This is a genomic window from Tamlana crocina (genome assembly GCA_040429635.1).
GTDB classification, from domain to species: domain Bacteria; phylum Bacteroidota; class Bacteroidia; order Flavobacteriales; family Flavobacteriaceae; genus Flavisericum; species Flavisericum crocinum.
In genome coordinates this window covers 2,900,832-3,016,174 of record CP158972.1, presented here as the reverse complement: position 1 = coordinate 3,016,174, position 115,343 = coordinate 2,900,832, and the positions used below count along the sequence as shown (strand labels likewise).

At 38.5% G+C, this 115,343-nt stretch carries 101 protein-coding genes, 6 tRNA genes, 1 other RNA gene, 1 pseudogene and 1 riboswitch (1 of these 110 only partly in view); of the genes and pseudogenes, 74 read left to right on the top strand and 35 right to left on the bottom strand.

The window, feature by feature from the left end; translation table 11 throughout:
* The 3 genes from ABI125_13235 to ABI125_13225 all read right to left on the bottom strand — a co-directional run.
* A protein-coding gene (locus ABI125_13235; GenBank protein XCF05676.1) for a phospho-sugar mutase crosses the window boundary here: on the bottom strand, positions 1 to 582 show its beginning. Its footprint begins 1,149 nt before the window's first position; the window shows 582 of its 1,731 coding nt (coding positions 1-582); the start codon lies at positions 580 to 582; its stop codon lies off the left edge, out of view.
* Positions 583 to 677: 95 nt separating this feature from the next.
* Positions 678 to 1,628 (bottom strand): glycosyltransferase family 2 protein, encoded by a 951-nt coding sequence (locus ABI125_13230; GenBank protein ID XCF05675.1) that lies wholly within the window; start codon positions 1,626 to 1,628, stop codon positions 678 to 680.
* A gap of 39 nt (positions 1,629 to 1,667) precedes the next feature.
* Complete coding sequence (locus ABI125_13225; protein XCF05674.1) at positions 1,668 to 2,198, bottom strand: DUF4199 domain-containing protein; 531 nt, start codon at positions 2,196 to 2,198, stop codon at positions 1,668 to 1,670.
* 159 nt (positions 2,199 to 2,357) lie between these two features.
* Between ABI125_13225 and ABI125_13220 the strand changes: the two genes are divergently transcribed.
* From ABI125_13220 to ABI125_13210, 3 genes are all read left to right on the top strand, one after another.
* Positions 2,358 to 2,609 (top strand): type B 50S ribosomal protein L31, encoded by a 252-nt coding sequence (locus tag ABI125_13220; GenBank protein XCF05673.1) that lies wholly within the window; start codon positions 2,358 to 2,360, stop codon positions 2,607 to 2,609.
* Between the two features lie 140 nt (positions 2,610 to 2,749).
* Entirely contained in the window at positions 2,750 to 3,925 is a 1,176-nt protein-coding gene (locus tag ABI125_13215; protein ID XCF05672.1) for a GlmU family protein, read from the top strand.
* A gap of 3 nt (positions 3,926 to 3,928) precedes the next feature.
* The gene (locus ABI125_13210; GenBank protein ID XCF05671.1) at positions 3,929 to 4,258 is read left to right on the top strand and encodes a hypothetical protein; all 330 of its coding nucleotides are present in this window, start codon (positions 3,929 to 3,931) and stop codon (positions 4,256 to 4,258) included.
* On the opposite strand, the gene ABI125_13205 is transcribed toward ABI125_13210, so the two are convergent.
* The gene (locus ABI125_13205; protein ID XCF05670.1) at positions 4,259 to 5,887 is read right to left on the bottom strand and encodes an ABC transporter substrate-binding protein; all 1,629 of its coding nucleotides are present in this window, start codon (positions 5,885 to 5,887) and stop codon (positions 4,259 to 4,261) included. It abuts the gene before it with no gap.
* 103 nt (positions 5,888 to 5,990) lie between these two features.
* On the opposite strand from ABI125_13205, the gene mtaB reads away from it, so the two are divergent.
* Positions 5,991 to 7,316 carry a tRNA (N(6)-L-threonylcarbamoyladenosine(37)-C(2))-methylthiotransferase MtaB gene (gene mtaB / locus ABI125_13200; protein XCF05669.1) on the top strand — a complete coding sequence of 442 codons (1,326 nt, stop codon included), beginning with the start codon at positions 5,991 to 5,993 and terminating at the stop codon, positions 7,314 to 7,316.
* Between the two features lie 70 nt (positions 7,317 to 7,386).
* Here mtaB and ABI125_13195 read toward each other — a convergent pair whose 3' ends face one another.
* Positions 7,387 to 7,683, bottom strand: coding sequence for an N-acetyltransferase (locus tag ABI125_13195; protein XCF05668.1), 297 nt, complete (start codon positions 7,681 to 7,683; stop codon positions 7,387 to 7,389).
* A 114-nt stretch (positions 7,684 to 7,797) separates the two neighbouring features.
* Here ABI125_13195 and ABI125_13190 point away from each other — a divergent pair, with 114 nt between their 5' ends.
* The 3 genes from ABI125_13190 to cls are packed head-to-tail and all read left to right on the top strand — an operon-like array spanning position 7,798 to position 10,879.
* Positions 7,798 to 8,463 carry an alpha/beta hydrolase gene (locus tag ABI125_13190; GenBank protein XCF05667.1) on the top strand — a complete coding sequence of 222 codons (666 nt, stop codon included), beginning with the start codon at positions 7,798 to 7,800 and terminating at the stop codon, positions 8,461 to 8,463.
* Between the two features lie 37 nt (positions 8,464 to 8,500).
* The gene (locus ABI125_13185) at positions 8,501 to 9,421 is read left to right on the top strand and encodes a lytic transglycosylase domain-containing protein (protein XCF05666.1); all 921 of its coding nucleotides are present in this window, start codon (positions 8,501 to 8,503) and stop codon (positions 9,419 to 9,421) included.
* A gap of 6 nt (positions 9,422 to 9,427) precedes the next feature.
* On the top strand, positions 9,428 to 10,879 hold the full coding sequence (cls, locus tag ABI125_13180) for a cardiolipin synthase (GenBank protein ID XCF05665.1): 1,452 nt from the start codon (positions 9,428 to 9,430) through the stop codon (positions 10,877 to 10,879).
* A 62-nt stretch (positions 10,880 to 10,941) separates the two neighbouring features.
* On the opposite strand, the gene ABI125_13175 is transcribed toward cls, so the two are convergent.
* Positions 10,942 to 11,517, bottom strand: a complete 576-nt coding sequence (locus tag ABI125_13175) for a DUF2892 domain-containing protein (protein ID XCF05664.1) — start codon at positions 11,515 to 11,517, stop codon at positions 10,942 to 10,944.
* Between the two features lie 290 nt (positions 11,518 to 11,807).
* On the opposite strand from ABI125_13175, the gene rpmH reads away from it, so the two are divergent.
* Positions 11,808 to 11,969, top strand: coding sequence for a 50S ribosomal protein L34 (gene rpmH, locus ABI125_13170; GenBank protein XCF05663.1), 162 nt, complete (start codon positions 11,808 to 11,810; stop codon positions 11,967 to 11,969).
* 114 nt (positions 11,970 to 12,083) lie between these two features.
* Entirely contained in the window at positions 12,084 to 14,936 is a 2,853-nt protein-coding gene (carB, locus tag ABI125_13165) for a carbamoyl-phosphate synthase large subunit (GenBank protein ID XCF05662.1), read from the top strand.
* A 58-nt stretch (positions 14,937 to 14,994) separates the two neighbouring features.
* Here the strand turns inward: carB and ABI125_13160 are convergent, their stop codons facing one another.
* From ABI125_13160 to ABI125_13140, 5 genes are all read right to left on the bottom strand, one after another.
* Complete coding sequence (locus tag ABI125_13160) at positions 14,995 to 15,531, bottom strand: acyl-CoA thioesterase (protein ID XCF05661.1); 537 nt, start codon at positions 15,529 to 15,531, stop codon at positions 14,995 to 14,997.
* A 12-nt stretch (positions 15,532 to 15,543) separates the two neighbouring features.
* Positions 15,544 to 16,929: a DNA recombination protein RmuC gene (gene rmuC / locus ABI125_13155; protein ID XCF05660.1), complete on the bottom strand. Its 1,386-nt coding sequence runs from the start codon at positions 16,927 to 16,929 to the stop codon at positions 15,544 to 15,546.
* A 95-nt stretch (positions 16,930 to 17,024) separates the two neighbouring features.
* The gene (locus ABI125_13150; protein XCF05659.1) at positions 17,025 to 17,819 is read right to left on the bottom strand and encodes an ABC transporter ATP-binding protein; all 795 of its coding nucleotides are present in this window, start codon (positions 17,817 to 17,819) and stop codon (positions 17,025 to 17,027) included.
* On the bottom strand, positions 17,819 to 18,850 hold the full coding sequence (locus tag ABI125_13145) for an iron ABC transporter permease (protein XCF05658.1): 1,032 nt from the start codon (positions 18,848 to 18,850) through the stop codon (positions 17,819 to 17,821). Before ABI125_13145 ends, ABI125_13150 begins: the two co-directional genes overlap by 1 nt.
* Positions 18,851 to 19,996 carry an ABC transporter substrate-binding protein gene (locus ABI125_13140; protein XCF05657.1) on the bottom strand — a complete coding sequence of 382 codons (1,146 nt, stop codon included), beginning with the start codon at positions 19,994 to 19,996 and terminating at the stop codon, positions 18,851 to 18,853.
* Between the two features lie 127 nt (positions 19,997 to 20,123).
* Positions 20,124 to 20,350: riboswitch (cobalamin riboswitch) on the top strand.
* Between the two features lie 65 nt (positions 20,351 to 20,415).
* Here ABI125_13140 and ABI125_13135 point away from each other — a divergent pair.
* On the top strand, positions 20,416 to 22,293 hold the full coding sequence (locus ABI125_13135; protein ID XCF05656.1) for a TonB-dependent receptor: 1,878 nt from the start codon (positions 20,416 to 20,418) through the stop codon (positions 22,291 to 22,293).
* A gap of 62 nt (positions 22,294 to 22,355) precedes the next feature.
* Here the strand turns inward: ABI125_13135 and ABI125_13130 are convergent, their stop codons facing one another.
* The gene (locus ABI125_13130; GenBank protein XCF05655.1) at positions 22,356 to 23,069 is read right to left on the bottom strand and encodes a diphthine--ammonia ligase; all 714 of its coding nucleotides are present in this window, start codon (positions 23,067 to 23,069) and stop codon (positions 22,356 to 22,358) included.
* A gap of 9 nt (positions 23,070 to 23,078) precedes the next feature.
* Entirely contained in the window at positions 23,079 to 24,563 is a 1,485-nt protein-coding gene (locus ABI125_13125) for a S41 family peptidase (GenBank protein XCF05654.1), read from the bottom strand.
* Positions 24,564 to 24,705: 142 nt separating this feature from the next.
* On the opposite strand from ABI125_13125, the gene ABI125_13120 reads away from it, so the two are divergent.
* The 4 genes from ABI125_13120 to ABI125_13105 all read left to right on the top strand — a co-directional run bounded on the left by ABI125_13120 (position 24,706) and on the right by ABI125_13105 (position 26,877).
* The gene (locus ABI125_13120; GenBank protein XCF05653.1) at positions 24,706 to 25,215 is read left to right on the top strand and encodes an RNA polymerase sigma factor; all 510 of its coding nucleotides are present in this window, start codon (positions 24,706 to 24,708) and stop codon (positions 25,213 to 25,215) included.
* Positions 25,202 to 25,678 (top strand): hypothetical protein, encoded by a 477-nt coding sequence (locus ABI125_13115; protein XCF05652.1) that lies wholly within the window; start codon positions 25,202 to 25,204, stop codon positions 25,676 to 25,678. The genes ABI125_13120 and ABI125_13115 overlap by 14 nt, the downstream gene beginning before the upstream one ends.
* Positions 25,679 to 25,764: 86 nt before the next feature.
* Positions 25,765 to 26,325 carry a DUF4252 domain-containing protein gene (locus ABI125_13110; GenBank protein ID XCF05651.1) on the top strand — a complete coding sequence of 187 codons (561 nt, stop codon included), beginning with the start codon at positions 25,765 to 25,767 and terminating at the stop codon, positions 26,323 to 26,325.
* Between the two features lie 9 nt (positions 26,326 to 26,334).
* Positions 26,335 to 26,877 carry a DUF4252 domain-containing protein gene (locus ABI125_13105; GenBank protein ID XCF05650.1) on the top strand — a complete coding sequence of 181 codons (543 nt, stop codon included), beginning with the start codon at positions 26,335 to 26,337 and terminating at the stop codon, positions 26,875 to 26,877.
* A 75-nt stretch (positions 26,878 to 26,952) separates the two neighbouring features.
* On the opposite strand, the gene ABI125_13100 is transcribed toward ABI125_13105, so the two are convergent.
* Positions 26,953 to 27,627, bottom strand: coding sequence for a hypothetical protein (locus ABI125_13100; GenBank protein XCF05649.1), 675 nt, complete (start codon positions 27,625 to 27,627; stop codon positions 26,953 to 26,955).
* Between the two features lie 170 nt (positions 27,628 to 27,797).
* On the opposite strand from ABI125_13100, the gene mazG reads away from it, so the two are divergent.
* From mazG to ABI125_13085, 3 genes are all read left to right on the top strand, one after another.
* The gene (gene mazG / locus ABI125_13095; GenBank protein XCF05648.1) at positions 27,798 to 28,571 is read left to right on the top strand and encodes a nucleoside triphosphate pyrophosphohydrolase; all 774 of its coding nucleotides are present in this window, start codon (positions 27,798 to 27,800) and stop codon (positions 28,569 to 28,571) included.
* Between the two features lie 181 nt (positions 28,572 to 28,752).
* Positions 28,753 to 30,873, top strand: coding sequence for an amino acid permease (locus ABI125_13090; protein XCF05647.1), 2,121 nt, complete (start codon positions 28,753 to 28,755; stop codon positions 30,871 to 30,873).
* A gap of 335 nt (positions 30,874 to 31,208) precedes the next feature.
* Positions 31,209 to 31,622: a DUF3995 domain-containing protein gene (locus tag ABI125_13085; protein ID XCF05646.1), complete on the top strand. Its 414-nt coding sequence runs from the start codon at positions 31,209 to 31,211 to the stop codon at positions 31,620 to 31,622.
* A gap of 88 nt (positions 31,623 to 31,710) precedes the next feature.
* Here the strand turns inward: ABI125_13085 and ABI125_13080 are convergent, their stop codons facing one another.
* Entirely contained in the window at positions 31,711 to 31,980 is a 270-nt protein-coding gene (locus ABI125_13080; GenBank protein ID XCF05645.1) for a hypothetical protein, read from the bottom strand.
* Between the two features lie 310 nt (positions 31,981 to 32,290).
* On the bottom strand, positions 32,291 to 32,608 hold the full coding sequence (locus ABI125_13075) for a rhodanese-like domain-containing protein (protein ID XCF05644.1): 318 nt from the start codon (positions 32,606 to 32,608) through the stop codon (positions 32,291 to 32,293).
* 193 nt (positions 32,609 to 32,801) lie between these two features.
* Here ABI125_13075 and ABI125_13070 point away from each other — a divergent pair, with 193 nt between their 5' ends.
* From ABI125_13070 to ABI125_13035, 8 genes and pseudogenes are all read left to right on the top strand, one after another.
* The gene (locus tag ABI125_13070) at positions 32,802 to 34,952 is read left to right on the top strand and encodes an OstA-like protein (GenBank protein XCF05643.1); all 2,151 of its coding nucleotides are present in this window, start codon (positions 32,802 to 32,804) and stop codon (positions 34,950 to 34,952) included.
* Position 34,953: 1 nt separating this feature from the next.
* Entirely contained in the window at positions 34,954 to 36,135 is a 1,182-nt protein-coding gene (locus ABI125_13065; protein ID XCF05642.1) for an aspartate aminotransferase family protein, read from the top strand.
* A gap of 149 nt (positions 36,136 to 36,284) precedes the next feature.
* Positions 36,285 to 37,673 carry a tetratricopeptide repeat protein gene (locus tag ABI125_13060; GenBank protein ID XCF05641.1) on the top strand — a complete coding sequence of 463 codons (1,389 nt, stop codon included), beginning with the start codon at positions 36,285 to 36,287 and terminating at the stop codon, positions 37,671 to 37,673.
* Between the two features lie 53 nt (positions 37,674 to 37,726).
* The gene (locus ABI125_13055; GenBank protein ID XCF05640.1) at positions 37,727 to 38,644 is read left to right on the top strand and encodes a DUF368 domain-containing protein; all 918 of its coding nucleotides are present in this window, start codon (positions 37,727 to 37,729) and stop codon (positions 38,642 to 38,644) included.
* 2 nt (positions 38,645 to 38,646) lie between these two features.
* Positions 38,647 to 39,663: a DUF368 domain-containing protein gene (locus ABI125_13050; protein XCF05639.1), complete on the top strand. Its 1,017-nt coding sequence runs from the start codon at positions 38,647 to 38,649 to the stop codon at positions 39,661 to 39,663.
* Positions 39,660 to 40,400 carry a shikimate dehydrogenase gene (locus tag ABI125_13045; protein XCF05638.1) on the top strand — a complete coding sequence of 247 codons (741 nt, stop codon included), beginning with the start codon at positions 39,660 to 39,662 and terminating at the stop codon, positions 40,398 to 40,400. Before ABI125_13050 ends, ABI125_13045 begins: the two co-directional genes overlap by 4 nt.
* A gap of 105 nt (positions 40,401 to 40,505) precedes the next feature.
* Positions 40,506 to 42,503 (top strand): DUF349 domain-containing protein, encoded by a 1,998-nt coding sequence (locus tag ABI125_13040; GenBank protein ID XCF05637.1) that lies wholly within the window; start codon positions 40,506 to 40,508, stop codon positions 42,501 to 42,503.
* Positions 42,504 to 42,677: 174 nt separating this feature from the next.
* Positions 42,678 to 42,874: pseudogene (locus tag ABI125_13035) on the top strand (integrase core domain-containing protein).
* Between the two features lie 125 nt (positions 42,875 to 42,999).
* Here the strand turns inward: ABI125_13035 and ssrA are convergent.
* Positions 43,000 to 43,393: a transfer-messenger RNA gene (gene ssrA, locus ABI125_13030) on the bottom strand.
* A 201-nt stretch (positions 43,394 to 43,594) separates the two neighbouring features.
* Here ssrA and ABI125_13025 point away from each other — a divergent pair.
* From ABI125_13025 to ABI125_13010, 4 genes are read left to right on the top strand one after another with little or no spacing between them, the layout of a single operon-like run.
* Complete coding sequence (locus ABI125_13025; protein XCF05636.1) at positions 43,595 to 44,014, top strand: DUF1801 domain-containing protein; 420 nt, start codon at positions 43,595 to 43,597, stop codon at positions 44,012 to 44,014.
* Between the two features lie 10 nt (positions 44,015 to 44,024).
* Positions 44,025 to 45,233 carry an NAD(P)-dependent oxidoreductase gene (locus tag ABI125_13020; GenBank protein ID XCF05635.1) on the top strand — a complete coding sequence of 403 codons (1,209 nt, stop codon included), beginning with the start codon at positions 44,025 to 44,027 and terminating at the stop codon, positions 45,231 to 45,233.
* 31 nt (positions 45,234 to 45,264) lie between these two features.
* Complete coding sequence (locus ABI125_13015; GenBank protein ID XCF05634.1) at positions 45,265 to 46,044, top strand: SDR family oxidoreductase; 780 nt, start codon at positions 45,265 to 45,267, stop codon at positions 46,042 to 46,044.
* A gap of 19 nt (positions 46,045 to 46,063) precedes the next feature.
* Complete coding sequence (locus ABI125_13010; protein XCF07907.1) at positions 46,064 to 46,441, top strand: DUF1801 domain-containing protein; 378 nt, start codon at positions 46,064 to 46,066, stop codon at positions 46,439 to 46,441.
* On the opposite strand, the gene ABI125_13005 is transcribed toward ABI125_13010, so the two are convergent.
* From ABI125_13005 to ABI125_12990, 4 genes are all read right to left on the bottom strand, one after another.
* Positions 46,434 to 47,981, bottom strand: a complete 1,548-nt coding sequence (locus ABI125_13005) for a PepSY-associated TM helix domain-containing protein (GenBank protein XCF05633.1) — start codon at positions 47,979 to 47,981, stop codon at positions 46,434 to 46,436. The two genes, ABI125_13010 and ABI125_13005, sit on opposite strands and share 8 nt — an antisense overlap.
* 3 nt (positions 47,982 to 47,984) lie before the next feature.
* Positions 47,985 to 48,284, bottom strand: a complete 300-nt coding sequence (locus ABI125_13000; protein XCF05632.1) for a hypothetical protein — start codon at positions 48,282 to 48,284, stop codon at positions 47,985 to 47,987.
* A 341-nt stretch (positions 48,285 to 48,625) separates the two neighbouring features.
* A complete protein-coding gene (locus ABI125_12995) occupies positions 48,626 to 49,342 on the bottom strand; it encodes a DUF4198 domain-containing protein (protein XCF05631.1) in 717 nt (238 codons plus the stop codon).
* Between the two features lie 101 nt (positions 49,343 to 49,443).
* Complete coding sequence (locus ABI125_12990) at positions 49,444 to 51,771, bottom strand: TonB-dependent siderophore receptor (protein ID XCF05630.1); 2,328 nt, start codon at positions 51,769 to 51,771, stop codon at positions 49,444 to 49,446.
* A 78-nt stretch (positions 51,772 to 51,849) separates the two neighbouring features.
* Here ABI125_12990 and ABI125_12985 point away from each other — a divergent pair, with 78 nt between their 5' ends.
* Entirely contained in the window at positions 51,850 to 52,839 is a 990-nt protein-coding gene (locus ABI125_12985; protein XCF05629.1) for an AraC family transcriptional regulator, read from the top strand.
* Between the two features lie 276 nt (positions 52,840 to 53,115).
* On the opposite strand, the gene kdsA is transcribed toward ABI125_12985, so the two are convergent.
* Together kdsA and ABI125_12975 are read right to left on the bottom strand one after the other, a co-directional pair.
* A complete protein-coding gene (gene kdsA, locus ABI125_12980) occupies positions 53,116 to 53,937 on the bottom strand; it encodes a 3-deoxy-8-phosphooctulonate synthase (protein ID XCF05628.1) in 822 nt (273 codons plus the stop codon).
* 31 nt (positions 53,938 to 53,968) lie between these two features.
* Complete coding sequence (locus ABI125_12975; protein ID XCF05627.1) at positions 53,969 to 54,331, bottom strand: hypothetical protein; 363 nt, start codon at positions 54,329 to 54,331, stop codon at positions 53,969 to 53,971.
* Between the two features lie 140 nt (positions 54,332 to 54,471).
* Between ABI125_12975 and typA the strand changes: the two genes are divergently transcribed.
* From typA to ABI125_12935, 8 genes are all read left to right on the top strand, one after another.
* A complete protein-coding gene (typA, locus tag ABI125_12970; protein ID XCF05626.1) occupies positions 54,472 to 56,271 on the top strand; it encodes a translational GTPase TypA in 1,800 nt (599 codons plus the stop codon).
* Position 56,272: 1 nt separating this feature from the next.
* Positions 56,273 to 56,512 carry a uroporphyrinogen decarboxylase gene (locus tag ABI125_12965; GenBank protein XCF05625.1) on the top strand — a complete coding sequence of 80 codons (240 nt, stop codon included), beginning with the start codon at positions 56,273 to 56,275 and terminating at the stop codon, positions 56,510 to 56,512.
* Positions 56,513 to 56,686: 174 nt separating this feature from the next.
* Complete coding sequence (locus ABI125_12960; protein XCF05624.1) at positions 56,687 to 57,997, top strand: O-antigen translocase; 1,311 nt, start codon at positions 56,687 to 56,689, stop codon at positions 57,995 to 57,997.
* A gap of 32 nt (positions 57,998 to 58,029) precedes the next feature.
* The gene (locus ABI125_12955; protein ID XCF05623.1) at positions 58,030 to 59,007 is read left to right on the top strand and encodes a GNAT family N-acetyltransferase; all 978 of its coding nucleotides are present in this window, start codon (positions 58,030 to 58,032) and stop codon (positions 59,005 to 59,007) included.
* Entirely contained in the window at positions 59,004 to 60,095 is a 1,092-nt protein-coding gene (locus tag ABI125_12950; protein XCF05622.1) for a DegT/DnrJ/EryC1/StrS family aminotransferase, read from the top strand. Before ABI125_12955 ends, ABI125_12950 begins: the two co-directional genes overlap by 4 nt.
* A gap of 5 nt (positions 60,096 to 60,100) precedes the next feature.
* The gene (locus tag ABI125_12945) at positions 60,101 to 61,390 is read left to right on the top strand and encodes an O-antigen translocase (GenBank protein ID XCF05621.1); all 1,290 of its coding nucleotides are present in this window, start codon (positions 60,101 to 60,103) and stop codon (positions 61,388 to 61,390) included.
* An 11-nt stretch (positions 61,391 to 61,401) separates the two neighbouring features.
* The gene (locus tag ABI125_12940) at positions 61,402 to 62,430 is read left to right on the top strand and encodes a glycosyltransferase family 2 protein (protein XCF05620.1); all 1,029 of its coding nucleotides are present in this window, start codon (positions 61,402 to 61,404) and stop codon (positions 62,428 to 62,430) included.
* A gap of 98 nt (positions 62,431 to 62,528) precedes the next feature.
* The gene (locus ABI125_12935) at positions 62,529 to 62,930 is read left to right on the top strand and encodes an FdtA/QdtA family cupin domain-containing protein (GenBank protein XCF05619.1); all 402 of its coding nucleotides are present in this window, start codon (positions 62,529 to 62,531) and stop codon (positions 62,928 to 62,930) included.
* A 14-nt stretch (positions 62,931 to 62,944) separates the two neighbouring features.
* Here the strand turns inward: ABI125_12935 and ABI125_12930 are convergent, their stop codons facing one another.
* The 3 genes from ABI125_12930 to ABI125_12920 are packed head-to-tail and all read right to left on the bottom strand — an operon-like array spanning position 62,945 to position 65,731.
* Positions 62,945 to 63,895: a glycosyltransferase family 2 protein gene (locus ABI125_12930; protein XCF05618.1), complete on the bottom strand. Its 951-nt coding sequence runs from the start codon at positions 63,893 to 63,895 to the stop codon at positions 62,945 to 62,947.
* 19 nt (positions 63,896 to 63,914) lie between these two features.
* Positions 63,915 to 64,820, bottom strand: coding sequence for a glycosyltransferase family A protein (locus ABI125_12925; protein XCF05617.1), 906 nt, complete (start codon positions 64,818 to 64,820; stop codon positions 63,915 to 63,917).
* Complete coding sequence (locus ABI125_12920) at positions 64,820 to 65,731, bottom strand: glycosyltransferase (protein ID XCF05616.1); 912 nt, start codon at positions 65,729 to 65,731, stop codon at positions 64,820 to 64,822. Before ABI125_12920 ends, ABI125_12925 begins: the two co-directional genes overlap by 1 nt.
* Before the next feature lie 56 nt (positions 65,732 to 65,787).
* Between ABI125_12920 and ABI125_12915 the strand changes: the two genes are divergently transcribed.
* The gene (locus tag ABI125_12915; protein ID XCF05615.1) at positions 65,788 to 66,624 is read left to right on the top strand and encodes a 2OG-Fe(II) oxygenase; all 837 of its coding nucleotides are present in this window, start codon (positions 65,788 to 65,790) and stop codon (positions 66,622 to 66,624) included.
* Between the two features lie 17 nt (positions 66,625 to 66,641).
* Here ABI125_12915 and ABI125_12910 read toward each other — a convergent pair whose 3' ends face one another.
* The gene (locus ABI125_12910) at positions 66,642 to 67,385 is read right to left on the bottom strand and encodes a class I SAM-dependent methyltransferase (GenBank protein ID XCF05614.1); all 744 of its coding nucleotides are present in this window, start codon (positions 67,383 to 67,385) and stop codon (positions 66,642 to 66,644) included.
* 3 nt (positions 67,386 to 67,388) lie between these two features.
* Complete coding sequence (locus tag ABI125_12905) at positions 67,389 to 68,072, bottom strand: ATP-binding cassette domain-containing protein (GenBank protein ID XCF05613.1); 684 nt, start codon at positions 68,070 to 68,072, stop codon at positions 67,389 to 67,391.
* 189 nt (positions 68,073 to 68,261) lie between these two features.
* On the opposite strand from ABI125_12905, the gene ABI125_12900 reads away from it, so the two are divergent.
* Positions 68,262 to 71,300 (top strand): tetratricopeptide repeat protein, encoded by a 3,039-nt coding sequence (locus tag ABI125_12900; protein ID XCF07906.1) that lies wholly within the window; start codon positions 68,262 to 68,264, stop codon positions 71,298 to 71,300.
* A gap of 23 nt (positions 71,301 to 71,323) precedes the next feature.
* Positions 71,324 to 73,081 carry a TonB-dependent receptor gene (locus ABI125_12895; protein XCF05612.1) on the top strand — a complete coding sequence of 586 codons (1,758 nt, stop codon included), beginning with the start codon at positions 71,324 to 71,326 and terminating at the stop codon, positions 73,079 to 73,081.
* Positions 73,082 to 73,244: 163 nt separating this feature from the next.
* Here ABI125_12895 and ABI125_12890 read toward each other — a convergent pair whose 3' ends face one another.
* Positions 73,245 to 73,946 (bottom strand): class I SAM-dependent methyltransferase, encoded by a 702-nt coding sequence (locus ABI125_12890; protein ID XCF05611.1) that lies wholly within the window; start codon positions 73,944 to 73,946, stop codon positions 73,245 to 73,247.
* Positions 73,947 to 74,067: 121 nt separating this feature from the next.
* Here ABI125_12890 and ABI125_12885 point away from each other — a divergent pair, with 121 nt between their 5' ends.
* Both ABI125_12885 and ABI125_12880 read left to right on the top strand, forming a co-directional pair.
* Positions 74,068 to 74,559 carry a YkgJ family cysteine cluster protein gene (locus ABI125_12885; protein XCF05610.1) on the top strand — a complete coding sequence of 164 codons (492 nt, stop codon included), beginning with the start codon at positions 74,068 to 74,070 and terminating at the stop codon, positions 74,557 to 74,559.
* Positions 74,560 to 74,585: 26 nt separating this feature from the next.
* Positions 74,586 to 75,425, top strand: a complete 840-nt coding sequence (locus ABI125_12880) for a sterol desaturase family protein (GenBank protein XCF05609.1) — start codon at positions 74,586 to 74,588, stop codon at positions 75,423 to 75,425.
* Here ABI125_12880 and ABI125_12875 read toward each other — a convergent pair.
* Positions 75,422 to 75,817: a DUF2721 domain-containing protein gene (locus ABI125_12875; protein XCF05608.1), complete on the bottom strand. Its 396-nt coding sequence runs from the start codon at positions 75,815 to 75,817 to the stop codon at positions 75,422 to 75,424. The two genes, ABI125_12880 and ABI125_12875, sit on opposite strands and share 4 nt — an antisense overlap.
* 66 nt (positions 75,818 to 75,883) lie before the next feature.
* On the opposite strand from ABI125_12875, the gene ABI125_12870 reads away from it, so the two are divergent.
* The 6 genes from ABI125_12870 to ABI125_12845 all read left to right on the top strand — a co-directional run bounded on the left by ABI125_12870 (position 75,884) and on the right by ABI125_12845 (position 82,238).
* Positions 75,884 to 77,155: a DUF2851 family protein gene (locus ABI125_12870; GenBank protein XCF05607.1), complete on the top strand. Its 1,272-nt coding sequence runs from the start codon at positions 75,884 to 75,886 to the stop codon at positions 77,153 to 77,155.
* Between the two features lie 35 nt (positions 77,156 to 77,190).
* Positions 77,191 to 77,415: a PspC domain-containing protein gene (locus tag ABI125_12865; protein XCF05606.1), complete on the top strand. Its 225-nt coding sequence runs from the start codon at positions 77,191 to 77,193 to the stop codon at positions 77,413 to 77,415.
* A gap of 6 nt (positions 77,416 to 77,421) precedes the next feature.
* Positions 77,422 to 78,441 (top strand): potassium channel protein, encoded by a 1,020-nt coding sequence (locus ABI125_12860; protein ID XCF05605.1) that lies wholly within the window; start codon positions 77,422 to 77,424, stop codon positions 78,439 to 78,441.
* A 105-nt stretch (positions 78,442 to 78,546) separates the two neighbouring features.
* A complete protein-coding gene (locus ABI125_12855; protein XCF05604.1) occupies positions 78,547 to 80,169 on the top strand; it encodes an alanine/glycine:cation symporter family protein in 1,623 nt (540 codons plus the stop codon).
* Positions 80,170 to 80,191: 22 nt separating this feature from the next.
* Complete coding sequence (locus ABI125_12850; GenBank protein XCF05603.1) at positions 80,192 to 81,076, top strand: helix-hairpin-helix domain-containing protein; 885 nt, start codon at positions 80,192 to 80,194, stop codon at positions 81,074 to 81,076.
* The gene (locus ABI125_12845; protein XCF05602.1) at positions 81,069 to 82,238 is read left to right on the top strand and encodes an acyl-CoA dehydrogenase family protein; all 1,170 of its coding nucleotides are present in this window, start codon (positions 81,069 to 81,071) and stop codon (positions 82,236 to 82,238) included. The genes ABI125_12850 and ABI125_12845 overlap by 8 nt, the downstream gene beginning before the upstream one ends.
* 200 nt (positions 82,239 to 82,438) lie before the next feature.
* On the opposite strand, the gene ABI125_12840 is transcribed toward ABI125_12845, so the two are convergent.
* Both ABI125_12840 and ABI125_12835 read right to left on the bottom strand, forming a co-directional pair.
* The gene (locus ABI125_12840) at positions 82,439 to 83,062 is read right to left on the bottom strand and encodes a hypothetical protein (protein XCF05601.1); all 624 of its coding nucleotides are present in this window, start codon (positions 83,060 to 83,062) and stop codon (positions 82,439 to 82,441) included.
* A gap of 156 nt (positions 83,063 to 83,218) precedes the next feature.
* Positions 83,219 to 83,887, bottom strand: a complete 669-nt coding sequence (locus ABI125_12835; protein ID XCF05600.1) for a hypothetical protein — start codon at positions 83,885 to 83,887, stop codon at positions 83,219 to 83,221.
* 253 nt (positions 83,888 to 84,140) lie between these two features.
* Between ABI125_12835 and rpsU the strand changes: the two genes are divergently transcribed.
* The 18 genes from rpsU (at position 84,141) to ABI125_12745 (ending at position 99,567) form a co-directional block, all read left to right on the top strand.
* Positions 84,141 to 84,335: a 30S ribosomal protein S21 gene (gene rpsU / locus ABI125_12830; protein ID XCF05599.1), complete on the top strand. Its 195-nt coding sequence runs from the start codon at positions 84,141 to 84,143 to the stop codon at positions 84,333 to 84,335.
* A gap of 170 nt (positions 84,336 to 84,505) precedes the next feature.
* Positions 84,506 to 85,396 (top strand): tyrosine-type recombinase/integrase, encoded by an 891-nt coding sequence (locus ABI125_12825; GenBank protein ID XCF05598.1) that lies wholly within the window; start codon positions 84,506 to 84,508, stop codon positions 85,394 to 85,396.
* Positions 85,397 to 85,431: 35 nt separating this feature from the next.
* Complete coding sequence (gene raiA, locus ABI125_12820) at positions 85,432 to 85,734, top strand: ribosome-associated translation inhibitor RaiA (GenBank protein XCF05597.1); 303 nt, start codon at positions 85,432 to 85,434, stop codon at positions 85,732 to 85,734.
* 101 nt (positions 85,735 to 85,835) lie between these two features.
* Positions 85,836 to 85,909, top strand: a tRNA-Thr gene (locus ABI125_12815).
* A gap of 68 nt (positions 85,910 to 85,977) precedes the next feature.
* Positions 85,978 to 86,060 (top strand) — tRNA-Tyr (locus ABI125_12810).
* Between the two features lie 80 nt (positions 86,061 to 86,140).
* Positions 86,141 to 86,213: transfer RNA gene (locus ABI125_12805), tRNA-Gly, on the top strand.
* Between the two features lie 62 nt (positions 86,214 to 86,275).
* Positions 86,276 to 86,347, top strand: a tRNA-Thr gene (locus tag ABI125_12800).
* Positions 86,348 to 86,418: 71 nt separating this feature from the next.
* A complete protein-coding gene (gene tuf, locus ABI125_12795) occupies positions 86,419 to 87,606 on the top strand; it encodes an elongation factor Tu (GenBank protein ID XCF05596.1) in 1,188 nt (395 codons plus the stop codon).
* Between the two features lie 64 nt (positions 87,607 to 87,670).
* Positions 87,671 to 87,743 (top strand) — tRNA-Trp (locus ABI125_12790).
* Positions 87,744 to 87,848: 105 nt separating this feature from the next.
* Complete coding sequence (secE, locus tag ABI125_12785) at positions 87,849 to 88,043, top strand: preprotein translocase subunit SecE (GenBank protein XCF05595.1); 195 nt, start codon at positions 87,849 to 87,851, stop codon at positions 88,041 to 88,043.
* 31 nt (positions 88,044 to 88,074) lie between these two features.
* A complete protein-coding gene (nusG, locus tag ABI125_12780) occupies positions 88,075 to 88,629 on the top strand; it encodes a transcription termination/antitermination protein NusG (protein XCF05594.1) in 555 nt (184 codons plus the stop codon).
* Between the two features lie 71 nt (positions 88,630 to 88,700).
* Positions 88,701 to 89,138, top strand: coding sequence for a 50S ribosomal protein L11 (gene rplK, locus ABI125_12775; GenBank protein XCF05593.1), 438 nt, complete (start codon positions 88,701 to 88,703; stop codon positions 89,136 to 89,138).
* 19 nt (positions 89,139 to 89,157) lie between these two features.
* Positions 89,158 to 89,847 carry a 50S ribosomal protein L1 gene (gene rplA / locus ABI125_12770; GenBank protein ID XCF05592.1) on the top strand — a complete coding sequence of 230 codons (690 nt, stop codon included), beginning with the start codon at positions 89,158 to 89,160 and terminating at the stop codon, positions 89,845 to 89,847.
* Positions 89,848 to 89,867: 20 nt separating this feature from the next.
* On the top strand, positions 89,868 to 90,389 hold the full coding sequence (rplJ, locus tag ABI125_12765) for a 50S ribosomal protein L10 (protein XCF05591.1): 522 nt from the start codon (positions 89,868 to 89,870) through the stop codon (positions 90,387 to 90,389).
* Positions 90,390 to 90,454: 65 nt separating this feature from the next.
* Positions 90,455 to 90,832, top strand: coding sequence for a 50S ribosomal protein L7/L12 (gene rplL / locus ABI125_12760; GenBank protein XCF05590.1), 378 nt, complete (start codon positions 90,455 to 90,457; stop codon positions 90,830 to 90,832).
* 124 nt (positions 90,833 to 90,956) lie between these two features.
* Entirely contained in the window at positions 90,957 to 94,769 is a 3,813-nt protein-coding gene (rpoB, locus tag ABI125_12755) for a DNA-directed RNA polymerase subunit beta (GenBank protein XCF05589.1), read from the top strand.
* An 84-nt stretch (positions 94,770 to 94,853) separates the two neighbouring features.
* Complete coding sequence (gene rpoC, locus ABI125_12750) at positions 94,854 to 99,155, top strand: DNA-directed RNA polymerase subunit beta' (protein XCF05588.1); 4,302 nt, start codon at positions 94,854 to 94,856, stop codon at positions 99,153 to 99,155.
* Positions 99,156 to 99,249: 94 nt separating this feature from the next.
* Positions 99,250 to 99,567, top strand: a complete 318-nt coding sequence (locus ABI125_12745) for a DUF3467 domain-containing protein (protein XCF05587.1) — start codon at positions 99,250 to 99,252, stop codon at positions 99,565 to 99,567.
* Positions 99,568 to 99,729: 162 nt separating this feature from the next.
* On the opposite strand, the gene ABI125_12740 is transcribed toward ABI125_12745, so the two are convergent.
* Together ABI125_12740 and ABI125_12735 are read right to left on the bottom strand one after the other, a co-directional pair.
* On the bottom strand, positions 99,730 to 100,005 hold the full coding sequence (locus ABI125_12740; protein ID XCF05586.1) for a (4Fe-4S)-binding protein: 276 nt from the start codon (positions 100,003 to 100,005) through the stop codon (positions 99,730 to 99,732).
* Positions 100,006 to 100,136: 131 nt separating this feature from the next.
* On the bottom strand, positions 100,137 to 101,726 hold the full coding sequence (locus ABI125_12735; GenBank protein XCF05585.1) for a peptide chain release factor 3: 1,590 nt from the start codon (positions 101,724 to 101,726) through the stop codon (positions 100,137 to 100,139).
* A 469-nt stretch (positions 101,727 to 102,195) separates the two neighbouring features.
* Here ABI125_12735 and ABI125_12730 point away from each other — a divergent pair, with 469 nt between their 5' ends.
* The 7 genes from ABI125_12730 (at position 102,196) to ABI125_12700 (ending at position 113,914) form a co-directional block, all read left to right on the top strand.
* The gene (locus ABI125_12730) at positions 102,196 to 109,476 is read left to right on the top strand and encodes a gliding motility-associated C-terminal domain-containing protein (protein ID XCF05584.1); all 7,281 of its coding nucleotides are present in this window, start codon (positions 102,196 to 102,198) and stop codon (positions 109,474 to 109,476) included.
* 12 nt (positions 109,477 to 109,488) lie between these two features.
* Positions 109,489 to 110,424 (top strand): type IX secretion system membrane protein PorP/SprF, encoded by a 936-nt coding sequence (locus ABI125_12725; GenBank protein ID XCF05583.1) that lies wholly within the window; start codon positions 109,489 to 109,491, stop codon positions 110,422 to 110,424.
* Between the two features lie 11 nt (positions 110,425 to 110,435).
* Positions 110,436 to 112,397 carry an OmpA family protein gene (locus ABI125_12720; GenBank protein ID XCF05582.1) on the top strand — a complete coding sequence of 654 codons (1,962 nt, stop codon included), beginning with the start codon at positions 110,436 to 110,438 and terminating at the stop codon, positions 112,395 to 112,397.
* Positions 112,398 to 112,439: 42 nt separating this feature from the next.
* Positions 112,440 to 112,967 carry an isopentenyl-diphosphate Delta-isomerase gene (gene idi, locus ABI125_12715; protein XCF05581.1) on the top strand — a complete coding sequence of 176 codons (528 nt, stop codon included), beginning with the start codon at positions 112,440 to 112,442 and terminating at the stop codon, positions 112,965 to 112,967.
* Entirely contained in the window at positions 112,964 to 113,374 is a 411-nt protein-coding gene (locus ABI125_12710) for a 6-carboxytetrahydropterin synthase (GenBank protein XCF05580.1), read from the top strand. The genes idi and ABI125_12710 overlap by 4 nt, the downstream gene beginning before the upstream one ends.
* Before the next feature lie 136 nt (positions 113,375 to 113,510).
* Complete coding sequence (locus tag ABI125_12705; GenBank protein XCF05579.1) at positions 113,511 to 113,777, top strand: hypothetical protein; 267 nt, start codon at positions 113,511 to 113,513, stop codon at positions 113,775 to 113,777.
* Between the two features lie 63 nt (positions 113,778 to 113,840).
* A tRNA-Thr gene (locus tag ABI125_12700) sits at positions 113,841 to 113,914 on the top strand.
* Between the two features lie 180 nt (positions 113,915 to 114,094).
* Here ABI125_12700 and ABI125_12695 read toward each other — a convergent pair.
* Positions 114,095 to 114,802 carry a DUF4369 domain-containing protein gene (locus ABI125_12695; protein XCF05578.1) on the bottom strand — a complete coding sequence of 236 codons (708 nt, stop codon included), beginning with the start codon at positions 114,800 to 114,802 and terminating at the stop codon, positions 114,095 to 114,097.
* Between the last annotated feature and the right edge of the window lie 541 nt (positions 114,803 to 115,343).

The window sequence follows — 115,343 nt, the reverse complement described above, 5'->3', positions numbered from 1 at the left end:
ATTGGCTTCAAATTTGATGTCGGCGTAGTCCAACTCGTTTATCATATCAATTACGGCGCTGTCGTGTGGTGGCACCAATTGGCCCCCATCTTGCCAATACACCTTGTAGCCATTGTATTCTGGTGGGTTGTGCGATGCCGTTAAAACAATTCCACAGTGGCATTTTAGATGTCTTACCGCGAACGATAATTCTGGTGTTGGGCGTAAATCTTCAAAAAGATAAACCTCAATGCCGTTGGCCGAAAACACATCGGCAACAACCTTGGCCAAAGTTTTACTGTTGTGGCGGCAATCATAAGCGATTACGGTTTTTGGAGTCACGCCAGGAAATTGCTTGTGTAAATAATTGCTTAACCCCTGGGTGCTTTTTCCTAAAGTATATTTATTGATACGGTTGGTGCCTACGCCCATGACACCGCGCATTCCTCCTGTTCCAAACTCTAAATCTTTATAAAAACTTTCTTGAATATCTTTCGGGTTGTTGGCAATACTCTCTTTAATCGTCGTTTGTGTGTTTTCATCAAATGCTGGAGTAAGCCAAGCATTGATCCGTTCTAAAATTTTGGGTTCAATGTGTATCATAATCTCTTGAAAGTTTAGATCAAAATTAATTAATAGCTGTTAATCATCCTACGGATGGATGAAGTTTTTAAAGTTAATAAATAGTTTGAAAAATCTTAATTTAAATTCAATTTCTCTTTGATTAAATAGCGTTTTTTATCGGATTTGTTTCGAAGAACGATTTCGCCTAAAAATCCGGCCACAAAAAATTGCGTGCCAATAACCATTGTGGCTAGGGCAATATAGAATTGCGGACGCTGGGTGATGAGCCTTCCGCTAGGGTTTAAAAACAATTTGTCGACGCCCAAATAGGCCGAAAAGGCAAAACCAATGGCAAACATAATAAAACCCAATGCGCCGAACAAGTGCATAGGGCGCTTGCCAAAACGCGATAAAAACCAAATGGTAATCAAATCTAAAAAGCCGTGGATAAATCGGTTCATCCCAAATTTGGTGACGCCATACTTTCGGGCTTGGTGCTGAACCACTTTTTCGCCAATTTTGGTGAAACCCGCATTTTTTGAAAGCACGGGAATATAGCGGTGCATTTCGCCATTGACATCAATATTTTTTACGACATCAATTCTGTAAGCTTTCAATCCGCAGTTAAAATCGTTTAGTTTTACACCCGATGTTTTCCGTGCCGCCCAATTAAAGAGTTTGGACGGCATGTTTTTTGAAATAACCGAATCGTAGCGTTTCTTTTTCCAGCCCGAAACCAAATCGAAACCGCTGTTGGTTATCATATTATATAGTTCGGGAATTTCATCGGGGCTGTCCTGTAAATCGGCATCCATAGTAATGACTACATCGCCTTCGGCTTTTTCAAAACCTGCGTGGAGAGCCTGCGATTTTCCGAAGTTTTTCAAAAAACGAATACCTTTTACGTTATCATTTTGTTCAGAAAATTTGGAGATAGTTTCCCAAGAACCGTCGGTGCTGCCATCGTCAATAAAAATGATTTCATACGAAAAACGATTGGACTGCATAACGTTTACAATCCAATCGTGTAATTCTGTTAAAGATTCCTGTTCGTTAAGTAGTGGTATAACTACAGATATGTTCATTTAAATGGATTCTGAATTCAATAGTCCAAAAGTACTGAATTATTCGGCGTCCGGATTATTTTTTTTCAACGCGGCGGCAACAATAAGCCCTATTATACTGAAAAGCACCAAATAACCAGCCAGACCTTTTAGTATGTTGCCAATGGAATATTGATTTTGCGATTCTATTTGCTGTACCGTTTGATCGATAACTTCTGTGGGCGTATTAAAGCCTTCAAGCATGGTAACCGTTTGCTCGATAGTTTTTTGTTTTAATACTTCGGCAGCTTCGGTATCGATAACATTAAATAATAGGAAAGAAACTAATGTGCTAATTACCAGCCCTAAAAGAACGGTTATGAAATACGAAGTAAAGGCCTGTTTAAAACTCGCATAACCACCTTGGGCTTGTTTGGTTTTGGCAACCGAAATAATGCCAAAAACAATAATGGCTATCATTATAAATATGCCCAGCCACATATTGGTCAGCAACTCAATGTTAATGGCGTAGGCCAAAACGGTAATAAGCGATAGTGCAACACCCAAATACAAACCGTAATTGGTGGCAATAGATTTCAAAGATTTTTCCATAATATTGTGCTCGTTTTTGTTAGCTGACAGGTTAGTGGCCAAAGATACTAAAACGTTACATTTGTGGTTGAAATAAAAAATACAAAAAAGTGTTGCGCATTTGTAAAAAATACTTAAATTTGCACTTCCAAAATTGAAAAGAATAAAAAGCATTTAGCGATGAGAAAAGGTATACATCCAGAAAATTATAGAGTAGTGGCGTTTAAAGACATGTCTAACGACGATGTATTTTTAACTAAATCTACTGCCGATACTAATGAAACAATTGAAGTTGACGGTGTTGAGTATCCATTAGTTAAGATGGAAATTTCCAGAACATCGCACCCATACTACACTGGTAAATCTAAATTGGTTGATACTGCCGGTCGTATCGATAAGTTCAAAAACAAATACGCTAAGTTTAAAAAATAATCTTAGTAACAATATATTTTTTAAGCCTTTCAGCAATGAAAGGCTTTTTTGTTTTGTACAATTAAGCTACATTTGAATGTGCAAAAAAACGAAGTGAAGGACTTTAAAAACCTTTGCCGTAGTTTACAACACCAGCTATTATGAATTATATTCTTTTTGATGGACCCTCGCGCAACAACTTGTTGCCCTTTACATTTACCAGACCTGTAGCCGATATACGTGTTGGCATACTAACCATTAGGGAAAAATGGGAGTCGTTTTTAGATACCACAACCACAACGGTTACTGAAGATTATCTTTCTGATAAATTTCCTATGGTGGAAATGGAAGAAAATGTAATGATAAACGCTTCATACCTCCCTAATTTGGAATTGGTGGAAATGGTTAAGGATTTAAAAGAAAACCAGGCCATTTTTAAGGATGAAGATGTTATTGCCTTTTTTGCTAAGGAAGCCCAGGAAGATATTGATTTTGATGATTATGAAGCTGTTGAATTTACTGAAGATATCGTAAAGATTGAACATGCTTGGCATATTTTCTCAAAAAACGGTGAAGCCATTCAGGAAGATTATACGCTGATAACAAAAAATAGAAGTTCGCAGCCTATTCCGTCGAGCAACAATGTTATTGCTCCCGAGAATATTTTTATCGAAAAAGGGGCAAAACTGGAATTCACTACGCTCAATGCGAGTAAAGGTCCGATTTACATTGGTAGAAATTCTGAAATCATGGAAGGTTCTATTATTCGTGGGCCGTTGGCACTTTGCCAAGGGGCAACTATTAAAATAGGCGCAAAAATTTATGGGCCAACTACCATTGGCCCCAGTTGTAAAGCCGGCGGAGAGATTAACAATTCTGTCATGTTTGCCAATTCCAATAAAGGTCACGATGGCTATTTGGGCAATTCCGTTTTAGGCGAATGGTGCAATTTGGGTGCCGATACCAATACCTCAAATCTTAAAAATAACTATGCCGAAGTAAGGCTATGGGATTACCAAACCGAGAGCTTTGCCAGAACCGGACTGCAGTTTTGCGGACTCATGATGGGCGATCACAGTAAATGTGGCATCAATACCATGTTTAATACCGGGACCGTTGTGGGCGTAAGTGCCAATATTTTTGGCAGCGGTTTCCCTAGAAATTTTGTTCCCAGTTTCAGTTGGGGCGGTAGCGGTGGTTTCACCACTTACTTGACCAAAAAAGCTTTTGAAGTGGCCGAGGTAGTAATGGCACGCCGTAACATGGAATTCACCGAACAGGACAAAGCGATTCTGGAGCATGTTTTTGAAGAGACTAAAAAATATAGAAGAGAATAGTTCATGCTCGGGATTTTACTTATTTACTTTATAGGAAAACGGTTTTATGATTTGGCCGAAGAATATAATCAAAGCAAATGGCTCTATGCTATTTTGAGTATAGTTATTTATTATGTTTCAGGTGCTGTGGTGCTGGCTATTGTTGCTATTTTAGATATGAGGATATTTGGTTGGGGTTTTGATTGGAATTCTTTTGGAATTAACCTACTGTCCCTGCCCGTAGGTTTGCTCACGCTTTGGGGATTTTATACTCTATTGGAAAACCGTTGGAAAAAATCTGTTGTTGTCGTAAAAGATGAAATTGGCGATATTGGGAAAAATATTGAGGAGTAATTAGTTCGCCTTTTCTTTTTTAACGTATCTCAAATCCAAAAGATTAATAGGGTTAATACCCAATCGACTAACGTGCTTTTGGGTAAACCGAATCACTTCGTCATAATACAAAGGCACCATCAAAGCTTTGTCCATAGCCAAAGAATCCATTTCAGTGTAAAGCAATTTTCGTTTTTCAATATCGGTAACAGTGAAAGCTTTGTTGTATAAGCTGTCAAATTCAGCATTTTTATAATGAAAATAGTTGGAGCCACCCGGAGCAAAATTCTTGCTGTAAAAAATCGATAGGTAATTTTCGGCATCCAAATAATCGGCAATCCATGAACTTCGGAACATGTCCACTTTTCCGTTGGAGCGTGCCGCACGCAAAGTGGCTTCAGGCATCACGTCCACATTAATTTTCAATCCTACCTTTTGAAGCTCACGCTGAATAAATTCGCAAAAACTTAAATAATTACTGGTCGTTACCAATGTGATTTCGGGATTTTTAATGCCACTTTCGGCTTTAAACTGTTGGATAAGCTGTTTGGCTTTTTCGGGTTGATAAGTGAAACCAATCGATTTATCATGTCCTTGCAGCCCAATGGGAATAAAGCCTCCGTTGGCCGGATTACCAATGCCGTTCCTTAGATACACCATCATTTTTTTTCGGTCAAAACCGTAGTTTATGGCTTTTCTAATGAGTTCCGATTGTATTTCGGGTGTTTCCGAATCTAAATAAAAACCCAAATATTCGGTGTTTAAATACGGGCCACGAATCATGTTAACGGTTTCGGCATATTTCTGTCGAAGCTTGCCATCGGCAGTTAAGAGTTCGTCTTTGTATGAGGCATCCAAACTATTTAAAAAATCGAGGTTGCCTTGAATGAACTGTAAAAATTCACTTTGTTTATCGGGTAAAAAGGTAATGGCCACAGCTTCTAAATAGGGGAGTTGTTGCCCGTTTTCGTCCGTTTCAAAATAGTTTTTGTTTCTACGGAATACTAATTTTATATTTTCTTCCCAACGTTTAAATTTAAAGGGACCCGTACCAATGGGGTGCGAGCGGAATTCGCTGCCATAATGATCCACGATTTCCTTGGGCACCACCGAGCAGTATTTCATGGTAAGCAACCCAATAAATGCGGGGAACGGCTGTTTTAAGTAAATTTCGAAAATGGTATCGTTCACCGCTTTAAAGTCATCTACTTTATTTAAAACCCAACTGCCAGGGGCAGCAATTTTTTCGTCGCGTAAACGGTTTAAGCTGTATGTGAAATCGGAAGCTGTTACTGTTCTCGTAGAGTCTTTTCCGAAAAGGGCGTGTTTGTGAAAATAGACGTCGTTCCTTAAATTGAAAGAGTAAGTAAGTCCGTCTTCCGAAACCTGCCAACTTTTTGCAATACTGGGTAAAATATTCAGTTCGTCATCCAATTGAACCAAGCCATTGTAAAGTTGGTTGCATACCGAGTTATCTTGCAAAGTTCTCGAAAACGCAGGGTCTAAAGTGTTGATGTTGGCGTATTCGTTGTAACGAAAAACCAAATGGTCTTGGTTTGAGCGGGAACCGCTCCCGCAGGAAAAAAGAAAAAACAAAGCACAACTAATTGATAAATAAGATATTGTTTGGCGTAAAACAGGTTTTATCATGTGGTTTATTAGTTGTAAATTTGCAATCTTTTAAGCGTAAAGATAAATATTAAAATGATTCTGTAGCAATCCCAAAAAGGATGGCGGAACAACAAAAGGGTTTATGGACAAAAAGGTGGCGTTTTATACTTTGGGGTGCAAGCTGAATTTTTCAGAAACCTCTACCATTGCCAGAAGTTTTAACGACGAGGGCTTTGATCGGGTAGATTTTTCGGAAAAGGCAGATATTTATGTAATTAATACCTGCTCGGTCACTGAAAATGCCGATAAGCGTTTTAAAACCATAGTAAAACAGGCCCAGAAGGTAAATCCAGAGGCTTTTGTCGCAGCCGTGGGCTGTTACGCTCAGCTTAAACCCCAAGAATTGGCCGATGTAGAGGGCGTGGATTTGGTTTTGGGGGCCACCGAAAAGTTCAAAATAACCGATTATTTAAACGATCTTTCCAAAAATGACTTTGGGGAAGTGCATTCTTGCGAAATTGAGGAGGCCGATTTCTACGTGGGGAGTTATTCCATTGGCGACCGTACTCGTGCTTTTTTAAAGGTTCAGGATGGCTGTGATTATAAGTGTACTTATTGTACCATTCCGTTGGCGCGCGGTATTTCCCGGAGTGATACGATGGAAAATGTGCTGAAAAACGCCAAGGAGATTTCAGAACAGAACATCAAGGAAATTGTGCTTACCGGCGTAAATATTGGTGATTACGGGAAAGGTGAATTCGGAAATAAAAAACATGAACATACCTTTTTGGATTTGGTGACCGAATTAGATAAAGTTGAAGGTATTGAACGCCTTCGAATATCATCAATTGAGCCAAATTTATTGAAAAACGACACGATTGATTTGGTGTCGAAATCTCGAGCCTTTGTGCCCCATTTTCATGTACCGTTGCAATCTGGCAGTAACGACATCCTAAAAAAAATGAAGCGCCGCTACATGCGTGAGCTTTATGTGGATCGTGTTGCGAAAATAAAAGAAGTGATGCCGCATGCCTGTATTGGTGTGGATGTTATTGTTGGGTTTCCAGGTGAAACCGATGAGCACTTCTTGGAGACCTACAATTTCTTGAACGAGCTTGATATTTCATATTTACATGTGTTTACTTATTCCGAACGGGATAATACCGAAGCAGCCGAAATGGATGGTGTAGTTCCTAAAAATGTAAGAAGCAAACGCAGCAAAATGTTGCGTGGACTATCGGTAAAAAAGCGCCGTGCGTTTTATGAGAGCCAAATAGGAACTACCAGAACGGTACTTTTTGAAAGCGAAAACAAAGAAGGTTATATTCATGGTTTTACTGAAAACTACGTAAAAGTGAAAACCCCATGGAACCCCGAACTGGTAAATACATTACACGAGGTGGAATTGGCCGAAATTGATGCCGACGGATTGGTAAGATTTCAGTTTGTAAACCAAATAGTGTCTTAAGTATTTACGAAAAACAAAAAAGCCGAAATTCAATTTTGAATTTCGGCTTTTTTGTTGATATAAATATCAGTTAAATCCTTACCCCAACCGGAAGCATGCGTTTGTATTTTCGGTTGCTTCTCACAAATTTTGCAATTTCGGGGCTGGTGGGCACAATGCTTAAATTACGGTCGGCAATCTGTTCAAAAACAAGCGCTAAAAAATCCTTTTTAAAATTCTCGTCTTTAATGTCTTCTGGGATAACTAGCTTGGTTAAAAAGATCTTTCGTTCTTGCGATGAGTATTCAATTTTTGCTAATTGTCCGTCAACTTTAATTTCAAATTGACGCAAGAACTCATTGTCAATTAATTCTGCAGCTTCAACCATGATAATATATTTTAATTTATAAGGAATGTAAAATAGTGGATACTATTTGTATAACTTTGTGCAAAAGTACGCAAAAAAAAGCTAAGAATAAAGCGATTAAGATGTTAATGTCCTATGAGTCAAGAGCTAATACATGTTTATTTTATGCCTGGAATGGCTGCTAGCCCTAAAATTTTTGAGTACATAAAATTAGCTGAAGACCAATTCAAAATGCATTTTTTAGAGTGGGACATACCTGTTGATAATGAGGGGCTTGACGATTATGCTCTGCGTATGTCCAAAAAAATAAAACATGCAGATGTGGTATTGGTTGGGGTGTCTTTTGGAGGTGTGCTGGTTCAGCAAATGGATAAGCATATTAACGCGCGGAAACTTATTATTGTTTCGAGTGTTAAAAGCATGTTCGAACTCCCAAAACGAATGCTTTTGGCCAAAACCACTTGTGCGTATAAAATTTTGCCCACACAGTTGGCCAGTAAAATAGATGTTTTTGAAAAATATGCTTTCGGTAAAACCATGACAAAACGTTTGGAGTTGTATAAAAAATACCTTTCGGTAAACGATCCTAAATATTTAAGCTGGGCCATAAAACATATGGTATGTTGGGAGCAAAAGGAACACCGAAAAGACATTGTTCATATTCATGGAGATAAAGATCCAGTGTTCCCTATAAAATACATTAAAAATTGCACCGTTATTAAAAACGGAACACATATTGCCATTATAAATAAATATAAATGGTTCAATGAAAATTTGCCTAGAATAATTTTAAACAACTAGGTTTATTTTTTTAATTTTATAAAAAAACTTTTTAAAGATGAAGATTGTACAGAAAGCCTTGGCGTTAGTGGGATTATTAAGTTTATGCGCACTGTTTGTTTATGCTTTGCAAGACGCGCCAACTGATGAGAATTTTGAAAAAAAATTAATTAACGATTATAACGTTTATGCGCTTCAAATACCTCAAGATTTAAACTTTGCAGGAGAGCCCATGCCCATTAATAATCCAGATATTTTAGAACGAATGGACAGGGAACTTTTGGTAAATACCTATTGGCAGTCTAATGGGCTGTTGATGTTCAAACGAGCAAAAAAATACTTCCCGGTAATTGAGCCTATTTTAGCAAAACATGGGGTGCCGGACGATTTTAAATATTTGGCCGTAATTGAAAGCGGACTGACCAATGCCGTTTCTCCGGCTGGAGCCCGTGGGGTGTGGCAAATTATGCCAGCTACTGGGCGTGAAAACGGACTGGAAGTTAACGATAATGTTGATGAACGATACCATTTGGAAAAAGCTACTGAAGTAGCGTGCAAGTACCTTTTAAAGTCGAAAGAAGATTTAGGGTCGTGGACACTGGCTGCAGCTGCTTACAATGCTGGAAATGCGGGTGTTTCCAGACGATTGCGAGAGCAAAACGTAGAAGATTACTACGATTTGCTTTTGGGGGAGGAAACCGGACGGTACATTTTTAGAATTGTGGCACTCAAGGAAATTTTATCAAATCCAACCAAATATGGTTTCAATTTTAGAGAAAAGGATTTGTATACGCAAGTGCCTACTTATCAAGTGGAAGTCGATACCGCAGTTACCGATTTTACAAAGTTTGCCGAGCAATTTGGTATCAATTATAAATTGTTGAAAATACACAATCCTTGGCTGCGCGAACCACATTTGAACAATAGGTCTAGAAAACAATATTTTATAGATATACCAGAAAAAGGACAATATAACTAGCATTTAGTGATAGATTTTATTAAAGAGCATTTTTTGGAAATATTAATTATCCTAAATTATATTATAGCCATTTCTGCGGTTATAACCATTGTGCTCAAAAACATCAACCCAACCAAAACTTTGTCGTACATCATTGTTTTGTTTTTTTTTCCTTTTTTGGGGCTCTTAATCTACTATCTTTTTGGACAAGAGTATAGAAAGAATAAAATTTTCAGTAGAAAACACGTCCTAAACCAAAGCACCATAAAATCGATAAATGATGAGTTGGAATTGGATAGCGAGGAAATACAAAAGGTTGACGACTACCTTGAAGGCAAGGTGAAATTGGTAAAATTGCTTTATGATAATAAAACTTCACCCTTAACGCTCTGTAACGATGTTGATATTTTAATTGATGGAGATGAAAAATTTGACTATTTACTAAAAGATCTTAAAGCGGCCAAAAATCACATCCATCTGGAGTATTACGTGATTATGGATGGGCAAATATGGGATAAATTGTTGGATGTTTTATGCAAAAAAGCATCCGAAGGTGTAAGGGTGAGGCTAACGTATGATGACGTAGGGAGCAAATTATCCTCAAAAACCAAACAACGACTGAATGATTGCGGTATTGAGCATTTTCCGTTCATGCCCGTAGTGTTTTCGAAGTTCACCGGAAAAATGAATTACCGCAATCATAGAAAAATAGCAGTTGTTGATGGGAAAGTAGCTTATGTTGGTGGAATAAATATTGCTGATGAATACGTTAATGAATACAACGACAATTTTTGGCGCGATACCCATTTAAGATTGGTTGGTGAAGCTGTGAAATCGTTGCAGATCAGTTTTTTTACCACTTGGCATTTTGTGTCGAATCAAGAACTGGAAATCTCAAATTCTTATTTTCCGAAGATAGACTGCGAGGGAAATGTTGCGGTTCAGATTGCAGCGAGTGGGCCAGATACCGATTGGGCGTATATTATGGAGGCTATTTTTACCGCCATCACCACCGCCGAAGATTACGTGTATATCACCACGCCATATTTCGTCCCAAACGACCAAATAATCATGGCGCTGCAAGTCGCTTCAAAAAGTGGGGTAGATGTGAAATTGATTATCCCGAAAGAATCAGATTCGTGGGTGGTTAAACATGCAACCAATTCGTATTTAGAGCATTTATTAGAGGCCGGTGTTGAGGTTTATAGATATACCAAAGGATTTGTACACGCCAAAACTATGGTGGTTGACGATATTTTTTCAACCATTGGCACCTCAAATATGGATTACCGCAGTTTCAATATCAATTTTGAAGTTAATGCTTTTGTTTACGACGAAGTAAAAAGTAAAATGTTGAAACGGCAATTTATGGAAGACTTAAATAGCAGTGAAGCGATTGAACCAGAAAGATGGGTAAACCGACCGAAATTGGCCAAACTCAAAGAGTCCTATTGCCGTTTGTGGTCGCCATTGATATAAAAAAACTCGAAGTGTTAGCTCCGAGTTTTTTTCTAGGGTTAAATTTTAAAAAAATAAATGGTTTATCCTCTTCTTTTTTGTGCTCTTAACGAACCGCCTGCTCCATAATGTTGGTTGGGGCCAACGGCACGCTTCATATTTTGTTTCATCATTTTAATTTGTTCGGTGAGCATGCCTTGCTTGTCCAGTTTTTGGGCTTCGGTAAGCAATTTTTGGGCTTCCTGTTTTCTTCGTTTAGAAAAAGCAATGCCGGCCAAGTTTAATTTTGCCATGGCTAAATCGTGATCCATAGACAACCCAAGCGAAAGGGCTTTCTTAAAATATTTTTCGGCTTCGTTCATATTGGTTTGCGAAACCATTAGTCCGTGTAAATAATTATAATAGCCCTGTTGTTTTTTTACCAATGCCGATTCTGGATTCTTGATTTTATCCAGCCACTTTTTGGCACCATCAAAATCTTGCTTCCTCAATTTTAAAAAGGCTAACAGAATAAATTCATTCTTAAAATAAAGGAACACAAAAATAAGCGATAACAGAATGAGCATGATTCCATTGCCAATGTAGCCTTCGGTAAATTGGTAAACGGCATAAGCTATAATGGCAACAGCAATAACAAGTTTTATGTTTTTATTGAACATGTTTTTAAACAGTTTTAGGTTTGATTTCCTTTAAAAAGGAACTTCAATTCGTGGTTTAAGACTGCAAAGAAACTAAAATTTTATGAAAAAAAGCGTATGCCCCTGCTGTAAAAAGCGTGTTGGTTACTCTTAAATACTAGCGTTGTAGGGCGTCCGTAGTGACTGAAAATAATTTCAATAATATTTTTAAAAAAGGTTTGCAAAGTTATAAAGGGTTCGTATATTTGCCCTCGGTTTTTAAGGGAGCCTAAGATTAAAAATTACTATTCAGATTTTAAAGATACAAGATAATGAGTAAAAGAACATTTCAGCCTTCTAAAAGAAAAAGAAGAAACAAGCACGGTTTTAGAGAAAGAATGGCTTCTGCTAACGGCAGAAAGGTATTAGCGCGTAGAAGAGCTAAAGGTAGAAAAAGATTATCTGTGTCATCTGAAACTAGACATAAGAAATAATGATTAACAATTGTTCATAATTAAAAAGGTGTTACTTAAGAGTAACGCCTTTTTTTATATCTAAGTATCATTATTTTTGCAACGAATTAAAATTCAATATATAACCAGAAGAAAATGCCGAAAAACGAAAAACTAAAATCTATTTTAATTATTGGTTCGGGGCCAATTGTAATTGGACAAGCATGCGAATTTGACTATTCAGGATCTCAGGCACTTAGGTCGTTAAGAGAGGATGGAATTGAAACTATTTTGATCAACTCCAACCCGGCTACAATCATGACCGACCCATCTATGGCCGATCATGTGTACTTGCTTCCGTTGAACACCAAATCGATAATTAAGATTTTAAAGGAACACCCACAAATTGACGCCGTTTTACCAACAATGGGAGGGCAAACAGCCTTAAACCTTTGTATTGAGGCTGATGAAAAAGGAATTTGGGAAGATTTTGGAGTTGAAATTATAGGTGTTGATATTGATGCCATAAACATTACTGAAGATCGTGAGCAATTCAGGGATTTGATGACAAAAATTGGTATCCCAATGGCGCCCCAAGCAACAGCAACCTCTTTCTTAAAAGGAAAAGAAATTGCACAGGAGTTTGGTTTTCCATTGTGTATCCGTTCTTCGTTTACTTTAGGGGGAGCGGGAGCGTCGATTGTTTATGACGAAAAGGATTTTGATAAATTATTGCGTAATGGTTTGGAAATTTCTCCAATCCACGAAGTGATGATTGATAAGGCTTTATTAGGTTGGAAAGAATACGAGCTGGAGCTTTTAAGGGATTCCAACGATAACGTGGTTATTATCTGTTCTATCGAGAATATGGATCCTATGGGAATCCACACTGGAGATTCCATCACCGTTGCACCAGCTATGACGTTGAGTGACAGAACTTATCAGCGTATGCGTGATATGGCCATCCACATGATGCGTAGCATTGGTGATTTTGCCGGTGGATGTAACGTGCAGTTTGCGGTTTCTCCAGATGAAAATGAAGATATCATTGCCATTGAAATCAACCCACGTGTATCGCGTTCTTCTGCATTGGCTAGTAAAGCTACAGGTTACCCAATTGCAAAAATCGCTGCCAAATTGGCCTTGGGTTACCACTTGGATGAATTGAACAACCAGATTACAAAATCGACTTCGGCATTGTTCGAGCCTACTTTAGATTACGTAATTGTAAAAATACCACGTTGGAACTTCGATAAATTTGAAGGATCCGACCGTACTTTGGGGCTTCAAATGAAAGCCGTAGGTGAGGTGATGGGTATTGGACGTTCGTTCCAGGAAGCGCTTCACAAGGCAACCCAATCATTAGAGATTAAACGTAACGGTTTAGGTGCAGACGGTAAAGAGAATACCAACTACGACCAAATTATAGAAAAGTTGACCTTTGCGTCTTGGGATCGTGTATTCATCATTTACGATGCCATAAAAATGGGTATTCCGTTGAGCAGAATCCATGAGATTACCAAAATAGACATGTGGTTCTTAAAGCAATACGAAGAATTGTATTTCCTCGAAAAAGAAATATCAACCTTCAATATTGATACTATTGAAAAAGAACTTCTTCTAGAGGCGAAACAAAAAGGTTACGGTGATAGACAGATTGCCCACATGTTAGGCTGTTTGGAAAGTCAGGTTTACAACAAAAGAGAGGAATTGGGCATCAACAGAGTTTATAAACTGGTTGATACCTGTGCCGCAGAATTTGAGGCCAAAACACCATATTACTATTCTACTTTTGAAAGCGACATGGAAACGGCTGATGGCAATAGATATGCTCACAACGAAAGTGTGGTAACAGACAAGAAAAAAATTATCGTACTAGGTTCGGGACCAAACCGAATCGGGCAAGGTATTGAGTTCGACTACTGCTGTGTTCACGGGGTGTTGGCTGCTGCCGAATGTGGTTACGAAACCATTATGATTAACTGTAACCCGGAAACGGTTTCAACCGATTTTGACACGGCCGACAAACTGTATTTCGAGCCGGTATTCTGGGAGCACATCTACGATATCATCAAGCACGAAAAACCAGAGGGCGTAATCGTTCAGCTAGGTGGGCAAACCGCATTAAAACTGGCTGAAAAATTAGATCGTTACGGTATAAAAATTATCGGAACAAGCTTTAAGTCGTTGGATTTAGCTGAAGATCGTGGAAGTTTCTCAACTTTATTGAAAGAGAACAACATTCCTTATCCAAAGTTTGATACGGCCGAAACTGCCGATGAAGCCCTAGCAGTTGCCAAAGAATTGGATTTCCCAATTTTGGTAAGACCATCTTACGTATTGGGTGGACAAGGTATGAAAATCGTAATCAACGAAAAGGAGTTGGAGAAGCACGTGGTTAGCTTGCTGCAAAGCATCCCGAACAACAAACTGCTTTTAGACCATTATTTGGAAGGAGCGATTGAAGCAGAAGCTGATGCCATTTGTGATGGCGAAGATGTTTACATCATCGGTATCATGGAGCACATCGAGCCTTGTGGTGTACACTCGGGCGATAGTAACTCTACTTTGCCGCCATTTAATTTAGGTGAATTTGTGATGCAACAAATTAAAGACCACACTAAAAAGATTGCCTTGGCACTTAATACGGTTGGTTTGATAAACATTCAGTTTGCAGTAAAAGACGATACGGTTTATATTATCGAGGCCAACCCAAGAGCGTCGAGAACAGTGCCGTTTATCGCGAAAGCATACGGTGAGCCTTACGTAAACTACGCTACCAAATTGATGTTGGGCGAGAAGAAAGTAAAAGATTTTACCTTTAACCCGAAATTGGAAGGCTATGCCATTAAGCAACCTGTATTCTCTTTCAATAAATTCCCGAATGTAGATAAAACATTAGGGCCAGAAATGAAGAGTACCGGAGAAAGCATCTTGTTTATTGATAGCTTAAAGGATGATGAGTTTTACGAATTGTACTCTAGACGAAAAATGTATTTGAGTAAATAATGTAAATAAATAAAATAAGAAAAGCCGCTAAAAAGCGGCTTTTTTATTGTTCCAATTTTTATAACTTCACTTTAGCATTCTGTGTTTTTATAAGCTCTAAATGCTCTTCAATTTTAAATTCTGAAGATTTAAATTGTGTAGTACGCGTTTTGGCCTGTTGCTGTCTGGCGATACTTCTGGCAAATCGGCGCACACTTTGCACATCATCTAAAATCAATCCCGGAACGGGCACATTTTTCCCATTTTGGTCTTTAGCGACCATGGTAAAATAAGATGAGTTGCAGTGCTTTATATCGCCCGTTTGGATGTTTTCTGATTCCACCCGAACACCTACGACCATAGAGGTACGCCCCGTGTAATTTATCGATGCTTTTAAGGTTACCAAATCGCCCACGTCAATGGGATTCAAAAAGTCCACTCGGTTTACCGAAGCCGTTACGCAATAATGCCTAGAGTGCTTCGAAGAACAAGCAAAGGCTATTTGGTCCATTAAATTTAAAATATACCCTCCGTGTATTTTTCCGCTGAAATTGGAATGTGAGGGCAGCATGAGTTCCGTGATGGTAATTTGTGATTCTTTGGCGTGTTTAAACATGGTTTAAAGAGTTTATTCGTCTTCTTGAGATCGTTTTATAATAGCTTCGGGCAGCGATTTTTTGGCTTTCGCTCCCATTTTTTTTAATTTTTCTACGCTTTTTACAATATTGCCGCGGCCTTCAACCAACTTATTCATGGCTGCGGAATAATCGCTTTTTGCGGCGTCAATTTTTTTGCCCACACCAGTTAAGTCGCTTACTAAGCCTTCAAATTTGTCATAAAGTGCGCCAGCTTGACGGGCAATTTCCATGGCGTTGCGTTGTTGTTTTTCGTTGTTCCACATGGTATCGATAGTACGCAAAGTGGCCAATAGGGTGGAGGGTGTAACTATAACGATATTTTTTTCGAAAGCTTTGTTGTAAATGGAAGTGTCTTCGTTTACCACAACGGCAAAGGCTGGTTCGATGGGGATGAACATCAATACAAAATCGGGTGACTCAATATCGTAAAGATCTTGGTAGTTTTTTTGTGAAAGTTGATCTACGTGCTTTTTTACCGAATTAACATGTGCCTTTAAAAACAGTGGTTTATCGTGATCTTCTGCATTAACCAAACGTTCGTAATCGGTCAGTGAAACTTTGGAATCAATTACCATTTTTTTGCCGTCGGGAAGGTGCAAAACCACATCGGGTAGCAAGCGCGAACCGTTTTCTAAGGTAAAGCTTTGCTGTACAAAATACTCGCGGTCTTTTTCCAATCCCGATTTTTCCAAAACACGTTCCAGTACCAATTCGCCCCAGTTTCCCTGCATTTTGCTGTCACCTTTCAATGCGCGCGTTAGGTTTGTGGCCTCTTTCGTCATTTGTTGGTTCAGGTCTTTCAGCCCCAATAATTGCTCCTTTAGGGCAGAATGCATACTAATGCTTTCCTTTTGGGTTAAATCGACTTTCTCTTCAAAAGTCTTTATTTTTTCTTGAAGCGGATTGAGTATGTTTTTAATGTTTTCTTTATTCTGCTCGGTGAATTTATTCGATTTTTCATCCAAGATTTTATTGGCCAAGTTTTCGAATTCCTTGGTGAATTTTTCCTGTAATTGCTCGACTTCAGCCTTTTGCTCTCGATTTTTTATTTGAAGGTTTTCAAAATCGGCATTGCGTCTGGCCAATTCAGAATTTAATAAATCCTTTTCCCTGCGGATGGCCTCGCGCTCGTTTTCAATTTTGGTAGTGTTTTCCTTTAAATCTTGGATTTGTTTGCTGAAATTTTCGCTTTGCCTGTTCCACTCTACTTCGGCTAATTGCTTATGTTCTTGGAGTTGTTGTTCTAAATGGTTGTTGCGTTCGGTCAGGGTGCTTTTTTCGTTTTGGGATTTTAGTTTATTGATAAACATGCCCAAAAAGGCACCGATGGCAGCGGCAATTACAATGGCTAGAAAAAGGATAAGGCTGTCGTTCATTTTGGAAAAAATAATACCAAAGATAAACGTTTTAGAGAGAAGATTGAAACTGGGCGTATTCAGATTTGACTAAGGCAAATGGTTTTTGGAATTCTTTATTTTTTCACTCGAAACGTTCCCGTTTTTTCATCAAAAGCGATTAAATCTTTCGGAAACAGGTTTTCAAAAACATGAGTTTCGATCAGTTGGCAGGGTTGTCCGGAAACTACATTATTATTGGTCATGACGATTAAATTGTCACACAACTGAATGGCCAAATCGATTTCGTGTGACGAAAATAATATGGTTTTACCAGTATCTTTTGCCAATTTTTGGAGCAGTTTTAAAATATAGGCCTTGTGGTACATGTCGAGATGTGTGGTAGGCTCATCGAGTACAATCAAATCGGTATCCTGTGCCAAGGCGCGGGCAATCATCACTTTTTGCAATTGGCCATCACTGAGTTCGTAACATTTTTTATGTTTTAAATCTTCAATGTTGGTTTGCTTCAGCGCGTTTTCTATTTGATTTAAATCGCCGTTGGATAAAGAGCCAATCCAATTGGTATAAGGCTGCCGGCCCAAAGCCACCACCTCGAAAACCGATAAATTTTTGGAAGCCATCGGTTCGGTAAGCACCAAACTCAATACTTTGGCCAAATCGAAACTATTATAATTTTGTATTTCTTTTTGGTTGAGCTGAATAGAACCGCCTAATGGATTTTGAACGTTGGTAATAGTTCTTAAAAGTGTGGATTTTCCAATGCCGTTAGCACCAATCAAGCCCACCAATTCGCCTTGTTTTAATTCAATGTTGATGTTTGAAGCGATAACCTGTTTGCCTTTTTTGGAACTGTAGCCTACAGAAAGGTTTTTTGTTTTTAGGATGATATGTTGTGGTTTGCCTGCCATTAAAACACCATTTTTCGTTTTCGGGTCAATAACCAAATCACCACAGGAGCACCAACCAAGGCTGTGATTGCGTTGATGGGTAAAGTAAAATCACTGCTTGGTAATTGGGCAATACTATCGCAAACCAGCATGACAATGGCACCGAACAAAAATACGGCGGGCAACAAAATTTTATGGTTAGCGGTATTAAAAACTTGCCGAGTGATATGCGGAATGGCCAACCCGATAAAAGCGATAGGGCCCGTAAATGCCGTAATCGTTCCGGCCAGTAAACTGGTGGCAACAATAATGAGCAACCTGCTTTTTTTGATGTTCAGGCCGAGACTTTTAGCGTAATTTTCCCCTAAAAGCAATGAGTTTAGCGATTTTATGGAAGTGATGCTCAGAAGAATACCCACTGCGAAAATGAGGGAAAGTATAAATAAATCGCCCCATGATAAATTGCCCAAGCTGCCAAAACCCCAAAAAATGTACTGTTGCAATTGTTCGGCCGATCCAAAATACGAAAGCACACTAACAATAGCAGCGGTTATGCTGGCAAACATGAGTCCGATTATTAAAATAGCCATGGTATCCCTTATTTTTATGGAAACCACCATAACCGCCAACAGAACCAAAAAACTGCCCAAGCTGGCCGCAATAACAATACCCCATTTCGATATAAATAGTGAAGCAAAAATGCCTCCAAAAATACTGGAACCCAGAATAACCAAAGCCACGCCCAAATTGGCCCCCGAACTGATGCCCAACACAAAAGGCCCTGCTAAGGGGTTTCTAAAAAGCGTTTGCATCAAAAGGCCTGAAATACCCAAACCAGACCCTACCACAATGGCAGTAATGGCTTTAGGTAACCGGTAGTTTATAATAATGTGTTGCCAGCTATCTTTTTCAGTGGGATTTCCTATTAAACTATTGAAAATATCCTTAAACGGAATGGACACCGAGCCCAAGCTGATGTTTGCAAAAAAGCATACCAAGAGCAATAAAATCAATACTAAAAATGAAAGGCGGTATGTTCTTTGGTTAGGCAATTATGGTAATTTTTTAAAAAAGAATAAGTTGTGGTTTGGCAATAGTTCCGGGTGGCCGATTTTGATTAAGTCTTTCAAGACCAAATCGGGTCGGGTTAAGCCAAGCTCAAAATAAATGACACCGCCGGTTTCGCCCGTGGTGTTGGTTACGGTAAATACGTTTTTGTTTATATAGGCTGAAAACATACTGTGCTGCTCACTGCTGTTTTTTAAGGTTTGCAAACTCGTGTAATTTGACGGATTCAACCAAATATCGGCATTTTTGGCTTTTACGAAAACCGATTCAAAATTAAGTTTTAAGCTTCCCGTGCCTTTGGAATCTTTCCAGAGATAATTCAGTCCGGCATCTTCGAAAAGTTGCGCTTCGGTGCTGGTGCCGTTGGGCAGATACCAAACATCACTGTGCATGGCACCTGCCAGAACGGAAGGTTTGTTTTCTATATTTTTAGCCAGTGTTTTGGCTTCCAGATAACCATTTTCAATTTGGTTGAAAATAGAATCGGCTTGTTTTTCTTTGTTAAATAGTGCCCCGAAAAACTTAATCCATTCGGCTTTTGCCAATGGCGATTCTTCCACCCAGTCGCCATTAAAAATGACGGGAATGCCCGATTTTTTTATGGTTTCCAAAGACCGGTTATTGCCGTCAATGCCAAAACCAACGACTACTTCGGGGTTCAATTCCAATAACACTTCGGTGTTGATGCCCTCGTTTTTGCCCAATTCCCTAATTTTCTTTTGGTCGATGCGAGTCCTAATTTTTTCCGAAGAAATATAATCTACCCCAGGGAAACCTGTAAGCGTTTCAGTTTCATCCAACAATTCCAATGCCGGAAGATGGGTGGTGGAGGTCACGACGATATTTTCAATGGGAAGTTCGATAACACCATCAAACCGCGATTGTTCAGTAGACCAATAATCAGGATCATAACCAGGTTTCAATAAAGCAAATCGGTAACTTTTTTCGGCCTCGGGCCACGGCTTTTCAATGGTGAGGATTTTGTGTGTTTTAAAAGCTTCCACCGAAAACCCTTTGGCGTATTTTAAGTTTAGTGTTGTGCCAGCTAGGGGCTCAACTGTTTTTTTTGATGTTTCATTTTTACACGAAACGGCTAATAAAACAAAAAGTATGGTGAAGAGTTTTTTCAAAATCTGGTTTTTGGTCACGTCAAAAGTAATATTATTTCCAGTTTTAGGATAAAGTTTAAAAAGGGAATGTTTACTTTTGCAGCGAATTTTGGTTTGGCTACGCCACAAAGAAAATGATTTCGAGACTTTTTGAGGTCCCGAATAAGGTTCGGGATGGCTTCGCCAATTAAAAGGGAATCTGGTGCGACTTTTAAGGTCAATTCCAGAACTGTTCCCGCAACTGTAGGTTTATGCCGAACTCGTTTCGGTACCTCATATGAGGATGCTGTTTACTTCAAAACCACTGGCCTTTAGCTGGGAAGGTGAAATAGCATAAAACAAGTCAGGAGACCTGCCAATTTTCAAACCAATAAGTTGAACTTTCGGGATAAAAGTTTGCGTATGAAATCCATGCGATTCCGAGTAATTTTTTATTTAAAATGAACAAAAAAACAAGAGTTTTAGGTGTATTATGTTTTGGTATATCTGCATTTGGTTTTGCCCAACAACAGGCACAAACCACAACATTGCAACAACTGGATGAGGTGGTTGTTGCCGATTCACGTTTTGAATTGAAACGTGAGCATTCAGGCAAAACGGTGATTAAAATTTCAAAAGAGGAAATTGAACGCAACCAAGGCCGTTCGTTGGCAGAATTGATTAATACTAAAAGTGGTATTGAAATAAACGGTAGCCGAAGTGTTGAGGGACAAAATTTAGGAAACTACATTCGCGGCGGAAACAACCGCCAAGTATTGGTGTTGATTGATGGCGTGCAGGTAAACGACCCTTCTATTGTGGCCAACGACTTCGATTTACGTTTATTGGATTTGAACACGGTTGAAAGTATTGAAATTATAAAAGGTTCGGCCAGTACGCTTTACGGAAACGCAGCGGCCACGGCGGTGATAAACATTAGCACGAAAAAGGCGTCGAAAAATGCCGTTTCAGGAAGTTTTTTAACTGTGGTGGGTACCAACCAAAATCAAGACGACCAAAATTATAATGGAGCGAACTTCACCAATAGTGTTTCGGTAAACGGAACTTTGAACAAGTTGAGTTATGTGGCCAGTTTTGGAAATAAATATGTAGATGGGCTTTCGGCAGCAAAATCTGAAACCCCAGAAAAAGACCCGTTTTCGCGCTACAATACCCGTTTAAAATTAGGTTACGAATTTAGCGATGCTTTTGAAGTAAGTGCTTTTGCAAGCTACGATGACTTAAAGACCGATATTGATGGTTTTCCTGCGCCAACCTATACTTTGGCCGATACCGATGACCAATATGTATCGAAACAAAAACGAGTGGGGTTATCGCCAAAATTTAGTTATGAGAATGGAAGTTTTCAGGTGAATGCGGCATATACCAAAATTGACCGTAAAACTATTTCTGGTTCTGGTTCTACTTCAGAAAATGAGGGCGAAACCTATTTGGTTGATGCCTTTCATAAATATGTTTTTAATGGGCAATTCCATACTGTGGTTGGTTTAAACTACGGCAAATACAATAGTTTGTTTGCCAACGAAGAAAGTTTCAGTAATACCGACCCATATTTGAATGTGGTTTATGTGTCCGATTTTGGCTTGAACATCAATATCGGTGGACGTTTAAATAACCACAGCGAGTACGGTTCGCATTTAGTGTATAGTGCAAATCCATCATATAGCATCTCTTTAGAAGAAGGCTATGCCAAGGTTTTTGGTTCGTATGCTACCTCGTTTATTGCGCCTAATTTATCGCAATTATTCGGCTATTTTGGGGCCAATCCAGATTTAGAGCCCGAAGAAAACAAAACCATTGAAGGTGGTCTGGAGTACAATACCAAAAACGGGATCCGTTTAAGCGGATTATATTTCAACAGAAACGAAGAAAATACCATTGTGTATACCACGGGCTACGAAAATGCAACCACTGATGCCACGGTACATGGTTTTGAAGCCGAAGCAGAAATTGAGATTATTGAAAATTTACAGTTTAGCGCCAATTATACCTTTACCGAATTAAAGGATGGTGTGCGACTAAGAATACCGAAGCATAAAGTAAATGCCGGACTTGGTTACCATTTTTGTAAAAACAGCTATGCATCTATAAACTATCAGTTTGTGGGGAGTAGAACCGATACCAATTTTTCAACCTTTATGAATGAAGAATTGAGCAGCTATTCATTATTGGACTTTTATTTCAGCCAAAAGCTGATAGACAATAAAGTGAAGCTTTTTGCAAGTGTAACCAATTTATTCAACGAAGACTATGTTGAGGTTTTGGGTTACACCACTAAAGGACGAAATGTAAATTTAGGTTTGAACATCAATTTATAAATCAATATTTTCTCCAGTCTTAACCGCTTATTTCAAATGCCTCCGCTTTTTGGAGGCATTTTTTATGGAATCAAATCGCAATACCAAACCCCATATTTCTCAGATTTGCAAATGGAATCGTCTGTGTTGGGGTTATCATATTCGCGGTATACTTTTTCGCCTATTGAAAATTCAATAGGTTTATTGAAAATGGGGCCGTCGAAACAAAAAGTGTGGAATTCGCCATTTTCGCCGCAGGCATCTACACCTTCAGGAAGGTTTTCGATAAAGTGCTTGTCGATTGTTGTTCCGACAAAGTCTTCGCCAAAATATTTTGAATTGGCACAAACCACAATGGTTTTAAAACCCAAATCTAAAAACTCGGTTAACAGAGTTTTAGTGTCTCGCTTCCAAATAGGAAAAACCGTTTTTATACCTACTTTTTCCAATTGACTTTCTCGGTAGCTTTTTAAATCTTCCAAAAAAATATCACCAAAGGCGGCATGGGTAAAGCCTTCACTTTTTAATTGGGAAATGGTTTCGGTCATTTTTTGTTCATAAACGGCCATACTGGGCATTTCGGGAAGTTCGATTAAACTGGCGGGAATTTTAATGGCGTTGGTCTGGGCTACGAGCAATTCATTCCGAAGTCCGTGCATCGATACCCGATTGAAATGACTGTTTACTGTGGTAACGAGTTTTTCAACTGAAAAATTTTTATTTTGAAGCAAGTGGTACAGTGCCAAGGCCGAATCTTTACCCGTACTCCAGTTGAAATAGGTTTTGTGTTTACTCAAAAGTTCGTATTAAAAGTTGGGAAATTTATTTTCAACATACATACCTTTTTCAAATGGTTTAAAGTCCTCACTGCCATTTGTGATTTCCAAATATTCCGTTTTTTGCTTTAGTGCACGACTGCTGCCGGTTATGTTTGCTATAGCCTCGGCCAAAAGTGGTTCGTTTTCATCACCTAAAATCCCCAGATTGTTAATTTGTTCGCCAATGGCAATATCGGGAGAAAGACCATCAAAATAATCGCTTACACCGTTTACGTTAGCCGATTTAAAAATTAATGGCTGCATGGCGTAAGTATGGTTAGGGTTAACCCCTTCACGTCTAAAATTGGGTGAATCGTAAAGTGTGGTTGAAGCCTGGTACTTACCGGCCGTGGAGGTTCCTATTTGAACGACTTCAATATAAGGGCGTAACGAGTTAATGACCAATTCGCTTGCTGAAGCACTCCTGCCTGTAGTTAAAACATAAACTTTTGAGAGATTAAGACTGTTAAGCGGCGTACCATCATTATTGTCGATAAATCGGTTGATGAGCAATTCGGGGTCTTCGTCTTCAAAGGCCTCTTGAAATTCGGCGTTCCATTGTTCGGTGCTAAATATTTCTCCTGTAAACTGCCCTGTTACCAAGCTGCCGAGCATGATGGCGGTATAAACCGAACCGCCTGGGTTATAGCGCAAATCTAAAACCAATTCGGTAGCACCTGCATTTTTAAAGGATCCGAAAGTGCTATTGAGTTCTTGGTTAAACTGCTCGGTACCCGTAAAGCCGTTGTACATTAAATAAGCAATGTTGGTACCGTTTACGTTTAAGACATCACTCAATAGAATGGGGTTTTCGGTGTATTGAATTTTGTTTAAGTTGATGGCTTGGGAGGTAGGGGTAATAGAGTCATCGCTCAGTTCTTCCGTACCATTGGTGTCGTAGCTTCCTAAGTTGATGGTATAGCTGTCTTGGTTTAAAAGCTGGGAGGCGTTATTTGCTGTTAATTGGTTGCCGTCTATACCATAAAAAATATCGCCCCGTTTTACACCTTGGGTTTCGGCACTGGTGTTGGGCAATACATGGGTTACCACACCGTAGCGGTTGGTGTCGGTTGATGAAAATCGGAATAGTTGATATTCCATACCGTTGCTGGTAACAACGCCGTCAAAAAACTGCTCTAAAGCAATGTAATCGTTAACAATCCAACTGAAACGGTCAACGGAGGGGCGGTTGTATATTAAACTTTCAAAAAGGTCTTCAGGGCTTTCGAAATTGCTCAAATAATTACTGTAGGCTGCTGTTTGCCCATATCTGTTTTCAACGGTGTTAATCCCAAATTCGTTATCCGATAATTTGGGCACATCTGCTTTGTACAGGTAAAACAGGTTCATGCCTTTCCAAACAAAGTCGTTTATCTCTTCCGTGGAAACGGGAATGTCGTCGTTGTCTTCAAAACAACTCACCGTTAGCAGTGATACCATGAAGAGTAGAATTAGGGCTTTTAAATTTCGCATATAACAATTTTAATGTAAGTAGTCTATAAAACTCTAAAATTACTTACATTATTGCTTATTAAAAAACTTTTGTAACAAAATTGAAACTACTTCGTCGTAATATCAAATAGCAATAACCAAGCTGTTTTTAAACCAGACCAAAATGACTCAAACCGAGTTTTTAAATATTGTAATGCCTTTTAAGGATAAGGTGTTTCGTTTAGCAAAACGGCTGTTGGTATCGACCGAGGAGGCCGAAGATGCCACGCAGGAAGTGCTTTTGAAATTATGGAACAACAAGAAAAAGATTCAGGAATATAAAAACGTTGAAGCTTTTTCGATGACGATGACCAAGAATTACTGTTTTGATAAATTAAAGTCGAAGCAAGCACAAAACCTAAAATTGGTGCACAGCAATTACGAAGACAACCAAACGGCATTGCAAAAACAGGTTGAGCTAAACGATAGCGTAAACTGGGTGGGCAGAATTATTGAAGGATTGCCCGAACAGCAACGCATGATTATTCAGTTAAGGGATGTTGAAGAATACGATTACGATGAGATTGCAAAAATGCTCGATATGAACCAAACGGCAGTGCGCGTGGCGTTATCGAGAGCGAGAAAAACAATACGGGAAAAATTGACTAATACACATAATTATGGTATTAAATAATATAGAAAAATTACTGGAGAAATACGAAAAAGGCGAAACCACCCTAAAGGAAGAGCAAGTGTTAAAACACTATTTTTTAAGCGACACGGTTGCTCCGCATTTAGAGCATTACAAGCCCATGTTTGCGTATTTTTCGGTAAGTCAGCAGGAACAGTTTACTAAAGACATTCCATTAAAAACTAAAAGTAGATTTAATTACAAATGGATTTCTGTCGCAGCTGTAGCCGTTCTTATGCTCGGGTTTTACCTGAATCAATCATTCAATAAAGCGAATGAATTAGGAACTTATGAAGACCCAGAATTGGCCTTTAATGAATTTTCAAAATCAATGGAACTGATTTCCCAAAAATTCAACCAAGGCGCTTCAACCGTGGGGTATTTAAAGGAAGTAGACAAAGGCACTTCAACCTTAAACTATCTTAACACGATTGAAAACACCACAAGTATAATCTTTAAAAACTAGCATTTGCTGTCCCGATAATTATCGGGGGCGTTTCAGCATGAATCAAAAAAAAACAGAACGTATTAAATAACTTAAAAACAAGAACCATGAAAAATAGAATCATATTAATAGCAATGGCCGTAATGTTACTGCCGCTAACCGCATTGGCACAAAAGGATATTTTTGAAAAATATAGCGACAATACCGATGTTACCTACGTAAACATTAAGCCTAAAATGTTCCAGATGATAGCAAAAATAGGCATCGATACCGATGATGCCGAAGCTAGGGCTTATATGGATATGGTAAAAAGCATCACCAGTTTTAAAACCATAGTAACCGATAACCAGTCTATTTCGGGCGATATAGCCAAGTGGGTAAAGTCGCGTTCCAGTAGTTTGGAAGAATTGATGGAAGTAAAGGACGATGGCACCAACGTTAATTTTTATGTTAAGGAGGGCAAGGATGCCGACCACGTAAAGGAACTTTTGATCTTTGTAAACGGCATTGATAAAGTGATGCAAGACAAAATAGAGATTAACGGAAAAGAGCGCAAAATTGAAACCGTTGTGGTGTCGCTCACCGGTGATATTAATTTGAATGAAATATCGAAACTCACCGATAAAATGAACATACCGGGAGGAAAACACCTAGAGAAAAACAAATAATCATCCATCATGCAACGAGCAGTTAAATATTTAATTTTTACCTTTTTTACCGCAGCCTTTTTGTCAAGCTGCGGTAACGAGGTGAGTTTACAGCGGTATTACGTAGAAAATCAGGAGAATAAAAACTTTATCACACAAGATTTTCCGTTGTCAATGATTGAGGTCGATAAAACCCAATTCACCCCAGAACAGACCGAAGCCTATAATTCGGTAGATAAATTAAATTTTTTGGGATATAAGATTAACGAAGCCAATACCGAATCGTACCACACCGAACTCGCAAAAGTGAAATCCATTTTAAACCAAAGCAAGTACTACGACTTGATGGAATTTAGCGATAAAGGCAACAAAATTGAGGTGAAATATATTGGTGACGATGACGAGGCGGATGAGGTGATAGTTTTTGGAAATTCAAAAGAGTTGGGTTTTGGTATTGTACGGATTTTGGGCGACGACATGAACCCCGAAAAAATGCTCACATTAATCAACGTCATGAAGCAATCCAACTTCGATCAAAGTCAAGTGGAAAATATTATGAATTTTTTTAAGTAAAAAGGCTTAAACGATAAAAGAATGATTAGTAGCCATCTCTTTTCAGGGATGGCTTTTTCTTTGGAAAAAATAGAGCTATCGTATTTGATAAATAGCACAGTAACTTTCGGTAGAAGCGCCTTCTATATTTATGGAGCCTAATGATGAGGTAACTTCAAAGTGAATGGTATCGTTTTCGTTTAAATCTATAACGGTAGTAACATAACGGATGGGTGGAGAAACGTTAACATTTAATAAGCTTAGTACACTTACTTGAACATTAATGTAATTTTGCTCGGCAACTAAGCTTCCATTTTTATAAATACCCAAACCAATGTTTGTACTTACAGAAAGCGAAGAGCTTATTTTCATCTGTGCACTAATATGGTAAATTCCGTCCTGTTTGGCGGTAAATGTGTATGTTGCTGTATCAAACTCATCGTTTGAGTCTGAAAGTTCGTTGTTAAATGTTAAAACACTGCTTCCAGAAAACATGGTGTGCCCAATGTCTCCACTATTAGAAAAAGAAGCCCGTACCATAGAGGGTAATGCAGCATCTATAATTTCGGTGCTTTCAACACGGTTTACGTTCCCCGATCGGGAGATCACTAAAATGGAATCTCTAATAACCTCTTTGTCGGTTTCATTAGTAGTGGTTCTAACTCTAAACGTGCCATTTACATCCAGAGCGGCTGTAGGTTCAGTGGTTCCAATGCCAACTTGGGCAAATAGGTTTCCTGGGAAAAGTAATAACAACAAAAAGAATCTCATTTTATTTGGGGTTTAGGGCTTGGTTGTTGTTAAAAATGAGAGAATTATATCACTAAATTAATAAAAAATATTATTTTTCAAAGATTAATGTTGATTTTGTTCACGTTTTGTCATAACAATACTTTTCAAAGTTATTTATACTTTTACGGGAAATATTTTAAAGTATTTCAATGAATTCAAGAGCAGAACAACTAAAGGCCTTCGATAGATTACTCACCATTATGGACGAGCTCCGTGAGCAGTGTCCGTGGGACAAAAAACAGACTATAGAAACGCTTCGGCACTTAACTATTGAAGAAACTTACGAGTTGGGAGACGCCATTTTGGACAACGACTTGGAGGAAGTAAAAAAAGAATTGGGCGATGTATTGCTCCACATTGTGTTCTACTCAAAAATTGGTAGTGAAACCAACGATTTTGATATTGCTGATGTCTGCAACAGCATATGCGAAAAATTGATAAGCAGACATCCGCACATTTACAGCGATGTAAAAGTTGAAAATGAAGACGATGTAAAACGAAATTGGGAAAACCTAAAATTAAAAGAAGGCAAAAAAAGCGTGTTGGAAGGTGTGCCCAGAAGTTTGCCAGCATTGGTAAAAGCCAACAGGATTCAAGAAAAAGTGGCTGGTGTGGGCTTCGATTGGGAGCAGCCCAACCAAGTTTGGGAAAAAGTAGAGGAGGAGCTCAATGAATTTAAAGCCGAAGTAAAAAGCGGTGATGTCGATGCCATTGAAAGTGAGTTTGGCGATGTGCTGTTTTCCATGGTTAACTATGCCCGATTTTTGAATATAAACCCAGAAAATGCCTTGGAGCGTACCAATAAAAAATTTTCTAAACGATTTCAATATTTAGAAGGCAAGGCTAAAAATTTGAATAAACCTTTAAAAGACATGACTTTGGCCGAAATGGACGTGTTTTGGGAAGAGGCCAAACAACTTTAGTTAGCAGCAGTTTATCCATTGGGTCAGAAAAAACAAGGATTCCATTGAGATAAAACGATATCTTATTATAAATACAGGCGTATTCGCGTGTAATTTTCTGTTCCTTCGAATTTAAATAATTACTTTTTCTTATCTTTTAATCAGATTAGTAATAGTTAAACCTTTTTTGACATGTTTAATTATGAGAAAGAGACTAAAAAAAGAATTAGGGCTGTTTGATGTTTTTGCCATTAGTACAGGGGCTATGTTCAGTTCCGGCTTTTTTTTACTGCCAGGTATAGCGTCTCATTATACAGGAGCATCGGTGTTTTTGGCCTATATGCTTGCTGGGGTATTAATATTACCGTCCATGTTCAGTATTGCAGAAATCTCAACCGCTTTACCACGGTCAGGCGGAGCGTATTTCTTTCTCGACAGAAGTTTGGGGCCTTTAATGGGAACTATTGGTGGACTAGGAACCTATTTCGCCTTAATGCTAAAAACGACCTTCGCCATTATTGGTATCGGTGCTTATGCGGCCATATTTTGGGATGTTCCAACTAAAACCGTTGCCATTGTGGCTACACTTTTTTTTATGGCTTTAAATCTCGTAGGAGCAAAAAAAACGTCGGCGTTCCAAAAAGTATTCGTAACCTTTCTGTTAGTCATCTTAATTACATTTATTGTTGATGGGATTTACTTGATATGCTTCGGAAACACATTAGGGAAAGAAGCACTTGGAGAGCAGTTTACACCATTTTTTTCAGACGGTATGGGCGGACTGTTCACATCGGCTGGATTCGTTTTTGTATCGTACCTAGGGCTCACTCAAATTGTGAGTGTAGCCGAAGAAATTAAAAACCCAGAAAGGAATATCCCCTTGGGAATGGTGCTGTCTTTGGTGGTTACCGGACTCATTTACGGTTTGGGCGTTTACATCATGGTGGCTGTTATCGAACCAGAAACATTTGCTAACGAAATGGCGCCTGCTGCCGTTGCGGCATCGAAAATGTTTAATTGGTTACCGGAAAATGCGGGCGTGTTGCTAATGTCTGTTGCTGCTCTTGCCGCATTTGCTTCTACGGGTAATGCGGGACTTTTATCTGCTTCCCGTTATCCATTTGCCATGGGGAGAGACAAATTATTGCCCGCCGTGCTGTCTAAAATTGGAGGCAAGGGCACTCCGGTAATGGCCATATTTTTCACAACGGCTTTGATTATTTTGTTCATCCTTTTATTGTCTGAAGAAGGAATAGTTAAACTAGCCAGTACTTTTCAGTTGCTCATTTTTATATTCATCAATTTTTCTGTTATCGTCTTCAGGAAAAGTAAAATCGAATCTTACGATCCCGGGTATTTGTCACCGCTTTATCCGTTTATGCAAGTTGTTGGGATAGTCATTTCGTTTATATTGATTATTTATTTAGGGTGGATGCCTATTCTTTTTACCACAGGAATTGTGGTTTTGGGGCTTGTTTGGTATCATTTCCATGCCAAAGGAAAAGTAAAGCGAGAAGGTGCTATTTTCCATTGGTTTGCCCTTTTGGGTAAATATCAGTACGATGAATTGGAAAATGAATTAATGGCCATTTTAAAGGAAAAAGGATTGCGGCAAGGCGACCCTTTTGATGAAACAGTAATAAAATCTAAAATAAGCATACTGAAGTCCTCAACCGATATAAATGGGGTTTTGGATAAAGCATCCGATTATTTGGAAGCCGGATTGCAAAGAAAAAAAGGAGCTGTAAAGAAAAAGTTCGTTCAGTCATTACGTGACGATTCAGTTATAAGTTTACCGGGTGTTTTAATTTTTCATGCCAAATATAAAAATGTTTTGCATCCGTCGTTGCATATCATTCTTTCAAAAACCGCCGTGCTTGGTGAGATTCCTTCTAAAAATGGAGAGCGCAAATCGCCCCTGCACATTTGCTGTTTTTTAATCAATACCGACGAAAAACCTAAGCAGCAATTGCGCATGCTATCTCGATTGATTGATATTTTGGAGAGAGAGCAGGTGGTCAATACACTTTTGGCTATGGGTAGTCATAGGGAAATCAAGGAATATCTGTTGCAAAATGAAAACTTTTTAAGCATAAAATTGTTAGAAGATACATCGCAGAGTGTTATGATTGGCCGTCAATTAATGGAGGTGAAATTGCCAAAAGATGTGTTGGTGGCATTGGTAGAAAGAAATAGTAAAACCTTTACGCCCAATGGAGCCACCGTCTTGGAAAAAGGCGATATACTTACCATCCTTGGAGAAGCTAAATCTATTTCAAAACTGTTTAAAGAATATGTTGGTGCCGAAATGGAAAAATGGTGAAGTAAAAGTATTTAAGAAATAATTTTGGCTTAAAAAGGTAGTATCACACTACCGACCTCTATTCATTTTTATAAAAAACATAAACAATCCCTGTGAAAACAACTGTTTTTATGTGTTTCGCTTATATATAATTATGTTAAAATGTATTAAATTCAGCAACCTACGACTCCACAGAAACCCCTTGAATTGCCTGTAAATTGAAGGGGTTCGTTTTTTTTAAAAACAGTTCTGTTAAACACTACGATTTATTACTATATTTATCATTACAACTATTTTCGTGTTTAACCAAAAACCACCGTCTGTTGTCTGTTTGAAAAGTATGAACTGAAAAATATATGATTTTAACAATTTCATTAAGCATAGTACTTATTACACTTGGGGCGATTCATTTTAATTGGGTAGCTGGAGGAACATTCGGTTTTGCGGAATCACTACCTACAAAGGAAAGTGGCGAAAGAGTATTAAACCCTAAAAAAATAGATAGCGCGATAGTTGGAACTGGATTGACACTGTTTGGCATTTTTTACATTTTTAAATCTGGGATGACTGAAAACATTCTGCCGAATTGGCTTCTTGAATATGGCGGATGGATAATACCAATAATATTTATTTTAAGAGCCATTGGCGAGTTTAAATATGTTGGTTTTTTCAAAAGCGTAAATAAAACGAATTTTGCAAAACTAGACACAAAATTATATTCCCCTCTTTGTTTATTTATTGGTGCAGTTGGAATAGCAATTCAACTTTAGCTGTTTTAAAAAAGTTGGCTGGCCAAAATAAAAAACCCGTATAAATTAGCATTTATACGGGTTTTTTGATGAAAGAAAATTAAGTGGACTAACTAACTTGTTGCTTGTTCTTTATCTTTTCGAGCAACATTAATTCGTGTTGAATTTCTTCTTTCCGTTTATTGAATTTTTCAACTTTTTCGTCAATCATAGCCTGATATGCCAACCGTTTTTGACGCCTAAGTTCCTGTTTTTCGAGTTCTTCCTTCTTTTCGCGGTTTTGCTTGATTTTTTCGCGGTAAACCGATAAATACGAATACCCGTACATACTCAAAAACAAGAGGGCTATTATTCCTAAAATAACGAATCCGTTTTCCATGTTTTTTAAAATTATTAACCTATAAACCTTGATAACTGAAAATATATCAAAAATCATTTAAGTATTTTGCTATTAATTAGTAAATGATGCGTAAAACTAAAAAAACAGCATTCCTTAAAAAAATAAAAAAGGTGAATGACTTAAAAAGTAGTTGAATGTAAAGGATAAAGTTCTTTTTGAAAAAGAAAGTAAAGTAATGTATTTTTAAAGTTTAAAGCTATATATCCCTAAAATTCAAGCCCATAATTATTGAGTTTCAATAGATAAAAAATGAAAAAGGCAACCTGTGTTTGGTTGCCTTTGTAAAAAGTTACGTTTTGTCAACTACATCACCGGTCCACTCCAGCATACCGCCTTCCAGGTTATAGGCGTTTTCAAAACCGAGTTGCTCCATTATTTGGCAAGCCTTTCCACTGCGGTTACCCGAACGGCAGTACACGTAGTAGTTTTTACTTTTGTCCAGTTCTTCAATTTCATTAATAAATTCCTGGCCTTTATAAATATCAATATGAATGGCGTTAGGTATAATGCCTTCTGCAACTTCATCATCGGTTCTTACGTCCAAAACCACTGCATTGTCGTCGTTTGCCAATTGTTCCGCCCACTCTTCTTGTGTTAAATCTTCCATGTATTTTAATTAATATTGTTCTTTACAAAATTAGCACTTCTCACCCAATAGACGAAAAAAATCGCTGCCAATTACAACCTCCAACATCTACTGATTCCCTTCAATTTATTGACAGAAAAATTTGGAGCGTTTTTTGTTGTTCTATCATAAAACAACATTTTAATCGTTATTTTTGCGACAAATATTTTTCATTTTGAACAAACTGCAGGTTTTACTTTTCACACTTTTATTGGGTTTAGTTACAACGAATCTTTTTTACGGACAAACCAAAAAGAAAATCCAAATTGAATATGCCGGAAAACTGACCATTGACGAAGAGCAATACCCTGGCGCAAAAATATTGACCCGCGACGATGCCCAGCAAGTTCACGTTGAGCACAATGGTGCCAACATGTGGTGCGACAAAGCGATTCATTACAGTCAGGAAAATTTTATTGAAGCCTACGGAAATGTAGTCATCAAACAAGGCGACACCATAAATATGGCTTCAAAATACGTGGAATACAGTGGCATTACCGAGTTGGCCTTTGCCCATGGCGATGTGGTTTTAACCGACCCAAATTCAACTATAACTACCGATACGCTTTATTTTGATAAACTGAACGAACAGGCCTTTTATAAAAGTGGTGGCACCGTGGTAAAAGATTCCTCTGGGACGATTACCAGTAAAATTGGTCGTTACTTCATGGCTCAAAAAAAATATCAATTCGTTGAGGATGTGGTTTTGGTAAATGACGAATCGACCATCAATTCCAATTACTTCGATTTTTATTCCGATACAGGGCATGCTTATTTATTCGGACCATCCACCATCACCACTGAAACTAGCAAAACCTACTGCGAAAAGGGCTTTTACGATACCGAAAACAACGTGGGCTACGCCCTAAAAAACGCCAAAATCGATTACGATAAACGTATTATTGAAGGCGACAGCCTCTATTTTGATGACGCCAAAAGTTTTGCTTCGGCAACCAACAATATAAAAGTCACCGACACCATTAACAACAGTGTCATTAAAGGACACTATGCCGAGGTGTTCAAAGAAAAAGATTCGGTTTTCATTACCAAACGCGCATTGGCGATTACGGTTCAGGAAAACGATTCTGTTTACATACACGCCGATAAAATTATGGTGACCGGAAAACCCGAAAACCGCATTATCAATGCTTACTATGGTGCAAAAATGTATAAGTCGGATATGAGCGGTAAGGCCGATTCCATTTACTCCAACCAAAAAACGGGCCTCACGAAATTGATTAACATAGGCAAATTTACAACCGGCGATAAATTTTCAGTGAATCGCAAACCCGTTTTATGGAATATGGAAAACCAAATGACGGGCGATACCATCCATTTAATTTCGAATAACGAAACCGAAAAAATTGATTCGTTGTTGGTTTTTAACAACGCGTTTATCATCAGTCAGGATACCATTAGCAAAACGGGGTACAACCAAATTAATGGTTTAAGTTTGGTCGGTCTTTTTAATGATGAAAACCAATTGCGTCAAGTTGATATTACCAAAAATGCACAATCTATTTTCTATGCCCGTAACGACAAACAAGAACTTATTGGTATCGACAAAGCTAAATCGGGCAGTATTTCGATGCTTTTTTCAAACGGAGATATTGAAGAATACACCAGACTAAACCAAGTGGACGGCAATTTATATCCAGAATCAAAATATCCCGAAAAGGAAAAATTTCTAAAAGGCTTCGACTGGCGGGAAGAAGAACGCCCAAAAAGTGTTGAGGATTTATTTAAGGATGACGAACCTTACAATCTCCCCACTATAAAAGGACTGGATGATTATGTGCCGCAAGATGCCTTTTTCAACGAAGCCATGATGGAACGGATTGAGCAGGCGGGCCAAATCTCCCCAACGCTTATCAGTTCAAGTATTATAGCCAGTAAAGAAAATAATTTGTTAAAATTCCCTAATAATTATGAGTCAAATATTTGGAATAAAGTTGGTCTCAGAGTTCTTAATGTGAACGAAATTGCTCCCAACGGAGATAAAATATCACAAAAGCTTGAAACCAAAACGGACAAAACATATAGCTATAGGTGTATTATTCAAACACTGGAAGAAAAAACTGGAACTTTTGAATTTTCTGTCTGGTTAAAGGGAGAAGGCACAATATCCTTAAAACTCCAAGAAGCTGGTGGAGATTACTCCAACTATGTGAGCTCGGAAGTTACTCTGACTAAATATTGGAAAAAACATACCGTAACCTCCCAAAAAGACCAAGACAACAATAACCTAAGAGCTGTACTAATAGGAATAGACGAAGACGATGATTTTTTACTTTGGTCTCCAGCATTGATAAAATTGATTGATTAAGATGCAACAAGACTTCCTAAAATACCAAGCACAAACCTCGCCCCATCCCTTGGCCATGGAAATCTCGCATGCCAAAGGTTCATTTATTTACGATACCAACAATAAAGCGTATTTAGATTTTGTTGCAGGAGTTTCAGCGACACCATTGGGGCACAACCACCCCAAAGTGATTGATGCCATAAAAAAGCAATTGGACCAATACATGCATGTAATGGTTTATGGAGAATACATCCAAAAACCAGCAGTTGAACTCACCAAACTTTTGTCCAAAAATTTGCCCGAACCTTTAGAAAAAACCTATTTGACCAATTCGGGCACCGAGGCTATCGAGGGCGCCTTAAAACTAGCCAAACGAGCTACGGGGCGAACCGAAATAATCGCTGCCAAAAATGCCTACCACGGTAATACCATGGGCTCGATGAGCGTTATGGGCTACGAAGAACGTAAACAAGCCTTCCGACCATTGTTGCCCGATGTAAAATTCATTGAATTTAATAACGAAGTAGAGCTTGACCAAATCACCACTAAAACTGCTTGTGTTATTTTGGAAACCATTCAAGGCGGAGCCGGTTTTATTGAACCCGAAAACAATTATCTTAAAAAAGTACAGGAGCAATGCCACAAAGTCGGTGCGCTTTTTATTTTAGACGAAATTCAACCTGGCATTGGCCGCACTGGAAAACTCTTCGGTTTTGAAAACTACAACTGCCAACCCGATATTTTAGTTACCGGAAAAGCTTTGGGCGGCGGCATGCCCATTGGCGCTTTTACAGCCTCCAAAGAATTAATGGATTTATTACAAGACAACCCAAAATTGGGCCATATCACTACATTTGGAGGTCACCCGGTTATTGCTGCTTCAGCTTTGGCTACATTAAAAGAAGTTACCGAAAGTAACTTAATGCAGCAAGCTCTTGAAAAAGAACAACTATTCAGGTCGCTTTTAGTCCATCCACTAATCAAAGAAATAAGGGGGAAAGGCTTAATGCTCGCCTTCATCCTTCCTTCATCAGAAATTACAAATCAACTCATTTTAGACTGCCAAGATGCCGGATTAATTCTTTTTTGGCTCCTTTTCGAACCTAAAGCAGTAAGAATTACGCCACCATTAACCATCTCGAATGAAGAAATAAGACATGGCTGTAAGGTCATTTTAGAAATTCTGACCAAAATATATGGTTGAAACACAAACCTCAACACACTGAAAATCAAATAAAAAAACCCAAAAACCAAATAAGTGTTGATTATTTTGTTAAAAACATTTGCCCAAACAGTCAATAAAAAACAAATAGAACCTTAAATTTATTCAAGTAGAACCTCACAAATGTGCGTATGGAGTTTAGTCATAACGACAACAACAATTTGCCGCTTACCAAGTTTGAATCAATGTTGAAAACAAATCATGTTTTATTTTTTGATTCGGAAGAGTTTGAAAACATTATTCACCATTACCTTAACCAAGGAAAAATAGCCTTGGCGAAAAAGGCCATTAAGTTAGGATTGGGGCAGCACCCTACTTCAGTAAACTTAAGACTGTTTAAAGTGGAGGTCTATGTTTTTGAGGATAAAATAGAGGAGGCGGATGCCTTACTGAATGAACTTTATAACATCGATTCTACAAACGAGGAAATCTACATCCAAAAAGCCAATATTTTTTCAAAACAAGACAATCACGAAAAAGCTATCGAGGTATTGAAAAAAGCCTTAACGCTCACTGATGATGTTGTAGATCTCTATTCTTTAATTGGCATGGAATACCTTTTCCTTGATGAATACGAAAACGCCAAGGAATATTTTATGAAATGTCTTGAGGCCGATATCGATGACTATTCGGCGCTTTATAACATTATTTATTGCTTCGAGTTTCTGAATCAATACGAAGACGCCATTTCATACTTAAACTTGTTTTTAGATAAAAACCCGTATTGCGAAGTAGCTTGGCACCAATTGGGCAAGCAATACCTTATGCTTAAGGACTATGATAAAGCACTCGCTGCCTTCGATTTTGCAATTATTTCAGACGACACTTTTGTTGGAGCTTATTTGGAGCGCGGTAAAGTTTTGGAAAAATTGAAACGTTACGAAGAAGCCATTGAAAACTATTCCGTTACCTTAAAATTGGACGATCCTACCTCGTTCGCCTTACTCCGTATTGGCCATTGTCACGAAAGATTGAAAAACGATGAATTGGCTTTGCAGTACTTCGACAGAACGGTTCACGAAGACCCGCTTTTAGATAAAGGTTGGATTGCCATCACCAAATACTACAAGAAAAGACACAATTTTCAGAAAGCACTGTATTACATAAATAAAGCCATTAATATCGATTCTGAAAATGTGCAGTATTGGAAACTCTACTCACAAATAAACCAACGATTGAATTTATTCGAGGAAGCCGAACGTGGTTTCAAAAAAACCCTCGAATTGGGCAACTACGAATTGAATACGTGGTTATCTCGTGCCGACTTATTGGTTAAGTTAGGTGAATTGGAAGGTGCCATTTTTAATTTGGAACAAGCCCAGGATTTTTATCCAGAGAATGCCGAAATAGAATATCGCCTAGCTGGTGCCCATTTTGCCCTAAATCAAAACAACAAAGGCATATTTTACTTGAAAAATGCGTTAAAGCTCAACGAAGATTTTAGTTTTATTCTCGACGAACTTTTTCCAGACGTTATCAATAAAATAGCTGTAAAAAAATTGCTTAAAGCCAATCTTTAATCCACCTTTTAAAGTAAAATACATACCTTTGGTTTTTGCTTAAAAAACCGAGTATGCAAAGACGATTAATTGACTATCTTGTTATTTCATTAAAAGGGCTGGCCATGGGAGCCGCCGATGCCGTTCCTGGGGTTTCAGGTGGCACCATCGCATTTATTTCAGGCATTTACGAAGAGTTGATAGACACCATAAGCAATGTCAACGCCTCTCTATTTAAAACCCTGTTTAAAGAAGGGATTAAGCCTTTTTGGCAGCAATTAAATGGTAACTTTTTGGTAGCTCTTCTTTCGGGAATCGTTATCAGTTTCGTATCGTTTATGCGCATGGCAAAATATCTTTTGGAATATCATCCCATTTTAATTTGGTCGTTCTTTTTTGGGCTCATCATCGCCAGTATTTATTTTGTGGGCAAACAGGTTACTAAATGGAATATCGGTAGCATTTTTAGTTTTGTAATTGGTGCTGCCGTGGCATTTTATATTAGCAAATTACCAACCTTGGCCACAAACGAAAACATGTGGTTTCTATTTTTAGCCGGTGCTATTGCCATCTGTGCTATGATTTTGCCGGGCATTTCGGGTTCTTTCATTTTAATTATTCTAGGTGCTTACAAAACTTTGAGCAACGCCATACATGACGTTGATATTAAAAAACTACTCATTTTTATCTCTGGTGCTGTTATCGGTCTACTTAGCTTTAGTCATGTTTTAAAATGGCTCTTTAAAAATTACCATAACGCTACTTTAGCGGTATTAACAGGGTTTATTTTTGGATCATTAAACCGGGTGTGGCCTTGGAAAAATACGTTGACATGGCATACCAATTCTAAAGGCATAAAAACACCATTGATGCAAGAAAGTATCTCCCCGTTGGCTTTTGAAGGCAATAATCAACTCGTTTTTGCTATATTTTTAATGATTTTAGGCTTTTTAACTATTTTTATTCTTGAACGGCTAGGCTCTAAAAAATAAACATGCAAAGCACCAGAACATTTAGCGACAGATTGTTTTTAGTCCTGAAAGGATTGGGCATGGGGGCGGCTAATAAAGTGCCCGGTGTTTCTGGTGGCGTCGTCGCTTTTGTCGCTGGCTTTTACGAAGAGTTTATTTACTCCTTGAAAAAAGTAAACGGCAAAGCATTTAAGCTATTCATCAACGGGCGTTTCAAAAGTTTTTACAGATACATTAATGGACGCTTTTTGGGGCTCCTTTTCTTAGGAATGGTGGTCAGTTATTTTAGTGTTTCGAAATTATTGGACTATTTGATTGAACATTACGAACTCTACGTTTGGAGTGTTTTCTTCGGAATGATTATCGGTTCCATTTATTACATCAACAAAGATTTTAAGGACTGGAATTACAGAACCTACACCGCCATGGCTATTGGCATTATTTTGGGTGCTGGCATCAGTTTTTTGAATCCCGCCAAGGAAAACGACAATTTATGGTTTGTTTTTTTCTGCGGAATCATTAGCGTTTCGGGCATGACACTTCCTGGCTTTTCAGGGTCTTTCATCCTCATTCTTTTAGGAAATTATGTACTGCTTTTGGTCGATTCGGTAAACGCTTTGTACGATACCTTTTCCGATATTTTTAAAGGCGATTTCAGTTTTACCGAAAATACCGAACGATTACGCATGCTCACCGTTCTCGCCGTTTTCACCTTAGGTTCGGTTACGGGTTTGGTCACCTTTTCACATGCGCTCAGTTATATATTAAAGCACTACAAAAGCATTACATTGGCTTCTATTATTGGTTTTATTATAGGCTCGCTGGGTGTAGTATGGCCATGGAAAAAAACCATTTATAAAACGGCCACCGATGGCAGTTTTATACTCGATTCCGCCGGACAAAAAGTAACACAAAACTACCAACGTTATATCCCCGAAGCCCAAACCGAAACCTATTATGCCATTGGTTTCATCCTTTTGGGCGTGGCCATTGTTTTGGCTTTGGAATGGTACGGACAAAAAACAAGAAAGATAAAATGAACAAACTAGGACTTTTAGGCAGAAACATTTCATATTCATTTTCAAGATCATATTTCAAAAAAAAATTTGAAAACGAAGGCATTGAAAACACCACTTATGATAATTTCGACATTGAAAACATTGACCGTTTTCCTTCAATCATTAAGAATACCAAAGGCTTAAAAGGCCTTAACGTTACCATTCCTTACAAGCAAGAAGTGATGCCTTTTTTGGATAAAATCAATAAAAAAGCCAAAGAAATCGGAGCGGTAAACACCATAAAAATCACAAAAAAAGGAAAACTTGTCGGCTATAACACGGATTGCTACGGTTTTAAAAACTCACTGAAACCACTACTGAAACCGCAGCACAAAAGCGCATTAATTTTAGGTACGGGCGGTGCCAGCAAAGCCGTTGCCTACAGCTTAAAGGAATTGGGCATTTCGTATCATTATGTTTCGCGAAAGCTTTCCGAAAACGTAAGCTTCAGTTACGATACGCTAACCGAAAACGATATAAAAAACCACCAAATCATCATCAACTGCTCGCCAGTGGGCACATTTCCAAATATTGAGGACTGTCCCAATATTCCGTATAACGGTATTTCTAAACATCATATTTTATACGATTTAATCTATAACCCGGAAGAAACTTCATTCCTTAAAAAAGGGAAAGAAAACCAAGCAACAACTATTAACGGACTGAAAATGCTAGAGTTACAAGCCGAAAAAGCCTGGCAAATCTGGAACCTCGAATAAAATCATTATAATTCCATTAAATCTTTTTCAACAACTTTGTAAATACTTTACTTGTTAGTATCTTTAAGGTTCTTATAAACAAAGCGAACCTTAACATTTTTAAAAATGTCTGATATTAATAAACCACAGGATGCCGACGGTGTTGAAAACACTAATCCGAGTGAAAACACCTCTGGATTAGAGAGCAACACAGCCAACAGCGAAAACCCGAATGCCGATCAAGAATCTGCTAAGGAAGCCTCTGCCGTTTCTGAAGAAAATACTGCTGAAACTGCGAATGTTTCAAACGAATCTGCTTCAAGTGAGGACGACGAAGTTTTGAATGAAATTGAGGAATCGAACGCTGAAGACGCCGAAGACGAAGGCAACAAAGATCGGCATACCATTGAGATGAAAGCCTACGATACCATGTCGCTGGAAGCCTTGGCCATCGAGTTGGAAAAACTGCTGAAAAATGAAAAGGTTCAGGCTATTAGAAATCATGTGAGCCAAATCAATGCCGAATTTAAAACCAAATTTCAGGCACTGGTTGATGAGAAGAAAGAAGATTTTATTAATGATGGTGGTAATGAAATAGACTTTTATTACTCATCGCCCGTTCAAAAACGTTATAAAACGGCGTACCGCGATTACCGCAAAAAGTTAAACGAGCACTATCAAAATTTAGAAAAAAACCTAAAACAAAATCTTAACGATAAGCTTGAAATTATTGAAGAATTAAAAGGGCTTATTGATGTTGAAGAAAACATCAACACCACTTACAAGCACTTTAAAGAGCTTCAGGAACGTTGGAGAAATACGGGGCCTATTCCACGTGATAAATACAACAATGCTTGGAACAGCTACCACCATCATGTAGAAATGTTTTACGACTTTTTACATTTAAACCGCGATTTGCGTGATCTGGATTTTAAGCACAACCTTGAAAAGAAGCTTTTAATTATCGAGCGTGCCGAAGAATTAGCTAAAGATGACAATGTGATGCGGGCGTTTAGGGAGTTGCAGGAACTCCACAAAATGTGGAAAGAAGAACTGGGACCGGTGGCCAGAGAACATCGCGAAGAAATTTGGGACCGTTTTAAAGCGGCCACAAAAATCATCAACGATAAACGCCAAATTTATTACAAGGAAATCGATAAGGTCTACGAAAAAAACCTTGAAAAAAAGCTGGATATTATTGCTAAAATTGATGCCGTAACAGCTCAAGAAGGTAACACACACGGCGCATGGCAAAAGAAAATAAAAACTATTGAAGCCTTGCGCGAAGCGTTTTTTAATGCCGGTAAAGTCCCCATTAAAGTGAACGAAGACACTTGGGCAAAATTTAAAGAAGCCGTTAGGACTTTCAACCGAAATAAGAACGCCTTCTATAAAAGCTTAAAGAAAGAACAGTACAAAAACTTACAGCTTAAGCTCGATTTAATCAAAGTTGCGGAAGACAATAAGGATAGCGAAGATTTCGAAACCGTTACGCCTTTGATGAAAAAAATTCAGAGTGATTGGAAAAAAATCGGGCATGTGCCCAGAAAGGACAGCGATAAAATTTGGAAACGTTTCAAAGCGGCCTGTAACCATTATTTTGACCGCATTCACGCCAAACGAAATGCAGCCAGCAAAGAACAACTTGAAGCCTTCAATAAAAAGAACGATTTCTTAAATTCACTTAAAGATCTTAAGCTACCTAAAGACAAAGAAAAAAGTCTAGAGCTGATAAAAGAACAGATTGCCCAATGGCAAACTTTCGGAAAAGTAGCCAACGACAAGCGCTTTATCGAAAGTAAGTTCCAAAAAACGGTTGATGATTTATTGGGCGGATTGGATATGCCGAAGAACGATATCGAAATGATTAAGTTCGAAAACAAAATTGAAACACTCAATGCTTCGGATAACAACCGAGATTTAGACAACGAGCGTGCCTTCATTAGAAAGAAAATTGATGATGTTAAAAGCCAGATCAATCAACTTGAAAACAACCTACAATTTTTCACCAATGTGGAAGACGACAACCCTGTTGTAAAAGAAGTTAAGGACAACATTAAAACCCAAAAGGAATCGTTAACCCTTTGGGAAGAAAAACTGAGTAAAATAAAGGAGCTTTACTAAAACCTAAAGTTTTATCTCTTCAAACTTAAAAAGCCTCGGTAAATTTTAATTTCTCTGTTCTCACCTACTTCTGAAAATCCTCGCGGATTTTCAGTTTGGTGTGTACTTGCAAAATTAACTCGTATTAACTCGTAACTGACGGTTATACGAGACCGTTGTGCATAATAATGCCCCGTCCTGAATAAATGCATATTTGAGAATATCGACCAAGTAAGGGAACAAACACAGATATGGATTGATGATTACAACAATCATAGGCCACACGATGCCCTGGGTAAAATCCCTCCAATTAAGTATGCAAAACTTAATTCTCCTTGGCTAGCCTCAAGAGAATTAAAAACAGTAATTTTAAACCAGTTTTAGAAAATTAAGCAGTTCTAATCAGGGGAAGCTTACAAATTTAAAAAAAAGACGCTGGAGAAAAAAAGGCAAATTGTCAACCGTTTTGTCAACTAAAAAATAAACCCCTTGAATTTACTGGAAATTCAAGGGGTTTATGTGGAGTCGGAGGGATTCGAACCCTCGTCCAAACAAGTAACCAAAGGGCTTTCTACACGTTTAGTCTAAACTTGTTTTTTCGATTGTAAGCTGGCAAAAGACCACCCACTTACAACTTAGCTTTTAAATCTCGAAATGGCATCAAAGCGCTGCCAAATCTTGGTCAATTTTTACGATGCCTCTAAAAAGAACGCCACTAACCAAGGCTTTCTAGAGACATTTAGCTTGTACACCTTGTGTACCTAGGCCAATCTTACTATAATTCAGATTATGCAGCTAAAGCGTAGTTATTCTCGCCGTTTAAAATTTGGTCTAGCCTTTTACGTGTTTCAAAACCATTACACGACGTGCTTACCGTTTAATTAATCTCGCTGTCAAAACCAGTCGACCCCCAATTAAAAAGTAATTTTGGCGTTACCCTATCGGGTCAGTCTTTCAGCAGTCGTTCTCTATGAGTAGCTTCAACATTAGCTTGTGCTGAGCGCAGTCGAAGTGCTTCAATCCTTAACGCGGGCAGCAAAGGTATCAAAAAGTTTGTAAATCATTTTAAATCCCGTTAAATTAGAGCAAATATTATTCCAGTCTCAAATTATATGCAAATTGTCAGTCACCCAAAAGTAGAAAGCATTTTTAAAAATTATCCCGAAATGGTAGGCCAACAAATGCATTATTTACGGGAATTGGTAATAAAAACTGCATCAGAAATTGAAGGCCTTGAAAAACTCGAAGAAACCCTAAAATGGGGCGAGCCCAGTTATGTTACCAAACAAGGCAGTACTTTGCGTATGGACTGGAAAGCCAAAACCCCCAACCATTACGCCATGTATTTTCAGTGTACGTCCAGATTGGTACCAACCTTCAAAACCATTTATAAAAATACATTTACTTTTGAAGGCCATCGAGCTATCGTATTTAAACTGGATGAAAAAATTCCCGAAAACGAACTGAAGCACTGTATAACCTTGGCATTGACTTACCATAAAATAAAGCATTTACCTCTTTTAGGAGCCTAAAAACCACAATATGAAATTTGCTATTATAAAAGAACGTAAAAATCCGCCCGACCGTCGCGTGGTCTTTTCGCCTTCAAAATTAAAAGAAGCCAAAGCTAAATTCCCCGAAGCCGAATTTAAGGTAGAAGCTTCAGATATCCGCGTGTTTATTGACGATGAATATCGCGCAGCAGGTTTTGAGGTTACCCAAAACGTATCAGATTGCGATGTCATGATTGGGGTAAAAGAAGTACCTATTGATGCACTCATTCCGAATAAAAAATATTTTTTCTTTTCGCACACCATAAAAAAGCAACCCTATAACCGAAAGTTGTTAAAGGCCATTTTAGAAAAAAATATCGAGCTTTTCGACCATGAAACCATTGTAAATAAGGAAGGTTTCCGATTGATTGGTTTTGGGCGTTACGCCGGTATCGTCGGGACTTATAACGGATTTCGGGCTTGGGGCTTAAAATACGATTCGTGGGAACTGCCCAAAGCAGGACCCTTGCCCAATCAAGCCGCGTTAATTGCCGAGTTGAAAAAAATTGAAGTGCCCAATATAAAAATACTGCTAACGGGCAGTGGAAAAGTTTCAAATGGCGCTCAGGAAATGCTGGATGCCATGGGCATAAAATCGGTTGCTGTCGAAGATTTTTTAAATGAACATTTTGCCGAACCTGTGTACTGCAAAATCGACGTGTTGGATTACAATAAACGAAAGGATGGCAAACAAGTAACCGATGTTTTCGATTTTTTCAATCACCCAGAACGTTACGAGTCTAACTTTATGCGCTTTGGTAAAGTGGCCGATTTCTATATTGCCGGACATTTTTACGGAGATGGCGCTCCGTATTTGTACACCCGAAACGATGTGAAGTCTCCCGATTTCAATATTAAAGTGGTGGCCGATATCAGTTGCGATGTGTATGGCCCAGTAGCTACAACGCTTCGGGCTTCGACCATCGAAGACCCGCTTTATGGTTACGACCCACAAACAGAAAGCGAAGTCGACTTTAAAGCAGATAACGCTATAACCGTAATGGCGGTTGATAATTTGCCATGCGAACTGCCAAAGGATGCCAGCGAAGGTTTCGGCGACATGTTTATGCAACACGTTATCCCGGCGTTTTTCAATGGCGATAAAGATGGTGTTTTACAGCGGGCCAAAATCACGGAAAAAGGAAAACTCACCAAACGTTTTTCGTATTTGCAGGGTTATGTAGATGAAAAGGAATAACTTTGCGGCCATAATCCACTTAATTTAGTTTATGACGAAAACAGCTTTGGTAACAGGAGCCGCTTCTGGTTTGGGGTACGAGCTAACTTTGCTTTTGGCAAATGATGGTTATAAGTTGTTTTTGGTTGATATTGATTCCGACCGATTGGCCAATGTGAAAACCGAATTACAAACCGCACATAATTTGGAAGTGGTTACTTTGGTTAAGGATTTGAGTTCACAAAACGTTGCCCAAGAAATTATGGATGACATTGATAACGCCCCGATTGATGTTCTGATAAATAATGCTGGTTTTGGGCTTTTCGGTTCGTTTGTAAATACCGATTGGGAACGTGAGTCGGAGATGCTCCATGTACATATTTTAACCAGTACACACTTAACCAAATTGGTTTTGGACGGTATGGTAAAGCGGGGTGCTGGGAGAATACTCAATATGTCCTCGTTGGCAGCCTTCCAGCCTGGACCGTTAATGTCTATTTATTATGCTTCAAAAGGCTATATGCTCTCATTTTCCGAAGCTATTGCCAACGAGCTCAAGGGCACCGGCGTGACGGTTACGGCCTTATGCCCGGGACCGACAAAAACCGATTTTCAAAAAACCGTTTCAGAGGCGGCTTCCGACAATAAAATCACTTTCAATATGGCATCCGCCAAAGAAGTCGCATTGTATGGATACCATGCCATGCTTAAAGGTAAAGCATATGCCATTCCTGGAAGGTTTAACAAGTTTTTGGCGGTAATTCCCCGACTGGTTACACGAAATGCCGCCGCCGCTATTGTTCGGAAAATTCAGGAAAAAAACCGGGATTAAAATAATTTGCTTATTGATCGTGAAACATGTTGACCACTACTTTCTTAGTCAAAAAGAACCATACCAATCCATAATGCTCTATGTGCGGAGCGTGATTTTGAATACGTTGCCGGAAGTGGTTGAGCGGTACAGTTATAAAATTCCGTTTTACAACATCGATAAGAAACCTTTGCTGTATTTGAATATCTTAAAAGGAACGGATTATGTTGATGTGGCCTTTGTACAGGGCGTGTTGTTGGAAAATGATTTTCCTATTTTGAAAAATAACCACAACCGCAAACAAGTACGCTCCATTCCATTGAAAACACTTGAAGATTTAGACCAAGAACAATTTGTTGAATTGTTGCTTGCGGCTGCCCATCAAGTAAAACAAAGCAAAAGACCTTGGTTTATTTAACGCCGTTTTTCTTCAACTTAAAAAATACCCAAAGCGTCACCGAGGCCAGAACCAACCAAAACGCATCTATAAAAAAGATTTGAAATTGTTGGTTAGCGAACGCATTCCAAAGCCAATTTTGTGTCACTAAACCGTTGGTGATGGGAACTATAAATCCTAAAATACTTCCAGACAACAGGGTGTATTTATTGATAAAACCAAGTTCTTTTTTCCAAATAAAAAATACCGAAAGCACCAACCAGCCAATAAAATAGAAACTGTAAATAAAAGCTTTTCCTTCGGGTTGAAACACTTTAACCGTAATAAATGAAGCTGCCGTGATGGGGTACATGCTTAAGCAAACTGCCAAATACACACGAACCACGCGAAGGTTGAAACGGCGTTTATTTTCGGGGATGTTTTTTTTGTCGCGGGCCACGAGCCAAATCATCACTCCCGAAATAATAACAAAACACGAAATTAGCCCTAAAACAAAGCTGACGATTTTTAAAGCATAATTACCGTAGTCGGCAAAATGTAATCTGTAAAGCGCATTTTTTACACCATCCAGATACGAGTTGTTGGTCTCGGGGATTTTTTGCGAAACGAGTTCACCATTACTTACTTTATAAATAGCTTCTCCTGCACCGGAAAATTTATCGGAATAATTTAAGTGGCCACTAGTTAAGACGTGCATGTTTTCATTTCCGTAGTTAAAAATATGGACTTCGGATATATTAAAACCATCCCATTGATTTTTGGTTTTTTCAATGAACTGATTGAGGTTTATTGAGGTTTCGAGTGAGTCCTTTTCCATTTCGAAATGCGGATGACTATAACCTAATTCTTCATAAAATTTAGCTTGGTCGCCATCAAAAAGTACCATAACGTTTGGGGCAACAAGTACCAACTTGATCATAAAAAAAGCACCGGTTACGGCATATACAAACTGAAACGGTAAGCCAATCATGCCCAAAGCCGTATGGGCATCGGTCCATAAGGTTTTCAGTTTTTTTAAGGGACGGAACACATAAAAATTGGAGACTATTTTTTTCCAATGTACCAAAACGCCCGTGATGATGGCAAACAGAAAAAAGAAGGCCACAAAACCCGAGAGGTAATACCCAACGGGATAAGGGATTTGCGCCAAAAAGTGAAGACGATATAAAAATTCGCCCAGCGAATAGGAATTTTGATAAGTGTGCTGTGTAAACTGCTTAGTGTCCAGATACAAGAATTCTGGTTTTTTAGCTTCTTCAGGGGCCAACGAATCTTTTGAAGCAGAAAGGGACACCCCAATACGCTGCTGAACGTAATATTTTCTGAATTCAATATCCCTTCCGTATAAATCATACCGGGTTTTAAGCGTATCTAAAGTCGTATTAAAATCGATAGTGAAATCGTCAGTGATTTTAACCGATTCATTGCGTTCCCAGTTTACAATTTCATCCCTGAAAAATGAAAAAGAACCCGCAAAAAATATCACGTAAAGCACTACGCTAATGATGATGCCACTAACGGTATGGGTATGAAAAAGAATGTTGTAAGCTCTGTTTTTCATGGGTTAACTTATAATGGGATTGCACATTTTACCGATATAAATAATAACAGAAAAGAGTAGGCTAAGTAGCAGGTAAATCCCCCAAATTTTCCATCCGTTTTTTGAAAGAAAAGCAATGACCATTAATGATGCCCACAAAATAAACCCGGTAAAGGTAGCGGTGATTAAAACGTTTACGTGGTTTAACCAAAACGAAAGCGCCATGTGAAACGTGATGGTTACCAAATATCCGCCGATAAAACCAGCCGATATTTTTGCAAAACGTTGCCAAGGGGATGAGAAGTATTTTGGGTTTGCAGGCATCAGTTGAAAATTAAAAATTCTAAACAAAGTGAAATAGCGAATACGGCAAATATGGCGGCGGGCTTCAATAATTTTATAGGGTTTAAAAGCACGATGAGGCTTCCTAAAGTCATTAAAACAATAAAAAAGTAGAGCATCCCTGTACCCATGCCAAAATAAATCGCGCTAAGTAAACAGGAAATTACCAGGATAAATAATCCCAGCAATTTGCTTGTTCTATGTTGTTTTGATACCCAGCTTTCAAACCCGAAATTGGGATTTAAAACAGCCTTTTTTGAGGTGTTACAAAGCACATAAAACCCTATAAACACAAGGAATAAAATTATTGAAGCCATATGAAATTATTGAATGGAGTAGGTGGCACAGTGCCAAATAAAGTCGTAATCTTCGCCTTTGTATTTGCCGGGCACTTCTTCTTTTTTAGTGGTTTCAACTATGTATTTGGTTTCCCAAGGTAGGTTAAAAGTAACGTAGCCGTTCTCATCTGTTTCTAAGGTTTTCGACCATAAATCGGATACAAAAACCTTTAATTCATTTTTTGCTAAAGGTTCATTTTTAAACAACACTTGAAGTTTTACTTCGTTTTTGTTTTTAGAAACGTCTTTTACCACAATACCCGAATCGTTTGTGGCAACGGTTTCATTCGAATTTTTACCGACTTGAAATTTGGCTGTGGAATGGTAATGTGTCTTGAAAATGCCAAAATCATATTGGGTATAATCAATAACATCGATTTTGTTGTTGTTCAGGATAACGGTAAATGTTCCATTGGTTTTTGGGGTGAATTTGGCCAAATAGCAATCGTCGTGAGCAGTGGATTTTAACGCCGTTTTATTGCCTTTGGCATCAACAACCCACAAATCAAATTGGTTGACGTTATTAAAGGCATCTCCATTAACTTTTTCAATAACGCCATAGGTGTATTCGCCAAAGTGGACTTTTATAAGTTGTTCTTTTCCGATGTGTCCTATTGGGTTGGTTTCAACCCAAAGGTAATGGGCAAACGATTTGGTAGCCGTGAAGGCAATGATTACGATGGTAATTAGTGTTTTTTGCATAATAAGTGATTTAATAATGTTAAAAAGGCAGTCCCCTTAGTTGAAAAGAGGACTGCACAAACCAAAAAAATTGATGTTCAAATAGCTGACATTTGAAGTCTTTAAAATTTATAAGTAACGGTTAGCCTACCGTTGATGCCCGGCTCTGATTGCCAGTACAGGTAGCTTCCGTAATTAGATCCTGAGTACAGGTATTCATCAAGAATATTATTGACGTTTAATTGAACACGAACCTTGTTGTTTTTCCACGAAAGTGCTCCGTCCAATCTGAAATAATCTGGCAAATCCGATTGGTTATCGGCCGCCCAAGCCCAAGAGGAACGGTCTACTTGGTATTGGTAACCCAATGATGCACCAAATCCGCGAAGTGCCGTAGTTTCGGCAAAATTGTAGTTTAACCATCCGTTGGTAACGTGTTTTGAATGGCCGGCCACCAAACTTCCCGATTTGTCCTCTACATTGGTATTGGCATAATTCAGGATGATGTTAAGCTCTGGAGTGATTTGGCCTTGGGCATCAAACTCAATACCTTTCGATTCAATTTCACCGGAATAGATGGAGAAGTTTTCAGTTGGGAACGCGGGGTCGCCCACCAATATTTTGTTTTTGTTGATTTTGTAAACACCCAACGACGTGTTCAGGTGTCCGTCAAACAACTTCAATTTTATTCCCCCTTCAATATCTTTACCTTCAACGGGATCGTTTAGTAATGCGCCTGTGCTGCTAATTCCGCTTTGGGGCAAAAAGGATTGGTCGAATAACGCATAAGCGGTTATGTTGGGAATAATGTCGGCACTCAAACCAACACGCGGGGTCACTACGTTGTCTGACTCAGCTTTCCCTAAAGTGTGCAGGTTGGTGTATCTTCCCGCCAGGGTCAATCTAATTTTATTTTCAACAAAACCGATTTCGTCCTGTGCGTAGTAGGCTCTTATTGAATTGGCTCCATACGGGTCTCCGCCATTTCTATATTGAACGGGAACCGAGCGGTCAAAATTTGGTGTTGGGCTTACGCCATAAACCGGGTTGAAAATATTAAATGGTGTCGTGGTGTCTACAACCGAAGATTCAAACCAATCGGCCCAATATTGCTTGTCGCTAAAATCAAAGCCACCCATTACTTTGTGGGTTATGCTTCCGGTGTTGAATGCCCCGTGAATATAAACTTGGGCGTATTTCCCCAATGAAAGGGCATCCCATTTTGAAACATACCTTGTAGCATCACCGTTTTCTTCAATACCAACAAGCCATGTTGAATTCCCTACTTGGTCATAGCGCAAGTAAGCTAACTGCCCTTCAACGCTCCAATTATCTGAAAATTCATGTTTTACGTTCGTGAAGAACGTCACCTCTTGAATATCAGTTACGGGATAATCGTTGTTGGTGAATTTAAAATTTTTGTCCAAACTGGCATACCCAGCACTTGACGGTGCAAAAATATAAGCCGAACCAATATACGACTCTGCCTGTTGCAGATTCATTTCGGTAGTAATCGAGGTTTTATCACTGAATTTATAGGTCAAAGATGGAGCGATGCCATAGCGGGTTACGTCCTCATTGCCACGGTGACTATCGGAAGTTTGGTACATCCCATTGAAACGGTACAACAGTTTTCCGTCGTCGGTTAATTTTCCGCCTAAATCAATGGTACCTCTGTAAAAATCAAAACTTCCGACAGATAACGATATTTGTGCGATACGTTTTTCGGTAGGTTTTTTGGTCACCACATTGTAGAAACCACCAGGTTCTCCAGCCGACATCATAAAACCGGCTGGACCTTTTACAAATTCGATGCGCTCTACGGTATTCATGTCTTCAGATAATGGCCCCCAAGAATCCTGAACATTTACCCCATTTCTAAAAGCGGGTAACCTGAAACCGCGCATGTTAACACGGGCAAAATGCCCCCAGTGCTCTAGCATAGTAACCCCACTAACATTACGGATAATACCATCCATCATGTTGGTGGCCTGTTGGTCCAAAAGGAGTTCATTGCTAATTACTTGTATATTTTGTGGTAGTTTTACCAACTCGCCTTTTAAACGGAGTGAGGTTGAGGTTTCACGCTCGGCGTATTTGTTGGTGTGCCCGTTTACAATAACTTCGCCCAAGTTTTCTTGGTCTTCCAAAAGAACAACTTCGGGCACATTTGTTACTTGGTTGGCCTTAATAGAAACCGATAAATCTTGCGGTTTATAGCCAACATACGAAATATGCAAGGTATAATCGCCCGGCTCAATATTGTTTAAAGTATAGCTACCTGCGCTGTTGGTGAAGGTACCGTGTTGTGAGTTTTTTATAGAAACGTTTACGTATTCTAAACTTTTTTTCTGGTTAGAAACCACTTTTCCTTTCAGGCTTCCGTTTTGTGCAAAAACCGATATTGCTGAAAAAACAAAAGTTGTTAGTAGTAATAATTTTTTTATCATAAATTTGCTATTTGTAATTAGTCTAAATAAATTTTGATGCAAAAATAGAGAGGGGCTCTAATTAATAAATGACGCGATTTGGAAAAAAAAAGACGTGAAACCGAAAATTTTGAAACGATAGATTTAGCTGAAAAGCAAAGCCGTTTTAAAGATTTTATTAGTGAAGAAATAAGGCAGTACGGCAGTTGCGGTTTATTAACTAAAGAATATTCGGTTTTACCAGAACTTGGAAAAGGGCATATCACCGAGTTTTGTTTTGATGATGTAAGCATTACCATCAACAACTTTACATTCTACCAAAATTTTAAGTTTTATAATGATTTGGAAGTGAACGGGCTATACCTTTCTTTTTTGGTGAAAGGCGATATGATTATTCAAATCAACTCCCAAAAAGAAGAAACTCCGTATGATGAAAAGGAATCCTTTATGGCTTACGTAGGGACTGTTAACGGTACTTTTAAGTTTTATAAAAATCAGCTTTTTAAAGAGATTAAAATAAGGGTTGGTAATGATTTTTTGAAAAAGCACGGACTAAACGATATATCGGAATTCAAGCAAATCACTGAAGAAAATCTCATTATACCGATAACGGATGAAGTGCTTTCGGTAATTGAAAATTTACAGCAAGAGCATGGAAGGGGCTTGGTAAAACGGTTGCATTTGGGTGCAAAAGTGATTGAGGTTATCGCTTTGCAATTGGAAAATTATAAAAACTTAAAGCTGAAGGATAATGCCCAATCAAATCAAAAGTATATTAAAAAGCTGTTTCTTTTAAAACAGTTTTTAAAGGCCAACCTTAACCAAAATTATGCAATAACCGAATTGGCCAACGAAATAGGCTTGAGCGAAAATATCTTGAAATCAGAATTTAAACGCACTTTCAATTGCACAGTGAACCAATACTTTTTGGAGCAAAAAATGGAAAAGGCCAAATCGTTATTGCAAAATACAGACAGCCCTATTTATGAAATTTCAGAAACAGTGGGCTATAAAAATGCGACACATTTTAGTGCGGCTTTTAAGCGGTTTTATAACGAAACGCCGAAAAACTATCGATTAAAGGTGTAACACCAAAAAGAGTTTTCTTAAGCGCGCTTATTGTTATAAACAAACACAAGTTCGATTTAATAATTCGATAGTTGCGCATGCATTCCCAATAAAGTTGACTGTTGTCACCTTGAGTATTGGTTGAAAAAGAAATATATTTCTTTAAAAGCACCTTGCGGAGCAAAACGAAAGGTCTTTAAAAGTCAGGAATTCAATTGGGTTTCGACTCCGCTCAACCTGACACATAACGTAAATTTATTAATAATCAGATATTCTAAATAGATAGTTATACCGAACTTATGTTAAACCATTAACCGTTTTTCTGATGGCTACCAAATTGGTCAATAGTTTTTCCAAATTATCGAGATGCAGCATATTGGCACCATCACTTTTCGCGTTTGCGGGGTCGAAATGCGTTTCAATAAACAGTCCGTCAACATTATTTACCACGCCGGCACGGGCAATGGTTTCAATCATATCGGGCCTTCCGCCAGTAACACCAGCACTTTGGTTGGGCTGTTGAAGGGAGTGGGTAACATCCAAAACCACAGGAGCGTATTGTTTCATTGTTGGGATACCTCGGAAATCAACAATCATATCCTGATAGCCAAACATGGTTCCACGGTCGGTAATCCACGTTTTATCGCTTCCTGAATCCTTAACTTTTTGCACGGCATGTTTCATGGCCTCGGGGCTCATAAATTGTCCTTTCTTTAAATTCACCACTTTTCCTGTTTCGGCGGCAGCCACCACCAAATCGGTTTGCCGCACCAAAAAAGCAGGGATTTGAAGCACATCCACATATTCAGCAGCCATAGCGGCATCGCTCACTTCGTGAATATCGGTAACTGTGGGCACATCAAAGGTTTCAGAAACCTTTTTTAAAATTTTTAGTGCGTTTTCATTTCCAATTCCGGTAAAACTGTCAATTCGACTTCGGTTGGCCTTTTTGAAACTACCTTTAAAAACATAGGGAATTCCCAATTTGTTGGTGATTTCAACCACTTTTTCGGCAATTCTTAAGGCCATATCTTCCCCTTCAATGGCGCACGGGCCACACAGTAAAAAGAAATTATTGGAATCGGTGTGTTTTATTTTCGGAACTTCAGAAAGAGTCATTAGCTTAAAATTTAAGCCACAAATTTAAGAATTAAATATGGCCTTTTAAACTATTTCTTATAATCCACAATGCCATAATTAAATTGGCAAAAAGAAAAAGCCCACCATAAAACGAAAGCTGTTCCAAAGGATAAGAAATGGAAATGATTTTTAGCATATCGGACAAAAATGCCAAAATAAGGTACGACGATATGCAAACAAAAGTAATTCCTAAAGTGAAATTAAGGTTTTTATTCGGTTTAATAATTTGCCATAAAAACGGAACGGCAAACAATAAAATGGGGTAGGCTGTAATGCCATCGGTTCTGTTTATCGCCGTAAACCAATAAGCCGAAATGGCAATAAAATAAAGGTGCGGGATGCTATTTGTATATCTATTTATTAGGGTAGTCATGTTTTCTTAATCTTTGCTATTGAACATCAGTTCTTTATAAAATTAACGAAAACACAAATTTTAAAATATAATACCTTTTAAATATAACAAATATTTAACTAATAACATGTACCTTTGCAGCCTTAAAAAAGGCACTATATATGGCTACTATCAAAAACATTGCAATTATTGCACACGTTGACCACGGAAAGACCACCTTGGTTGATAAAATTATGTATCACTGTCAGTTGTTCCGTGAAAACGAGAACACAGGTGATTTGATCCTTGATAACAACGATTTGGAGCGTGAAAGGGGCATTACCATTACCTCAAAAAACGTTTCGGTAACTTATAAAGACACCAAAATTAACATTATCGATACGCCGGGTCACGCCGATTTTGGTGGTGAAGTAGAGCGTGTGTTGAACATGGCCGATGGCGTATTACTGTTGGTTGATGCTTTTGAAGGCCCCATGCCACAAACCCGTTTTGTGTTACAAAAAGCCATTGATTTAGGGTTGAAACCTTGCGTGGTGGTAAACAAAGTGGATAAGGAAAACTGTACGCCAGATGAGGTTCATGAAAAGGTATTCGATTTGATGTTCGAATTGGGTGCGGAAGAGTGGCAGTTGGATTTCCCAACCGTTTATGGTTCGGCTAAAAACAACTGGATGAGCGAAGATTGGCAAAAGCCAACCGAAAATATCGAGCCACTTTTAGATATGGTGATTGAGCACATTCCTGAGCCAAAAATTGAAGCCGGGACTACCCAAATGTTGATCACATCGTTAGATTACTCGTCGTTTACGGGACGAATTGCTATCGGGCGTTTAACCCGTGGCGAGCTTAAAGTAGGACAAAACATTTCGTTGGTAAAACGAGATGGTAAAGTGGTGAAAAATAGAATTAAGGAACTTCACATTTTTGAAGGTGTTGGCCGTAAAAAAGTAGATGAAGTTCAAGCGGGAGATATTTGTGCGGTTGTTGGACTTGAAGGTTTTGAAATTGGCGATACGATTGCCGATTTTGAAAATCCGGAAGGATTGAAAACCATCGCTATCGATGAACCAACAATGAGTATGTTATTCACCATCAACGATTCGCCGTTCTTCGGGAAGGATGGTAAATACGTAACTTCTCGCCATATTAAAGATCGTTTGACCAAAGAGTTGGAAAAAAACTTGGCGCTTAGAGTTCAAGAAACCGACAGTGCTGATAAGTTCATGGTTTTTGGCCGTGGGGTATTGCACTTATCCGTTTTAATAGAAACCATGCGTCGTGAAGGATACGAACTTCAAATTGGTCAGCCACAAGTGATCATCAAAGAAGTTGATGGCGTAAAATGCGAGCCTGTTGAAGAGATGACCATCGATTTACCTGAAGAAGTTTCTGGTAAAGCCGTTGAAATGGTGACCATGAGAAAAGGCGAAATGATGAGTATGGAAGCCAAGGGAGACCGTATGGTTTGCGAATTTATTATTCCATCAAGGGGTATTATTGGTTTAAGAAACCAGTTGCTAACGGCTACTGCTGGTGAGGCGATTATGGCGCACCGTTTTAAGGAATATCAGCCATTAAAAGGCGGTATACCAGAGCGTCAAAATGGATCTTTGGTGTCAATGGAAAACGGACAGGCTATTCCGTATTCTATCGATAAACTTCAGGAGCGCGGTAAGTTTTTTATCGATCCGGGAGAAGATATTTACGAAGGCCAGGTTATTGGTGAAAACTCGCGTGGTGATGATATGACGGTAAATGTGACCAAAACCAAGAAGTTGAGTAACGTACGTTCTGCTGGGGCAGACGACAAAGCCAAAATCGTTCCAGCGATTAAGTTTTCTTTGGAAGAAGCTTTGGAATACATCCAAAAAGATGAATATGTTGAGGTAACACCAAATCACTTGCGTATCCGTAAAATCTTTTTGAAAGAAGTAGACCGCAAGCGAAACAAATCTTTATAACATGGATGTTCTGGGGATTCCATGGGTAGAATGGGTAGGCTATGCCGCCATGGCTACCGTTTTGGTTTCCTTTTTAATGAAATCCGTCAATAAACTGCGAATAGTAAATGCCCTCGGGTGTTTACTATTTGTGTTTTATGGCTTTGTGCTTCAGCCTATTTCTAAGCCCATCATCATCACAAACGTAGCCATCTTCTGTATAAACTTGTTTTACATTTTAAAAGAAGAACACTCCAACTAATCTTTTTCCCTTTTGTTGTTTTTGTTTCGCTAAATCAAAATATCATAAGCTTAAAAATGGTTTGGATATTGATTTTTTTGGAAAAAGCGATAATAAATAAACCGAGTTTAGTGTTATAGCTAAAAGTTTTGTTTAAATTGCTCATCGCCTACTACGGAAAAAATTTCGTATTAATTGAAAAGATTAATAGACTACATAAATAGCAAGGTTTTAGTGCAGATGGCTTCATTGCAAATAGTTTCTGTAATCACTAAAATAGTTGCGGGCATATTAACATCGAAAGCCATTGCTGTTTTTATTGGCCCCGTGGGCTTGGCGCTTGTTGGAAATTTGCGTGATTTTGTAAAAGCTTTTCAAACTGTTGCCACGGGTGGGTTTTACAAAGGTGCTGTAAAATATATTTCGGAATTTAAAGAGGATGCTTATAATCTAAGTAAAACGGTTTCAACTGTTTATTATACAGGGTTTGTACTTACTATAGTCGTTTCGTTTTTTTGCTATTTTAGAGCCGAATGGATAAACACCGTTATATTTCCCACGTACAATGATTACGCCTACGTCATTCAAATTTTTGCCATTGTGCTACCTTTTTACGCACTGAATCTATTCTCGTTCGCCATAATGAACGGTTTTTCCAAGTATAAAATTCTTATTGTAATAAACATTATTGGGCAGATTTTAAGTGTTTCAATCGCTTTACTTTTAATATACCAAAACCAAATTGATGGGGCACTGATTTCTGTAGTTATTGCCGAATCATTGATTTTTTTAATCACCTTAGTCGGCATCATTAATAGACGCAGTTTAGTGCCATTGATAAAGGCTAGAAATGTTAGTTTTCAGTTTTTTAAGAGTATGGGCACACATTCATTAATAGCTGTGTTTTCTGTAATTTTATTGCCGATTGTAGGTATAGCCATCCGGACTTACATTATCGACAATGTGGGGTTTAAGGACGCTGGTTTTTGGGAAGCCATGACCCGGATTTCCAAATACTATTTAATGTTTATTAGTTCGTTAATCGCGTTATATCTACTTCCTAGATTTGCTGAAATTGATAGCACCAAGGAATTTAAAAAAGAGGTGTTTAGTTTTTATAAAACCATTATTCCGGTATTAGCGGTAGGTCTGTTGGTTATATATCTTTTAAAGCATTACATTGTATTGGCTGTTTTTACGGACGAATTTCAACCTGTGGAGGATTTGTTTTTATGGCAGTTGCTGGGCGATTTTGTTAAGGTGCTCTCCATTGTAATTGCCTATCAGTTTTTGGCCAAGAAAATGTTTTGGCATTATGTATTGACCGAGGCGTTTTTAGTGATCATTCTTTATACCACCAGTGTATATTTTATCAACTCAGTAGGAGGAGCCAAAGGCGCAGTAATAGGCCACTTTGTGAGTTATTTGATGTATTTTGGTATTATATTGCTCATTTTTGGTAGTTCGCTTTTTGGGGTTGATGCAGATAAGAACTTTGAGAAATAAGTTTTATTGTTTTTGTAGAAAAACAGGATAAAATGGAAGAATATACCGTAGTCAAATATTCGTCGTTATACCGTAAAGCATGGAATGATTTTTTGTTGAATTCCAAAAATGCTACATTTTTGTTCCATCGAGATTTTATGGAATACCATGCTGATAGATTTGAAGATTTTTCGTTGATGATTTTCAAAAAAGGGAAACTGGTCACTTTGTTTCCGGCCAATAAATCCGGGGATAAAATATATTCACATCAAGGGTTGAGTTACGGCGGGGTACTTTTAAAAGATGAAACTAAGTTAAGAGAGGTTTTAAACATATTCTATACGCTTTTAGAGTTTTTGGATAAGAAGCATTTTAAGGTTTTAGAAGTAAAAATGTTACCATCATTTTATACGCTATTACCAAACCAAGAGTTAAACTATTTAATGTTTGTCCTGAATGCCCACTTGGTAAAAAGTGAAACACTATCTGTAATCAATCAAAAAAATCCCGTACCGATTTCAAAAAACAGGTTGGAGGGATGCAAACGAGGCCTGAAAAACGGATTGGAGGTTATTGAGGAAACTGATTTTAAATCATTTTGGAATGAAATATTGATTCCGAATTTAAAGAAAAAGCATCAAACGGCGCCCGTCCACACAATAGACGAAATAAACTACCTCAAACAGAAATTCCCCGAAAACATCAAACAATTCAATGTGTACCACAACCAAAAAATTGTTGCGGGCACCACTATGTTTTTAACCGAAAATGTGGCGCATTGCCAATATATTTCGGGCAATGCAGATAAAAATCAACTTGGCAGTTTAGATTTTCTTTTTCAACATTTAATAAAAAACGTTTTCGTTGAAAAGGCTTATTTCGATTTTGGTTCTTCCAACGAAAATGATGGAAAAAACATTAACACCGGCTTGCAGTTTTGGAAGGAAGGTTTTGGTGCCAGAACCATTGTGCAGGAATTTTATAGAATCAATATTGGTAAATATCATGCGCTAAAATCGGTAATGTTATGATTAAGTTTTTGGACCTTAAAAAAATAAACTCAAAATTTGATGAGGAGTTTAAAACCGTACTCGATGGGTTTTTAAGCTCAGGTAATTACATATTGAGTGAACAGGTTACGAAATTCGAATCAAATTTTTCGGAGTATTGTGGCAGTAAATATGCCATTGGTGTAGGCAATGGGCTGGATGCGATAACCTTAATCTTTAGGGCTTATATAGAAATGGGTAAGCTAAAGTGTGGCGATGAAGTTATTGTGCCTGCCAATACGTTTATAGCCTCTGTAATAGGGGTGTTGAATGCCAAATTAGTTCCCGTTTTGGTAGAGCCTAGATTAGAAACATATAACATTAATCCCGGATTAATCGAACAGCATATAACCGATAAAACAAAAGCCATTTTGCCCGTTCATTTATACGGACAATTATGTAAAATGGATGAAATTAATAGCATTGCCCAAAAACATAATTTGTTGGTGGTTGAAGATGCCGCCCAAGCCCATGGGGTAAGCTACAAGAATATAACTGAAAATAATAATCCAAAAGCTTATAGTTTTTATCCAGGCAAGAATTTAGGAGGACTCGGGGACGGCGGTATGGTTGTAACCAATGATTCAAATTTGGCCGATACCATAAAAAAGCTTAGAAATTACGGCTCGGCCATAAAGTACGAAAACCAATATATTGGTGTGAATTCTAGACTAGACGAAATTCAAGCAGCATTTTTAAATATAAAATTGCCGTTTTTAGATCGGGAAAACGGGGCACGGCGACAAATAGCCAAGCGGTATTTGTCTGAAATCAAAAACAAAAAAATCATATTGCCGTATTGGGATGGTAGCAGTAACCATGTATTCCATTTGTTTGTTGTCCGTACGGAAAATAGAGGTGCATTAAAAAAGCATCTTGAGAAAGCGAATATTGAAGCTTTGATTCATTACCCCATTCCGCCGCATAAACAGCAAGCTTTGGAGGAGTGGAAGTCTTTATCATTGCCCATTACCGAAAAAATACATCGGGAAGTATTGAGTTTACCTATTAACAGTACATTGACAGATGACGAGGTATCGGAAATTATTAGTGCCGTTAACGCTTTTTGAATACTATGCGATTTCCAAAATTCATATCGAATAATTTGGTGCTGAAAATAACCTCCTTAAATTCGGTGGTTATTTTGGCCAAATTGGCTATTTCGGTGTTTGTTCAGCGTATTTTGGCCATTATGGTAGGTGAAGCCGGTATCGCAAAAATAGGTCAGTTGCGCAACATTATGGATATGCTGGCCAGTTTTTCAACATTAGGCACTTTTAGTGGCATTATAAAGTACGTGTCCGAATCCAAGGATGATGAAAAAGCATTGGAAAAATTATTTTCAACAACATTTGTTTTTGCTGTTTTGGCATCATTTGTTTCCATGGTAGTGCTTTTTTTTGGGGCGTCTTTCTTTTCAGAAAAATTATTCAGTACAAACGGGTATGCCGGTGTGATAAAAATAGTGGCCGTTTTAGTACCTTTTATGGCGCTATACCGTATTTGTGCCGGTGTTGTAAATGGGTTGATGGCCTATAAGGTTTACGCCATTTCGGAATTGCTGGCTTATATTTTATCAAGTATTATATTGGTAGTTGCTTTATTCAATTACAGTTTAAATGGCGTGTTGGTTGCTATAGCTGTTGGTCCTGTTTTTTACTTAATCGTATTGTTATGCGTTTATGGGAGGGCGATAAAACGAATGGTTAAATTCAACCCTTTTCCGTTAAAGGTACCTTTTTATAAGTCGTTATTGGGGTTTTCGGTTATGTCTATTTCTGGGCATGTTCTTTTTAATTATGTAGAAATCGATTTACGGAACATCATCATACAAAAGCTTAATGTTGATGAGGCAGGGTATTGGACGGCCATGACTAACCTGTCTAAAAACTATATGATATTCGCATCAAGTATTTTTTCAATATATGTGCTGCCTAAGTTTGCAGGCTTGAAAACAGCCGTAGATTTTAAGAACGAAGTGCTAAATATTTACAAAACGTTGCTGCCGTTGTTCGCTGTTGGATTGGTGTTGGTTTTTGTTTTCAGAAATACAATTGTCGATTTGGTTTATCCTGGGTTTAGCGGTATTGAGCCTTTGTTTAAATGGCAACTGTTGGCCGATTTTGTGCGCTTGGCTTCTATGGTTGTGGCATTTCAGTTTTTAGCAAAAAAAATGGTAGCCGCCTTTGTGTTTACCGAGTTGTTTTCTGTGCTTACTTTCTATGCCTTGGCCTGCTATTTAATAGATACCTATGGTACAGAGGGGGTTGTTATTGCTAATTTTATCAGGTACATTCTGTATTTTGTTGTGGTAATTACCATTCTGGTTATAGGTTTTAAACGAAGGGGAAAAAATAAGTCATAACTATGTCGTTTTTGGTTTCAGTTATCATACCTGTTTACAATGGAGAAAAATATCTTCCAGGAACTTTGGAATCCGTTAAAAAGCAAACGTATTCAAACATTGAAGTGTTGTTGATAGATGACTCATCCACAGATTCAAGCCTTTCTATTTTGAATGCATTTGCTGCAAACGATAATCGGTTTAAGGTGTTTAAAAAAGAGCGAGGCGGGATGGTGCCCAAAACCATGAATTTTATAAAACCACACATCAAAGGAGATTGTTTTTATTATGCATCGCAGGATGATATTTTTTCGGAAGACCTCATAAAAAATATGGTTGAAAAACAAATACAAACCCAAGCAGATACTGTTTTGCCCGACATGGAGTTTTACCACGAAAATAATCCTGAAAACAAAACAATTGTTGGTCTAAATGGAAATCGCAATATTGATCTGACGGGAAAAGAAGCGTTGATTGCGTCGCTTGATTGGACCATACATGGTTTTGCGTTGTTTAAAACGGAGCTGTTGGAAGCCGAGCACTTTCCCGAAGATGCCTTTGATTCCGATGAGTATATCACCAGAAAACTATTTTTAAAAAGTAACAAAGTCGTTTTTAGTGAGGGTTGTTTTTTTTATAGGCAGGACAACAAAAATGCCATAACAAAAACCTTTTCGGCAAAAAACATTTACACATTAAATACAGGAAAAAGGCTCTACGATTTACTGGTTGAAGGCGATATTTCCAAAAAGTATATTTTTAAGGCACAACAGGCTTTACTGGGTAATCATTTTAGATTTTCGGCGATTCATTCATTTTTTAATTTCAAATCAAATATAGAAAAGGAAAAAACAGGAGACTTTTTAATCGATTTTAAAAAAAATGTGTTCACCAATGCATTTGTATTCCAGAATATAAATTATGCAATAACAAGGTTTAAATTAAAGTACATGATTTTATCCGTGGTTTACAGCCTACCGTTTTTGTTTGATTTGGTAAAATGTGGCTATTCCAAGTATATCAAAATAAAATGGAAAAGAAAACTCAACATTTCCTATTAAAATGATTAATTGGCGGTTTTTATTGAAGGATAAAAATGATACATTTGTTTTGAAGGTTTCCAATAAATAATTAATGCGAGAGGGACTTGAAATTGATAATGACTCCTAAACTAATACAAATACCAAAGATAGAAGACCGAAGGGGCAACCTTTCTGTAATTGAAAAAGAAACCGTTCCTTTTGAAGTCAAACGCGTGTATTATCTGTATGATGTGCCAGCCGGGGCCGAGCGGGGTGGACATGCCCACAAAAATTTGAAACAGTTTTTGGTTGCACTTTCCGGAAGTTTCGATGTTTTTTTGCATGACGGGAAACAGGAATCTAAAATCACATTAAACAAGCCCTATGAGGGGTTGCTTATTCCAACAGGGGTTTGGAGGGAAATTAAAAATTTTTCGTCGGGAGCGGTGTGTTTGGTTTTGGCTTCTGAAGTTTTTGAAGAAGGTGATTATATCAGGGAATTTGATGATTTTTTAAAGTCGAAGAACATTCGTGTTTAATAGAAACGGTCTCGCTAAATTTTCCTGAATCTGTTGGCCACTGTTCTAAACAGTTTGAATTGGCTGCATAAATAATATCCTAAATACCTCGCGTTAAAAGGTTTTTTTAGTTTAAAGAACATTTGTTTGCCCAAAATGCCTTGTCCGAATTTCCCAGCTAAATATAGCATCCCTTCGTAGTATCCTTTCTTGTGGCCGTTTAAAATAGATGGCGGTAAATTATATTTTTCACTGAAGTGGGTGGCCAATTCAAGCAATTGGTCTTTAAATAGTACCTGTTGGTTAAAGTTTTTTATATGAGTAGAGGATTCGCCATGCGTTCTGTAAATATGTAACGATTCATTGATTCTGCAAAAATCGGTATTCATAGCGAGATCAACCAAAATAGGGTAATCTTCAAATGCAATTTTGTTTTTAATGTAAGTGTCAAAATCAACAAAATCATAAAGTGCTTGCCTTTTGTAGCAAGTGCCAGCAGGCGTTATTTGCCCCAAAAGCAATAAGTTTTTGTATGCTTCTTTAGGGCAGTTTATTTGGGTTTGGTTGGCAAAACCCATTGTTTTTTTTGTCTTCTCAAAATAGATGTCGTAGCCACTATCAACAAACCCCAGACTGCTGTCTTTTTCAAAAGCATCCACCATTTTTTGTAGCGAATAGGGGTGCTTTAATAAATCGTCTCCAGCTATGTCAAAGATGTATTTCCCTTTACATCGATCTAAAGTTGCCTTAAAGTTTTTAAGTATACCGAGTTGCGATTCGTTACGTTTGTATTGAATAAGATTGGGGTGTACTTTTGAAAATTGGGTTAATATACTAGGCGTATTATCTGATGAATTGTCGTCGCCAATCACAATCTCAAAACTAAAAGATGTTTTTTGCATCAAAATAGAGTGAATCGTGGCCTCGATATATTTCTCACTATTATAGGTGAGTACGTGTACCGAAAGTAGAGGCTGAGAATCCATTCACTTACTAAAGATAAGGTTAAAAGGGGAGTTTAGACACCCAAATATAAACCCTTTTACTGTAATAGAACGCCCAGATAGGTAGATAATATTTTATTTTCTGAACAAAATTTAAGTTACTTATGTTTACCTTTTTCTTGTAAAACAAGGCTTTTTCTTTATTTCTTTCCGCTTTATATAGTACCATTAAAAGATAGTGGATCCTGTTAAGGTATTTTTTTAGCCCCGGTCGATTATTGTTTTTTAAATAGATTTCGTAATCCGGAATGATGCGCTTAAAGTTTTTGTTGGGTGCCGTTAATTGACTATCTGTTCCAAACCTGTAAAACGCTTTGTAGTTGTTTATGTAAACTAAAGGGTATTTAGCAAAACATCTTATAAAAAAGTCGTATTCTTCACCGTAGTTTACGGTTTCATTGAAAAAACCAATGTTGTTAAAGATGTTTTTATTGGCTACAAAAGAACTAAAACCGACAAGGAATTTTGAATGCGTATCAAAATCAGATATGATGATTTCCTCTATTGGTTCGTTTGATTTTGCTAAAGATATGTCTTTAACGTTCCGAAAAGGTTTTTCTTTTGAAGTAAAAACATTGTTATTAGGATGTTTGTTTATAACATTGAAAGATGTCTCCAAAAAATCTTCGGCCCAAAGGTCGTCAGCATCCAAAAACGCAACGTATTGTGCCTTGGCCTTTTTTATCCCGAAATTTCTGGTGAATGATAAACCATGATTTTTATTGCTGTAAACTGTGATTTTTTCATTTTGAAAAGCCTCAACTATAGACAAGCTTTTATCGGTAGAACCGTCGTTTACAACAATAATCTCAAAATCCTGAAAAGTTTGGGCAAGCACACTATTTAAAGTCTCTTTTATGTACTTTTCCTTGTTGTATAACGGTATGACTACGGAAAAAAACGGCATTATTTTTTTAAATTAATATAGCAAAAATAGGTAAGCCTGAATGCATCAAATAAAAATAGTGATGCATAATTAGAAGTAAGCTGATAATTATAAATAGGTTTTAAAATTTTATACGTTAGTGATAAAGGATAATTGAGTTTTAGTTTTTTTATCTTAGAATATATAGAAAGAAAAGTAACAAAATCTGGGTCAACCAAATTGTTGTTATAAATATATTTTAGGTTTTGAATAGATTTGTGCATTTTTTTATAGAAGACAGAATTTAGATCTATGTCACCATGTAAAACAGGGTTGTCAATATGTTTTACTTTGGCTTTAAGCTTACTAAGTTGAAATGAAAATAATGTGTCCTCATGTCCATAATCAGTTATGTCCTTGTTAAAGCCTATTTTGTTAAATATATCCTTTTTAATCAAAGTATTATTAAATAAAGTGCATTTATAAGGGTGTATTTCTCTTTTGCGGGCAATTTTGTCTTCTCTGTAAACCCCATATTTCCACCTTAAAATTTGGTTTTTGTTTTGAATACTAGGGTGTACCCTGCCTCCATAAACAACATCAAATGCTCCATTTGCGAAAATGGAATATTTATTCAAAAAATTATTGTCCGCTATAACAGAGTCGCCATCAATGAATAGCAGGTATTCGTATTTTGATTTTTCGACAAGAGAATTCCTGTTAGAACTCAGGCCTAAATTTGCCTTTGATGCTATAAACTTACAGTTTTTTAAATTATTTATTTTTTCGTTTTTAATATTGGTTTCAGACAATGAACCGTCGTCAATACAGATTAATTCAAAAGGGAAGCCCAATTCGATAAATTGTTTTTCAAGGCTTTTAGCCAGAGGGAAAACATTGTAGTTGTAGGTTGGAATTAATATGGATATCATTAATTTTTTGATTGTTTCCAAAAATACGTTTTCTTTGATAATTAAAATATTATAAAAAGAAAAGTTAAAGGTTTTGTATGATTGATAGGATGCAAATTGTGGAGTTGATTTTAAAAAGACTGGAAAATGAGAGGCACAGTTTGAAGATTATGTATAATCAGACTAAAAATAACATAGGTTACTTTTATGTTGATGATTTGTTGCCAGAAACAATAGCTTTTGAGTGTTTTAAAGTCTTTCCTAAACCAGGAGAAATGCGATGCTTAAAAAGCATAAGGGAATACAAGTATGTGTCTGCACAAATGGATAAACATAATGATTTGTTAGAAAAAGTAATTTATGCATTTCAGGATAAAAGGGTAGTTGAATTAATAGGCGAAGTATGTGATATAGAATCTGTTTATCCCGATGATTCACTCTATGCAGGAGGTCTTTCACTGATGAATAAAGACAATTTTTTACATCCTCATCTGGATAATTCACATGATGCAGATAGAAACTGCTGGCGGTCACTTAACTTGCTTTATTATGTTACGCCATATTGGGAAGAATCTTATGGCGGAAATCTTGAGCTTTGGCCTGAAGGGCCAAGTAAATCGCCCACGGTAATAGAAAGTAAATTTAACAGACTTGTAATTATGGCAACTCACGATTTGTCATGGCATTCGGTCAATAAAGTGGTTGTGGATAAACCGAGATGTTGTATTTCCAACTATTATTTTAGTGATAATCCACTGAGAGAAAATGATAAGTTTCATGTTACAAAATTTAGAGGTAGGCCTGAAGATACCTTTACAAATATAATTTTGGATGTAGATGCGAATATAAGAATGTTGATTAGAAAAATATTTAAAAAAGGCATCCGGAAGAACCCTCATATTTATAGAAAGGAAACGGATTTAGATAAGTATTAAAGTTTAACATGAGTCAATTAAGATTTTAATTTCGTAGCAATTAAAATCGTTTCAGGCGGAATAAAACCATTATAAAAATCATTATTAGTCTTTTCAAAAGTTTTAATTTCAATACTAAAACCGGCCTTTTCCAATCTTGATTTTAATCCTTTTACAGAATATATCCGAACATGGTCGTTTTGCCCAAAATGTTCCGCTCTGGCTTCGGGTGTTTTTATGGTGTTGTCTTCATAAATATCGCCATCTTTAAAAGGGGTTTGTATATAAATGGATCCGTTTGGCTTTAAAACTCGGAAAAGTTCTTTCATGGCCAAACGGTCTTTTTCAATATGCTCTAAAATATGGTAGCAAATGATAACGTCAAATTGGTCATCGGGTTGGTCGATGTTGGTGATATCAAATTTGTAGTTGGCTAAAAATTCATTTTCGAAATCGGTACTGTGATAATTAATGTTGGAATCTTTTTTTAGCGTTCTGTACAAGCTTCTCGAAGGTGAAAAATGAAGCCAATTCCCCGTTTTGTCTTGCTGACTTAACAGGTGCCAAAGTCTTCGGTTTCTTGATAAACTACCGCACGACGGACATATTAAATCGCTGTGGTTTAAATTGATAAACCGACTTAATTTTTGAGAACAAATATTACATTGGTGCTTGTTGCCCGAATAAAATAGACTGTGGATTTTACGAAAAAACAGTTCGTTTTTGAATAAGAATGTTTTAGGAATGCAAGCTTTTAAGGCTTTTTTTATTGAGCTGTACATAATTTAAGCCTTACGTTGCACTACCTCATAAATCTGGTTGTCGTCGCACTTTAGGGTTTTGCTCGGATATTTTAAAAGTAGGGCATAATCATGGGTGGCCATAAGGATGGTATTGCCGTTTTTGTTTATTTCCTGGAGCACTTCCATCACTTCTACACTGGTTTGGGGGTCTAGGTTTCCGGTGGGCTCGTCGGCTAAAATCAGTTCAGGGTCATTAAGCAGGGCTCTTGCAATGGCTACACGTTGCTGCTCCCCACCAGAAAGCTCGTGCGGAAATTTGAATCCTTTGGTTTTCATGCCCACTTTGGTGAGGACTTCCTCAATACGGGTATTCATTTTTTCTTTGTCTTTCCAACCCGTAGCTTTCAAAACAAATAATAAATTGTCGTTTATGGTTCGGTCGGTGAGTAATTTAAAATCCTGAAAAACCACGCCTAATTTCCGTCTTAAATACGGGATTTCTTTTTCCTTTAAACCATTCAGTTTAAAATCAACAATATGGCCTTCGCCTTCGGTTAATGGCAAATCACCGTAGAGGGTTTTCATAAAGCTGCTTTTTCCGGTGCCGGTCTTTCCAATTAAATACACAAAATCCCCTTTGTTAACTTCAACATTCACATTGGAAAGCACTAAACTGTCACCTTGATAAATAGAAGCGTCTTTTAATTGTAAAATCGGGTTTGGCATAAAGTAAGCTAGTTTTTCGTGTGGCGTAAAAATATCACTAAAATGTTAAACCTTAAAGCTAACGCCCAAAAGTTTGGTTTATTTCTTGTTTTATGCAGAATATTTATTCCTGTTATAATTATGGCACGATTATTTCGTTATAGAGATGATATTGATTTATCTTTGGTTCAACCTAAAAACAAACCCTTAATGACTAAAAAAAGCATCCTATCGTGCTTAGCGATATTGAGTTTTAGTTTTCATGTTATAGCGCAGCAATCGGCCGTTTACACTAGTAATTTGGTCGAATACCAAAAGGCTCTGTCGCTTTACAACAATCAGCAATATCAAGCCGCACAAACCTTGTTTAAGGACGTAAAGCAAACTACAAAGGAACACACTTTGGAATCCGATTGCGCCTATTACATCGCCAATTGTGCGGTGCGATTAAACCAACAAAATGCCGACCAATTGGTGGAAGATTTTGTAGAAGAATACCCAACCAGCACCAAAAAAAATACTGCTTATGTTGATGTGGCCGATTATTATTTTGCCAACGGAAAATACGCTTATGCCAGAAAATGGTACGATAAAGTTGATGAAAGTGGATTGGCACGAAAGGAAAAGGAAAAATTCTATTTCAATAACGGTTATACCGCATTTACGACCAAGCAATATAAGGAAGCGAAGAAGTATTTAAGCAGGGTGGAAAGCTCGCAGGAGTACGGTTCGCAGGCCAAATATTACATCGGTTATATGGCTTATGAAGGCGACGATTATGATCAGGCCAACACCTATTTCGATCAAGTGGGGAACCAAGAGCGTTACAAAGAAAAACTGTCGTACTACCAGGCCGATTTAAATTTCAAACTCGGCAATTTTGAAAAAGCCATTCAACTCGCTAAAGAACAATTGAGTAAAAGTGATGCCAATGAGATGTCCGAACTTTCAAAAATAATTGGAGAGAGCTACTTCAACTTAGAGCAATATGCAGAAGCCATTCCTTATTTAAAGGCATACAAAGGAAAAAAGGGGCCACGCGACCGAACCGGAAAATGGAGCAACACCGATTACTACCAATTGGGTTACGCCTATTACAAACAAAAAGATTACGAAAAGGCCATTTCAGAATTCAATAAAATTATAGGGGGAACCAACAGCATTGCGCAAAATGCCTACTACCACTTGGGCGAAAGTTATGTGCATTTAGGTAAAAAGCAAGAGGCTTTAAATGCCTTTAGAAATGCCTCTCAAATGGATTTCGATTTAAAAATCCAGGAAGATGCTTGGCTCAACTATGCCAAAATAAGCTACGAAATTGGTAACCCCTATCAACCAGCGCCACAGGTTTTAGCGGGCTATTTGGAAAAATATCCTAATACGGCTTATAAAGAAGAAGTAGAAACTTTATTGATTGATTCGTATATCACTTCAAAAAACTACAAAGAAGCATTAGAATTGCTGAAAGGCAAAAGAAGTTTTGAAAACAAAGTCGCCTACCAAAAAGTGGCGTTTTACAGAGGATTGGAACTTTATAATGAAGGCCAATTTATAGAAGCGGAAAGGCTTTTTGACGAATCGTTGAGCGAACAGCAAGATGCCGTTTATACGTCGAGGACTACATTTTGGAAGGCTGAAACAGATTATAACCTTGGTGACTTTGATGAGGCTTTAATTGGGTTTAAACAGTTCAAGCAACAAGGTGAATCCACCACAGTACCAGAATTCAAAAATGTAGATTATAACTTGGCCTACACTTATTTCAAATTAAAAAACTACGGAAAGGCTATCGACCATTTTAAGCAATATATCGCTGCCCGAAACGGTGATAAGGTGAGATTGAACGATGCCTATTTGCGTTTGGGCGATACTTATTTTGTGTCGAGCGAATACCAAAATGCGGTTTCAGCCTATCAGGATGCCATACAACTTAATGAAATCGATACCGATTATCCGGCGTTCCAAAAGGCTATTAGCGTGGGGTATGCAGGGCAATCGTCAAAAAAAATACAGGAATTGGAGCAGTTCGTTTCAAAGTATCCCAATTCAAAATTACGCGACGATGCTTTGTACGAATTGGGCAATTCCTACGTAAAAGCCAACAACACCCAAAAAGCAATGCGCGCTTACAACCAATTGGCTAGCGAGTACCGTATGAGTTCGTTTGTGCCGAAAGCCTTGTTGCGCCAAGGGCTGGTGTATTATAATGGCGGACAGAACGAACAGGCTTTAACCAAATTCAAAAAGGTGGTGGGCGATTATGCCGGTTCGCCGGAAGCCGAGCAAGCCGTTTCAACTGCAAGATTAATTTACATCGATTTGGGCCGGGTGGACGATTATGCCGCTTGGGTAAAAACCTTGGATTATGTAGAGGTAACCGATAAAGATTTGGACGATGCCACTTACGAGGCTGCTGAAAAACAGTATTTGGATAACAATACCGATAAGGCTATTTCTCAGTTTAATGGGTATTTAAACCAATTTCCCAATGGGCTGCACGCCCAAAACGCTCATTTTTACGTGGCTCAATTGTACTACAAAAAAGGTTTGGTTGAAAACGCCGCGCCGCATTACCAATATATTGTTGAGGCACCGCAAAGCGAATACACCGAAGAAGCCTTAACCCGATTGAGTCAATTTCATTTAGAGAAGAAAAGTTGGAACAAAGCCATGCCGCTGTTGCAACGATTGGAGCAAGAGGCTAATTTTCCGCAGAATGTCACCTTTGCACAATCGAACATGATGAAAGCACATTACCAATTGGAAAATTATTCGCAAGCGGTAACGTATGCCGAAAAAGTATTGAGCAGTTCAACAATCGACAATAAAATAAAGGCCGATGCCCATATAATTATTGCGCGTTCGGCCATGAAAACGGGTAACGAAAGTAAAGCCAAATCGGCTTACGCACAAGTTGAAAAAGTAGCCACAGGCGAAACCGCTGCCGAAGCCCTGTATTTTAATGCTTACTTTAAAAATAAGGAGGGCAGTTATGAAGCCTCAAATAACACGGTACAAAAACTCGCCAAAGATTTTTCAGGTTACAAATATTACAGCGCCAAAGGCTTGGTGTTGATGGCCAAGAATTTTTATGCGCTCAACGATGCGTTTCAGGCTACATACATTTTAGAAAGTGTGATTCAGAATTTTTCCGAGTTCGACGACGTAGTCAGCGAGGCCAAAGCCGAGTTGGGTAAAATTAAAACTGAAGAAGCCAAAACCAATTCATCCGTTCAACCCCAAGATTAATTTTCGAAGTTAAAAGTTGAATTTTGAAATTAAATAAACAAAACATGCAAAAGCAAACCCAATATATCATCACCGCTATTTTTTTACTGAATGCAGTTGTCGCATTTTCACAAAGGAAATCAACCGACACCTTAGATACCGGAGTTATCGATGTGGTTAAACCCTATACGCCCAGTATTTCGGATGCCTTTAAGGTGAAGGAAGCGCCGTCGTTAGACGATGAAACCACCGAAACCAAAAAAGAAGTGAAGTACAATATTTTTTCCTTTCCGGTAGCCTCAACGTTCACCCCAGCCAAGGGAAAAGCCGCTGTGGTAGAAAAAGCCAAACCCATTAAATTGTTCGATAATTACGCTACTTTGGGCATGGGTAGCTACACCACTATTTTGGGCGAGGTATATTTAAACCATGCCATAAGCCGAAACGAAACCGTGGGCGGCTATGTAAGTCACCACTCGTCTGGTGGCGATATTGAAGGCGTTCAGTTTGATGATAATTTCTCCAACTCCAAACTCAACGTGAACTACTCCAGCCAAATGCGCGATTTGTCGTGGAATGCCGAAGTAGGGGCGCAGCACCAAATGTACAATTGGTATGGGGTGCCACAGTCGCAAATCGCACAAGCGCAGGCCAATAATATTGATGTGGGCCACTCGTTTTTCGATGTGCATTTGGGGGGCGACGTGTCTTTTGAAGACACTTATATCAACTCCGGAAGTTTTCTTTTTAGACGTTTTAGCGATAATCGAGGTTCGGGTGAAAACCGATTGGTGTTAAAAGGAAAAGTTGATGTGCCGATTAATTACGAAGAGATTTCAACCGAATTGAAAATCGATTACTTGGGTGGTGAGTTCGACAGAAGCTATACGGTAGACGCGCCTTTGGAATACGGGAATTTCACCATCAACCTGGCGCCCACCTATCAACTGAAGCAAGACGATTTAACTCTTAATTTAGGGGTGTCTTTGGCTTATTTAAACGACAGGCCGTCCGGCGAAAGCAAATTTTACGTGTACCCCAACATTACCGCTTCGTACCGTTTGGTGAACGATGTGTTGATTGCTTATGGGGGCATTCAGGGCGATTTAATCCAAAACTCATATCAGGGGTTCGCCAATGAAAATCCGTTTGTATCGCCTACTTTATTCATTATGCCAACCGATCAGCTTTACAATGCATATGTAGGGTTAAAAGGGAAATTATCGAGTAATATGAGTTATAATTTCAGCGGAAAATACATTTCCGATAGGAACAAAGCACTGTACAGAACGAATGAAATTAAAGATGGTGTTTCGGCTGAAAATGACTATGACTTCGGAAACGCTTTCGGCATCGTTTACGATAATGTGGACACTTTTGGGGTTTCGGGTGAAATAAATGCCGATGTAAACCGAAATTTCAAATTAGGATTAAAGGCTGAATATTTTGCCTATGATACCGATGGCGAACCCGAAGCTTGGAATTTGCCCGATTTTAAAGGGTCGTTATTTGTCGATTACCAAATTGACGACAGTTGGTTTGCCGGGGCTAATTTGTTTTACATAGGCGAGCGCAAGGATATTTTGGAAACGGAAGGTTCGTTAACGCCAACCACCGCAGAGATAACAGTTTTAGACAGTTATTTTGACGCCAATGCACATGTGGGTTACCACATCAACGAGCAGTTTTCCATTTTTGGAAAAGTGAACAACATTGCCGACAAAGCCTATCAAAAGTGGCAAAATTTTCCGGTGCAGAGCATTCAGTTTTTAGCGGGGGCTACTTATAAGTTTGATTTTTAAATTCCCGCGCAGGCGGGAATCTCATCATCCTAAACCAATATGCAGAGCGTGGTTATGGTTGCTGAGCGAAGTCGACGAAGTATCGTTTCAGAGTCTCATAATTTGTCATTCCTGCGTAGGCGGGAATCTATTTTGTAAACGTTTTGATTTATGAGATTCCTGCCTACGCAGGAATTAATCTCGCTAAATAATCAAAATGTTCCCCTTCGGCAACCAATTCACAGTTCAACCCAACCGTTTTGCAGGCTAATTTTAAGGTCTCAAAATCGAGGTACAGCCATTTCATTGGGGTTTCCTTTTCGCCCTTGTAGCTCAAAAAATAATCGAGTTCGCCGTAGTAATTGGCATTCATGTCCATCCAATAGCCGCCATCCTCGTCTTCGTACATGTATTTGATGTCGGACGAATCGATTAAAATTTGTCCGCCGCTGTTTAGCAAACTTTTCAAATGCTTCAAGTATTTGGAAACTTGGGTGACTTCCTGAAAAATACCCGTGCCGTTCATCAATAGTAAAATGGTGTCGAAAGTTTCGGTTTCATCTAAAACGGAAAGGGTTTCAGTGTTTAAAACACCACGGTTTTTGGATACTTCAATGGCGCCTTCAGATATATCGATGGCTTTAACGTTAAAGACTTTTTCCTGTAAATACAGACTGTGACTTCCAGCACCGCAGCCCACATCCAACACCTTGCCTTTACAAAGTTTCAGGGCTTTTTGTTCCAAAGGAGGCATTTCAGAATAACTGCGGAACAAATAGGGGAGGGGCAGTTCGTCGTCGTCAGAAATGCTTGTGGAAGTGATGATGTCTTCAGTATAGTTTCCGTTATGGTAATCGAGCAGGGCTTTTCCGAAAAGGTCTTTCATAAAGCAAGAGTCTTTTTTCATTTCCGCGCAGGCGGAAATCTGTCTGTTTATATTTTGAAATTTAAAAGATTACTTCAGGCATAACTTCCTTCGTAATGACGAAAAACAGTATTTTTGCGCCATGCAAGACTTCATAAATAACCTTCCAAAGCTGGCCAAAGATAAGCATAACGAAAACAAAAAATTCTTTGCAAAGCTAAAAAAGAAACCGCCCAAGAATTTGGATTATGTGATGCAGGATTTGCACGACGACGAATTTGAGCGTACCGATTGTTTGGAGTGTGCCAACTGCTGTAAAACTACGGGGCCTTTATTTACCGATAAGGATATTGATCGCATTGCCAAACATTTTAGAATGAAGCCCCAGCAGTTTATCGAGCAGTTTTTGCGCATTGATGAGGAAAACGATTATGTGTTGCAAAGTGTGCCGTGTACGTTTTTGGGCGCCGATAATTACTGCTCCATTTATGAGGTGCGCCCTAAGGCCTGTCGGGAATTTCCGCATACCGACCGGAAAAAATTTCAGCAAATTTCAAATCTTACTTTAAAGAACGTGGCCATTTGCCCAGCAGCTTTTAACATTGTTGAGGCGATGAAGCAAAAGATAAAATAAGTATATTTAGGGATAAACTTTCACTCGTGGAAACCATCCTGAATTACTTTGAAACCATCCCGTCGCCTCACCGAGCGGCTATTATCGTCGGCGGATTGACTTTATTTTGGATCATTGAAGGCATCGTGCCATTAATTGGGTTCAAGTACAAAAAGTGGAAACATGCAGTGCCGAATATCTTTTTCACAATAACCACCATTATAGTGAATTTGCCCTTGGCCTTTCTGCTTTTAAAAGCATCTGATTGGACGGTAGCCCAAGATTTCGGGATGTTAAACTGGTTGCCTGAAATGCCGCTGTGGTTTTACGTGATTTTGGGTTTGGTATTGTTGGATGGCGTTGGCGCTTACCTGCCGCATATTATTGAGCATAAAGTAAAACCACTTTGGATGATACACTTGGTGCACCATTCCGATCATTATGTAGATACCACAACGGCCAATCGACACCATCCGTTGGAGAGTGTTATCCGCTATGTGTTTACGTTGTTGGGAGTGATAATTGTTGGTGCGCCCATTGGTTTGGTGTTGTTGTACCAATCATTGTCGGTGGTGGCTACGCAGTTTAACCATGCCAACATCAAATTGCCTAAAAAACTGGATGATGGGTTGAGTTATTTTATAGTATCGCCCGATATGCACAAAGTACACCACCACTACAAAATGCCCTACACCGATAGCAACTACGGAAATATTTTTTCGGTTTGGGATAGAATTTTCGGAACGTTTAAAAAACTGGATGCCGATAAAATTATTTACGGCGTAGACGTCTTTCCCCATGAAAAAGAAAATAGCAATATAAAAGATTTGCTAAAACAGCCTTTTCAAAAATACCGAAAACCCACGACGATGAAAGATGAGGTTTAACCCTTTTCAATATCGCTAATGTGGTGCTCTAAAGCTTTTACCGAAATTTGAATTTCTATAATCAACAAACCCAAAGAAACAATCAATAACAGTAGCGCGATGCCGAATACCCAAACGGCAGGGGTATCTTGCTGAATATAAATTAAAAACATGGTAAGTACGCAAAGTAGCAAACTGGTAATGCCAAAAATTTGCATGTAACGGGTAAGGTAAAGCCGCTGCCTAATGTTTTTAATTTGTGCAATTAACACGCGGTCGGGGTTCTTTTTGTATTTGGCGTGTAGCTCACGAATCACTGCGGCGTAGGCTAAAAAACGGTTGGTATAGGCCAGCATAATTAATGAAATGGCCGAAAATAAAAGCGCAGGTGTAGTTAGGGTTAGCTGTTCCATGATAAAAGTTTCTTCAAAAATATAGAACTTAAGAGGAAAATTCGCGGTATTTTCTATTTTAGTAGTATGCAAGAAGATTTTCTACATTACATCTGGAAACACAGAAAATTTCAAATACATAGTTTGAGTGCCGTATCTGGCGAGTCTGTCGGGGTGGTGTCTGTGGGACAACATAACTTTAATTCGGGGCCCGATTTTTTCAATGCACAGCTAAAAATTGGAGAACAGCTTTGGGCGGGTAATGTAGAAATACATGTAAAATCGTCCGACTGGTTTTTGCATAATCATGAGCAAGATTCGGCTTACGACAACGTGATTCTGCATGTGGTTTGGGAACACGATACCGAAGTGTTCAGAAAAGACAATTCGCCCATGGCGACCTTGCAGTTGAAGGATTATGTAGAGCGGGATATTTTAGAAAATTTCGAAAAGCTGTTTTCCAAGCAAAATCGATGGATTAATTGCGAAAATGAATTGGCATCCGTTGATGATTTTATTTTAAACCATTGGAAAGAACGTTTGTTTTTTGAGCGTTTGGAACGAAAATCGAATGATATTGAAGGTTTATTGAAAACTTCAAAAAATAACTGGGAAGCGGTATTGTTTGTAATGCTCGCCAAAAATTTCGGATTAAAGGTGAACGGCGAAGCCTTTTTAAGTATGGCACGGTCTATCGACTTTTCAATCGTTAGGAAAACGCAATCCAATCTTTTGGCATTGGAAGCTTTGTTTTTCGGACAAGCCGGGTTGCTGGATGCGGATGCCGAAAGCGCTTATTTCAATAATCTGCAAAATGAATACAATTTTCTAAAACAGAAATTCAAGTTGGACAATCAGCGCGTGTTGGCCGTTCAGTTCTTTAGGTTGCGTCCGCCTAATTTCCCCACTATCCGCTTGTCGCAATTGGCCAATTTGTACCACGGTCATCAAAATTTGTTTTCAAAAGTGATGGAAGCAGAACGATTGGAAGATTTCTATAAGCTGTTTTCAGTGACGGTTTCAGGGTTTTGGAAAAACCATTTCACGTTTCAAAAGGCATCAAAACCTTCAGAAAAAAAGTTGACCAAATCATTCATCGATTTGTTGGTCATCAACACCATTTTGCCATTAAAATTCAGCTACAACAAACACAAAGGCGAAACGGCCAGCGAGGCCATTGTTAAAATTGCTTCTGGCATTGGTTCAGAAAAAAACAGCATTGTTGAGGCTTTTAAGAATTTAAAACCCATGAGTGAATCGGCGTTGGATTCGCAAGCGCTCATTCAGCTTAAAACCCAGTATTGCGATAAAAATAAATGTTTGCAATGTGCAGTGGGCAACCAACTTTTAAACAAATAACTTTTAAACGAAAAAAGTAAATACTAAATTGCAGCATGAACATTTATAAACCATTATTGTTTTTCCAAAAGCACGGCTATTACGTGTGCCAGCGTATTGCCGACCGATTGGGCATTCGTGCCAAAGTGGTGCGTACCTCGTTTATGTACCTCACTTTTGTAACCCTGGGCTTTGGTTTTGCGCTGTACTTATTTTTGGCTTTTTGGATGCGCATTAAAGATTTGGTTTATACCAAACGTTCGTCGGTATTTGATCTGTAAATCTATATGAACCCACTTATTAGATTCTTTAGAACCAAAATTTACACCGCTGTTCTTCTTTTGGGAATTGTTATGGTTATTGGGGTTGGTGGCTACAGAATGATTTCTCACTACTCGTGGGTTGATGCGTTTTATATGACGGTTATTACCATGACAACTGTGGGCTTTGGCGAAGTAGTGCCATTAGACGATACCTCGAAAATTTTTACCATTTTTTTAATATTAGGGAGTGTGGTTATTGTGGGTTACGCACTATCCATCATCACCGAATATATTTTAAGCAAAAACGATATTGAAGAACTAAAGCAGAAAAAAATGCAGAAACAGATAGATAGTTTTTCCAACCATATTGTGATTTGTGGCTATGGAAGAAACGGCAAACAGGCCGCCCGGAAACTTAGGGCGTACAACAAGCGGTTTGTGGTGATTGAAAAAAACAAGGACATGGAAGAGCGGCTCCAGTTGGACGAAGTGCCTTATGTAATTGGAAATGCCAATGAAGATGAAGTTTTGGTCATGGCTGGGGTAGACCGTGCAGATTGTTTTATTTCGGCCTTGCCCAATGATGCCGATAATTTGTTTGTAGTGCTTTCGGCGAGGCAATTGAATAAGAAAGTGAACATAATTAGCAGGGCTTCCAATGAATCTTCTTACGATAAATTGAAGTTTGCCGGTGCCAATAACGTTATTCTTCCCGATAAAATAGGAGGAGACCACATGGCATCGTTGGTGGTGGTGCCCGGGCTTATGGAGTTTGTCGATAACTTATCTATCGTGGGTAAATCCAATATCAACATTGAAGAAGTGGCCGTTGAAAAACTGTATAACACCAACCAGCCCAAAACCATAAAGGATTTGGATTTAAGAAAAAAAACAGGTTGTACCGTTATTGGTTACAAAAATGAAAATGGCGAATATACTGTAAATCCTGAGGCCGATTTAAGTTTAGCTCCCCATTCAAAAATTATTGTTTTGGGTCGCCCGGAACAAATAAAAGCACTCAACTCTGAATACAACATCGAGTAGCGAAACACTTATTTTAACAGGCTTAGTTTTAATAAACCATTTTTTTTTAGCATATTGCCCCATTCTTAATATAAAATTTACTTAAAATTAACTAACAAGCATTTTATGAAGAAATATCTTCTTTCATTATTTACATTAACACTTCCATTTTTAACATTTGCACAAGAAACCTCTTCTGAAAAAATCGATAGGGTTTTTAAGGAATATACAGGGTGGTTTGTTGATGCCATTTTTTATGAGATTCCGTTTTCTGAAACATATCAAATTCCGTGGGTGCTAATCGTTTTAATAGGTGGCGCCCTTTTTTTTACAATAAACTTTAAGTTTATAAATTTTACGGGTTTTAGAACAGCCATTAGAGTGGTTCAAGGAAAATACGAAGACATCGAGAGGCATGGTGCCGATACACTTTACGGAGACCAAACACCTAATGAAGATGAAAATATTATTGAAACTTTAAGGGACGATAGCGCCCATGGCGAGGTATCGCATTTCCAAGCATTAACAGCCGCATTGTCGGCTACCGTTGGTTTGGGTAACATTGCCGGTGTGGCCGTGGCCTTATCCATTGGTGGGCCGGGAGCGACGTTTTGGATGATTATGGCCGGACTTTTAGGAATGGCTTCAAAATTCGCAGAATGTACCTTGGGGGTTAAGTATCGTGATGTTGGCGAAGACGGAACTGTTTATGGTGGTCCCATGTACTATTTAACCAAAGGTTTTGGCGAAAAAGGCATGAAAGGCTTTGGTAAAGTATTGGCGGTGCTGTTTGCCATATTCGTTATTGGTGGTTCGTTTGGAGGCGGAAACATGTTCCAAGCCAACCAAGCGGCGGCACAATTTACCAAGTTGTTCGATATGGAAAGCTCTAACGCTGGGATGTACTTTGGTTTTGTAATGGCCTTTTTGGTGGCTATCGTAATTATTGGTGGTATTAAAAGGATTGCTTCCGTTACGGAAAAAGTCGTGCCGTTTATGGCGGGAATTTATGTTTTGGCAGCATTGATTATCCTTGGAGCTAACTGGCATTTAATTGATGATGCTTTCGGATTGATTTTTGAAGGCGCATTTTCCGGATTGGGTATTGCCGGCGGATTGGTAGGTGTCATGATTCAAGGGATTAGAAGGGGAGCATTTTCAAACGAGGCCGGAGTAGGTAGTGCGGCTATTGCGCACTCTGCCGTACGTACCAAATACCCTGCGAGTGAAGGTATAGTGGCGCTTTTAGAACCTTTTGTTGATACTGTGGTGATCTGTACCATGACGGCCTTGGTGATTGTAATTACCAATTTCGATGGCCAATTTATGGAGTATGGTGTACCGATTAAAGAAGGCGTGGAACTTACAGCTTCAGCATTTGATACAGTAATACCACACTTCTCGATTATACTTACCATTGCAGTAATTTTATTTGCATTTTCAACCATGATTTCTTGGTCGTACTACGGTATGCAAGGGTGGATTTTCTTATTCGGAAAAGGAAAGCTCAGTGATTTGGTTTATAAAATTTTATTCCTGTTTTTTGTTGTAGTAGGGGCTTCCATTAGCCTAGGTGCGGTAATCGACTTTTCCGATGCCATGATTTTTGCTATGGTAGTACCAAACATTATTGGTGTAATTGTGCTTTCGCCAGTAATTAGCCGAGAGCTTAAAAAATACATGAAAGCCATTAACGTAAAGGAAGATGCGCTGGATGAAGGGGCAGAAGACCTCACCAAACACATGTAATCAACTAAACTAAATAGATTGTATGAAATCCCATTTCAAGTTTTCAAAGGAACAACGGAATGGGATTTTTTTATTGCTCGCCCTCATTGTCGTGCTACAATGTGTTTACTTTTTTGCTGTGCCCTTAAGTGCTCCCGAAGATTTTCGAATAAATAACGACGAACTTTTAAAGTTTACAAACGAAATCGATTCGCTTCGGCAAGTTGAAATTGAAAACAGCAAACCAAAAACCTATCCGTTCAACCCCAATTACATTAGCGATTATAAAGGTTCAGCCTTGGGCATGAATAACGAAGAAATTGATAGATTGCTCAATTACCGGAAACAAAATAAATGGATCAATTCTGCTGCGCAATTTCAGGAAGTCACGCAAATTTCCGATTCGCTTTTAGAAATCATTTCGCCTTATTTTAAGTTCCCCGATTGGGTTGACAACCCCAAACCAAAATCGAATTTCAATCAAAACAACAAACCGAAAACATACGCCCAAAAACAGGATTTGAATACCGTTACGGCGCAACAACTTCAAAAAGTGAACGGGGTGGGGAAGGTGCTTTCAGAACGCATTGTAAAATTCAGGAATAAGCATATTGGCGGTTTTGTGGGCGATGTGCAGCTCAATGATGTTTACGGACTAACGCCCGAAGTAGTCGAGAGAATAAAAGAACGGTTTACGGTTAAAACCCCAAGCCTCGTCAAAAAGATAAATTTGAATGCCGCAAATGTAAGTCAGTTGGTTACCGTTCCGCATATTGATTATGATCTGGCAGCCGAAATTGTAGAGCAGCGCCAATTGCGCGAAGGCTTCAAATCGATTGACGAATTAAAAAAAGTAAACGGCTTTCCTTCAAATAAAATCGAGATAATTAAATTATATTTGCACCTCGAAAAGCAAATAGATGAATAGTATGTACTTCACCGAAGAGCATGTTCTTTTTAGAGAAAGCCTTCAAGATTTTTTAAAGAAAGAAGTGGTGCCCCATATTGAATCTTGGGAAAAAACCGGAAATATCGACCGATTTATTTGGAAGAAATTTGGTGAGATGGGTTTTTTTGGCATCAATTATCCTGAAGTTTACGGTGGCTTAAACCTCGATTTGTTTTACACAGTTATCTTTTTGGAAGAGTTGCAAAAAATCAACTCTGGTGGTTTCGCTGCGGCTATATGGGCCCATGCCTATTTGGCGATGACGCACCTTAACGCCGAAGGTAGCGAAGCTATTAAACAGAACTATTTGGTGCCTAGCATAACAGGTGAAAAAATAGGCTGCCTGTGCATTACCGAGCCTTTTGGGGGTAGCGATGTGGCTGGTATGCGTACCACTGCTGTTAATGAGGGCGAACATTACATAATAAATGGGTCTAAAACATTTATTACCAATGGCGTGTTAAGCGACTATCTGGTGGTGGCGGCAAAAACCAATCCTGAGTTGGGAAACAAGGGCGTGAGTATGTTTGTTATCGATAGGGAAACGGCTGGTATTTCGGCCACCAAACTCGATAAGCTGGGTTGGCGCGCTTCCGATACGGGAGAGATTGCTTTTGATAATGTAAAAGTGCCCGCTGAAAATTTAATGGGCGACGAGGGCAAAGGCTTTTCGTATATTATGCAGCACTTTGCGTTGGAGCGTTTGATTATGGGCGTTAATGCCCACGCTCGTGCCGAATACGCTTTAGAGTATGCGCAACAATACATGAGTGAGCGCCATGCGTTTGGAAAATCGATTGATAAATTCCAGGCCTTACGACACACTATGGCCGATTTGTACACCGAAATGGAAGTGTGCAAAGCGTTTAACTATTCGGTAGCGTACCGATTGGATAAAGGTGAATATGTGGTAAAGGAAGCGACCATGAGTAAACTGAAATCGACCAAAATGGCCGATGAGGTGATTTACCAATGTTTGCAATTTTTAGGCGGCTACGGCTATATGGAAGACTACCCGATGGCACGCTTGTTCCGTGATAGCCGATTGGGTCCTATTGGTGGAGGAACTTCGGAAATTCTTCGCGAAATTATCGCAAAAATAATAATAGACAAGAAGGAATATAGACCAGCCACACAGTAAGAAGATTATTTTTTTGCGAAAATTGTATTACAATTTTTGCGAAAATTATTATTGATAAAAAGGAGTATAAACCAGCTACGAAGTAGTGATTGGTTATATTTGAATTATAAAACAAACGCCCTTAAAATGGGCGTTTTTTTATCATGTTTTTACAAAATTATGGGTTTGTGCAACGGTTACCGGCTTAGGCACTGGTTTTTTTATTTTATAGTTATCCAATCTGCTTTAATATCAAAGTTTTTTAGGTCAGACGGAACTTCCAATTCGGGATAATCTCCGACTGTTGTTTCGTCAGTCATAAACACAAAATCCCAATTGTTAGTTTGGTCAGAAATGTATTCCCATCCATTCATTAAATCTTGATTAACTTTAATTTTAGGATACTTTTCCGAAATCAGTTTTACAGTCGAATTAGAAGTAAGTCCGTTAGTTGTTGTCAAATTAGGGGAAACTGCTATTATGAGCAAGACTGTATCTGTGTTAAGTTTTGGAATTAATGAAAATGCGATCTTGTCTTGGTCATAGTACAAGTATGCTGGACTACCACCACCATAACCAAAGTCTGTAGCTTTTCCGACTTCTTTTCTGAGTCCTTCAAATTTTTGTTCCGCTTCTGAAATCGTCATACCGACTTTTATTGCTCCAAGTTGTCCATTTTTGATTTCAAACTTTTGATAGTCGAAGGTTAAGACTTCGGAAAGTTTATCAGTTGTCAATTCCGTTATTGTCTGTTTCGGTTGTTCTACCTTTTCCTTTTTGTCCGTAGATTGGTTACAAGACCAAATTATTGTCAGTAATATTAGATATGTTATTTTTCGTATCATTTTTCAACTTGTGCCTAACGGTCTCGTATAACCGTCAGTTACGGGTTTATATGCGTTGATTTTCGGTTTATCACTGACGTTAGCAATTCCGAGTGGATTCGGACGTAGTCGAATCCGCCGTAATTGCGGTTATACATGTTAGCAGCTGGCTTTTTTTTATTTCGGTGGTTGCCATTCAAGCCAATTTTGTGGTTCTAGCTCATTTAAGTTGCATTTTTTTGTTTTAGCAGATACTTCAATTTCATCTCTTTTTCGAACCGCAAAAGCTTTTTTTCTTACACTATATGCGACCCATGCATCTGTAATCCATTTTCTAGAGTCAGTTTTTGTGGTTGTTGAATATAAAACAGCAATTGCGTACTTTAAGTCTGATTTGTCATTTATTATATTTTGTAATAACGGGCTTTTTATATCAAATGAAGAAATAATATGAGTTTCTCCTGGTGATACAATATCGATATCTGTGTGGTCAGTTGTATTTCTTGTGTCATCATCAACCCATGGTTTAGTTGAAGTGTGTAAAATTCTAGCGGGAATTGGTCCTGAATTTTTGACAGCAAACTTAACTCTCGATAAATTCTCCGTTAATGGCTCTACTTCAATGTCAAGTATTAAAATTGGTCTTGTTTCGGAAAGAGTTATTTGTAAAGTTTTATCTAGTTGAGAACTTTGCCAAACAGATATAAATACTGCTAAAACGGCAGCAACAGCAGCCACAACACTCGCAAAAGCTGCAATTTTATTTGAATCTGAAAAGTATTTATAAATTCTTGATTTTAAACTTTTATCAGAATCATTACCAGTAAGTTCTTGCTCATTTTCCATGTGATTTTTATTCAGTATATGCTTTTCAGCTTGCTGCTAACGTGTAGATAAACACAATTGTGTTTATCCATATTATATTTATTTAGATGTTATAAATATTCTTAAACGAATATAGCTGAAATTTTCTACAAAGTCAAAAGCTGTTTTCAAGTTGTGCTTTTTTTCAAAAAAAATAATAACCAATAATTGCGGGTAATAAATTAGTTATTATATTTGCAGCCTGAAAATCTAAAAGAGAGGAGGTTAAGGCACTATGTTAATAATACCAATTAAAGAAGGAGAAAATATAGATAGAGCGCTAAAGCGTTACAAAAGAAAGTTCGACAGAACAGGTACCAAGCGTGCATTGCAGTCTCGCAAGCAGTTTGTTAAGCCATCTGTAGTTCGTAGAGCGCAAATCCAAAAAGCGCAGTACATCCAACAATTAAGAGATGCAGAAGATATATAATTAGTGTATATCTCAGTAATATAGAAATCCCGCCCACAAAGCGGGATTTTTTTATGCCCAAAAGTCAGCGCTACTTTCGGTATTGCATCAAGTGTTTCCCGAGTATCGTAAAAATAGTTGCGTTTTGTACGACAAACGTTTAACTTTAAACATTCAACTTAACCTATACCATGGTATTCCAATCATTTTTAGATTATCTGCTGCTCGAAAAAAATTATTCGGCCTTAACCTTAAAGGCTTACCAAACCGATTTGGAAAGTTTTAAACGTTTTGTTGAGGACGAATACGGCGACCAAAACATGGCTAACGTAAATTACCCCCAAATACGAAGTTGGATTGTGCAATTGGTAGAAGGTGGACTCACCAACCGAAGTGTAAACCGAAAGGTGTCGGCATTGAGCAGTTATTATAAATTCTTATTGAAGGTGGGCGACATTGAAGTGAATCCGTTGGCTAAGCATCGTGCGTTAAAAACAAGCAAAAAGGTGCAGGTGCCATTTTCGGAATCCGAGGTGAAAACCGTTATCGACAATTTGGCCTTGGGCGACGATTTTGAAAGCGTACGCAACAAATTTATAATAGAACTGTTCTATTCCACCGGTATTAGGCGCATCGAACTTATTGAGCTAAAGTTGAGCAGTATCGACCTCAATAATAAAACCCTAAAAGTTTTAGGAAAACGTAATAAAGAGCGTATTGTGCCGTTATTAAATTCGGTAGTGCAAACCGCTTTTTTGTATTTGGAGAAAAGGACTAAACTGCCTGATATTTCGGATAAAGATATGCTCTTTTTAACGAAAAAAGGCGTTAAAATATATGAAACACTTGTTTACAGAATAATAAATGAGTATTTTAGTTTGGCATCTTCAAAAGTAAAAAAGAGTCCGCACATACTCAGGCACTCTTTTGCAACACATTTGTTAAACCAAGGTGCCGATTTAAACGCTGTTAAAGAACTTTTAGGACATTCCAGTTTGGCTGCTACCCAGGTTTACACCCACAACAGCATTGCCGAGTTGAAAAAAGTGCACGTTAAGGCACATCCCAGAAGTAAAAAATAGCGGGAGTTTTTGTCTAACCAATAAAGTGTATTAGTATGAAAGTAAACACGCAATCCGTAAATTTCAACGCTGACCAAAAGTTGATAAATTTTATCCAGAAACGCATGGATAAATTAGATTTGTTTTACGATAGGGTGATAAAATCCGATGTGTTTTTAAAGGTAGAAAATACCAGCCAAAAAGAAAATAAAATTTTCGAGGCCAAAGTAAGTGTGCCGGGCGATAGTTTTGTGGTAAAAAAACAATGCAAAACGTTTGAGGAAGGTGCCGATATGGCCGTTGCCTCGCTAGAACGCCAGCTAAAAAAGAGAAAAGAAAAATTAAGGGCACATTTATAATAAAATTTCTCAAAAAATGTTTTGAATAAAATAAAAAATCTATACATTTGCAGTCCGTTAGAAATAACGGGCTTTTTTTTATGCTCAAAAAGTATAAAAATGCCTCCATAGCTCAGCTGGCTAGAGCAGCTGATTTGTAATCAGCAGGTCGTGGGTTCGAGTCCCTCTGGAGGCTCTTAATTCCTGCGAAAGCAGAAGTCTCAAAGTTTTGAGAAAGGTCTTTAAAATATTGAAAAACGAATTGGGGAGATACTCAAGCGGCCAACGAGGACAGACTGTAAATCTGTTGTTTTTTAACTTCGCAGGTTCGAATCCTGCTCTCCCCACTTAATAGTTCAATGTTTAAGGTTGAAAAAGTTCAAGGTTTTAAAGCTTTGAATGGTAAACTTTAAATTTTGAATGAATTGCGGGAGTAGCTCAGTTGGTAGAGCGTCAGCCTTCCAAGCTGAATGTCGCCGGTTCGAACCCGGTCTCCCGCTCAAAAGTTTACGGATTACGAGTTATAATCGTAGATCAAAAATCGGTAATCGTAAATCAAAACGCCGGTGTAGCTCAGGGGTAGAGCGTTTCCTTGGTAAGGAAGAGGTCACGAGTTCAAATCTCGTCATTGGCTCTATATTAGAGAGTGAAAATTAGGATACACTAATATTATTATATAACTAAGATTAAAATTATTTAAAAAACATGGCAAAGGCAACTTTCGATCGTTCAAAACCACACTTAAATATTGGTACAATTGGACACGTAGATCACGGTAAAACAACTTTAACTGCTGCTATTACTAAAGTATTAGCTGATGCAGGTTTCTCAGAAGCAAGATCTTTTGATCAAATTGATAACGCTCCAGAAGAAAAGGAAAGAGGTATTACAATTAACACTTCTCACGTAGAGTATCAAACAGCTAATCGTCACTATGCTCACGTTGACTGTCCAGGTCACGCCGATTACGTTAAGAACATGGTAACTGGTGCTGCGCAAATGGACGGTGCTATCTTGGTGGTAGCTGCGACTGATGGTCCTATGCCACAAACTCGCGAGCACATCCTTTTAGGACGTCAGGTAGGTATTCCTCGTATCGTTGTTTTCTTGAACAAAGTTGATATGGTGGATGATGAAGAGCTTTTAGAGCTTGTAGATATGGAAGTTAGAGATTTATTGAGCTTCTACGAGTACGATGGAGACAATGGTCCTGTAATTTCTGGTTCTGCTTTAGGTGCACTTAACGGTGAGCAAAAATGGGTAGATACTGTATTGGAATTAATGGAAGCTTGCGATAACTGGATTGAAGAGCCAGTACGTGATATGGACAAGCCTTTCTTGATGCCAATTGAAGACGTATTCTCTATTACTGGTCGTGGTACTGTAGCAACTGGTCGTATTGAAACTGGTGTTGCTCAAACTGGTGACCCTGTAGAAATTATCGGTATGGGTGCTGAGAAGTTAACTTCTACTATCACAGGTATCGAAATGTTCCGTCAAATCCTAGATAGAGGTGAAGCTGGAGATAACGCTGGTATCTTATTAAGAGGTATTGAGAAAACTCAAATCTCAAGAGGTATGGTTATCACTAAGCCAGGTTCTGTAACGCCTCACAAAAACTTCAAAGCTGAGGTTTATATCTTGAAAAAAGAAGAAGGTGGACGTCACACTCCATTCCACAACAACTACCGTCCTCAGTTCTACGTACGTACAACTGACGTAACAGGAAACATTTCTCTTCCAGATGGTGTTGAAATGGTAATGCCAGGAGATAACTTAACTATCACTGTTGAATTGATTCAGCCAATTGCAATGAACGTAGGTTTACGTTTCGCAATCCGTGAAGGTGGTAGAACTGTAGGTGCAGGTCAGGTAACTGAAATCCTAGACTAATACAGTTTAAACAAATATAAAAGTTGAGGTATTTCGTTTATCCGGAATACCTTGACTTATATTTACGGGTTTAGCTCAGTTGGTAGAGCACTGGTCTCCAAAACCAGGTGTCGGGAGTTCGAGTCTCTCAACCCGTGCGAAGCAAAGGATTGCGAGGCGAGAAGTTTATGCTGAGCGTAGTCGAAGCAAGTCTCTCAACCCGTGCAAAGAAAATAGACGCTATCTATTAAAACAATATTAAAATGGCTGGAATTGTGAATTATATAAAGGAATCGTTTGGTGAACTAAAAAACAACGTTACATGGCCTACTTGGGCAGAAGCGCAAAGCTTAACGGTGTTGGTTGCCGTATTCTCAATTATATTTTCTCTTGCTATTTGGGGCGTAGATACTGTGTTCAGTAAAGTTATCGCAGCTTACTTTCAATGGATTGGATAAAGAATTACTAAATCGGTAAAAAGAAAAGAGTATGTCTGAAGTAAGTGATAAAAAATGGTATGTAGTTCGTGCCGTAAGCGGTCAAGAAAACAAAATCAAAACCTATATCGAGAATGAAATAGCTCGTTTGGGTATGCAAGATTATGTTGACCAAGTATTGGTGCCTACCGAGCGCGTGGTTCAAATCCGTAACGGAAAAAAAATCCACAAGGAAAAAGTGTTTTTCCCTGGGTATATTATGATTCAAGCCAACCTAACCGGAGAAGTGCCGCACATTATTCGTTCGGTAACCAACGTTATTGGCTTCTTAGGGGAAACCAAAGGCGGAGATCCAGTACCATTAAGACAATCTGAAGTAAATAGAATGTTAGGTAAGGTTGATGAATTGGCCGTTGAAGAAAGCGCCAATGTTGCCATTCCTTACACTAAAGGCGAAACAGTTAAAGTTATTGATGGACCATTCAACGGTTTTGATGGTACTATTGAAAAGATAAATGAAGAAAAGCGTAAGCTGGAAGTTATGGTGAAGATTTTCGGAAGAAAAACACCTTTGGAGCTCAGCTATATGCAGGTTGAAAAAGTATAATAATTGTTACACTAGATAAATGATGCGTTTTTAGCTTCCAACATAAAGCGTATCGACTTAAATTATTAAAAATGGCAAAAGAATTAAGTAAAGTAGTTAAGTTACAAGTTCGGGGAGGTGCTGCGAATCCGTCGCCACCGGTTGGACCCGCTTTAGGTGCTGCTGGGGTAAACATTATGGAGTTCTGTAAGCAATTTAATGCTAGAACCCAAGATAAAGCTGGTAAAGTATTACCGGTAGTTATCTCTGTTTACAAAGACAAGTCTTTCGACTTTGTTATTAAAACTCCTCCAGCTGCAGTACAATTATTAGAAGCGGCCAAGGTGAAAAAAGGTTCAGGTGAACCAAACCGAAAAAAAGTAGCTAAAGTATCTTGGGATCAGATCAAGACCATCGCAGAAGACAAAATGCAAGATTTAAATGCATTTGAAGTGGCTTCTGCCATGAAAATGGTTGCTGGTACGGCAAGATCGATGGGAATAACCGTAACAGGAAAATTTCCTTCTTAATCTATTAAAGCATTAAAAAATGGCAAGATTAACAAGAAAGCAAAAAGAGGCTTTAGCGAAGATTGAAAAAGGAAAGGTGTATTCATTAGATGAAGCATCTGCCCTAGTTAAAGAAATTACCAATACCAAGTTTGATGCATCAGTTGATATCGCTGTACGTTTGGGCGTAGATCCACGTAAAGCCAATCAAATGGTAAGAGGTGTTGTTTCACTTCCACACGGTACTGGTAAAGACATGAAAGTATTAGCATTGGTAACTCCAGACAAAGAAGCAGAGGCTAAAGAAGCTGGTGCTGATTATGTTGGGTTGGACGAGTACCTTGATAAAATTAAAGGTGGTTGGACAGATGTAGACGTTATCATTACTATGCCTAGCGTAATGGGTAAATTAGGTCCTTTAGGACGTGTGTTAGGTCCTCGTGGCTTAATGCCAAACCCTAAGACTGGTACGGTAACTATGGATGTTGCAAAAGCGGTTAGCGAAGTAAAAGCTGGTAAAATCGATTTTAAAGTTGATAAAACCGGTATTGTGCACGCTGCTATTGGAAAGGCATCATTCAGTGCTGATAAAATTGCTGGAAACGCAAATGAATTAATTCAAACACTTATTAAATTAAAACCAACAGCTGCAAAAGGAACTTATGTAAAGAGCATCTTTATGTCTTCTACCATGAGCCCAAGTATTGCGGTTGATCCTAAGGTTGGTTAATTTAAGTTAAAACTTTTATTATGACAAGAGAAGAAAAATCACAAGTAATTGAGGACTTAACTGCAGAATTAGCCGAAAACGCCAATATCTATTTAACCGATATTTCAGGATTAAACGCAGGAGCTACCTCAGATTTACGTCGTGCCGCATTTAAGGCCAACGTAAAAATGGCAGTTGTTAAAAATACATTGCTTGCAAAAGCCATGGAAGCTTCAGACAAAGAGTTTGGGGAGCTTCCTTCGGTATTAAAAGGAAATACATCTGTGATGTATGCCGAAGCAGGTAATGCACCAGCTAAGTTGATAAAGAACTTCCGTAAAAAATCTGAAAAGCCTTTATTAAAAGGAGCTTTTATTGAGGAAGCGATTTACATTGGCGATAACCAACTAGACACATTGGTTGATATCAAGTCTAGAGAAGAGTTATTAGGAGAAATTGTTGGATTGTTACAATCTCCGGCCAAAAACGTTGTATCTGCTCTTAAGTCGGGTGGAAACACAATTGCTGGTCTTATTAAAACACTATCTGAAAAAGAAGGATAGTATTAAGCAGTACGCACTTTATTACAATTATATTATTTAAAAAAAATCATTAAAACGATAGAAAAATGGCAGATTTAAAAGATTTCGCAGAACAATTAGTTAACCTTACTGTAAAAGAAGTAAACGAGTTAGCAACTATATTAAAAGATGAGTATGGTATCGAGCCTGCTGCTGCTGCTGCAGTTGCGGTTGCTGGTCCAGCTGGTGGAGGTGACGACGCCGGTGAAGCTCAAACTGAGTTTGATGTAATCTTAAAAGCAGCAGGTGGTTCTAAATTGGCTGTTGTAAAATTAGTTAAGGAATTAACTGGTTTAGGATTAAAAGAAGCTAAAGAATTAGTTGACGGTGCACCAAGCGCTATCAAAGAAGCAGTTTCTAAAGATGAAGCTGAGGCTCTTAAAACTCAATTAGAAGAGGCTGGAGCAGAGGTTGAGCTTAAGTAAGCTTAGTACCAAAAATTCATAACGGTTTAGGTCTGGAGAAGGAATCTCTGAGACCTAAACCATTTTGCGTATATAACGAGCAGATACGCTTTCACTATTTTTTTAATCAAAATTCCGTCCATTGATGTTGTCAACACAAGCTGAAAGATTAAATTTCTCCTCTATTGTAAATAGAACGGAATATCCCGACTTTTTGGATATTCAGATTAAATCCTTCCAGGATTTTTTCCAACTAGAAACTAAATCTGAAGAAAGAGGTGATGAAGGGCTTTATAACACCTTCATGGAAAACTTTCCAATTACAGATTCACGTAATCAATTCGTATTAGAATTTTTAGATTACTTTGTAGATCCACCAAGATATGCCATTGAAGAGTGTATTGAAAGAGGACTTACTTACAGCGTTCCGCTAAAGGCCAGGTTAAAGTTATATTGTACGGATCCTGAACATGAAGATTTCGAAACCATTGTCCAGGATGTTTACTTAGGAACTATTCCTTACATGACGCCCAGTGGAACTTTTGTTATTAACGGTGCCGAGCGTGTAGTAGTATCGCAGTTACACCGTTCGCCGGGAGTATTCTTCGGGCAGTCGTTCCATGCTAACGGGACAAAATTATATTCAGCAAGGGTTATTCCATTCAAAGGATCGTGGATTGAGTTTGCTACAGATATCAACCAGGTAATGTACGCCTACATCGATAGAAAGAAGAAGTTACCGGTTACTACACTTTTCCGTGCTATCGGGTTTGAGCGTGATAAGGATATCTTAGAAATTTTTGATTTGGCCGAAGAGGTTAAAGTATCAAAAACAGGTTTAAAAAAATACACAGGCAGAAAATTAGCGGCGCGTGTGCTTAACACATGGCACGAAGATTTTGTTGATGAAGATACAGGTGAAGTAGTATCTATCGAGCGTAACGAAATTGTTTTAGATCGTGATACGGTTTTAGATAAAGACAATATCGAAGAAATTATCGAAGCCGATGTAAAAACCATTCTTTTACACAAGGAATCGAACGAGCAAGGTGATTACGCCATCATCCACAATACGCTACAAAAAGACCCTACCAACTCTGAAAAAGAAGCGGTAGAGCATATCTACAGACAATTACGTAATGCCGAGCCGCCCGATGAGGAAACTGCTCGTGGTATTATCGATAAATTATTCTTTAGTGACCAACGTTACTCTTTAGGGGAAGTAGGTCGTTATAGAATGAACAAAAAATTAGGTCTTGATATCGGTATGGATAAGCAAGTGCTTACCAAAGAAGATATCATTACCATTATAAAATATTTAATCGAGCTGATCAACTCTAAAGCTGAGATTGATGATATCGATCACCTTTCTAACCGTCGTGTGCGTACCGTAGGTGAGCAGTTGTCACAACAGTTTGGTGTTGGTTTAGCACGTATGGCACGTACCATCCGTGAGCGTATGAACGTTCGCGATAACGAGGTATTTACACCAATCGATTTGATTAACGCGAAGACTCTTTCTTCAGTAATCAACTCGTTCTTTGGAACAAACCAGTTGTCTCAATTTATGGATCAAACCAACCCATTGGCAGAGATTACGCACAAGCGTCGTCTTTCTGCACTTGGGCCTGGAGGTCTATCGCGTGAAAGAGCTGGTTTCGAGGTACGTGACGTTCACTATACACACTACGGTCGTTTATGTCCTATTGAAACACCTGAAGGTCCAAACATTGGTTTGATTTCTTCACTTTCGGTTTTTGCCAAAGTAAATTCAATGGGCTTTATCGAAACACCTTACCGTCCGGTAGAAAATGGTGTTGTTGATATTAAAAACGAACCAATCTATTTAAGTGCAGAGGAGGAAGAAGAAAAGTTAATCGCACAAGCTACCGTTCAGGTAGATGACGAAGGAACTATTCTTCATGATAAAGTAATTGCACGTATGGAAGGTGACTTCCCGGTAATTGATCCAAAAGAGATTCATTATACCGATGTAGCGCCAAACCAAATTTCATCTATTTCGGCGTCTTTGATTCCGTTCTTGGAGCATGATGATGCGAACCGTGCCTTGATGGGATCGAACATGATGCGTCAGGCCGTTCCATTATTGCGTCCAGAATCACCTATCGTTGGTACTGGATTGGAGCGCCAAGTGGCTTCAGATTCGCGTGTATTGATTAATGCTGAAGGTGACGGTGTTGTAGAGTATGTTGATGCCAAAGAAATTCGTATCAAATATGATAGAACCGAAGACGAAGCTAAAGTTAGTTTCGACAGCGATGTGAAAGTTTACCCATTGGTAAAGTTCAGAAAGACTAACCAAGGTACGTCAATAAACCTTAAGCCTATTGTGGTTAAGGGCGATAAAGTAGCTAAAGGACAGGTATTGTGTGAAGGTTACGCTACCCAAAAAGGGGAGTTGGCACTTGGTAGAAACATGAAAGTAGCCTTTATGCCTTGGAAAGGGTATAACTTTGAGGATGCTATCGTGATTTCTGAAAAAGTGGTTCGTGAAGATATTTTCACATCTATCCATATTGATGAATATTCTTTAGAAGTAAGAGATACTAAACTAGGTAACGAGGAGTTGACTAACGATATTCCTAACGTTTCGGAAGAGGCTACAAAAGACCTTGACGAAAATGGTATGATTCGTGTTGGTGCCGAGGTAAAACCTGGCGATATCCTTATTGGTAAGATTACTCCAAAAGGAGAGTCTGATCCAACTCCTGAAGAAAAATTATTACGTGCCATTTTTGGTGATAAAGCTGGTGATGTAAAAGATGCATCGTTAAAAGCTTCGCCGTCGTTAAATGGTGTTGTAATTGATAAAAAATTATTTGCCAGAGCGGTTAAAGATAAGCGTAAAAGAGCACAAGATAAAGATGATATCTTGGCTTTGGAAGCACAATACGACAGAAAGTTTGACGAACTGAAAGATGTTTTGGTCGATAAACTTTTTGCCATTGTAAACGGAAAAACGGCTCAAGGAATTTATAACGATTTAGGTGAAGAAGTTTTACCAAAAGGTAAAAAATTCACTTTAAAAATGCTAAATGCTGTTGATGATTACGCACACTTGGTATCTGGAAAATGGACAACCGATGACCATACCAACCAATTGGTGGCCGATTTGATCCATAACTACAAAATCAAGGAAAACGACTTGCAAGGCGCTTTACGTCGCGAGAAGTTTACCATTTCTGTAGGGGATGAATTGCCATCGGGAATCATCAAATTAGCGAAGGTTTACATTGCTAAAAAGCGTAAATTAAAAGTAGGTGATAAAATGGCAGGACGTCACGGTAACAAAGGTATTGTTGCCCGTATCGTTCGTCAGGAAGATATGCCTTTCTTGGAAGACGGAACACCGGTTGATATTGTATTGAACCCACTAGGTGTACCATCTCGTATGAACATTGGTCAGATTTATGAAACCGTTTTGGGTTGGGCCGGACAAAAGTTAGGTCGCAAGTATGCTACACCTATTTTTGATGGTGCTAATATTGATCAAATCAATGCGCTAACAGACGAGGCAGGTATTCCAAGGTATGGACACACTTATCTTTACGATGGTGGTACTGGTCAGCGTTTCGATCAGCCAGCAACCGTTGGTGTGATTTACATGCTGAAATTAGGACACATGGTTGACGATAAGATGCACGCGCGTTCTATCGGACCTTACTCATTAATTACGCAGCAACCATTGGGTGGTAAAGCCCAGTTTGGTGGTCAGCGTTTTGGTGAGATGGAAGTTTGGGCACTTGAGGCTTATGGCGCATCGAGTACCTTACGCGAGATTCTAACTGTAAAATCTGATGATGTTATTGGTAGAGCCAAAACTTACGAAAGTATCGTTAAGGGAGAACCAATGCCAGATCCAGGATTGCCAGAATCTTTCAACGTATTAATGCACGAGTTGAAAGGTTTAGGTTTGGATATTAGATTAGAAGAGTAAAATTTTTAACGGTTGTTAGTTGTTTGTTGGTAGTTGTTAGAACCAGCAACCAACAACCAACAGCCAACAACTAATTCAAAAGAAATGGCAAGAAAACAAGATAAAAATACAGTAAAGAGGTTTAATAAAATCTCGATTGGTTTAGCTTCACCAGAGTCTATTTTAGCAGAGTCTAGAGGCGAGGTTTTAAAACCAGAGACCATTAACTACCGTACGCACAAACCAGAGCGCGATGGTTTGTTCTGCGAGCGTATATTCGGCCCTGTAAAGGATTACGAATGTGCCTGTGGTAAGTATAAAAGAATCCGTTATAAAGGTATTGTTTGCGACCGTTGTGGAGTAGAGGTAACCGAAAAGAAAGTACGTCGTGATAGAGTAGGGCATATTAATTTGGTTGTGCCAGTAGCACACATTTGGTATTTCCGTTCTCTACCAAACAAAATTGGTTATTTATTGGGCTTACCATCTAAGAAATTAGATATGATTATTTACTACGAGCGTTATGTAGTAATTCAGCCTGGTATTGCCAAAAATGAAGAAGGTGAGCCATTGCAAAAAATGGATTTCCTTACGGAAGAAGAATACTTGAATATTTTAGAATCACTTCCGCAAGACAACCAATATTTAGATGATTCAGACCCTAACAAGTTCTTGGCTAAAATGGGTGCTGAGTGTTTAATCGAGTTGTTGGAAAGAATTGATTTAGAATCATTATCATACGAATTACGCCATAAAGCCAACACCGAAACGTCTAAACAACGTAAAACTGAAGCGTTGAAGCGTTTGCAAGTGGTAGAGTCTTTACGTGAGTCGAACCAAAATCGTGAAAACCGTCCAGAGTGGATGATTATGAAGGTTATTCCAATCATCCCGCCAGAATTGCGTCCATTGGTGCCGCTTGATGGTGGCCGTTTCGCGACTTCAGATTTGAATGATTTGTACCGTCGTGTAATCATCCGTAACAACCGTTTGAAAAGACTGGTTGAAATTAAAGCTCCGGAAGTAATTTTACGTAACGAAAAACGTATGCTTCAAGAGTCGGTGGATTCATTATTCGATAACACACGTAAATCATCTGCGGTAAAAACAGATTCTAACCGTCCGTTAAAATCATTATCCGATTCCCTAAAAGGTAAGCAAGGGCGTTTCCGTCAAAACTTATTGGGTAAACGTGTAGATTACTCGGCACGTTCGGTAATTGTTGTAGGACCTGAATTAAAATTACACGAATGTGGATTGCCTAAAAACATGGCAGCCGAACTTTACAAACCTTTCGTTATTAGAAAATTAATTGAAAGAGGTATCGTAAAAACGGTAAAATCTGCAAAGAAAATTATAGATAAAAGAGAGCCTGTGGTTTGGGATATCTTGGAAAATGTTCTTAAAGGGCATCCAGTATTACTAAACCGTGCGCCTACGCTTCACCGTTTAGGTATTCAAGCGTTCCAACCTAAATTAATTGAAGGGAAAGCGATTCAATTACACCCATTGGTCTGTACGGCATTTAACGCCGATTTCGATGGTGACCAAATGGCGGTGCATTTACCACTTGGGCCAGAGGCTATTTTAGAGTGCCAGTTATTAATGTTGGCTTCTCACAATATCCTTAACCCTGCGAACGGTTCGCCGGTAACAGTTCCTTCTCAGGATATGGTTCTTGGTCTTTACTATATGACCAAAGAGCGTAAATCAACTCCAGAAGTGCCAATTAAAGGTGAAGGTTTAACATTCTATTCTCCAGAAGAAGTAGAAATTGCTTTCAATGAGAAAAGAGTAGACTTGAACGCAGGGATCAAGGTAAGAACCCTTGATATTAATGAAGAAGGAAAGCTGGATAGAATGATTGTTGAAACTACTGTTGGTCGTGTGTTGTTTAACCAACATGTACCTCAAGCTGCTGGTTTCATCAATAAGGTATTGACCAAAAAATCGTTGAGGGACATTATTGGTGATATTTTAAAGGTAACTTCGGTTCCTGAAACAGCCGAGTTCCTTGATGCGATTAGAACTTTAGGTTTCCAATTTGCTTTCCAAGGTGGTCTGTCATTCAGTTTAGGTGATATTATTATTCCGCCGGAAAAACAAGATATGATCGATAAAGCCAATGGTTTGGTTGACGGTATTACCGGAAACTATAACATGGGTCTTATCACCAACAACGAGCGTTACAATCAGGTGATTGATATCTGGACTTCAACGAATGCTGAATTGACCGAATTGTCTATGAAGCGTATTCGTGAAGACCAACAAGGATTCAACTCCGTGTTTATGATGCTTGATTCTGGAGCTCGTGGATCTAAAGAACAGATTCGTCAGCTTACCGGTATGCGTGGTTTGATGGCTAAGCCGAAAAAATCGAATGCTGGTGGTGGCGAGATTATTGAAAACCCTATTCTTTCTAACTTTAAGGAAGGTCTTTCAATTTTAGAATACTTTATTTCAACGCACGGTGCACGTAAAGGTCTTGCGGATACCGCACTTAAAACGGCCGATGCCGGTTATTTAACGCGTCGTCTGGTAGATGTATCGCAAGATGTTATCATCAATACAGAAGATTGTGGAACGTTGAGAGGTGTTGAAGTAGAGCCATTGAAGAAGAATGATGAAGTTGTTGAAACTTTAGAAGAAAGAATTGTTGGCCGTGTATCATTAAACGATGTGCATAATCCATTAACTGATGAGTTATTGGTTAAAGCTGGTGAGTTGATTGATGATAGAATTGCTAAGAATATCCAAGCGTCTCCGCTAGAAAGAATCGAAGTGCGTTCACCATTAAGCTGTGAGGCTTTACAAGGTATCTGTGCGAAGTGTTACGGACGTAACTTGGCCACTGGAAAAATGGTACAACGTGGTGAAGCTGTTGGTGTAGTTGCCGCCCAATCTATTGGTGAGCCTGGTACACAGCTTACATTACGTACATTCCACGTAGGTGGTATTGCGGGTAACATTTCAGAAGATAACAAGTTAGCTGTTAAGTTTGACGGTGTTGCAGAAATAGAAGATTTGAAAACCGTTAAAGGTCAGGACGGTGAAGGTAACGAAATTGATATCGTTATTTCTAGAACCTCTGAACTTAAATTGGTTGATAAGAAAACAGGTATTGTTTTAAGTAACAACAACATTCCTTACGGTTCTACGCTTCATATTAAGAATGGGCAAGAGCTTTCAAAAGGAGATGTAGTTTGTACCTGGGATCCATATAACGGTGTAATTATTTCAGAATTTGCTGGTAAAGTGAAGTATGAAAACATCGAGCAAGGGGTGACTTACCAAGTAGAAATTGATGAACAAACCGGTTTCCAAGAAAAGGTAATTTCAGAATCCAGAAATAAAAAGCTGATTCCTACACTTCATATTGAAGATAGCAAGGGAGAAACCATCCGTTCGTACAACTTACCGGTAGGTTCTCACTTAATGATTGACGATAACGAGAAGATTAGCGTAGGTAAGATTTTAGTTAAGATTCCACGTAAATCGGCCAAAGCTGGTGATATTACGGGTGGTCTTCCACGTGTAACCGAGTTGTTCGAAGCACGTAACCCATCCAACCCAGCAGTTGTAAGTGAAATTGATGGTGTGGTTTCTTTCGGAAAAATCAAGCGTGGTAACCGTGAAATTATAGTAGAGTCTAAACTTGGAGAGGTTAAGAAATACTTGGTGAAACTTTCAAATCAAATTCTTGTTCAAGAAAACGATTATGTAAAAGCCGGTATGCCGCTTTCTGATGGTTCGATTACGCCTAACGATATCTTGGATATTAAAGGTCCATCTGCCGTACAACAATACTTGGTTAACGAAGTACAGGAAGTTTACCGTTTACAGGGTGTGAAAATTAACGATAAGCACTTTGAGGTGGTTGTAAGACAGATGATGCGTAAAGTTAGAATCATTGATTCTGGTGATACGATTTTCTTAGAAGATCAATTGGTTCACAAGGCCGATTTCATTCAAGAAAACGATGAAATTTTCGGAATGAAAGTTATCGAAGATGCTGGCGATTCTGTTAAGCTTAAAGCCGGACAGATTATTTCACCACGGGAATTGAGAGACGAAAATTCTATTTTACGTAGAGAAGATAAACAATTAGTAGTGGCCAGAGATGCCAAGCCTGCAACGGCTACGCCAATATTGCAAGGTATTACCAGAGCATCGCTACAAACTAAGTCGTTTATCTCTGCAGCATCGTTCCAGGAAACCACTAAAGTACTTAACGAAGCCGCTGTAGCCGGTAAAGTAGATACTTTAGAAGGTTTGAAGGAAAATGTGATTGTTGGGCACAGAATTCCAGCAGGTACAGGTATGAGAAGCTATTCTGATATCATTGTTGGCTCTAAAGAAGAGTTTGACGAAATGATGCAGGTAAAGCAAGAATTAAATTATAATTAATAGATATTCCCGCGAAGGCGGGAATCTATAAATCACAATAAAAGCCTTCAAGTATTTATTACGTGAAGGCTTTTTTATTAAACATTAAAATATTATGGCAGACGAAAAAGACCAACCAAAACAAGGTCAAATCAATATAGAATTGGATGAAAAAGTGGCCGAAGGCACATATTCCAACTTAGCAATCATCAACCATTCGGTATCTGAATTTGTGGTAGACTTTGTAAATATTATGCCGGGCGTACCTAAAAATAAGGTAAAATCGAGAATTATTTTAACACCACAGCATGCCAAACGTTTGTTGAAAGCTTTGGGTGATAACGTTGCCCGTTTTGAAAATGCCCATGGTGAAATTAAAGATTACGAGCAACCGCCCATTCCATTGAATTTTGGCCCTACAGGGCAAGCTTAAATTAAAAATTTTATTGAATTTTAAGCTATTTCTAAAGGTTGCTCGAAATGTTTCATAGAGCAACCGCCCATTCCATTGAATTTTGGCCCTACAGGGCAAGATTAATTAAAAGTATCAAGGAAACTTTGTTTCTGTTTTATAAAGGCAAAAAAAGCCCTTGTTTTAATAAGCAAGGGCTTTCTTAGCTTTTTGTTTTTCTCCTTTTGAAACTTTAACTGGTGTGTTTTTATAATGAAATTTTAAAGCACCAGTGGGGCATCGGTTTACTTGTTCCTGAATAGTTTCAGCTGGTGCGCCCTCGAGGTCTACCCATGGGATAACAGAGTCCATAAAAACTTCAGGAAGTTCTTTGTAGCATCTGCCAGAAAGTTTGCAAATGCAAGGGTCGTAAGTTACAGTAATCTCTTTATTACTGAATTTGTTTGCATTAATTTCCATAGTTTAAGCAATTTGGGGACGATTTAGTTGATACTTAAAGTTATTAAACACTTTCATAGAATCCTTAAAAAATCGTTCAAAAATTAAAAACAATAGTTAATTAGAAAATAGACTTCGGTAAAGGTTGTTTTTTAGTTAAATTCTGATACAAAGTGAAACTTTAGGCTCGGGTATTTCTGTTGGCTCATTTGTAAAGAAAATGGCGAATCGGCTAAAAAGACCAATTGTCCATGTTTGTCTTTTGCCAAAAAGCGTTGTTTTACCCTTAAAAAGTCTTTGTATTCTTCGCTTTTTTCATCTTCGGCTTCAACCCAACACGCTTTGTAAACGTTTAGGTTTTCGTAAGTACACTTGGCGCCGTATTCGTGTTCCAATCGGTATTGGATTACTTCGTATTGCAGGGCACCTACGGTTCCGATTACCTTTCGGCCATTAAGATCTAATGTGAAAAGCTGTGCCACACCTTCGTCCATTAATTGGTCGATGCCTTTGTAAAGCTGTTTCGACTTTAATGGATCAGCATTGTTGATATACCTAAAATGCTCAGGCGAAAAACTGGGTATTCCTTTATAGTTTATTTCTTCACCTTCGGTTAGGGTATCACCAATTTTAAAGTTTCCGGTGTCGTGCAAACCAACAATATCTCCGGGGTATGATACATCAACAATTTCTTTTTTCTCTGCAAAAAAGGCATTGGGGCTCGAGAATTTCAGTTTTTTGTTGTGCCTAACATGCAGGTAAGGCTTGTTACGTTCAAATTTACCTGATACTATTTTTACGAATGCCAATCGGTCTCTGTGGTTCGGATCCATGTTGGCATGGATTTTAAACACAAATCCAGTGAATTTATCTTCATTTGGCTCAACCAATCGCTCTTCGCTTTGTTTAGGGCGTGGTTTGGGAGCAATTTCAACAAAGCAATCCAACAGTTCTCTAACACCAAAATTGTTCAAGGCCGAACCAAAAAACACGGGTTGTAAATTCCCTTTCAAATAGTCGTCTTTATCAAATTGTGGGTAAATACCTTCCACTAATTCAATTTCTTCACGTAGCGTGTTAGCGGCTTTTTTACCCACCAATTTATCCAGTTCGGGCGAGGATAAATCGGAAATTTCAATGGTTTCCTCAATATTCTTACGGCTGTCGCCACTAAATAAATTGATGTTCTTTTCCCAAATATTGTAAATGCCTTTAAAGTCGTAACCCATCCCAATCGGGAAGCTTAAAGGCGCAACGGTTAATCCTAGTTTTTGTTCAATTTCATCCAAAAGGTCGAACGCATCTTTTCCTTCGCGATCCAATTTGTTGATAAAAACAATCATGGGGATGTTGCGCATACGGCAAACTTCAACGAGTTTTTCGGTCTGTTCCTCAACCCCTTTCGCCACATCAATCACTACGATAACGCTATCAACAGCAGTTAACGTTCTAAAAGTATCTTCAGCAAAATCCTTGTGACCGGGCGTATCGAGAATGTTGATTTTAATACCATCATATTCAAAAGCCAACACCGAAGTGGCCACCGAAATACCACGTTGGCGTTCAATTTCCATGAAATCGCTCGTGGCTCCCTTTTTTATTTTATTGCTTTTTACGGCACCCGCTTCCTGAATCGCGCCACCAAAAAGAAGCAATTTTTCGGTTAAAGTGGTTTTACCAGCATCGGGATGCGAAATGATACCAAAAGTTCGTCTGCGTTGTATTTCTTTTAAAAAACTCATAACTGTTTTACAAATGGGTTGCAAAGATACTATTTATTAATACAATAGAAACCTATGTATAGTGTACTTTTTCGGCTTCTTTTGTGAAAGATTTGTTAGCTATAAAATGTAGGTTAAAATCGTTTAAATTGTAATTATTTATGATGTATTACGTTGAAAAAACAACATTTAATTTGTATTTGTAAGAAATATGTGTTTTTTTTAACTTGTGTTATTCGTACTAGAATAAAAATCCTTTTGGATTTTAAACTTAGTTCTAGATCATTTTAACTTCTCTCTATCCGTATTTAAGACTAAGGTTTTTTGTTTTAAGCAATTGATTTCTTTCTGTTTAGTGTTTTTGAGTGACACTAAATAGAGAAATACAAAATATAGTTAAACCCAAACCTTTTTCATTATGAACAAAACTACCTACACAAGTTCTTTACTTGTTAAATTTTCAAAAAAAACAAAGCCCATAATCGTTTTTATGGCGTTAATTTTAATGCTCTCTGTAGCTTCAAATGCAATAGCTAATCATAAAAATGAAGCTATTAGCAATTTTATTCCACCGGTTACAGTGCCCTGTAATACAGATTTGCCGGTACCGATTACATCATTAAACTATTCCGATTTATCGGTTTCCACCAATACAACAGGTATTTGTGTTGTTGGTTGTGGTATTGCTGATGAAGACAATATGATTGATACTGATGAAGCAAATTCAGCTAGTGTTTCAACCTTAATAGGTTTGGGGGTTACCCATACCATTAGGGTTACCGATAACACGGTCGATGAGTTTTATACAGCAGGTAGTTTTGCAGGTTTTTTAATAGAAAACAGCTCGGTGCTTCAAGCCGACTTGCTGGATGCCGTTGTGGTAAGAACGTATTTGGATGGTGTAGAACAAGAAAGTAACACCAGTGCATCTTTAGCTGCAATAGGGAGTGCCTTATTAGGTGCCAATCAGTATTATGTGGGTTTCCATACAACTGAAAATTTTGATGCTATTGAAATTTCCATCTCAAGTTTGGCAGGAGTGTTGTCCACAACAAATGTGTATCATGCCGTAACCAATAGTTTTTGTGCGGGACCAGTTTTGCAGTGCAACGTGCCAACCCTTTTGGCTAAACCCGATTTTTCTGCAAGAATAGTAGAAGAACATACTGGAATAGGTGGAGTATTAAGTGTTGGTAGTGTAATTGATGCCAATAATGCTATAGATTCCAACGCTAATACCTTTGCCAGTATTGATTTTACTGCAGGTGTGTTGGCAACCGGTAATTTGGCTGTAAAAGATGAGTTGGTAGATTATCCAGAAGGTACTTATGCTGGGTTCGATATAGAAAATACATCTGTTTTAAATTTAGACTTATTAGAAGGGGTTACCGTAACAACCTACCTAGATGGCGTTTTGCAAGAAAGCCAAACAGGTAATGATGAGCTATTGTCGGTCGATAGTGGCCTATTGTTTACGGGAACACAACGTTGGCAAGTAGGTTTTGTTTCAACTTTGGCTTTTGATGAAGTTCAACTTAGTATTCAGCAAACTCTTGCTTTAGATTTAGGAAGTACTAGGGTTTATGGTTTGGTGCTGCAATCCTTTTGCGAAGGTACATTAGAATGCAGTACAGCAACAGTATTAAATAACCCATCGCAACCTGTAATTATTAATAGTGTAAATACGGGAGTGGATGGTTTAGCATGTGTAGGTTGTGAGGTAGGCAACACCACACATGTTATTAATGAAAATAATACTGATTTTGCTTCTATAAATCTAACAGCAGGAGTTGCTAATACGGCTTCAATTGGAGTTAAAAATGTGTTGGAAACCTTCCCTTCAAGCAGTCACGCTGGATTTGTAATTAGAGATACCAATGATTTATTGCAGGTCGATTTGTTGAACTCTTTAACCGTTACAACTTATTTAGGTGGTGAAGAACAGGAATCAGAAACAGGAAGTGGGCTTTTAGCTTTAGAAGCTTTAGGGCTGGTAGAGATAACCCCATCATCAACCGATGGTTTTAGTTTAGTTGGTTTTAGAACCACCACGGCATTCGATGAGTTGCGTTTAACCGTAGGTTCGCTTGTAGGGGTTGTTAATAGCTTAGAGGTTTATGGGAGCTATGTAGATAAATCCATTATTATTGAAGGTACGGTGGGAAGTGAGACCGCAATCGGTGCTTCCGACGGAACAATTTCTGTAAGTGCAGAAGGTGGTACGCCACCTTATTCATATTCATGGAGTCCAGGCGGTCAATCTACCCCGTCAATTTCTGGACTATTAGCGGGAACTTACTCGGTAACGGTAACCGATGCAGAAGGCTGCCAATCTACCGCCGAGTTCATTATATATACCGATGGTGTTCAATATCCTGTGCCCTGTAACACAGAAAATCCTGTGCCGATAACCCATGCTGGATTTACCGATTTAACCGTTACAGAAGATACCAATGGTATAGCCGCAACGGGCTTGGATAATATTAACGATGCCGATGTAACAAATTATGCCGAGATTTCAACAACGTTGGGTTTAGGTGTGTACCATACTATTTCAGTAACAGATAACACGGTAAGCGAATTTTTTGAATCTGGAGGCTATGCAGGGTTTTTGATTGAAAACAGTGCTTTGCTTAAAGTAGACTTATTAAATGCCATAACCGTAACAACTTACCTCGATGGCGCTCAGCAAGAAACCAACACAAGTACTTCACTTATAGCTTTAAATAGCCCAATTTTGGGTTCGGGCCAATCATATGTTGGGTTTTATTCCACTATGGATTATGATGAAATTGAAATTTCAATTGCCAGTTTAGCCGATGTATTGTCAACAACAAGAATATATCATGCCGTAACCAGTAGTTTTTGTCCAGGCCCAGATTTAGAATGCAATACGGTAACCAGACTCACCAAACCCAATTTTCCAGTTCGCGTAGTTGAAGAACATACAGGAACAGGTGGTTTGTTAACATTGGGCGGCGTAAACGATATTAATAGAGCTATAGATTCCAACCCTAATAATTATGCCACTATCGATTTATTGGCAGGTGTAGCAGGAACAGCCTCTATTGCTTTTAAAGATGAACTTACCGATTACCCTGCAACTACTTACGCTGGATTCGATATTGAAAATGCCTCTGTTTTAAGCACCGATTTACTTGATGCTATAACCATAACCACCTATTTGGATGGTGTTCAGGTGGAGTCTAAAACGGGCACTACCGAATTGGTGCCTGTAGATTCAGGTTTATTGTTAACCGGAAGTCAATCTATACGTTTGGGGTTCATTACAACCCAACCCTTTGATGAGGTGCAATTGTCATTAAATCAATTGGTGTCTTTAGATTTAGGAAGCACCCGTGTTTACGGTATGGTTTTACAATCGTTCTGCCCCGGAACCATTAATTGCGACGAGCCTTATGTGCTTTCAAACCCAAGCGATTCGGTAATTATAAATAACGATAACACCGGAACCGATGGCATTGCGTGTGTGGCTTGTGAGGTCGACAATGCAGTAAATGCCATTTCTGAAGATACTTCTGATTTTGCATTAATTAACATTGTGGCCGGTGTAGCTGGAACAGCTTCCATTTCGGTACAAGATGTCCTTACCGATTACCCTGTCGGTACTGAAGCAGGTTTCGTCATTAGAGACACAAACAATTTATTACAAGCAGATTTATTAAATGCTTTAACCATCACAACCTATTTGGATGGTGTTCAGCAAGAGCAACAAACAGCTAATAATTTATTGGCTTTAGAGGCTTTGGGGCTGGTAAATATAACACCAACTACAACCGATAGTTTTTATGTTGTAAAGTTTACTACTACCCTAAGTTTCGACGAGGTGCAATTAACGGTTGGTTCTTTAGTTGGGGTGATAAATTCTATTGAAGTTTACGGTGCTTATATCGATACCACCAATACAACATTCTGTGACCAAGCAGAAATTGCTTTAGTAAAACAAGGTGTTGTTAACGATGAAAACGGAGATGGCTGTACCGATGTAGGTGAAACCATAACTTATACTTTCACTTTAACTAACCAAGGCAACATCAGCATAAACACGATAGTTATAAACGACCCTCTTCTGGGCGGCAATATAGCAGCTGTCCCAACAGGCGATAATGGCGATAATATGTTGGGGGTTAATGAAACATGGGTTTATACCTTAAACTATACTATCACACAAGATGATATCGATGCTGGCTCGGTAACCAATCAGGCCACCGTAACTGGAACAAGCACGGGAGGAGACCCTGTAAGCGATTCCTCAGACGATGATAGCATTACGGAAGATGACCAAACAGTAACCCCACTATGCCAAGAAGAGGCCATAGCGCTTATAAAGCAAGGAAGTGTTAATACGGCCGAGCCAAGTGGTTGTGCTGTTGAAAATGACACTATAGATTTTGTATTTACGGTTACCAATGAAGGAAATACAACCCTAACATCGGTAAGTTTAAGCGATCCGCTGTTGGGCGGTGCCATTGCAGCTATACCGACAGGCGATGACGATGGCAACGGTGAATTGGATGTAAACGAAACTTGGGTGTATTCAGTACCTTATACCATTACAAGCGGAGATATAACAAATGCGGAAGTGGTTAACCAAGCTTTGGTAGAAGCCATAGGCGTTTCAGGAAATCCGGTAACAGATTTATCAGATGATAATAGTGTTTTGGAAGACGACAGCACTACCGTCGATTTGTGTCAAACACCTGCCATTGCTATCATAAAAACAGCAACTTTAAATGATGCCGATGCCGATAATTGCAGCGATGCCAGTGAAACCCTTACCTATACATTTACGGTAACTAACCAAGGTAATACAGGCTTGCAAAATGTGGTTTTAACCGACCCAATGTTTCCAAACGCAGGAGATATTAGCTTAGATTCTGGTGATTTAAATACAGATAATATTTTAGATGTAGGCGAGATATGGGTGTTTACAGCCAATTATACCTTAACCCAAGCAGATATCGATTTTGGGTCAATAAGTAATCAGGCAAGTGTTAGTGGGGAGTCTTCGTTGGGAGTTGTTGTATCTGACCTATCGGATAACGATAATATTACAGAAGATGATACAACAGTAACTACCTTATGTCAATCAGCAGATATCGCTCTTATAAAAACAGGCATTTTCAACAATGCCGATGGCGATAGCTGTAGCGATGTGGGCGAAACGATAACTTACACCTTTACGGTGACTAACCAGGGCAACGTAAGTATTGCTAATGTTGTGCTGGACGACCCGATGTTGGGCGGGGCCTTGGCCTTGTCTTCTGGCGATACCGATACCGATAACGAGCTGGACGTTACCGAAACGTGGATCTATACTTCCAATTATACGATTACCCAAACCGATATCGATGCGGGGGCCGTGAGCAACCAAGCCACCGTAACCGGAACGAGTAAGGGCGGTGTCAATGTGAGCGATCTATCGGATGACGATAGCATTATTGAAGACGAAAACACAGAAACGACCTTGTGCCAATCGGCCAATATAGCGCTTATAAAAACAGGCGTTTTCAACGATACTAATGGTGATAGTTGTAGCGATGTGGGCGAAACGATTACTTATACATTTTCGGTGACTAACCAAGGCAACGTAAGTATTGCCAATGTGGTGCTGGACGACCCGCTATTGGGTGGGTCTATAGCACTGTTATCAGGTGATGATGATGCCGATAACGAGTTGGACGTTACCGAAACGTGGATTTATACTTCTAATTACACGATTACCCAAACCGATATTGATACCGGTTCGGTAAGCAATCAGGCCACGGTAACTGGAACAAGTACGGGGGGGGCAGATGTGAGTGACCTATCGGATGACGATAGCATTTTGGAAGATGATATTACAGAAACGGTTTTATGCCAATCGGCCAATATAGCGCTTATAAAAACAGGTGTTTTAAACGATACCAATGGCGATAGTTGTAGCAATGTGGGTGAAACGATAGCTTACACTTTTACGGTGACCAACCAGGGCAACGTAAGCATTACCAATGTGGTCTTGGACGACCCGCTGTTGGGCGGAACCTTGGCTTTGGCCTCTGGCGATACCGATGCCGATAATGAGTTGGACGTTATCGAAACGTGGATTTATACTTCAGATTATAGCATTAACCAAGCAGATATCGATACCGGGGTGGTAAGCAACCAAGCTACAGTAACCGGAACTGGAGCAAGCGGATTAAATGTCAGCGATTTATCGGATAACGACAGCATTATTGAAGACGAAAACACAGAAACAGCCTTGTGTCAATCTGCCGGTATTGCTCTAATAAAAACAGGTATTTTCAATGATGCCGATAATGATAGTTGCAGCGATGTAGGCGAAACGATAACTTACACCTTTACGGTGACTAATCAAGGCAACGTAAGCATTGCCAATGTGGTGCTGGACGACCCGCTATTGGGCGGAACTTTGGCCTTGTCTTCTGGCGATACCGATGCCGATAATGAGTTGGATGTTGCCGAAACATGGATTTATACTTCCAATTATACGATTACTCAATCTGATATTAGCATTGGATTAGTGAGCAATCAGGCCACTGTAACGGGAACAAGTGCAGGTGGTGTAGGTGTTAGCGATTTATCAGATGATGATAATATTGCTGAAGACGATACTACTGAAACGACCTTATGTCAATCCTCGGATATCGCCTTAATTAAAACAGCAATATTCAACGATACCAATAATGATGGTTGTAGTGATGTGGGCGAAACAATAACCTACACCTTTACGGTGACTAACCAAGGAAACGTGAGTATTGCCAATGTGGTATTGGACGATCCGTTGTTGGGCGGAGCCTTGGCCTTGGCCTCTGGCGATACCGATGCCGATAATGAGTTGGACGTTACAGAAACTTGGATATATACTTCCGATTATACAATTACCCAATCCGATATCAATATGGGATTAGTAAGCAACCAAGCAGTGGTTGTTGGTACAAGTACTTTAGGTGTTGATGTTAGTGATTTATCGGATGACAATAGTATTTTGGAAGATGATACAACTGAAACACCACTTTGTATCCCTAGTGCCATTTCACTTGAAAAAGTAGGCGTGTTCAACGACGAAAACGGTAGTGGCGCAGTACAGGTTGGCGAAACCATAACTTATACATTTACGGTGTATAATACAGGGAAGGTAACTCTTTATAATATCAACATTCAGGATCCTCTTCCCGGAATTGTAATACAAGGTGGTCCTATTGCCCAATTGTTATCTGGAGAGTCAGATAGTACAACATTTACAGCCGTTTATACCGTAGAGGAAGGAGATTTATTTGATTTAACAGTGACTAACCAAGCGACTGTAACTGCAGAAGATGTTTTGGGCAATCCAGTAACAGACACTTCAGATGATCCTAATAATTTGGAAGATATAGATATAAATAATGATGGCGAACCCGACGACCAAACCGTAATTAATTTACCGGGCATTTTGGGGGCCAATTTTGAAATCTTCAATGGTATTACTCCAGATGGTGACGGGTTAAACGATTTCTTTTTAATAGAAGGGATAGAAAATTACCCAGATAACACCCTTAAAGTTTACAACCGTTGGGGTGTGTTGGTTTACGAAACCGAAGGGTATGGTATTAATGGTAAGGTGTTTAGAGGTTTGTCTGATGGGCGAGTAACGGTCAATAGAAACGAAGAGTTGCCTACTGGAACTTACTTCTACATTTTAACACGCCGAGGAACCAATCAAGACCCCTTAACTAACCAAGGATATTTATACATTAAAAGAAAATAAACCCAAACTACCATGAAATATTATTTAATACTACTCTTATTGCTTATGAGTGTAAGCATAGGATATTCACAGCAAGACCCACAATACACGCAGTATATGTACAACACGCAGATTATTAATTCTGGTTATATAGGATCAAGAGATGCGTTGGGTTTCGGTTTGCTGTACCGAACGCAATGGGCCGGATTTGACGGTTCCCCAAAAACAGGAAGTTTCACCTTTAATACTCCTTTGGGCGACCATAAACGAAATGCTTTAGGGGTTTCAATTGTTAGCGATAAAATAGGTCCTTCAAACAATACTGTTTTTGTGGTAGATTATGCCTATTCGCTAATACTGGCCGAAAATTCTAGGCTGTCATTTGGTTTAAAAGGGGGGCTCGACTTTCTTGATATCGACTACTCTAGGCTGAATCTGGCCGATGATAACGACCCACATTTTGGACAAAATGTAGATAAAAAAGTGCAGCCACAAGTGGGGGCGGGTATTTATTACAATACAGATAGAATGTACTTGGGGTTATCCGTTCCAAATTTTTTAAACTCTAAGCATTACAACTCGGACAATATAGATGGTGTTGATGCTGAGGTTTTGGCAGTAGATCGTTTGCACTATTTTTTAATAGCTGGTTACGTGTTTGATATTAGCGATAATATAAAATTTAAACCTGCTACCATGTTTAAATGGGTAAGTGGTTCGCCTTTACAGGCCGATGTTTCTGCTAATTTTTTGTTCAATGAGAAATTTACCCTTGGGGCGGCCTACAGGTGGGATGCTGCCATTAGTGCCATGGCCGGATTTCAAATTAACAACCAGTTGTTTATAGGTATGGGGTACGATTTTCAAACCACCGACATTGAAAAGTATAGTGACGGTTCTTACGAAGTGTTCTTAAGGTTCGACCTATTTAACAAAACAGAACGTATACTAACCCCAAGATTTTTCTAAACCTTCAGATTATGAACATTACTACAAATAAATATACATTGTACCTTTTCACCATTCTTTTTAGTCTGAATACCTTTGGGCAAATAGGCAAAGTAGAAAAGGCAAATGAAAAATACGATAAATACGATTATATCGATGCCCGAAAAATTTACTTAAAAGTGGTCGATAATGGTTATCGCTCTGCTGAAATTTATCGAAAACTGGGTGATACCTATTACTTTAACAGCGATTATAGTGGTGCGGCCAAATGGTACTATCAAATCACCAAGGAGTTTCCGGAAGAAGCGGAAACCACTGACTATTTTAGGGCGGCCAAATGCTTTAAAACCATGGGGGAACTGGAAGAATCAAAAAGACTGATGGATATATACAAAGCAAAGGGTGGAACAGCTATAAACGTGAGTACCTACGAAAACATAGCCGATACCTTGTTTAAAAAACGTGTTCAGGATAAGGTATTCGAAATAGAAAGAATAGCGGTAAACACTAATTATTCAGACTTTGGCCCGGCGTTTTATGGTGAAAACTTGGTGTTTTCATCCAGTAGCGGTTCAATGGGGACTTTCGAGAGTAAGTCGGTCGATTTATCCGGCTGGGACAATCAACCGTTTTTAGATCTGTACCAAGCTACTCCCAATGAAGATTTAAACTTGGTAAACGCAAAAGCCTTAAAAGGCAATGTAAATTCACCATACCACGAGTCAACAGCTGTATTTACTAAAGATGGTAATACCATGTATTTTACCAGAAACAACTATTTAGACGGTAAAAAAAGAAGGGATAAAGACCACGTTATAAGGCTGAAAATTTTCAAGGCAACCAAAACAGGCGATACTTGGGGAAATATAATAGAACTGCCTTTTAACGACGATAGTTATTCCGTAGGCCATCCAGCATTGAACCCTAACGAAGATAAGTTGTATTTCGCTTCCGATATGCCCGGCACCTATGGTATGTCAGATATTTGGTATGTTAAAATATTGGGAGAAGATATTTATAGCAACCCTGTAAATATGGGCGATGTCATTAACACGCCCGCTCGCGAAACGTTCCCTTTTGTTAGTGACGACAAAAACCTCTATTTCTCTAGTGATGGCCATACAGGAATGGGAGGCTTGGATATTTTTGCGGCAAAATTAACTGAAGATGAAGATGGACATGGTGAGATTTCAACATTTTCCGCTCCAATAAACAGCTCTAAGGACGATTTTAGTTTCATTATTAAAGAAGGTAGAATAGGCTATTTAGCATCCAACAGAGACGGTGATGAGGGGAGTAAAAGCGACGATATTTATCAAATATGGGAACATTGCGAAATTGTAATACAAGGCCCGGTGACCGAAGAAAAAACAGGAAACCTCATTCCTGGAGCAGAAGTCACACTAATTGATTCAAATAATGAAGAAATTGAAACCCTAGTTGTTGGAGATGATGCCATCTTTACCTTTACCTTAAATTGTAACGAACAGTATTTGATCAGAGCAAAAAAGGAAGGTTACGACCCAAAAGAACAGGTAATAGAAACACCGAAAAACCCAAAAACCATAGAGATGCCCATTACTTTAAATATCCCTATGAATTTGAAACCGACCGATTCTTGTCCGCCAAACGATTTAGGTTGTAGGTTAACGCTTCAACCCATTTATTTTGATTATGATAAATCAAATATTCGCCCAGATGCAGAAATAGAACTGGCTAAAATTCTAACAGCTTTAAACGAATACCCCACATTAAAAATTCATATAGAGTCTCATACCGACTCTAGAGGGCGCGATGCCTACAACCTTAAACTGTCTCAACGTAGGGCACAATCCACCATGCAGTGGCTTTACAACAAAGGTGTAGGTAAAGAAAGGCTCTCGGCCAAGGGTTATGGTGAAACCCGATTAATTAATAGCTGTTCCAATGGAGTGGAGTGTACCGAAGATGAACACCAATTAAACAGAAGATCGATGTTTATAATTTTAGATTAAAACAATCGATAAACCCTGTCTGTTTTGTATTTTTGTTGTTCTATGAAAAAAGAAGAACAAGTAATACTGGTAAACGAAAAGGACGAACAAATTGGATTAATGGCCAAAATGGAAGCGCACGAAAAGGCATTGCTGCATCGTGCGTTTTCTGTGTTTGTGTTTAATGATAAAAACGAGTTGATGCTTCAGCAACGTGCCTTGCACAAGTATCACACACCAGGGCTATGGACCAATACTTGTTGTAGCCACCAGCGCAACGGCGAAAGCAATATTAAAGCCGGAAAACGACGCCTCATGGAAGAAATGGGCTTTGTTACCGATCTTGAAGAGTCGATTTCTTTTATTTATAAAGCCCCATTTGATAACGGATTGACCGAGCACGAATACGACCATATTTTACTCGGAAAGTACAACGGCGAGCCTAACATCAATCCCGATGAAGTGGCCGCTTGGAAATGGATGGCTTTGGAAGATGTGAAAACCGATATCGCCAAAAAACCGGAAAACTATACGGCCTGGTTCAAAGTGATTTTCGATAAATTCTACGAACACATAAACATAAAGCAATGAGGGTTACAGTAAGTAGGAAAGCACATTTTAATGCGGCCCATCGGCTGTACAGGCCCGATTGGAGCAATGAAAGGAATGAGGCGGTTTTTGGAAAATGCAACAACCCTAATTTTCATGGGCATAACTACGAACTTATTGTGAGCGTAACCGGAGCGATTGATGAAGAAACGGGCTATGTGGTAGATATGAAAATACTAAAGGATATTATTAGGACGGAAGTAGAAGAAGCTTTCGACCATAAAAATTTAAATCTTGAAGTTGAAGAATTTAAAACACTAAACCCTACGGCCGAAAATATTGCCGTTGTCATTTACAATAAAATAAAACCCCATTTAGAGAAAGAACTCGATTTGGAAATCACCCTTTACGAAACCCCTCGTAATTTTGTGCGTTTTTCTGGGGAATAGTTCTGTTCTTGGCTGGTTGTTTTTCGGAATTGATAAAACTTCTCATTATAAAATCCAACCAATAATTATTATAAAAAAGCACAGTATTGCTGTTGAATAATTACCTATTTTTGTCTAAATTTTAAATACTATAAAAATGGCAAATGTTAGAGACCTTAAAAAAGATATTAATTACGTTTTAGGCGATATTATAGAATCTGTTTACGTTTGGGAATATTCCAATACAGATAAAGGTACCGAAAAAAGTGGAGCGATTATAGACGAGGCTATTGAAAGTTTTGATGAGTTGATGGCCAAAGTAAATGCCAAAAACATTGAAAATCCTAAAGCGCATTATAACGCCGTGCGAAACGAATTGGAGGCTAAAGGAAACGCCTTAATTGAAAAGATAAACAAGCTTTAAAATTTTTTAACGGATTGCTTGCAGATTTAATTTTTGAGATTATATTTGCACCCGTTATTAAAAGCCGATATAGCTCAGCTGGCTAGAGCAGCTGATTTGTAATCAGCAGGTCGTGGGTTCGAGTCCCTCTATCGGCTCTTTTAAAACTAAAAGGTAATCTAAGAAATTTGGATTGCCTTTTTTTATTAATCAGTTTTAAGGGACGAGAAGTTTATCCTGAGCTTAGTCGAAGGAAGTCCCTCTATCGGCTCTTCAAAAAAAATGCCTTTCAAATTTTGACAGGCATTTTTTTATCATCTTACGAAGTGAACAGAAGCTTATTTGTTCTCAGCCTCTTGTTCCTTAATTTCTTTGATAAACTTATCCAATTCCTTACCGTATTTTGAAGATTTCACTTTTGGTGTCAACGAATTATTAATCGTGTCGAGTAAACTCAAATTGGCGTTGTAAATTTCAGATAAAGCTAAATAGGGAGCCACTTCGCTGTCTTTGTGGTTTAGAGCAAAGTTTACGGTATACAAATATTTGCGCTTAGTAATACTGTTCGATGCTTTTTCAACAGAATCAATTTTTGCGCTGTCACCAGCTTTTTCTGCTTCAAAGGCCGCTTTTATCAAATCCAATCTTCGGTTGTTGATGGTTGAAAGCGTGTTGCGGTATTCCTCAAATACTTTTTGTTGTTCAGAGCCATTAATTTTAGCATCAAAAGCAAAGTTTTTAAGAGAGGTGTTTATTTCTGTGATTCCTTTATCGGCAAAAAAGGCAATCCTATCTTCAATGGCGCTGTTTTTGTCCAAATAAAGAAAAAACACTTCTGGGCTTTCTATAGTGGTTTGTAATTCAAAAGAAGCATTTCCGCTTACAACCATTGAATCGACAGTAACCAAGCTCGTATCCTGTGCCTTTTTAAGGTAAACCACGCCTTTTTTTAATCCTTTTATATGTCCTTTTACAATTAAGTTGTCTTCATTATTGCCGCAAGCAAGTACGCAAATGGCAATGCACAATGCCAAAATTTTTTTCATGAAATAGGTAGTTTTTTAACGAAGGCAAATATCTTATAATTATATTTTAAATGCTAATGGCTATGCATTATTTTAAAAATGTTAAAAAAAACACAAAAAATGTTTTAGACAACTTTTGGCACAAGTATTGCGTTGTTGTTGGCAGATGCACTCTTACAAAATAGTTTATTGAGTGGTTACTTTAAACTTAAAAGATTGTATTTCATATTTTGGTTGGTTAGTTAGTAAGAAAGCACCCGTTTTTGGGTGCTTTTTTTATGCCGTTTTTGTTCAGGTTTCACTAAAACCTAGGATAATTAAAAGTGTATTTCATCGATGAAAAGAATGTTTTTGTCATTAAATGTTAAAATTACATGTGTTTCATCGATTTAATATGTTTTTTGTCGTTTTAAAACTTGAAATAATTATATCTTTGGAGTGTACTAAATAACACACTTTTTAGTTCAATGGATTAATTAATTAATATTTGCATTATGTTGTTGATAAGGAGACCCCAAATCTAGCATCATAATATAGAAAGCAAATTGAAAGAGCCGGGTTT

What these genes read in the sequence shown, in the direction of transcription:
- ABI125_12835 (XCF05600.1), bottom strand. Translation starts at nt 83,887, where the DNA reads ATGGAAAATGAGCAAGAACTTACTGGTAATGATTCTGATAAAAGTTTA.
- ABI125_13025 (XCF05636.1), top strand. Translation starts at nt 43,595, where the DNA reads ATGCAAATTGTCAGTCACCCAAAAGTAGAAAGCATTTTTAAAAATTAT.
- ABI125_12900 (XCF07906.1), top strand. Translation starts at nt 68,262, where the DNA reads ATGACTAAAAAAAGCATCCTATCGTGCTTAGCGATATTGAGTTTTAGT.
- raiA (XCF05597.1), top strand. Translation starts at nt 85,432, where the DNA reads ATGAAAGTAAACACGCAATCCGTAAATTTCAACGCTGACCAAAAGTTG.
- ABI125_12955 (XCF05623.1), top strand. Translation starts at nt 58,030, where the DNA reads ATGGAAGAATATACCGTAGTCAAATATTCGTCGTTATACCGTAAAGCA.
- ABI125_13050 (XCF05639.1), top strand. Translation starts at nt 38,647, where the DNA reads ATGCAAAGCACCAGAACATTTAGCGACAGATTGTTTTTAGTCCTGAAA.
- idi (XCF05581.1), top strand. Translation starts at nt 112,440, where the DNA reads ATGAAAAAAGAAGAACAAGTAATACTGGTAAACGAAAAGGACGAACAA.
- ABI125_13000 (XCF05632.1), bottom strand. Translation starts at nt 48,284, where the DNA reads ATGCCTGCAAACCCAAAATACTTCTCATCCCCTTGGCAACGTTTTGCA.
- ABI125_13185 (XCF05666.1), top strand. Translation starts at nt 8,501, where the DNA reads ATGAAGATTGTACAGAAAGCCTTGGCGTTAGTGGGATTATTAAGTTTA.
- ABI125_12930 (XCF05618.1), bottom strand. Translation starts at nt 63,895, where the DNA reads ATGGATTCTCAGCCTCTACTTTCGGTACACGTACTCACCTATAATAGT.
- ABI125_12705 (XCF05579.1), top strand. Translation starts at nt 113,511, where the DNA reads ATGGCAAATGTTAGAGACCTTAAAAAAGATATTAATTACGTTTTAGGC.
- ABI125_12915 (XCF05615.1), top strand. Translation starts at nt 65,788, where the DNA reads ATGATTGATAGGATGCAAATTGTGGAGTTGATTTTAAAAAGACTGGAA.
- ABI125_12730 (XCF05584.1), top strand. Translation starts at nt 102,196, where the DNA reads ATGGCGTTAATTTTAATGCTCTCTGTAGCTTCAAATGCAATAGCTAAT.
- ABI125_12910 (XCF05614.1), bottom strand. Translation starts at nt 67,385, where the DNA reads ATGTACAGCTCAATAAAAAAAGCCTTAAAAGCTTGCATTCCTAAAACA.
- ABI125_13160 (XCF05661.1), bottom strand. Translation starts at nt 15,531, where the DNA reads ATGTTTAAACACGCCAAAGAATCACAAATTACCATCACGGAACTCATG.
- ABI125_12990 (XCF05630.1), bottom strand. Translation starts at nt 51,771, where the DNA reads ATGATAAAAAAATTATTACTACTAACAACTTTTGTTTTTTCAGCAATA.
- ABI125_13150 (XCF05659.1), bottom strand. Translation starts at nt 17,819, where the DNA reads ATGGCAGGCAAACCACAACATATCATCCTAAAAACAAAAAACCTTTCT.
- ABI125_13045 (XCF05638.1), top strand. Translation starts at nt 39,660, where the DNA reads ATGAACAAACTAGGACTTTTAGGCAGAAACATTTCATATTCATTTTCA.
- ABI125_12870 (XCF05607.1), top strand. Translation starts at nt 75,884, where the DNA reads ATGCAAGAAGATTTTCTACATTACATCTGGAAACACAGAAAATTTCAA.
- ABI125_12935 (XCF05619.1), top strand. Translation starts at nt 62,529, where the DNA reads ATGACTCCTAAACTAATACAAATACCAAAGATAGAAGACCGAAGGGGC.
- ABI125_12845 (XCF05602.1), top strand. Translation starts at nt 81,069, where the DNA reads ATGAATAGTATGTACTTCACCGAAGAGCATGTTCTTTTTAGAGAAAGC.
- ABI125_13135 (XCF05656.1), top strand. Translation starts at nt 20,416, where the DNA reads ATGAACAAAAAAACAAGAGTTTTAGGTGTATTATGTTTTGGTATATCT.
- tuf (XCF05596.1), top strand. Translation starts at nt 86,419, where the DNA reads ATGGCAAAGGCAACTTTCGATCGTTCAAAACCACACTTAAATATTGGT.
- rmuC (XCF05660.1), bottom strand. Translation starts at nt 16,929, where the DNA reads ATGAACGACAGCCTTATCCTTTTTCTAGCCATTGTAATTGCCGCTGCC.
- ABI125_13190 (XCF05667.1), top strand. Translation starts at nt 7,798, where the DNA reads ATGAGTCAAGAGCTAATACATGTTTATTTTATGCCTGGAATGGCTGCT.
- ABI125_12865 (XCF05606.1), top strand. Translation starts at nt 77,191, where the DNA reads ATGAACATTTATAAACCATTATTGTTTTTCCAAAAGCACGGCTATTAC.
- ABI125_13195 (XCF05668.1), bottom strand. Translation starts at nt 7,683, where the DNA reads ATGGTTGAAGCTGCAGAATTAATTGACAATGAGTTCTTGCGTCAATTT.
- ABI125_13115 (XCF05652.1), top strand. Translation starts at nt 25,202, where the DNA reads ATGGTATTAAATAATATAGAAAAATTACTGGAGAAATACGAAAAAGGC.
- rpoC (XCF05588.1), top strand. Translation starts at nt 94,854, where the DNA reads ATGGCAAGAAAACAAGATAAAAATACAGTAAAGAGGTTTAATAAAATC.
- ABI125_13225 (XCF05674.1), bottom strand. Translation starts at nt 2,198, where the DNA reads ATGGAAAAATCTTTGAAATCTATTGCCACCAATTACGGTTTGTATTTG.
- secE (XCF05595.1), top strand. Translation starts at nt 87,849, where the DNA reads ATGGCTGGAATTGTGAATTATATAAAGGAATCGTTTGGTGAACTAAAA.
- ABI125_13220 (XCF05673.1), top strand. Translation starts at nt 2,358, where the DNA reads ATGAGAAAAGGTATACATCCAGAAAATTATAGAGTAGTGGCGTTTAAA.
- nusG (XCF05594.1), top strand. Translation starts at nt 88,075, where the DNA reads ATGTCTGAAGTAAGTGATAAAAAATGGTATGTAGTTCGTGCCGTAAGC.
- ABI125_13090 (XCF05647.1), top strand. Translation starts at nt 28,753, where the DNA reads ATGAGAAAGAGACTAAAAAAAGAATTAGGGCTGTTTGATGTTTTTGCC.
- rplK (XCF05593.1), top strand. Translation starts at nt 88,701, where the DNA reads ATGGCAAAAGAATTAAGTAAAGTAGTTAAGTTACAAGTTCGGGGAGGT.
- carB (XCF05662.1), top strand. Translation starts at nt 12,084, where the DNA reads ATGCCGAAAAACGAAAAACTAAAATCTATTTTAATTATTGGTTCGGGG.
- ABI125_13040 (XCF05637.1), top strand. Translation starts at nt 40,506, where the DNA reads ATGTCTGATATTAATAAACCACAGGATGCCGACGGTGTTGAAAACACT.
- ABI125_12890 (XCF05611.1), bottom strand. Translation starts at nt 73,946, where the DNA reads ATGAAAGACCTTTTCGGAAAAGCCCTGCTCGATTACCATAACGGAAAC.
- ABI125_13020 (XCF05635.1), top strand. Translation starts at nt 44,025, where the DNA reads ATGAAATTTGCTATTATAAAAGAACGTAAAAATCCGCCCGACCGTCGC.
- ABI125_12860 (XCF05605.1), top strand. Translation starts at nt 77,422, where the DNA reads ATGAACCCACTTATTAGATTCTTTAGAACCAAAATTTACACCGCTGTT.
- ABI125_12735 (XCF05585.1), bottom strand. Translation starts at nt 101,726, where the DNA reads ATGAGTTTTTTAAAAGAAATACAACGCAGACGAACTTTTGGTATCATT.
- ABI125_12745 (XCF05587.1), top strand. Translation starts at nt 99,250, where the DNA reads ATGGCAGACGAAAAAGACCAACCAAAACAAGGTCAAATCAATATAGAA.
- ABI125_13175 (XCF05664.1), bottom strand. Translation starts at nt 11,517, where the DNA reads ATGTTCAATAAAAACATAAAACTTGTTATTGCTGTTGCCATTATAGCT.
- ABI125_12710 (XCF05580.1), top strand. Translation starts at nt 112,964, where the DNA reads ATGAGGGTTACAGTAAGTAGGAAAGCACATTTTAATGCGGCCCATCGG.
- ABI125_13105 (XCF05650.1), top strand. Translation starts at nt 26,335, where the DNA reads ATGCAACGAGCAGTTAAATATTTAATTTTTACCTTTTTTACCGCAGCC.
- ABI125_13230 (XCF05675.1), bottom strand. Translation starts at nt 1,628, where the DNA reads ATGAACATATCTGTAGTTATACCACTACTTAACGAACAGGAATCTTTA.
- ABI125_12965 (XCF05625.1), top strand. Translation starts at nt 56,273, where the DNA reads ATGGATGTTCTGGGGATTCCATGGGTAGAATGGGTAGGCTATGCCGCC.
- ABI125_12925 (XCF05617.1), bottom strand. Translation starts at nt 64,820, where the DNA reads ATGCCGTTTTTTTCCGTAGTCATACCGTTATACAACAAGGAAAAGTAC.
- kdsA (XCF05628.1), bottom strand. Translation starts at nt 53,937, where the DNA reads ATGACTCTTTCTGAAGTTCCGAAAATAAAACACACCGATTCCAATAAT.
- ABI125_13215 (XCF05672.1), top strand. Translation starts at nt 2,750, where the DNA reads ATGAATTATATTCTTTTTGATGGACCCTCGCGCAACAACTTGTTGCCC.
- rpoB (XCF05589.1), top strand. Translation starts at nt 90,957, where the DNA reads ATGTTGTCAACACAAGCTGAAAGATTAAATTTCTCCTCTATTGTAAAT.
- mtaB (XCF05669.1), top strand. Translation starts at nt 5,991, where the DNA reads ATGGACAAAAAGGTGGCGTTTTATACTTTGGGGTGCAAGCTGAATTTT.
- ABI125_12840 (XCF05601.1), bottom strand. Translation starts at nt 83,062, where the DNA reads ATGATACGAAAAATAACATATCTAATATTACTGACAATAATTTGGTCT.
- ABI125_13065 (XCF05642.1), top strand. Translation starts at nt 34,954, where the DNA reads ATGCAACAAGACTTCCTAAAATACCAAGCACAAACCTCGCCCCATCCC.
- ABI125_13085 (XCF05646.1), top strand. Translation starts at nt 31,209, where the DNA reads ATGATTTTAACAATTTCATTAAGCATAGTACTTATTACACTTGGGGCG.
- ABI125_13055 (XCF05640.1), top strand. Translation starts at nt 37,727, where the DNA reads ATGCAAAGACGATTAATTGACTATCTTGTTATTTCATTAAAAGGGCTG.
- ABI125_12725 (XCF05583.1), top strand. Translation starts at nt 109,489, where the DNA reads ATGAAATATTATTTAATACTACTCTTATTGCTTATGAGTGTAAGCATA.
- rplA (XCF05592.1), top strand. Translation starts at nt 89,158, where the DNA reads ATGGCAAGATTAACAAGAAAGCAAAAAGAGGCTTTAGCGAAGATTGAA.
- ABI125_12945 (XCF05621.1), top strand. Translation starts at nt 60,101, where the DNA reads ATGCGATTTCCAAAATTCATATCGAATAATTTGGTGCTGAAAATAACC.
- ABI125_12850 (XCF05603.1), top strand. Translation starts at nt 80,192, where the DNA reads ATGAAATCCCATTTCAAGTTTTCAAAGGAACAACGGAATGGGATTTTT.
- rpsU (XCF05599.1), top strand. Translation starts at nt 84,141, where the DNA reads ATGTTAATAATACCAATTAAAGAAGGAGAAAATATAGATAGAGCGCTA.
- ABI125_13080 (XCF05645.1), bottom strand. Translation starts at nt 31,980, where the DNA reads ATGGAAAACGGATTCGTTATTTTAGGAATAATAGCCCTCTTGTTTTTG.
- typA (XCF05626.1), top strand. Translation starts at nt 54,472, where the DNA reads ATGGCTACTATCAAAAACATTGCAATTATTGCACACGTTGACCACGGA.
- ABI125_12950 (XCF05622.1), top strand. Translation starts at nt 59,004, where the DNA reads ATGATTAAGTTTTTGGACCTTAAAAAAATAAACTCAAAATTTGATGAG.
- ABI125_12885 (XCF05610.1), top strand. Translation starts at nt 74,068, where the DNA reads ATGCAAGACTTCATAAATAACCTTCCAAAGCTGGCCAAAGATAAGCAT.
- ABI125_13060 (XCF05641.1), top strand. Translation starts at nt 36,285, where the DNA reads ATGGAGTTTAGTCATAACGACAACAACAATTTGCCGCTTACCAAGTTT.
- ABI125_13125 (XCF05654.1), bottom strand. Translation starts at nt 24,563, where the DNA reads ATGCGAAATTTAAAAGCCCTAATTCTACTCTTCATGGTATCACTGCTA.
- ABI125_13005 (XCF05633.1), bottom strand. Translation starts at nt 47,981, where the DNA reads ATGAAAAACAGAGCTTACAACATTCTTTTTCATACCCATACCGTTAGT.
- ABI125_12825 (XCF05598.1), top strand. Translation starts at nt 84,506, where the DNA reads ATGGTATTCCAATCATTTTTAGATTATCTGCTGCTCGAAAAAAATTAT.
- ABI125_13110 (XCF05651.1), top strand. Translation starts at nt 25,765, where the DNA reads ATGAAAAATAGAATCATATTAATAGCAATGGCCGTAATGTTACTGCCG.
- mazG (XCF05648.1), top strand. Translation starts at nt 27,798, where the DNA reads ATGAATTCAAGAGCAGAACAACTAAAGGCCTTCGATAGATTACTCACC.
- ABI125_13015 (XCF05634.1), top strand. Translation starts at nt 45,265, where the DNA reads ATGACGAAAACAGCTTTGGTAACAGGAGCCGCTTCTGGTTTGGGGTAC.
- ABI125_12855 (XCF05604.1), top strand. Translation starts at nt 78,547, where the DNA reads ATGAAGAAATATCTTCTTTCATTATTTACATTAACACTTCCATTTTTA.
- ABI125_12720 (XCF05582.1), top strand. Translation starts at nt 110,436, where the DNA reads ATGAACATTACTACAAATAAATATACATTGTACCTTTTCACCATTCTT.
- ABI125_12740 (XCF05586.1), bottom strand. Translation starts at nt 100,005, where the DNA reads ATGGAAATTAATGCAAACAAATTCAGTAATAAAGAGATTACTGTAACT.
- ABI125_13120 (XCF05653.1), top strand. Translation starts at nt 24,706, where the DNA reads ATGACTCAAACCGAGTTTTTAAATATTGTAATGCCTTTTAAGGATAAG.
- rpmH (XCF05663.1), top strand. Translation starts at nt 11,808, where the DNA reads ATGAGTAAAAGAACATTTCAGCCTTCTAAAAGAAAAAGAAGAAACAAG.
- ABI125_12695 (XCF05578.1), bottom strand. Translation starts at nt 114,802, where the DNA reads ATGAAAAAAATTTTGGCATTGTGCATTGCCATTTGCGTACTTGCTTGC.
- rplJ (XCF05591.1), top strand. Translation starts at nt 89,868, where the DNA reads ATGACAAGAGAAGAAAAATCACAAGTAATTGAGGACTTAACTGCAGAA.
- ABI125_13100 (XCF05649.1), bottom strand. Translation starts at nt 27,627, where the DNA reads ATGAGATTCTTTTTGTTGTTATTACTTTTCCCAGGAAACCTATTTGCC.
- ABI125_12995 (XCF05631.1), bottom strand. Translation starts at nt 49,342, where the DNA reads ATGCAAAAAACACTAATTACCATCGTAATCATTGCCTTCACGGCTACC.
- ABI125_13210 (XCF05671.1), top strand. Translation starts at nt 3,929, where the DNA reads ATGCTCGGGATTTTACTTATTTACTTTATAGGAAAACGGTTTTATGAT.
- rplL (XCF05590.1), top strand. Translation starts at nt 90,455, where the DNA reads ATGGCAGATTTAAAAGATTTCGCAGAACAATTAGTTAACCTTACTGTA.
- ABI125_12875 (XCF05608.1), bottom strand. Translation starts at nt 75,817, where the DNA reads ATGGAACAGCTAACCCTAACTACACCTGCGCTTTTATTTTCGGCCATT.
- ABI125_13205 (XCF05670.1), bottom strand. Translation starts at nt 5,887, where the DNA reads ATGATAAAACCTGTTTTACGCCAAACAATATCTTATTTATCAATTAGT.
- ABI125_12975 (XCF05627.1), bottom strand. Translation starts at nt 54,331, where the DNA reads ATGACTACCCTAATAAATAGATATACAAATAGCATCCCGCACCTTTAT.
- ABI125_12905 (XCF05613.1), bottom strand. Translation starts at nt 68,072, where the DNA reads ATGCCAAACCCGATTTTACAATTAAAAGACGCTTCTATTTATCAAGGT.
- ABI125_13075 (XCF05644.1), bottom strand. Translation starts at nt 32,608, where the DNA reads ATGGAAGATTTAACACAAGAAGAGTGGGCGGAACAATTGGCAAACGAC.